The sequence below is a fragment of the Aquirufa sp. A-Brett2-15D genome (assembly GCF_054558735.1).
In genome coordinates this window covers 922,743-1,038,085 of sequence record NZ_JBSKFT010000001.1, presented here as the reverse complement: position 1 = coordinate 1,038,085, position 115,343 = coordinate 922,743, and the positions used below count along the sequence as shown (strand labels likewise).

The following is a 115,343-nucleotide window of genomic DNA, read 5'->3' as shown; positions in this document are numbered from 1 at the left end:
TAAAGACCCCGAAAACGTAGAAGGAACTTTAGTTTCTCATACAGACGATGCGGTGGAAATCCTGACGGAAAAAACCGTAAAACATAGAAAAATCGTAGCGAAAGAGGCCACTTGGTTCCCTTTGGCCGATATAGATAAAATAAAAGTACAAGTGTCATTTCAATAAACAAAGAAGAGATAGCAATGAACAGTGTTGAATTAATTTCGTCATTTTCAGACTTTGCTCGGGAGAAAAACATTGACAAACCGACGATGATCGCGGTTTTAGAAGAGGTTTTTCGCACCATGATTCGTAAGAAATTCGGTGCCGACGAGAATTTTAATGTAATTATCAATGCCGAAAGCGGCGACTTAGAGATGTGGCGTAGCCGCGAGATCGTAGACGATAATTCCGAAGATATTTGGGATTTTGACAAGATACCTTTGAGTGAAGCAAAGTTAATCGAGCCCGATTTTGAAATCGGTGAAGAGGTGGCTGAGTTAATCAAATTAGAGGATTTTGGTCGTCGTGTTGTTCAAACCGCTCGTCAAACATTGATTCAAAAGATCAAGGATATTGAAAAAGAGGGTTTGTACGAAAAATACAAAGACTTAGTAGGAGAATTAGTTACGTCTGAGGTGTATCAAATCTTAGGTCGCGAATTAATCCTATTAGATAATGATGATAACGAATTAGTGTTGCCTAAGACGGAGATGATTTCGAAAGATCGCTTCAAGAAAGGCGAGACTATCAAAGCAATTATCCACAAAGTGGAAATGGCAAATGGTACCCCTCGTATCATTTTATCTCGTATTTCTCCGGTATTCTTAGAGCGTTTGTTCGAACAAGAAATTCCAGAGATTTATGACGGAACCATTACGATTCGCAAGATTGTTCGTGAACCAGGTGAGCGTGCTAAAGTAGCGGTAGAGTCATTTGATGACCGTATCGATCCGGTAGGTGCTTGTGTGGGAATGAAAGGTTCTCGTATACACGGTATTGTACGTGAATTGCAAAACGAAAATATTGACGTGATTAACTTCACGGATAATTTAGAGTTATTGGTAGCGCGTACGTTAAGCCCTGCGAAATTGAATTCGATGGCGATTGATAAAGAGCGTCGCCGTATCTCGGTATATTTAAATTCAGATCAGGTTTCTATGGCGATTGGTCGTGGAGGTCAAAACATTAAATTAGCTGGTAAGTTAGTAGGTTACGAGATCGATGTATTCCGTGATGTACCTAAAGATGAGCTAGATGATGAGGATGTAGAATTGACAGAATTCTCTAACGAGATTGAAGCTTGGATTTTAGCGGAGCTTCATAAAATCGGTTTAGATACGGCTAAGCAAGTTTTGGCCTTATCTAAAGAAGAGTTAGAGCGCAGAACAGAATTAGAAGAGGGTACAATTGATGAGATTTTAGCAGTTTTACGTTCTGAGTTTGAGTAATTTATATTAAGAAATAGAATTTAGTTTTTGGTAAATTTTTATGGCAGAAGAAAAAACAATGCGGTTGAGCCTTGTAGCAAAGCAGATTAACGTGGGAACGTCAACGATCCTACAGTTTCTCTCTGCGCAAGGTCACAAAATTGACAATAACCCCAACGCCAAACTAAACTTTGAGCAGTTGACTTTATTGGCGAAAGAATATGGTGCGAACCATATTTTACAAGCCTCTGTGGAAGCTCCTAAGCCAGCACCTGCTCCTGAGCCGATTGCTGCAGCTCCTGCACCAGCTCCTGAGCCTAAGCCAGAGCCAGTGGTTGAAAAACCAGCTCCAGTAGCTGAAAAGCCTGCACCTGTGAAGGTGGAAGAGGCTCCAGTGGAAGAAGCTCCGGTGGAAGAGAAGTCGACGGGATTGAAAGTTTTGGGAAAAATCGAATTGGATAAAAAAGGAAATCCAGTAGCTCCTAAGGCAGAGAAGGCTCCAGAGCCAGCGCCAGTTGCTGCTGCACCTGAACCTAAGCCAGAGCCAGTGGCTGAAAAGCCTGCTCCTGTAAACGAAGAGCCTAAGCCAGTCGTGGTAGTGGAAACTCCTGCGGTAGTAGAGGAAATAGATATTCAGTTAATCGAAGCGCGAGGAGAAACATTAAAAGGTTTAACCGTTTTAGGTAAGATTGATTTGCCAGCTGCGGGTGATCGCGGTGGTAATAATGCCAAACACAAGCGTAAGCGTATCATCAAGGAAGAGAAAAAGCCTGCCCCTACCGTTCAAACGGGAGGACAAGCTAGACCGGGTGATAAAAAAGATTTCAATAAAAAACCAGTTCCTGGTGCTAAACCAGCGCCTAAAGGGGAATTGTCAGAAAAAGATATTCAAGAGCAAATCAAGGCGACCATGGCTCGCTTGCAAGGTGCGACTAATAAGCAAAGTTTCGGAGCTGATAAGCGTCGGGAAAAGCGAAAAGGTCGTGCGGAAGCTGAGGAGGCTCGATTAATAGCTGAAGACGGTGAGGCAAAGGTATTGAAGGTGACGGAATTTATTCCTGCATCGGACTTAGCTTCATTGATGGATGTTTCGGTTAACGAGGTAATCTCAGCTTGTATGAGTTTAGGTATGTTCGTTTCCATTAACCAACGTTTAGATGCGGAAGCCATTACGGTAATCGCGGATGAATTTGGTTTCGAGGTGAACTTTGTGTCTGCTGAGGAAGAGATCGATGTAGTCGAAGTAGAAGTAGCCGATACTCCAGAAAATTTATTGCCTCGTGCTCCTATCGTTACGATCATGGGTCACGTCGATCATGGTAAAACCTCTTTACTAGATTATATTCGTAGAGCTAAAGTAGCTGCAGGTGAAGCGGGTGGTATCACCCAACACATCGGTGCTTATTCGGTAGATACGAAATCAGGCAAAAAAGTAACCTTCCTAGATACACCGGGTCACGAAGCCTTTACGGCGATGCGTGCGCGTGGTGCGAAAGTGACGGATATAGTTATCATCGTAATTGCAGCAGACGATTCTGTCATGCCTCAAACGAAGGAAGCGATTAATCACTCGATGGTGGCTGGTGTTCCTATTGTCTTTGCCTTCTCTAAGGTAGATAAAGATGGTGCGAATGCGGACAAAGTTCGAGAGGAATTAGCTGCCATGAACATGTTAGTAGAGGATTGGGGTGGTAAATACCAATGCCAAGAAATCTCGTCTAAATCAGGTTTAGGTATCGATGATTTATTAGAAAAAGTATTATTAGAGGCAGAAATGCTTGAATTAATGGCTAATCCGAATAAGAAAGCCGTAGGTTCAGTCATTGAAGCCGAATTAGATAAAGGACGTGGTTATGTGACTACCTTGTTAGTACAAGCAGGAACATTAAACGTGGGTGATATGATGTTAGCGGGTGATAATTATGGTCGTGTGAAAGCGATGTTTGACCACCATGGTAACAAAATCAAAAAAGCGGGTCCATCTACACCAGTTCAGGTGTTAGGTTTAAATGGAGCCCCTCAAGCTGGAGATAAATTACTTTGCTTAGAAAATGAGCGTGAGGCGCGTGAGATTGCGAACAAAAGAGAGCAAATCCTTCGTGAGCAAACCTTACGTACGCGTAAGCACATTACTTTAGAAGAGATTGGTCGTCGTAAGGCTATCGGAACATTCCGTGAATTGAATGTAATCGTAAAGGGTGACGTGGATGGCTCGGTAGAGGCACTTTCGGATTCCTTGATGAAGTTATCTACGGAGGAGGTTCAAGTACGTATTATTCACAGAGGAGTAGGACAGGTTTCTGAGTCCGATGTCGCTTTAGCGTCTACATCTGATGCCGTTATCATCGCTTTCCAGGTTCGTCCTTCACAAAACGCACGTCGTTTAGCGGAGACAGAGCAAATCGAAATTCGTAATTATTCGATCATCTACCAAGCGATCGATGAAATTAAGGCGGCGATGGAAGGTCTATTAGCTCCTTCATTCGAAGAGGTGATTACATCGAACATTGAAATACGGGATGTGTTTAAGATTACCAAAATCGGTACTGTAGCTGGTTGCTACGTATTAGATGGTACGGTTAAACGTGCGAATAAAATTCGGGTTATCCGCGATTTCGTGGTTGTACATGAAGGTGAAATTTCAGCTCTAAAACGTTTCAAAGACGATGTGGCGGAAGTGAAATTTGGCTACGAATGTGGTCTTTCAGTGAAGAACTTCAACGACTTAGAAGTGGGCGATATGCTGGAGTGTTACGAAATGAAAGAAGTAAAAAGAACGCTGAAATAAGCTTTCAAATCAGAAAATACAAAAAAGGGAGCATTTGCTCCCTTTTTTGTATTTATAAGAATAGTAAAAAACATTTCTGAATGTATCCCCGTAGGGGATTCCAACTTTATGCTTTATGCTTTATGCTTTGTGCTCTATACTCTCCTCTCTCTAATCTAAACTCGTTTTCCCTTCGGACTAGCGACTGACGACTGTCCACTGACTACTAGTTTTAGTTACAAAAATGGGGAGCATTTGCTCCCATTTTTGTAACTAAAACTTCGGACAGGCGAAGTTTTGGCGGTAGCGTTGGAATGATTTTCTTTGGCCAAAATCCCAATTTAAGATATAGGAAAAGCTTAATTCATGTGCGCCACCAGATCCTATACCTAGCCCAGAAACCGTAAAATCATAGGAATATCCGAAAGAAAAGCGGTCGTTTTGAATTCCGACTAAACCGATGAGGGATTCGCGACTCGATGCTGACTCTGCTGAAATTTTATTCAATGATAATCCACGGTACCCCAAACCCAGCACCAGGGGATCTAATTGTAAGGAGGCTCCTAGGTCTAATTGACTAAACGTCCCTTGATTTTTTACATAAAAGGTGGGTTTTAGACTTTTATTTTCTCCTAAAGGCAAACTTAATCCGCCTTGCAAAGCATAGCGGGGAGCCACAAGGTCATCGCTGGTTTTGATCAGTGATTGGTTAGGCCGATTCAAGTGATGAACAGAGGCTCCTATCCAGTAATTGGAATGGTTTAAAAGCAATCCGGCAGAAATATCCACATAGCTGGTGCGGCTCAAAAATTGAGTTGCGAGTGGATCAAACGTATTTCCCAGCGAACCATTCACTAAATAAGAGCTCAATTGATCCCCATAGGTTAAACGGCTGTAATCTAGGCTGCGAAAAACGCCTGAACCTTGAATACCCATGGAAAGTACAGTTTTTTCGTTCAAATTTGCATGGTAGGCATACTGAAGACTTAAAGCCGTCGTTTGTAGGCTGGAAAATTGATTATCCGACGAAATAATGATACCCATTCCGCTATTGATCTTCCCTAAACTGATTTCAAGGCCGGTGGCTGAATATTGGTAATTAGCGGATTGGTTCGGCCATTGATTTCGATGGCTTAGGTAGACTTTGTTTATGTCTTGTAGTCCTGCAAAGGCGGGGGAATTGAGGAGGGGATTAGCGAAGTTTTGGGATAATTGAGGATCCTGTGCTGAGAGCGAGTGAGCGCTCAGGATTATCAATAAATAAGATAAAAGGCGAAATTGTACCCTCATAGCTAGGCAATTTACATTCATACGCCTCAATAACCAATTTATTGTCTTATTTTGTGGTTTCAATTCAAGGTTATGTTGCGTACGCTGATTTTACTTTTTTGGTCCATTACTGCCTTAGCTCAAGTTCCTGGAACGATTGAGGTGCGAAATAATTGCATCAATCAATGCAATAACTGCGGCGATGCTCCAGCGGGTACCGTATTCGAGATTCGGGATAATTATCCGGCTTCTGCGACTTATTTATGGGATTTTGGTGAGGCAGGGGCCACTTCTACGGCGAGAACTGGGGTGTATCAATATTGTAATCCGGGTGTTAAGAAAGTAACTTTGAAAGTGACTGAAGGCGGAGTAAGCACTGTTTATGGCCCTCAAGATGTGAAAATAGGGGCATTACCAGATTTTATATTAGGCACAAATAAAAATGATACGACCTTGATGATCTGTAAAGGTGATCCGGTGGTGTTGAATGCTTTTGGATCAGTTTCGAAGCCTGGCTTCCCGGTAGGGGTTTCTTGGTTTCCCCGAGGTCAGACTTCGGATACGATTCGCGTTTCGGAGTCTGGATGTTATTCCGTGATGGTAACTGATTTAGGATCAGGTTGTACAGCAGAGGCAAAAATGGAGGTGAAGATTTGCGGGGAACAACCGAAGGCGGGGGGAGTGGATGGCTGGAATTTTGGGACAAATGTTTCTCTCAAATTCTCTGGAGGTTCATCTACGCCTACAGCGGGTTCAGGACCCATGCGAACTCCCGAGGGTGTCGCTAAAATGACAGACGAGAATAATGATTTGATCTTTTATACGAATGGCTCCAGGGTGTACGCAAAAGATAATTCACTTGTAGCGCAGGGTTTAAATGGGGATACAACCCAAATCCAAGGGGTGGCTATCTTACCCAAAACAACCTGTAAAGGTTGTCAAGCAGAATATTATATTTTTACTTTTCACCGAAATGCGGCAGGGGAGAATCAAATCTATTACAGTATTTATGATCGAAAATTAAACGGAGGAAAGGGAGGCATCTCGGTCAAGAATGCGTTCTTAAGTCCGGCGTCTTCAGCGGAACGATTTGGAATAGCGGTGGGTACTGGGGATTATTATTGGTTACAAACACAGAATGCGAATTCGGATATAGTGAAAACATTTAAAGTGTCGAAAGCGGGTATTTCGGCACCTATCGAGTCGAATGCTAAATCTCCGGCAAGCGGGATTACTGCATCATCACGTTTTTCCCGAGATGGAAAAGTATTAGCGATTGGCTATGGGGGGCCACCAGCTAAAGTGGATGTGTATGATTTTGATGTAGCAACTGGTAAGTCAACCTTCCGCTATCAAATTCCTCTAGCGGACAGACTTTACGGTATCGAATTTTCGGCGGATGGTAAAATCATCTATGCGTCAGTGCAGGGTGCGGGTACTTCACAGATTTGGCAATTTTCGATCTCCTCAAAAGATTCCGTTCAAATGCTGAATTCAAAAAGTCTGTTGTGGGCAGGCCCGGGTAAAATAGGCGCATTACAAGGTGATCCGTCGAGCGGTTCGATTATTTATGCGACTTTTGAAGGAAGTAACAGTTTGGGAAAAATTGTGAATCCGGACATATCTTTAAAAGATTCGACTCGTACCATCAGGGCCACATTTGTTAGAAGCGGATTGAATTTAGCGGCGGGAACTACCAGTGGTTTGGGTCTTCCCTTGTCCATTGTATTAACGCCCAAACCTTCTTCCACCCCGAGCATTCAGCAAAGTTGCGATGGTACAACCTATCGTTTTAAGGTGAGTCAAGATTTATGCGATCCGATAAAGAATTCCCGTTTGGACTGGAAAATTTACCAAAGCACCTTGGACCCGAACCGCAATGCCGATGGATTATTAGTGCCTTTGAATCCTTCAGGAACCTTACTTTATTCCTACACAGGAACAGAAATGACTTATGACTTCACGAAAGCAGGGGATTATGTGGTTTCGGTGGCCATTAGCAATTCTTGTTTGACAAATTATTTATTAGACGCCTCGGCCTACCGAGTGGAATTATTAGATCCTTTTGTTTTGCCTCCTATGTATACCTTTATCTGTAAAGAGGATGGACGAATAGGGCCTACTTCGGTTCCTCCAGTAGCTTCTTTTACCTATAATTGGAGTTCAGGGGAGTCGTCTCGATTTATTACCGTTCCTAAACCGAGCGGGAAATATTCGTTGGAAATTAAAGAAGAGGCCTCTGGTTGTTCTATTAAGAGGGAAACGCAGGTGAATTTTATAACGAATCCGTTAGCGGTGAAAAAAAATGATGGAATCATTTGCAACGATAAACCACTGCAAACACAAGTGATTCCGCTGCAACTTTCACCTACTAATTTGAAAGTGAACTGGCAAGCAAATCCAGGCATTGTAGGCGGTTTGAATTCGAAAGATTTGCAAATCAATCGCAGCGGTATTTTCTATTTTACCTTGTCGGATGCCGATGGTTGTGAATTAAAAGATAGTGTGAAGATCGAAGATAAATGTGAAGCCATTCTGATTGCTCCTACGGTATTTACGCCGAATGGGGATGGGAATAATGATGTTTTTGAGCCATCCTATAATTGGAATGAACCGAGTGCGGCTTACCCTAAGTCACGAACGCAGGTCATCTCTTTAGAAATTTATAACCGATGGGGGGAGCAGATTTACAGCACTAGTGGTCCTAGATTTGTGTGGGATGGGAATTTTAATGGGGCCAAAGTGCCTCAGGAGACCTACGCCTACATCATTCGATACCAAGCAATTGATTATCCCGAAAAAGGAATTCAGGAAAAACGAGGGGCAGTCGTAGTGGTATATTAGTAAGCTCTTACGGTAACCCCTTTCATGAAGTTAACGAAGGCCTTGTTCACCACTTGATTTCCGCCAGGCGTAGGGAAATTTCCCGTGAAATACCAATCCCCTAGATGATCTGGGCAAGCGACATTTAAATTCGCTACGGTTTGGTAAACGATGGAAAGTTCTGCCTTTAAATCTTTCGGACGAACGATTTCTGCAATTTTATTAGAAATTTCTTCGTCAGTGAAGGGGGCATAAATCGCTTTAACGAAATTTTCTTCCATTGCCGTGCCATTTTCTAAGGCAGCTAAACAACGTAAATTAACTTCGTCTAAGATATTTTCTAATCCACGCTCATTCAAAAGTGCTAAAGCTGCACGGAAAGCAACGAATTCCTTCATCTTCGACATATCGATACCGTAGCAATCTGGGTAGCGTATTTGAGGAGCTGATGAAACGATGACAATTTTCTTAGGGGATAATTTATCTAATAATTTCAGGATACTTTTCTCCAGTGTCGTGCCACGAACGATCGAATCATCAATGATAACGACGGAATCGACTTCCTTATTAATCACCTCGTAAGTCGTGTCATATACGTGTGCGACCATGTCATCGCGTTGATCATCAGAGGCGATGAACGTACGAACTTTCACGTCTTTCGAGATGAGTTTCTCCACCCGAGGACGGAAGGTCAATAATTCTTCTAGTTCTTCTTCGAATAGAATACCATCCATGATGGCTTTCTTTCGTTCTTTGGCCAAATGATCTTCTAAACCATCAATCATCCCTAAGAAAGCTGTTTCTGCCGTGTTCGGAATATAGGAGAATACGGTATTTTTAAGGTCATGACTTACTTCTGCTAAAATCTGCGGAATCAATAATTGCCCTAGTTTTTTACGCTCATGGTAGATATCTGGATCGGATCCACGCGAGAAATAGATGCGCTCAAAAGAACAAGATTTCTGCTCTAAGCGATCGATAAATGGAACCTCCTTTACGTTACCTTGTATATCAATAATCAGGGCGTGGCCCGGAGTAACCTCTTTAATTTGGTCGTAGGCGCAGTTAAACGAAGTCTTGATCGCCTGTTTTTCAGAGGCCACTACAGCCACTTCTTCATCTACATAATAATAGGCTGGTCGTATTCCGGCTGGGTCGCGTGCCACGAAAGAAGTTCCGTAACCTGTCATTCCCACCATCGCGTAACCACCGTCAAAATCCTTGCAAGAACGCTCTAAAACGCGATTAAGGTCAATTTCTTGGGCTATAATATCCGATAATTCGGGATTCTCGTATTTGTCTTTATACTTGTCAAATTGGCGCTGATTCTCTTCATCTAAAAAGTGACCGATCTTTTCCATCACGGTAACCGTATCCACCTTTTCTTTCGGGTGTTGACCTAGGGAAACTAATTTGTCGAACAAATCGTCCACATTCGTCATATTGAAGTTACCCGCCATAACTAGGTTACGGCTTCTCCAATTGTTTTGACGCAACATCGGATGGCAGTTTTCTATCTCATTTTGACCGTGGGTTCCGTAGCGCAAGTGGCCTAATAATACTTCGCCTGTGAAAGCTACATTTTCTTGCCACCAATCTGCGTCTTGAGCCGCATCGATTCCTGTTTCGCGCTTAACTGATTTAGCGAGTTTTTGTGCTTTACTGAATTTCTTATTGATTTTTCCAAAAATATCTGCCACCGCTTGTGGCTCTACCGAACGGTATCTGGAAATGTAACGGTGCCCTGGTTTTACGTTGATTTTAATGTTTGCCACTCCGGCTCCATCTTGCCCTCTGTTGACTTGTTTCTCCATCATGAGATAAAGTTTGTTAAGTCCGTAGGAAGGCGTATTATACGTGTCTAAGTAGTACTGAAAAGGCTTGCGTAAACGGATAAGGGCAATTCCGCATTCGTGCTTAATAGAATCAGACATGGAAACGTGGGCTATTTTTTAAATCAAGCTCAAAATTAGCCAAAATAAAGACCAATTAACTGATTTTTTTTATTTTTTTAATCGCTTATTTCCAAAGGTTTGTTAACACCGTTGGGAACAAGATAGATAGTAGCAAAATGGCTGTCAAAAATCCATAAGAATAGATTTCTAGGGAGTTCATTTCTGACCAAAGACTCGATTTTACGAGCGATTTCTTGAAATATAATTGGAAGGGAATCTTTAAATAATAGAAGAGGGAGATTGCCGTAGTAAAAATGGCAACGATCAATAAAATCAATAGGCCCATAGCCTGATTTAATTCGTAGTTTGACCATAATAAACTGAAATAAGTCAGTTTCGCAAGAAAGGTGCCGGCTGGAGGTAAGCCTACTAAAGCCACTAGACCAGTTAGTAAGAAAAAGGCTGGCAAAGGTTTCGAAGATCCAAGACCCGCAAAAGCAGAAACATCCTCCGCGCCTGATTCATCTATTAGATAGAATACGAGTAAACTTGCAATGCTATACAAGAAGCCATAAAATAAAATAGCATCTACTGCCTGCGCTGGTTGAAAGAACCAGGCCATCGCTAAAAAACCACCATGCGCGATGCTAGAATAGGCGAGGAGGCGTTTGGTTTTGTTTTGGCCTAATGCGCCTAAATGTCCTACTAAAAGTGTCATTATGGCTAAAACGGCTAATTCATTTGCAAACGAAACTGGTAACAGAGGAATGATACGCAAACCCACGAAGGCAATGGCAATTTTAGGTGCTGTAGAAATCCAGGTCATCCAAGAGGCCGGTAAATTTTCTATCACATCCGGATTCCAAGGATGGAAAGGCGCCCATGACATTTTAAACAGTAATCCCACGGCAAATAGTCCTAAAGCAAAACCGCGTAAATAAGGATCTGCCACCGAGATTCCACGAGAGAAATCGACGCTGGTAAAATCGAGCGTCCCCGTTAAGCCATACAGTACTGAAATACCATATAAGAAGAGAGCAGATGACCCCAGTCCAAACAAAACATAGGGCAAACTAGCACGGGCAGCCTCTTTTCGAAGACTTACGAGTACGTAAGTTCCCATCGACATAAATTCGATGGATAAAAATAAGCTCAAAGCATGAGTGCTCATGCTGCTCAATAAGGCGCCTAATAAAATCGATAAAAAACCAATCAATTCTTCGAAGGTGAAGGATTTTCGGTGGATTTGATTCATCAAAATGAGCAAAAACCCAATGCTTAAAATCAAGGTATTGATGGCATTCGATCCTAAATTCGCATCGAATAAACCCGCCGCAAATACCCCGCTTAATCCTAATTCGGATCGTTGAAAACTGAGGGAAAGGGCCAGTAAAAGAGCGATTTGGCAAGTAAAATAGCGCCAAGAGGTGCTGAATTTTTCTGTCTTTGCATGTAAAAATAACTCGATGAAAAGACTTAGCAGAATCGATCCGGCTACAATTAATTCCGGAATCACATAGTTGAGTCCGGTCGTGATCGACTGGATTCTTTCGGTGAGTTGGGAAATGGAGGCGAATGAGGACATGTGCGAAATTAGAGTTTTTGGCTTAAATAAAAGGCTGTCGGATTGTTTTTTAACCCTTTCATCTCTTCCGGCGTACCGGTGAAACTAATATAACCACCATTTTCGCCTCCTTCTGGACCTAAATCGATGATATGATCAGCACATTTAATGACTTCCATATTGTGCTCGATAATCACTACCGAATCGCCTTGTTCGACTAAATCGTTCATGGCTTTCAATAGTTTTTTGATGTCATGAAAGTGTAAGCCCGTCGTAGGTTCGTCAAAAATAAACAAGGTCTTTCCTTTGTTCGGATTTCCCTTGCCTAAGAAACTGGCCAGCTTCACACGTTGCGCCTCTCCACCCGAAAGTGAACTAGACGATTGACCTAATTTGATGTAACCTAGACCCACCTGAAATAGGGGATCGATTTTATCAGCGATGCGTGGTTGTTTCTCTCGGAAAAACTCCACTGCTTCTTCTACTGTCAAATCTAAAATCTCGGAGATATTTTTCTCCTGTAATTTAACATCTAGTATTTCTTGCTTGAACCGGGTGCCACCGCATGATTCACAGGGCAATTTGATGTCCGCCATGAACTGCATTTCAATCGTGATTTCTCCTTCTCCCTGACACGCTTCGCAACGCCCACCTTCTACATTAAAGGAGAAGTGAGCTGGTTTATAGCCGCGAGCCTTTGCCACTGGTAATTCTGAGTAAAGAGCTCTGATCGCATCGTAGGCCTTAATATAGGTAACCGGATTGGAACGTGATGATTTTCCGATGGGTTGTTGGTCCACCATTTCGACACTTGCAATTTGATTTGTGCTCCCTTTGATTTCACGAAATTTTCCCGTTTCCTCTGTTCCTTGCTGTAGCAGTCGAAGCATCGCCGGGTATAGAATTTTGCGAATTAAAGTCGATTTTCCGGACCCGCTGACACCCGTCACCACGGTCATAATTCCCAGTGGAATCGCGACATCGACATTCTTTAAATTATTCTCTTGTGCCCCTGTAATTTCGATTTGGGCCAGAGCTTTTCGTCTGAAATAAGGAACCTCGATGCGATCTTGACCCGTTAGAAAACGTAGGGTATGACTGTCGGTACTTTTATCTACCAAAGCCTCCGTTAAATTTCCCTGGAAGATTAAATTGCCTCCATGTCGTCCCGCTTCGGGTCCGATGTCGATGATTTGATCCGCTGCGCGCATCACCTCTTCTTCATGTTCCACCACGATCACCGTGTTGCCCATGTCTTTCAACATTTCTAATACAGAGATCAAACGTTCCGTATCCCGCGGGTGCAAACCGATACTCGGTTCATCCAAAATATACATAGAACCTACCAAGGCGCTGCCTAGCGAGGTCGCTAATTTAATTCGCTGAAATTCGCCGTCAGATAGCGTGGAGCTCAAACGATTTAGGGTTAAATACCCTAGACCCACGCGATCCATATATTCTAAACGATTATTGATTTCGATCAAAATCCGTCTCGAAACCTGTTGGTCGTGCGCATTGAGCTTCAGATTTTCGAAAAAAGCTTTGGTTTTAGACAAGGGCCAAAGCACCAAATCCACCAAGGAGGTATCCGCAATTTTCACATAACTAGCGTCCATGCGCAAGCGAGATCCTAAGCACTCTGGGCAATTCGTTTTGCCCCGGTAACGCGATAAAAGAACACGGTATTGAATTTTATAAGTCTCTTTTTCAAGAAAGTCAAAGAAGTGCTGCAGACCTGAAAAGTATTTATTACCTGTCCACAGAACCTTTTTCTCTGCCGCAGTCAAATCTTTGTAGGGACGGTGAATAGGAAAATCAAATTGAATGCCATTGCGCAATAAAGGACTTAACCATTCACTCATTCGTTCGCTCCTCCAAGGCGCAATCGCCCCCTCGTAGATTGATAAATCATGATCAGGGAAAACTAAGTCAGGATCTAAGCCTAGGACTTTGCCGTAACCTTCGCAATTTCGGCAGGCTCCGTAGGGATTATTGAAGGAGAAAAGATTTAAACTAGGCTCTTCAAAAACCATCCCATCCAATTCGAATTTATTCGAAAATACATCGCGTTTTCTACCCTCGATTTCGATCCAACAAACGCCCTCACCTTCGAAATAAGCGGTTTGGACAGAATCCCCTACGCGAAATTGTGTTTCCTCGTCGTCTTTTTTAGAGACTAAACGGTCGATTAAAATCGCGATCTCGGAGGGTTTTTTAGCTAGCTTTTGAAGATGTGTAGGATCCTCCACCAGTTCCTCTAAGGCAATAATTTCGTCCTGAAATTTCAGTCGGGAATAGCCTTTTTGAATGAGTAATTGACACTCATTTTCGAGGCTTCGTTCTTCGTGGTGAACTAATGGCGCCAGAATTAGGACTTTTTTGCCCTCTTCTTTGGCAATAAAATCGACTATATGGGAAACCGAATCTTTGCGAACTTCCTGACCAGATACGGGCGAAATGGTGCGGCCGATACGGGCAAATAATAATTTTAAATAATCATAAATCTCTGTCGTCGTTCCCACAGTCGAACGCGGATTCTTCGTGTTGACCTTTTGCTCGATAGCAATGGCCGGAGAGACTCCCTTGATATAATCTACGGCAGGTTTTTCCATGCGACCTAGAAATTGTCGGGCGTAGCTATTTAGGCTTTCCACGTACATTCTTTGGCCCTCTGCAAATAAGGTATCAAAGGCTAAAGAAGATTTTCCTGAACCTGATAAACCCGTAATAACCACCAGCTGATTGCGCGGAATCGCCACATCTACATTTTTCAGATTGTGTACGCGCGCACCTTTGATGATGATGTGCGTTTTCGGATCACAATTTTCGATGTTATGCTTTGACTGAGGGGTATTCATTTTACAAAAATATCCTTTAATTTTGGTAATCAATTTAAGCCAAATGAAAAAACTACTTTTATTCTTTTCACTCCTCACTTTTGCAGGAGCTTCTGAGGTTTTTGCACAAGAACCGGTCGTCATTAAAGAGGAGGGCGCTGTAGAGGAATCGGACGTGGAAACAGACGTGCGAGATCTGCCCTTTCGCCAACGATTGAATTTTGGGGGTGGAATCAGTGGTCTTAGTTTTGGAAATCCGACCAGTATTGGATTTTCTCCCATGGTGGGTTATTCGCTGACGAATACCTCCATTCTGGGTGTGGGTTTAACCTATCAATATTATTCGGCGACTTACGGATCTTTAGGAACGTATTCGAGTAATCTTTTAGGCCAAAGAATCTTTATCCGCCAACAAGTCCCCGCATTAAATCAGATTATCGGTCAGGCCTACTTAACGGGTCAAATAGAAAACTATGCAAATCTTTCAGATAATACAGGGATTAATTATTCTATTCCTGTTTTAGTAGGGGTGGGTTTAGGCTCTAAACTGGGTATCAATTTTTCGGTGATGTATGACTTAAACTATAGCTCAGGGCGCTCCCCTTATGGCTCAGCGCTTGTTGTCCAAATCGGTGGATTTTTCTTTTAAAATTTAAAACAATTTAGCCCCTTTATTAGTCTTGTATATCAATTAGAATTTCTTAATTTCGAATTCAATTAAAATTCATATGTCTGCAAAAGTTTTAGAACCCCTATTGGTTGAAGATCCCAACCGTTTTGTGCTTTTTCCCATCAAGCACGATGATATTTGGCAATATTATAAAAAGGCTGAAGCGTCCTTTTGGACGGCGGAAGAGATCGATTTATCGCAAGATTTAGCTGACTGGAAAAAGATGAATGATGGGGAACGTCATTTCGTTTCTCACGTCCTTGCTTTTTTTGCGGCTTCGGATGGCATTGTGAATGAAAATTTAGCAAACAACTTCTTGAAAGAGGTACAATATGCGGAGGCAAAATGTTTTTATGGTTTCCAAATCATGATGGAAAACATTCACTCTGAAACCTATTCTCTTTTGATTGATACGTACATCAACGATCCTAAAGAAAAAGACCATTTATTACGCGCTATTGAGACAATTGATTGCGTGAAGAAAAAGGCGGATTGGGCTTTGAAATGGATTGAGTCAGATAATTTCGTAGAGCGTTTAATTTCTTTCGCTGCGGTGGAAGGTATTTTCTTCTCGGGTTCTTTCTGTTCTATTTTCTGGTTAAAGAAGCGTGGTTTAATGCCTGGTCTTTCGTTCTCGAACGAGTTGATCTCACGTGATGAAGGATTGCACTGTGATTTTGCTTGTCAATTATATACAGACCATATTAAGAATCAATTGCCAGAGGAGCGTATTTACGAGATTATCCTAGATGCAGTCGAGATTGAAAAAGAATTCGTAACAGTGGCTTTACCTGTATCCTTGATTGGCATGAATGCCGATATGATGTGTCAATATATTGATTTCGTAGCGGATCGTTTATTAGTTTCCTTGGGATGTAAGAAGCACTATAATGCAACGAATCCATTTGACTTTATGGAAATGATCTCACTTCAAGGTAAGACTAATTTCTTCGAGAAGCGGGTGGCTGAATACCAGAAATCAGGTGTGATGTCGGATAAAGAATCCATGTCATTCTCCTTAAGTGAAGACTTCTAGAAATTATAATTTTAGAAAAGGCCTCGATGAAAATCGGGGCTTTTTTTATGGCCAGCGCTCAATAATCATCGGCAAAACAAGACCGATGGTGATGCCCGATACTACCTTAATATAGGGTTTTTGTTTCCAATGGAATACGTGTAATGAAACAACGGAGGAGACTAGAATTAGTGAAACGACCGCGATTTGGCCTACTTCTAAACCGATGTTGAACGCTAAAAGTGGGGTAAAAAGGGAGCTTTCGGCACCTAATAAACTTTGTAAGTAATTCGAAAAACCTAGCCCATGAATCAATCCAAATACTGCCACCACGACATATTTGTACTTTTTCTTCATTTTAGTCAAATTCGAAATAGCGGATAAAAGAATCGTGCATGGAATTAAAAATTCAACCCAAGCTACATTCACTTGAATCACCTTTAAGGTCGCCAGTGCCAGCGTAATCGAATGACCCAGCGTAAAAGCGGTGATCAGCCAAAGGATTTTTTTATAATCCGAATAAACATAAACGCAGGTCAGCGAAAGAATGAATAACAAGTGATCCAAGGCAGCCCAGTTTAGAATATGCTCTAAGCCTAAAATAAAGTAGACAGAAAAATTGCTCACGTTTTGTTATTTATTCACTAAAATTAGGGATATTCAAATAGATAATTGTTACCAGACTATGAAATTTGATTACATCATCGTGGGTGCCGGCACGGCGGGCTGTGTTTTAGCACATCGTTTATCAGAAAATCCGCTGAATCAAGTGCTTTTGATCGAAGCTGGTGGAGATTTTAGGGATCCGCGCATCAGCATGCCGTCGGCTTATGCTTTATTGAATCATACCTACCTAAACTGGAATTTTTTCACCGAGCCGCAACCGCATTTAGGCGGTCGTCGGCTTTACCAGCCACGCGGTAAAACGGTGGGCGGTAGTTCGGCGATAAATTGCATGGCGTACATTAGGGGGAATAAAGCGGATTATGATCAATGGGCAGCCTGGGGTTGTAAAGGCTGGTCCTATCAGGATGTATTACCCTATTTTAAGAAGTCGGAGGATAATGAAGATTTTCAAAACGAATACCACGGCACTGGTGGTTTACATCGAGTGGCTAAAAATAGGCATTTGACAATTTTTGGGGATGCGTTTATTAAAGGATGCGGAGCGGTGGGAATTCGGGCGAATCCAGATTTTAATGGAGCGAAGCAAGTGGGAGCCGGGTTATTTCAATTCAATATTCAGGATGGCGAACGCGCTTCGGGTGCGAAAGCATTTATTCAGCCCGCTCTTTCGCGTAAAAATTTACATATACAAACCTCTTTTCAAGTAGCTTCATTAGTGATTCAGGGAGAAAAGGTGACGGGTTTGAAAGGTTATAAACTAGGATCGAAAAAAGCGATTGAATTCGAAGCTTCGGAGGTGATTTTATCAGCCGGAGCTTTCCAAAGCCCTCAAATTCTTCAGCTATCCGGTATCGGTGATTCCTCTGAATTGCGCGCGCATGGAATCGATTCGCGACTCGACTTAACTGGAGTGGGGAAGAATTTATCAGATCATGTATTTGTGAATATGAATGCCCAGGCGATTACGAAAGGTCAATCGTATAATGTGGCTTTGGGGGTGAAAAATTACCTTGATTATACGTTTAAGAAGCAGGGGCCATTAACTTCGAGTCCTTTAGAAGCGGCTGCTTTCTATGATTCGGTGAATCAATCAGAAGTGCCAGATCTGCAGTTTCACTTCTCCTCAGCTTGGTCACACGACATGTATGACTATGGTAAGATGCCTTTAAGTGATGGTTTCACCATTTTACCTACCTTATTGAAGCCTAAAAGTAGGGGGACGGTTAGCCTGCGATCAGCTGACTTTAACGAAGCTCCGGTGATCGATCCACGGTACCTGTCAGAAAAGGAAGACCTAGAGACCTTAAAACGTGGAGTTCGTATTGCTCGAGATATCGTCTTGTCGTCTGCATTTGATGGTCTTAGAAAAGGAACGGAATTGAATTATCCGGCAGGACTTTGGAATGAAGAATTAATACAAAAACATATCGAGCAAGCCACAGAATGTGTATATCATCCAGTGGGAACCTGTAAGATGGGAACGGATAAAGAGGCCGTTTGTGATCCTGCGACGCTACGTGTGAAAGGTCTACAAGGTTTAAGAGTGGCAGACGCGTCTATTATGCCGGATGTGATTTCTGGTAACACGAATTCGGCGGTGGTGATGATTGCGGAGAAGGCGGCAGATTTAATTTTGAGTAAATAAACCGCGCGAAAGCGTTTTAAAGAAAAAGAAACTATGAAAAAGATATTGATTTTACTTTGTGTTTTAGCACCGATGTTGGGATTTGCTCAAAATGAAGAATCCCTTAAAGAAGCCGAATTAAACCGATTTAAGTTGATGGTAGCGAAAGATACTCCCGGATTGCAGGCCGTACTTCATAAAGATTTAGTGTATTTCCACTCTACTGGCGTGCAGGATTCGAAGGATTCCTATATTGCCTCGATTGCGTCTGGAAAGTCGAATTATTTATCTATAACGCCCGAGGAATTTCAACAAAGGGTATACGGGAAAACGGGAATTAATACGGGAATTGTGAGCATTCTTCAGCAGGCTGCTGATGGAACACAAACTACAGTACGCCTACGTTTTACAGATGTGTTTGTTTACGCTGACAAGCGTTGGCAAATGGTTTCTTGGCAGTCGACTAAATTAGTCCCTGCGCAAAAGCCTTAATTTTTTCGTAGATATACGCTAGATCCTCGTCTTCAATACAATAGGGGGCGAGGATGTAGATGGTATTTCCCAAAGGTCGCATCAAAATACCTTCCTTAAGGAAATAGGTATATATATCGTCTCTGATCGAGTGCATATATCCGTCGGTTTCACCGGTGCTTATTTCCATGGCTAAAATAGTCCCGTAGATACGCACATTCTTTAGTATGGGATTTCCGGCGAGCGTCTCCGCAAAAGCTCGGTGCTTTTGTTCAATTCGCGCGATCGAAGTCCAGGTTTCGGCCTTTTCCATCAAATCCATACTCGCATTTGCCGCCGCACAGGCTAAGGGATTTGCCGTAAAGGAATGGGAGTGGAACATCATTTTTTTACGATCAGTAGAAAGGAAAGACTTAAATAGTTCCTCACTGCACAAGGTTAAACCCATCGCCATCATTCCACCTGTTAAGCCTTTAGAGAAACAGGCGATATCTGGTTTTTCTTCCAAATAATCCATGGCGAACCATTTTCCCGTTCGCCCAAATCCCGTCATAATCTCATCCGCGATACAGAGAATCCCTTTTTTATGTGCTTCACGAATCAAAGCATCTAAGGTAGAAGCCTCGTACATCTTCATTCCGCCAGCACCTTGAATCAAGGGTTCGAAGATGAAGGCAGCGTATTCGTCCTCGTTTACCGCAGACATAGCGGCGAGGCAAGCTTGTTCATCCTGTGGATTCGGTAAGAATTCCACCTCGAAAAGCATATCCTGAAATGGGGCATTAAACGAGCTCGGTGCCCCTAAACTCATCGCTCCAAAAGTATCGCCGTGGTAAGCATCTGCAAAGGCTAAAATTTTTCGGCGCTTGGTATTTCCTTGATTGTGGAAGAATTGCAAGGCCATTTTAATAGCCACTTCCACGGCGGTAGATCCATTATCGGAGAAGAATACCCGCTCGAAATTAGCCGGTAAATGAGCTAATAATCGCTCGGAAAGTCGAACTGCGGGTTCATGGGTAAAGCCTGCGAAGATGACTTGTTCGAGCTGGAGGGCTTGTTCGTAGATTTTTTGGGCTAAATAAGGATGCCCATGTCCATGCGTATTCACCCACCAAGATGAAATCGCATCAATGTATTTTTTACCATCCGTGTCAAAAAGATGCGCGCCTTTCCCACTGGCAATCGGGATCGAAATGGGTTCGATCTGATGTTGCGTGAAGGGGTGCCAAATGACCGCCGCATCCCGGGAAGACAAGTTTAGATTAGACATGGATTTTATCAGCATAGGAAGCAATCACCGCTTCATTTAATTCTTCTTCTGTATGGACTCGCAAAATAAGGGGCAAACCCGTATGATTCAAAATAAACTTTTCGCCTGACGGATTTTCTGGTCCATTGAATACGATTCCAGCCATCGGAATGCCGTGTTGCTGTAACAGCTCAAAACTTAATAGGGTATGATTTAAACTGCCTAAATAGTTTTTGCTCACTAAAATGACGGGTAAATTTAGGTGTTTAATCAGGTCCAAATTCGTCTGTGAATCATTTAGTGGAACCATAATTCCGCCCGCTAATTCGATGATCAATGTCTGATCGGTCGGTATTTTAAATGCCTCGAGGTTAATGGTGATTCCATCCATCTCCGCGGCACTATGAGGCGACATCGGCTGCGTTAAGGCATAAGTCGATGGATGAACGGTAGCCGATGGCACCCAACGGCGAATCCAATAAGCATCCCCTTGATCTAAATCCCCTGCTTGGACCGGCTTCCAATAATCTGCCTTCAAGCCAGATGTCAAAATCGCTGAGACAACGGTTTTTCCAATTTCAGTACCTATGCCGGCGACGATAAATTGTTTCATTCGAGTGCTTTAATGAGTGCTAGTAGTTGTTCTTTCGTGTGCAATGCACTTAAAGTAATGCGAATTCTTTCTTTTCCTTTCGCCACCGTCGGGTAGACGATAGGCTTGACGGCGAATTCGCTCGCTGCTGCGGCCTTCGCGCGCACCGCTTCGTTTCCAGTGACGAAGAAAGTTTGTATGGCCGAATCACTGTCTCCCCAAGCATCTGAATGGATGTTTTCACGAAAGAAAGTGATATTTTCTTGCAGTTTTTGCCGGGCTTCGTTTTTAGAAGGCAAATAATGTAAAGTGCTTAAAAGGGCAGAAACATGTGCTGGCGAAGGCGCTGTGGAGTAAATAAAAGGTCGGGCAAAATTCACCAGGTATTCTTTTAAGGCCAAAGACCCTATAACCACCGCTCCCGCATTTCCCCACCCTTTTCCGAAGGTGATAACCCGAGCAAAAACCTCCTCACACAATCCTAATTCATGCACCAAACCTTGACCTTCTGTCCCGTAAATTCCTCCAGCATGGGCCTCATCGACGATAAGCTCTGCTTGATACTTATTTTTCAAGTCCACTAATTCTTGCAGCGGAGCCACATCTCCATCCATGGAATAAATCGACTCTACGACGATCCATTTCCGCGTTTCCGCCGGATATTGATCCAATAAATGAATCAAATCCGCTAGATTATTATGTTTAAATATGCGTCGTTCTGCTTTAGAAAGGCGCAATCCATCTATCAAACTCGCATGTAAAAGTTTATCGCAAAAAATTACATCGCCTTCCTGTGGAAGTGAGGAAATTAATCCCACATTAGCCTCATAGCCTGAGCTAAATAGCAAAGCTGCTTCAGACCCGTGAAAAGTCGCACATTCTTTTTCGAATTGTTCGATGAGTGCTGAATGTCCAGAAATTAAGCGGGAACCAGTGGATCCATTTTTTCGAAAAGCAAGCGGTAATGCCTGGTAATCTGCCTCGATTTTTTCAGCTAGAATAGAATCTGAAGCTAAACCTAAATAATCATTCGAACAGAAATCCACGCGTCCTTCGAGCAAAGCCAATTGCCTGAATAGACCCTCTTTACGCCGGGTTTCTAGTAAGTCAATAAGCTGTTGCTGAATGTTTTTCATGGATATTTCTCTTGCAAAACTACGAAATAATCGCTGTGGACGGTTATTTTATCATTTAATTGATATTTAATGCCAAAATTTGGCAAAAACACTTGACAATTCCCTACTATTTTGTAGTATTGCAAGTCGATTCTGACAATTCAACGAGTCAACATCCCCGGAACCATTCCATTTTGAAATCCAATCCGACAACCCATGTCTGTTGTCATACTTAATTAATCATTTCCCTTTTATGGAAGATAAGCCTATCAAGAGAGTAAAAAAAGTACAAGAAGAATCATCATCAAACGAACGCCCTAAGCGTCAGCGAATTCAAAAAAGTAACGAGGACGCTCCTTTGTTACCGATGGAATCTGCTGCTCCGGCAGAAGCTCAAACTGAGGCTCCGGCTGAAGCACCGATTGAATATAATGAGGTGGCAGCACCAGAAGAGTTCATCGTAGATACTTCTTTCATTACCAGCACAGAAAATACAAGAGACGAGGTGTCACCTACAGATGCACCAGTCGATTTAGATAAATTACCTAAAGAGGATGCGCCAGCACCGGTGCATCACCACAAACCTCGTTCGAATTATAACCAAGTCATCAAAGAACTAGATGGCTTGATTGAGAATGAAGGGGTTTTGGAGATTATGCAAGAAGGCGGTTATGGCTTCATGCGTTCATCCGATTATAATTATTTAGCCTCTCCAGATGATATTTATGTATCGCCTTCGCAAATCAAAATGTTTGGTTTGAAGACAGGGGATACCATTTTAGGTAAGATTCGTCCACCTAAAGAAGGAGAAAAGTATTTCGCTTTATTGAAAATCGAATCGGTGAACGGAAAGACGACCGATGAGATTCGTGACCGGATTAATTTCGAATATTTAACGCCTTTGTTTCCAGAGGAGAAGCTGAACCTATCGTCCACGGCGGATAATTATTCGACGCGTATCTTAGATTTGTTTGCGCCTATCGGTAAGGGCCAAAGGGGTATGATCGTCGCTCAACCTAAAACGGGTAAGACGGTTTTATTAAAAGACATCGCAAATGCCATTTCTCGCAACCACCCAGAGGTTTATTTGATCATTTTATTGATCGATGAGCGTCCAGAGGAGGTAACGGATATGCAGCGTTCTGTACGCGCAGAGGTAATTTCATCTACTTTTGATGAGCAAGCGGAGCGTCACGTAAAAGTGGCTAACCTTGTTTTAGAGAAGGCCAAAAGAATGGTGGAATGCGGCCACGATGTGGTTATCCTATTAGATTCAATTACACGTCTTGCACGTGCTTATAATACAGTGGTTCCATCATCCGGTAAGATTTTATCAGGTGGTGTGGATGCGAATGCTCTTCACAAGCCGAAGCGTTTCTTCGGAGCGGCTCGTAACGTCGAAAATGGCGGATCTTTAACCATCATCGCGACAGCCTTGATCGAAACGGGATCTAAAATGGACGAAGTAATCTTTGAGGAATTCAAAGGAACGGGTAACATGGAATTACAATTAGATCGCAAGCTGGCGAATCGCCGAATCTATCCATCTATTGATGTGACAGCTTCTGGTACTCGTCGTGAGGATCTATTGATGGATCCAGCCGTATTACAACGTGTTTGGATCTTGCGCAAGCACATGTCCGACATGAACTCTGTGGAGGCAATGGAATTCTTGCAACAGCAGATGAAAGGGACTAGGAACAACGAAGAGTTCTTAGTGTCGATGAACCGCTAGTGCGAATCGCTTAATAGCCCAGAAAAACTTTGTCTATAATGCTACAAGCCTGATCCATTTCCGCACCGGTAATGGTGAGGGGAGGAGCTAGGCGGATTTTGTTTCCATGTGTAGGCTTTGCGAGCAATCCCTTTTTCATCAGGTCTAAACAAATTTCCCAAGCCACTGGGCTATCTTCCGGCGTATCGATTTCGATCGCGCACAAAAGCCCTTTTCCTCTAACGGACTTAATTAAGGCCGTTTTATCTCGCAAGCTTTCTAAGAAATTCAGTAATTGCTGACCTCGAACTATGGCATTCTCCACTAAATCTTCATCCTCGATGATGTCGATCGCCACATTTGTCACCGCACAGGCCAAAGGATTTCCACCATAGGTGGAACCATGTTCGCCCGGTTTGATGGTTAGCATGATTTCATCATTGCATAGAACGGCAGAAACAGGCATAAAACCACCTGAAAGTGCTTTGCCTAGTAATAATATATCAGGTTGAACTAATTCGTGGTGGCAAGCTAACCAGGCACCGGTGCGTCCAAGACCTGTTTGGATCTCGTCGGCGATGAAAAGTACGCGGTGTTTTTTACACAGTTTGGCTGCCTTTTTTAAATAGCCAGGTGATGGAATAACTACACCAGCTTCTCCTTGAATGGGCTCGACCATAAAGGCTGCCACGTTCGGATTCTGTAATTTTTCTTCTAATGCTTTTAGATTATTATACGGAATGCGACTGAAGCCAGGTACAAAAGGCCCAAAATTATGATAGGATGACGGGTCACTCGAGGACGAGACCGCCGCAATCGTTCTACCCCAAAAATTACCTTCCGCAAAAATGATTTCGGCCTGATCAGCTGGCACCCCTTTCACCTCATAGGCCCATTTTCGGGCTAATTTGATGGCAGATTCTCCCGCTTCCACGCCCGTATTCATTAAAAGAACCTTCTCATAGCCAAATTTCTCCGCTAGTTTCTTCTCCGTCGAACCTAATAGATTCGTGTGAAAAGCACGTGAACTTAACGTTAAAAGGGATGCTTGATCGGAAATGGCTTTAACTAAACGCGGATGGCAATGTCCTTGATTCACCGCACTATAGGCAGATAAAAAATCGAGGTACTTTTTCCCAGACACATCATAGACATGTACACCCTCCCCGCGTTCTAAAACGACGGGTAATGGATGGTAATTATGGGCACCAAAATCTGATTCTAAGGCAATGTACTCGGCTGGGGTCATAGTAATTCGTAAATTCCTGCTACTCCTTGACCACCACCTACACAAGCCGTTACCATGCCGTATTTTTGATTGCGAAGACGCATTTCATTAAATAATTGAATGGATAATTTAGCGCCTGAACAGCCCAGTGGGTGTCCTAATGCAATCGCTCCGCCATTTACGTTCACGATGTTGGGATCGATATCGAGGGTTTTCATGACTGCCAAAGACTGCGCCGCAAAAGCCTCGTTCAACTCAATTTGTTGTATATCCTTCAGCGTCAATCCTGCTTTTTTCAAGGCAATTGGAATCGCTTCCACAGGTCCTATTCCCATCAAACTCGGTTCTACCCCCGCCGTAGCGTAGGAAACCATGCGAGCGATAGGCTCTAAGTGTAATTCTTTCACTAATTTCTCTGAAACCACTAAAACGAAAGCGGCTCCATCGGAAGTTTGGGACGCATTACCCGCGGTAACGGTTCCGCCCATCGCGAATACGGGTCTTAATTTACCCAAAGCTTCAATCGTCGTATCTGCGCGCGGACCTTCGTCCTGAGAGACGGTCCAGCTGCGGGATTGTTTCTTACCTGATTTGGCATCAAAATAATTTTCCGTTACTTCGACTGGAACAATTTGCGAGGTAAATTTACCCTCTTTCTGTGCCGCCAAAGCCTTCTGGTGTGAGGCGAAAGAAAACGCATCTTGCTCCTCGCGCGTCACGTTATATTTCTTACTCACTTCCTCTGCCGTCAGACCCATGCCGATGTAATAATCGGGGTGCTCGCTCGCGATGCCGTAATTCAAGACCGTTTTATGGCCCATCATTGGTAACATCGACATCGATTCGGTACCACCTGCGATAACGCATTCCGCCATGCCGGAGGCAATTTTAGCAGAAGCTAAAGCAATGGCCTCTAAACCAGAACCGCAATAGCGGTTAATGATGAAACCTGGAACACTTTTTGGTAAGGATAATAGCGAAATATAACGCGCCATTTGCATGCCTTGTTCTGCTTCCGGAATCGCATTGCCTACGATTAAATCTTCCACGCGTGCCGGGTCTAAACTAGGCACCTGCTTCATCAAATGTTTAATGACTTCCGCCGCTAAATCATCTGGACGCATCGTTCTGAATCCTCCTTTATTGGCTTTCGCAACTGCTGTGCGGTAACCTGCTATGATATATGCATTCATCTTTGTAAAATTTAATTTCTGAGTGGTTTACCGCCACCTAATAAACTTTGGATTCGGTCCATGGTCTTTTTCTCGCCGCACAAAGAAAGGAAAGCCTCTCTTTCTAGGTCGAGTAAATAGGTTTCGCTCACGACTTGTGGAGCGTCTAAATCGCCGCCGCAGATCGCGTAGGCTAATTTATTTGCAATTAAGGCGTCATGCTCGGAGATATAGCGTCCCATTAGCATGCCTTGAATGCCTGCTTTGAATAAGGCCAAACCTTGTTTTCCCTCCACCCAGACATCGTTGCGTCTCGCTTTTTGGATATATCCTGCGTCTGCTAAGGCCAAAGCCTCTCTTTTCGCCTCCGTGATCACCTGGTTGCGATTCAACACGATGCGATCTTGTGGACGTAAATAATTCATCTCTCTCGCCTCCTGCGCTGACGTACTCACGCGCGCCGTGGCAATATTCATAAAGGCCTCCTGTAAACGGTTCAACTCCACATCGCCTGAGCGACGCGCATCCCCCATTCTCAAAGCCATCTCTTTAGTTCCACCACCGGCAGGTATTAAACCCACACCCACTTCCACTAAACCCATATATAATTCCGCATGTGCGACAATCTTGTCCGCGTGCAAGTTAATCTCGCAACCGCCACCTAAGGCTAAGGTATGCGGCGCTACCACTACCGGAATGCCGGAATAGCGCACGCGCATCATCGTTTCTTGGAACGTCGCGATCATCGTGTTGATGTCGTCGAATTTCTGCTCCATCGCAAACATAAACAGCATACCTAAATTCGCTCCAGCGGAGAAGGCTTCGTTCGACTCGTTTCCGATCACTAAACCTTGGAAATCTTTTTCCGCCGTTGCTATAGCCTCTTGAATGCCTTCTAGCACTCCCTGGCCCATCGTATTCATTTTCGAGTGGAACTCTAAGCCTAAAATGCCATCGCCTAAATCCAAAATATGCATGTCGTCATTAGACGAAACGGTTTTCGTAGGCTTTAAGATTTGCAAATTGATTTGCTTCTCTGCACCAGGAATGGCTTGGTATTTTTTGGTCGCAATGTCATAGAACATCCGCTTACCACCTTCTACTTTGTAGAATGACGTATTTCCTGCGGCAAGCATCTCCGTTACCCAAGCAGCCGGCGCTAAACCTTCGGCTTTCATTAGTTCGATACCCTGTACGACACCGATAGCGTCCCAGGTTTCAAAAACTCCCATCTCCCAGCCAAAACCAGCACAAATAGCTTGGTCGATTTTAACAAGATCATCCGCGATTTCTGGAATGCGATTCGACGCATAACGGAAACCATCTAAGATGGTTTTGCGGTAGAATTCACCGGCTAAATCTTTTCCCGCTAATAAAAGCGCGAAGCGATCTGCCAGGTTGTCTATTGCCTTCGAGCGATCTAATGTTTCAAAGTTTACTCGTTCCGCTGCGCGGTATTCGAAGGTATTCAGATCTAGGCTTAGGATGACCGTTTTGCCTTTTTCGTCTTTGGTCTTCTTATAAAACCCCTGACCCGTTTTATCGCCCAGCCATTTGTTTTCCATCAAACGCTGTAACATCACCGGCAGGTTAAAAATATCTTTGCTTTCGTCGTTAACAAGCGTGGCTTTCAAATTATTCGCCACGTGAACCGTGGTGTCTAAACCTACGACATCCGAAAGGCGGAAGGTACCTGATTTAGGGCGACCCACGACTTTGGAAGTCAATTTATCTACTTGCTCCACCGTTAAGCCTAATTCCTCGACCACTTTCATCGTCTGCATCATCGAATAAACGCCGATGCGGTTTGCGATGAAGGCTGGCGTGTCTTTGCAAAGTACGGCCGTTTTACCTAATTGAGTTTCTCCGTAGCTTAATAGGAATTCGATGATGGCTGAATCCGTTTTAGGTCCAGGAATCACTTCGAATAAACGTAGGTAGCGGGGAGGGTTGAAGAAGTGCGTTCCACAGAAATGTTGTTGGAAATCTGCGCTTCTGCCTTCTGACATCAAATGAATCGGGATACCCGAGGTATTCGAGGTAACTAAGGTACCCGGTGTGCGGAATTTCTCTACTTTTTCGTAGAGCGATTGTTTGATGGCTAGGTTTTCTACGACTACCTCCATGATCCAGTCCGCTGAACTGATTTCCGACAGGTTGTCATCGAAGTTGCCTAGCTTGATGTTATTCGCAAAGCCCGACGCATAGAGCGATGCGGGCTTTGCTTTTATAGTTTGTTGAAATGCGGCGTTAACGATTCGGTTACGAACCGAAGGGTGTTCTAATCGAAGACCTTTGGCCTCTTCCTCTGGGCTCAAAGTCTGTGGTGCAATGTCCAATAAGAGGACCTGAACCCCAATGTTTGCGAAATGACAGGCTATTCTAGAGCCCATAATTCCTGAGCCTAAAATGGCTACTTTTTTAATGGCACGATTCATATCTACGTTTTTAAATCTCGATGTGTAAATATAAATAAAAGGAATTATGTTATGCAAGCATACTAAATTTTATTTACGTAAAAAAAGGCGGTCCCACTAGGAATTCCCAATACCTCTTTAATTATTTTCCCAGGAAAATGCGAGGGATTCATGCCTGCCTGAACCAAAATAAGTATTGGATTAGACAAGTGTTTCTTTTTTAATGTTTGAGGGTAATTTTCTTTTTTCCTAACATAAAATACCCAAATGATTACTATAAAATTTAGCGACCATTATGATAAGAATAGGGGGATAAAAGTCATTTAATTGATTATATAACAAATGGGTTAATATTTTCTCAAAATAAGAAAATGATTTGTTAATTTAGGTTGGTAAGAACTAAACCACATGCCTAAATTAGCCAAAAAAATGCTGGAAATATTATTCCTCCAGCATCTCTGTAAGGCTAAACTTTAACCTCTACCCTTTTTAAAATCTCGTTAGCCAAGTTAATGTAACTTTTAGATCCGATACTTAAAGGGTCATGCAACATGACTGGAATTCCAAAACTAGGAGATTCGCTTATTCGAATATTGCGTGGAATGATGGTGTCAAAAACCAAATTTTTAAAATGTTTAGAGATCTCAGAAACAACTTGGTTAGATAAGTTTAACCGAGTGTCAAACATGGTAAGCAAAATCCCTTCAATATTTAAATTTGTGTTCAACCTAGTTTGAATAATTTTAATGGTATTCATTAATTTCCCCACTCCCTCAAGGGCAAAATATTCACATTGAACAGGAATGATTACGGTGTCTGAAGCCGTTAGGCTGTTGATCGTCAACAAGCCTAGGGAAGGAGAGCAATCCAAAAAAATATAATCATATTGACCACGAGTACTTTGTAGTTGCTCTTTCAGAATGGTTTCCCGACTAATGGAATTAATGAGTTCTATTTCAGCGCCTACTAAATTAATATCTGCCGGAATTAGATCAAGATTTTCAAACAATGAAGAGACAATGGCACTTTTGATTTGAATTCTATTTAGTAAAACATCATAAATTGTGTTCTCGCAAGTGCTTGGATCAAAACCCAAACCAGAAGTGCTGTTGGCCTGGGGATCGATGTCGATAATTAATACTTTTTGGCCTAAAGCGGCTAAGCTATATGCCAAATTTATTGCGGTGGTGGTTTTGCCCACGCCGCCTTTTTGGTTTGCAATCGATATTATTTTTGTCATCATAAGATTCGGTTATTTTCTACTAAAATCGGCTAAATCAAAAAAATAATCCTCGTTCAATAAAAACCGGTTCCAATTTTTCATAAACGATTTATATTCATGGTTAATCAATTTATTTTCAAGCGTAACCTCTTTGGCATCCTGCAAATTAAATTTGATCATGAGCAAGTCATTTTCTTTGAGATATTCAAATGAAACATTTTCGCACATCGCATATTTTATAAACTCAAACCCATCTTGATAATTTCTAAATCCTTCTTTTCTAATTCTGACAAATTTCATAGGGAATGGAATCTCGCATCATGATTGAGCTTCAAGATAAATCCCTTTAGTTAAATGATTTATGTTATTATATGTTAATACATTGTATATTAATCGTAATTTAATTTGGTGGATAAATACTAGCCATTTAGTGCCAAATGCATAATAAATTATTCACTTTAATTTTACAATTCTGTATTAAAAGCTTTTGAAAGGACCCTAATAAGAAAATAAAAGACTATTGGGAATACGATGAAAAAAAATAACACTTCAGTATCCGAGATTTACATATTAATGAAACCCCTCTCTCGCTACCCGCTCTGCTAATCCAGCCATAAAATAAAAAAACCACCTCGTTTGAGGTGGTTTCTGTGGTACCACGAGGTGCCACTTTAGTAAGAATCAAATAACTACATATAACTCTCCATCGGCTCACAAGCGCAAACTAAGTTGCGGTCTCCATAAGCGGAGTCGATGCGAGATACCATAGGCCAAAACTTATTCGCCTTCACGTATGCTAGCGGGAATACCGCTTTCTCGCGTGAATAAGGACGATCCCATTCGCCTAATAAAACGACAGATTGGGTATGTGGCGCGTGCTTTAATACGTTATTAGCTTTGTCTGCTTTGCCTTCTTCGATTTCGCGAATTTCGGCGCGAATGCTCAAAAGCGCATCACAGAAACGATCTAATTCGTCTTTGTTCTCGGATTCCGTAGGCTCGATCATTAAGGTTCCAGCTACCGGGAAAGAAAGGGTAGGTGCGTGGAAACCATAATCCATTAGACGTTTGGCGATATCTTCTGATTCTACGCCTGCTGATAATTTGAACGGACGGCAATCTAGAATCATCTCGTGTGCAGAACGTCCTTGAGAACCCGTATATAGGATAGGGAATTCTTTCTCTAGACGCGCCTTGATATAGTTAGCGTTTAAGATGGCAATTTCAGTAGCTTTCGTTAATCCTTTTCCTCCCATCATCGCGATGTAGGCATAAGAGATAGCTAAAATACTCGCAGATCCCACAGGTGCCGCAGAAACCGCACCCGACGTTCCGTCATGTACGTGTCCAGGCAAGAAAGGAACTAACTGAGGAGCTACGCCGATAGGTCCCATGCCTGGGCCACCACCACCGTGAGGAATGCAGAAAGTCTTGTGTAAATTTAAGTGACAAACGTCCGCTCCGATGATAGCTGGGGAAGTTAATCCCACTTGCGCGTTCATGTTTGCTCCGTCCATATATACTTGACCTCCATATTCGTGGATGATCGCGCAAATTTCTTGAATCGTTTCTTCGAATACCCCGTGTGTACTTGGGTAAGTGACCATCAAGCAAGAGAGGTTGTCTTTGTGTTCGATAGCTTTGGCTTTTAAGTCAGCTACATCAATATTTCCATTTGCGTCGCAAGGGGAAACAATCACTTTCATTCCGGCCATCACCGCTGAAGCAGGATTTGTTCCGTGTGCGGAAGAAGGAATGATCGCGATATCTCGGTGGTGATCTCCGCGAGATGCATGGTAGGCACGAATGGTCATTAGACCAGCGTATTCACCTTGAGCTCCAGAGTTCGGTTGCATCGACATTTTAGCGAAGCCCGTAATCTCACATAACCACTCGTTCAAATCAGACAGTAATTGTTGGTAACCTTTCGTCTGTGAAGCAGGAGCGAAGGGGTGCATTTTGCCTAATTCTGGCCACGTCACCGGAATCATTTCCGTCGTCGCATTCAATTTCATCGTGCATGAGCCCAAAGAAATCATCGAATGAACCATTGATAAATCTTTTGATTCCAATGATTTCAAATAACGTAACATCCCGTGCTCAGAATGGTACTTATTAAACACGCTGTGTGTTAAGAAAGTAGAGCTGCGAGTTAAGGCCGCTGGGATGGTCCAAGTAACTGTTTTCTCAGCCGATTTCGAGCCGCTTAATGTTTCGAAGAACGAGATGATCTCGATAACGTCTGCTTCTTGCGTTGTCTCATCTAACGATATGCTCGTCGTAGTCGACGTATAACGTAGGTTACGTGTTGCTTTTTCTGCTAACACTCGTAAGTCCGCTGTTTGCGCTCCCGTTTGAATCGTTAACGTATCGAAGTGGTGTGTGTTTTCTAACGTATAACCTAGTTTGCGAAGATTTACGGCTAATAATTCAGTTAAACCATAGACTTTTTCGGCGATTTGCTTTAAGCCTTTTGGCCCATGGTAAATCGCGTAAGCAGCGGCCATGATCGATAATAAAACTTGCGCTGTACAAATATTAGAGGTGGCTTTCTCGCGGCGAATGTGTTGCTCGCGGGTTTGAAGCGCCATACGTAAAGCGCGGTTTCCTTCAGCATCCACGGAAACCCCGATGATACGACCTGGAATATTACGCTTGTATTTTTCTTTTGTTGCGAAGAATCCAGCGTGTGGACCTCCGAAACCCATCGGTACTCCGAAGCGCTGTGAAACACCCACGACTGCATCCGCTCCCATTTCTCCTGGAGGAGTTAATAAAGTCAAGGATAATAAATCAGCAGCGACTACGACTTGTAAACCGTTTTCTTTAGCCGCGGCAATCAAAGCGGAATAATCAAATACCTCACCATTCGAAGCGGGGTATTGCAACATCATTCCGTAGTAACGTGCGTCCGTTACATCGAAAGAGCGGTGGTCACCCACAACGATTTCAATGCCGATAGGTTCAGCGCGCGTTTTTAATAGGTCGATTGTTTGTGGAAGGCATAATTCAGACACAAAATAGGCTTCAGCGCTGTTGCGTTCTGCCGGTTTTTGGCCATATAACATCGTCATGGCTTCAGCCGCTGCGGTTCCTTCGTCTAGAAGGGACGCGTTCGCTAATTCCATGCCGGTTAAATCGATGATCATCGTTTGGTAGTTTAATAACATTTCCAAACGTCCCTGTGCAATTTCTGCTTGATATGGCGTGTAGGCCGTATACCAAGATGGATTTTCTAAAATATTTCTCAAAATGACCGTAGGCACAATCGTATCCGAATAGCCTAAACCGATATGTGATTTGAAAATCTGGTTTTGACCCATCATCGTTTTAAAATCACGCAAGAAGGCGAATTCAGATTTCGGTTCCGGCAAGCGAAGCCCTTGAGCTAAGCGAATTTTGTCCGGTACCGTTTGTTGAATAAGTGTGTCTAAACTAGCTGCGCCTATTACTTTTAACATGGAAGCTATATCAGCTGCCTCTGAATTGTTATGACGTAAAGAGAAGTCTTCTTGATAAGTGTAATTTAGGGTCATGAATGTTGAGAATTTGTAGTAGAAAATCGCCACAAATTTAATCTTTTTTTAGCGATTTATATTTAGATTCTTAACTTCGCTTTCCTAAATTTTGTTTCAACAAATGAAAAAAACTAACAACTATCTTTTAGCGCTATTATTAGCCGCTAATTTTATCCCGATGAGCGCGATCGCTCAGGGAGATCCAGTTCCTTACGCGCTGTCCATCAGAGCGGATGATCTGAAAAAACACTTGACTTTTATTGCTTCTGATAGCTTGAAAGGTCGTAATACAGGTTCGGCTGAACAAAAAGTGGCCGCGAACTATATTGCAGACTCCTTTAAGAAGTCAGGTATTGCGCCGGTAAATGGGTCTTATTTTCAAAAAGTGGACCTAGTAAATCGTGCCTGGTCGAATGTTTTTATTTCTGCCAAAGGAAAAAAATACGAATACCTGCGCGAAATGATGGCGAGTGCTTTAGCGCCAGTCGCAGCTAATTCTAAGTTCCCAGTCGTATTTGCCGGATTCGGAGTGCAACAAGGAGCTTATACGGATTTTGACAAATTAAATGCAAAAGGCAAATACGTTTTAGCTTTCGAAGGCGAAGCGAAAGATGCAGCGGGTCTTTATGTACTTTCTGGATCAAAAAACCCATCTGTTTTTGGTAAAGGCGATGGCTGGAAAGAAAAATTAAAGCGTTCACAAGCTGCTGGAGCAAAAGGTTTAATCTTGATCGCGGATCGGGATACGAAATCTTTTGGCAATCAAGTTCGTCAACGTCAAGTGATGATGCAACGTTTCGGGAACGAGCGTATGGCCTTCGCTGACGCAGAATCAGCCGCAAATGAAGCACCCGTTTTACTGATTTCATCTGAAGCTGCTGCTGAACTGTTGGGGACAACGGAAGCGGAATTGCTGGCTTACAAAGCATCTTTAGCAATAGAAAAAAAATCTATTGCCTCTAAATTCAAAGTAGCGGCTATCGAAGTAACGATCGAAAGAACAGAGAAGCCAGTCGATACGTATAACGTCGTAGGTTACCTAGAAGGAACGGACAAGAAAGAGGAATTGCTTGTTTTAACAGCGCACTACGATCACATCGGGGTTTCTGCTGACGGCCAAATCAATAATGGCGCAAACGACGATGGTTCTGGAACCGTGACGGTGATGGAATTAGCGGAGGCTTTTGGTAAAGCAGCAGCAGAAGGAAAACGTCCACGTCGTAGTATCTTATTTATGACGGTAACGGGTGAAGAGAAAGGACTTTTAGGTTCTGAGTGGTACGCAAATCACCCTTTATTCCCTTTGAAAAATACTGTTGTGGATTTAAACACGGATATGACGGGTCGTTATGATGACGAGCACAAAGGCAAGCCGGATTATATTTATGAGATCGGTTCAGATAAATTATCGTCTCAATTACGCGAGATATTAATCGATCAAAACAAGAAGCACGTAGGTCTAGAACTAGATTTCCGTTTTAATGATCCGAACGATCCGAACCGTTTCTACTACCGTTCAGATCATTATAACTTCGCGAAATTCGGCATTCCAGTAGCTTTCTTCTTTAACGGAGTGCACGACGATTACCACATGCCAGGTGATGAGGTAGATAAGATTGAGTTTGACCAAATCCAAAAAGTAGGCCGTCTCGTGTTTTATATGGCGTGGGAGATTGCTAATAGAGAGCAAAGATTGGTGGTGGATTCGAACAAGCCATAAATTTGCGAAGCGATTTTTAAAGCACAAAGCATAAAGCACAAAGCATAAAGTTTGAATAAAAAATGGGACCGAGGTCCCATTTTTTATGTATTCAGAAATGTTTCATAAATGTATCCCCGAAGGGGATTCCAACTTTATTCTTTATGCTTTATGCTCTATTCTTTAATCCTATCGTTTATTCTTTGTGCTTTATGCTCTATTCTTTAACCCCTCCAGTTTTTCTCTAAACGCAACCGCGCGCATTTTCGCTTCCTGAATAAACTCATTATCCTTCACGTCGCCGATCACCGCATCCATTTCCTCTGCATTGCCAAACATGGCTAATCGATAAGGATCTTGGTAGTCTTTTGAGCGAGATTTTTCGATGCCAGCCGTTAAGAATTCCGAAGTGCTTATAGCGTGATCGATCCAGGCTGGGATATTTTCGAAAGCGTTTGGATTAATTTGTAAAAGGCCATTCAAAGCATTTTCGAATTTTTGGTCTGGGTAAAGTGCAGCCTGTTTTTCGTAGAAATTATGTACTTGTTTCCAGCGCGTGATTTTGCCTGTTTTGACATCATTCTTCATTTCTTGAATGACGCCAGATGGGATCAATTGTCCGCCTAAATTTTCCCATAGCTGAATCGCCGTGGCATTCTTCAAGGTGGCTTGTAAAAGTGCTGAAGGGGTTTGCGATGGATGGCGCTCGGAGGTGGCTAACCATTCTTTGGCCGCATGATAATACAATAGATCATGGAAAATTTGATAGGCCTTATGTGCTTTTGCGATGCGCGATCTGCGTTTCGTATTCTCGATGCCGGTTGCGTAAATCGCTAATGGATTAGAAGCGTTCGCTGGGTCAGATAACCAGGCTTTGCCGTCTGCGCCGCCTAAGGATTCAGAAACCCATTTTTCTAAGAGTTTAATGGCTTGCAAGATTTCGGAAACGGTATCAGGCGCTAAGAAATCAAATTCGAGCAACATGTCTTTGTCGGTTCTTTGGTCCCTTGCGGCGAATTTCCAGGCGTTGCGTGCCAGGGCATACATGTTATACTGGAACCAGTAGCCTGCGATGATTAATAATCCGCCTTCGGTGTCGTCGTTTCCGATGAGGGAGAAGGGGAGGGGATTTTGGATTTCGCCGGGGTAATTTCCTTTCGAAATCAGGTTGAAGGAGGCGAATTTCGAATTGTGTTTTAGGGCGACGGATAAGCCGGGCCAAAATCCACGTCCCGCCTGCAATTCCCCATCCGCTCCACGCGAATTGTGATTAGATCCGAGGGTGGCTCCGGCGGCCATATTGCTTTGGCCTTTCACGATCGCCGCGCACAAGAAGGAGTTATTGTGGTGTTGTTCGTGAGCCGGGAAAATCAACGCATTTAATACCTCACAGCAGGAAATAGTCGAATTACTACCTAAGAAGGAGTTGATCAAGCGCGCGCCATATTTCAACTGAGAATGGGCTGCCAAAATAAAACGAACGGCCTTCACGCCGTAGAAAATGCGGCAACCTTCGTGTATGATTCCGTTCACAATTTCGCAGCCTTCGCCTATTTGGGTGGAGGCTTCGGCGTTCGAGATGATCGTTAAGTTCTTTAATTTGTTTGCGCCCTTGATATAGGTGTCGGTGCCCATATTGACGTCTTTGATGATGCCTGTGTTTTTGATGACGGTGCGATCGCCGATTTGGCCGTAGAATCCTCTTTTAGAGGAGAATTCCTGAATGGTCATCTCTTTGTATTTTGCTTGCAATAAAAGATCATCGCGGTCCTGGGTCCACAAGAAAGCATCGGCTGGCTTCATTCCCACGAAAGGAATTACCTTCCGGCCGCCGTTTTCGTTGCCTAATTCCAGCCAAATTCGGATACGCTCTTCCTCGCCTTTCTTCACGATTCCATTTCCAAATTTCGCCGTCGAAGTCGTCGCTAATTCGTTCACTTGGAGGATCATTACTTCGTTCCCGATTTGGTAATGAGATAATAAATTCACGCGATCGATCGCCACATTATCGCCAAAATCGCAGGAAATCAAAGTGCTATTATACAGACCCACCGGCATACGCAGGTTTTTGAATTCTAAATAACAACTCTCTAAAACACCGATTCGATTAATGCCAAAAAAGCGGCAATTCTTCACTAAGTAGGGATTGAAGCCCTCTTTTACCCACACATCTTTCCAATTCTCCGCCTCGTTCAGGTTTGCCTCGAGGATACTTATTTCTCGTGGAGCCAGTGCGCGGAATGCAGCTAGGTCGATGGTGGAGTTGCGGTGGTCGAATTCGCTTTGGCCTTCTTCTAAGAATGCAGGCGTTACGAAGTCGAAACCGAGTTTCGAAAGGGGTTTTTTATCAATTCTATTCATAATTCAAAAAATCAGATCATATTTCATAAAATTCTAGCGGCAAATCATCCGGGTCCGCAATAAACGTAAATCGCTTCCCTGTGAACTCATCGATGCGAATGTGCTCCGACTCGATGCCCTTTTTTTTCAATTCCTGCACTGTAAAATCCAGGTTATTTACTTGAAATGCCAAATGCCGTAATCCACTACTTTCAGGTCGAGATAGACGCGCAGGCGGCTTAGGGAAGGAGAATAATTCAATTACGTAGTGGTCGTTTAAAGCTAAATCCAATTTGTACGAATCGCGCTCCGCTCGGTACACTTCGCGGATGATTTCAAGCCCTAAATCCTGTGTATAAAAGGCTTTAGAACGCGCATAATCCGAGCAGATAATGGCGATATGGTGGACGGAATGTAGGCCTAAAATGTTCATTTATTTAATGGATACGGCGATTTTAGAGTCCGCGGTTCCGTAATATAGGAACCACTTTCCTTTAAAAGGGACTAGGCCCTCCACGAAACAAACCTCGTTTACTTCGCCGATTTTTTCATAAGGTTTATCTGGCCAAATAAAGGGCGTCGACGTTCGCGCTAACACTTTGTAGGGTAGACGTGCATCAAATAAAACCTGACCCGCGGCGTAGGTGAATTTGGGGAAGCGTGCCTCGTTAAAATTCGCTGCGTTCGAGCTATTATAAATTAATAAAATTCCTTCTTTTCTAAGTAGGGCATAGGGACCAGGTTCTACTAAACGGCTATCGAAATAACCGGCTCGCGGCTTTAAAACGGATAAACGAACACTTGTTTCTGCATTCTCCAATATATCCCAGTGGCGCAAATCTTTCGACGTAGCTAGGAACAAATCGGTATCGCCGAAATACATATAATAAAGGCCATCAATTTTCGTAGCCACCATTTTAGAGCCGTTTTGAACAGAAACGAGTGCGCCAGATTTTGACCAGGTATTTAGGTATTTTTCAGAGGTAAATAAGGGTCCTATTTTCTCCCAAGTCTGTAAGTCTTTCGAGAAGGCACCACAAAGACGAGCGACTTTGCCATCATAGGAAGTGTACGTTAGGAAATAGCCATCATCTGATGTTTCGACGATGCGAGGATCTTCGATTCCGCCGGGCCATTCGAATCCGCGGAACGGATCATTTGCAGGGAATAAGATGGGTGCTGCTTGTTTTTTGAAATGAATACCATCCGCGCTAGTGGCTAATCCGATGCGGGAAGTGCCTACAGAATCTTGTGCGCGGTACAATAGATGAACGAGGCCGTTAAGAACGAGTGCCGTCGGATTTAAGACATTTTTATTTTCCCAGCCCACAATTTTACCCGTAACAGGATCTAAAAATCGCGCCTCTAGGGAGGGTTTTAGGATGGGATTGAAAGAGTCGGCCTTTTTGAATCCGGACATCTGCCAGTTTTGGGCAGAAGTTGAAAAAGCAAGACATAGTAGTAAGCAGACGAAAAGGCGATTCATTTCTCAAAAATTTAGAAATCTAAATTACGAAAAAAGAACGAAAGCCATCGGTAATATAGTACAAGAAAAAGAATCTATTCCTTGAAAATGCGATCCTCTATTCCTTGGTTAATGACGTAGTTCGTCAGAAATAGATGAATTTGGCCTGTTTTGCGTGTATTCACCGGAGCGATAGCGGTGCGATTAATGTCGATGACGACGCCTTTAGGGATCTTGAATTTTTTCACATCCACGGTGATATTCATTTCTGACGGTAGGCCAAAGGCTTTTTCAGAGCCATACACATACGTGGAAACGACGGTGCCATTACTGCGGGACGTAATTTGTGACTTGAGGATTAAATCGAGCGTGGGGTCTACCCAGATTTTGGCCAAAACAATCTCCCCCGAATCATCCGTGGGAAGGAGAGTAATGGATTCCGTTTTTTTGCCATCTATTATCTCGTTACCTGTAAGCAAGGCATTATAAGCAGATTTATTGCGCAGAAGGGCGGTTAAGTCGGTGAAACCTTTTTTAGGTAAAATAGCAATCCCCTTCGTAATCATGCGGAATTTCTCCGGTTGCTTAAAATAGATCGTCGCCTTCGCCGGCATAATTTTAATCAGCGGAATATCGGATTTTATCTGCGCCTCGACCCGGTAATCGCGCACCTTATTCATGCGCGCTAAAACCTGCGCCACCGTCTTATTCGCATCTTGTGCAAACACCGAAAAAGAAAGGAATAGTAAAATTACGCGAATCATGATTGGATATCTTTGTGGTGGAATGTATACAGCGAAACGGAAATTAAGACTACATTATGTGCCACTAAAACCGCAATCGATCGCCAAATCATAGCAAGAGGCAAGGGATCTTCGAAGAAAGAACGCCAGGCAGCCATGTGTGTTGTAAATAAATAGGGTTTAATCGGGTCGAAAACACGCACATCCAAGGTTCCTATGATGGTGAACAATAAGATGATTGACATCGTCGCCACGATAGGGCCGATGGAATTATCGGTGAAACAAGACAAGCAAATCGACAAAGAACTCACGGTGAAAAGCGCTAAAAAAGCCACCGCAAATCCACCCAAATACCGCCAATTCACATCTGCTTCCTGCAAAATCACTAATCCATCTGAATTTAGGACCATCATGTCCCCTGTCCCGAAAAGCAATTTGCCCACGACCACAGACATCACGCCCATCCACAAAATAACGACCAGGGTATAAATGCCCCCTGCAATGAATTTCGATAATAATAATTGAATCCGAGAAATGGGCTTAGTGGCTAGCATGCGAATCGTTCCCATGGCAGCTTCACCTGAAACCAAATCGCCGGTAACGAGGGCGACGAGCAAAGGAATTTGGATTAATAACATCTGCAAAATGATGAAAGCGACCAGATTGCCATTTAGAACATTGCCCTCAAAGCTCAAAGTCTGTTCGAACGAGGAGGTCACAAAGGAGATAATGGACATGCCATCTGCCTTTAATGCGAATTGAATCACGCCCACTAAAACGGTGATCGCGGCGAGACCTAAATAGGACCGCGGTTTCAGCGCAATCTTGATAATTTCGTTATATAAGCTGTTTAATAGGATCATTGGTTGATGATTTTAATGAAATAATCCTCTAGCGTACGTTTCGCTTCTAGGGAAAAAATCTCGATATTATTTTCCACTAATACTTTAGTCAGCAAAGGAATTTCGGATTTTTCGATGGGAAATTGCAAGGCAGAATCCCCCACATTTTCCCATGAAAGATCGGGTTTCCAGGCTAGCAACACATTTTTTACAGCCGGAATGGGACTCGCTTCCAGGCGCAGAATCAGGTTTTCCCCATTCATCAATTCACTCACCTTTCCTTCCACCATCGACCGCCCCTTATTGATGATCACCATTCGATTACAGATCAGTTCGATTTCTGCTAAATTATGAGATGACAACAGTACCGTTTTGTTTTGTTCGTTCTTCAATCGCAAGATCAAGTTCCGAATATCAATTATTCCTTGTGGATCTAAACCCGTTGTGGGTTCATCCAAGATAATCAGGTCGGGGTTGTGTAAAAGTGTTTGGGCGATGCCTAAACGCTGCTTCATCCCGTGAGAAAAACCTGCAAATTTATCTTTCTCGCGTCCGCCTAAGCCGACGAAGTCTAACATTTTATAGATTTCTTGCTTAGAAGAGGGCTTCCCGGAGATGCGGGAGAAGATTTCTAAATTTCGGTAGGCCGATAAATATTTATAGAAGTCAGGTTTTTCGATGATGCTCCCTATGCGGCCTAAAATAGATTCGCGGTGTGTAGTTATGGATTCGCCAAAAATCTCAATCGTACCACTATCCGGTTTTATTAAGGAATTTAAGCAGCGAATGCTGGTACTTTTCCCTGCACCATTAGGCCCTAAAAAGCCAAAAACATCCCCTTTGTAAACAGAAAAACTGACATCATGAATGGCTTGGAAAGATCCAAATTTCTTGGATAAGTGACGAACAGATATAATTTTCTCAGGCATACTTTTTAAACACACAAAGCGTAAAAATAGTTTATTTTTTAATTAAACTGTGTGAGGCTTATAGCGAATTCGCGTAATTCTAAAATGTCCATTAGGTTATCATTAAATAATTTTATAATTAAATAAAGAAAAAATTATAAAAACTTATAATTGTGAATTAATTTCTTTCTTATATTGGCATCGTTAATTTTTGTTAAATACGTATTCATTTACAAAGAATCAACAATCACTTAAAACCTTTTATTTTTATGAAAAACAATTTCTACGTAAGCAGAGTGGTCTTTCTACTCGCCATGATGCTCACCCTATCGTGGGTGGCATTAGGCCAAGACCAAAAAGTTACTGGAACAGTCTCAGACGCCAAAGGCGGTGGAATTCCAGGAGTTTCTGTAGTGATTAAAGGTACCACTTCTGGTACTACTACAGATGGAAATGGAGCTTTCTCCATTAGTGTAAAAAGTGGCAATGCCGAATTAGTCGTTACTTCGGTAGGGTATGTTTCTAAAACCGTCGCGGTCGGAAATCGCTCATCTATCGCCATTTCACTTGATGAAGATGTAAGTCAATTGAACGAAGTAATTGTAACTGGTTACGCGTCTCAACGTAAAAAAGACATTACGGGAGCGGTAGCGGTAGTAAGTGCGAAAGAACTTACTGCAGTGCCAGCTGCATCCTTAACACAAATGTTACAAGGACGTGCATCAGGTGTAACGGTAGGTAATGATAACTCACCAGGTGGTGGAACGATGGTTCGTGTCCGTGGTTTTGGATCTACGAATAATAACTCACCCTTATACGTTATTGATGGAGTGCCTACACAAGGTACACTAAACCAAATCAACCCAAATGATATAGAGTCTATGCAGGTATTGAAAGATGCGTCTGCGGCTTCTATCTATGGTGCGCGTGCTGCGAATGGTGTTGTGATCATTACTACGAAGCGTGGTGGTGAAGGCGAACCTAAGATCAGTTTTGACATGTATACAGGAACTCAACAATTAGGTAAAACGTTGGATTTATTGAATACGAAAGAATTAGGTCAATATTACTATGAGTCTCAAATAGGTGCTGGAAGACCTGCGGGAACTTCTCCTTCAGCTCAATACCGTTTTTCACCAGATGGAACTCAGACCATTGCAGATTATATTTATCCTAACGTATACGGTGCTTTACCAGCTAACTTTACCTATACAAATGATATAGCAGATCCTAAATTAGGTGTTACAGCTTTTAACATTACTAAGGCTAACAAAGCAGGTACAGATTGGCAGCGGGAGATTTTTGGTCCAGCTAAAATATCCAACTATCAAATAGGGGCTACAGGTGGATCGAAAAATGGTAAATATGCCATTTCTGGTAGTTACTTTGACCAAGAAGGTATTTTAAGATATACAGGTTATAAGCGTTATTCTGTACGTGCAAATACAGAATTTAAAAAGGGTGCTATCACATTTGGTGAGAACTTTACGGTATCATATGATGAGCGTCAAGGTGTTCCATCAGGTAATAACAGTGAATCAAATCCTATCATGTTTGCGATTCGTATTCAACCTATCATCCCTGTATTTGATATAACTGGGGGTCCAGCAGAATTAGGTGGAACGAATACTTCATTCTTAAATGGTTTTGCAGGTTCACGTGGTTCGAACTTAGGTAATGCACCTAACCCGTTAGCACGTCAGTACAGAGAGCGCGATAACCCAGTGAAAGCAACGCACATCTTCGGTAACGTATTCGGAGAGGTTGAAATCATCAAAGATTTAAAGGCGCGTACTAGCCTTGGTTTTGAATACAATAACTTCAACCAATCTTCTTTTTTCAATCGTGATATCGAAGCTGCAGAAGCACGAAACACGAACAGTTTAACGGTTAGCAATAGTTATGATCGTGCCATCACTTGGTACAATACATTAAATTATACGAAAACGTTAGGAGATCATAATTTCAATTTGTTAGTAGGTACGGAATCTGTATCGACTTATGGGTTTAGTTTTGGAGCGCAGCGAAGTAGTTTCGCTTTTGATGATTTGTCGTATCGTTATTTAAATAATGGTTCTGCGGCAGGTCTTACGAACGCAGGTTCAGGAGCAACTATTACTGCTTTATTTTCTCAATTTGGGAAATTTAATTATTCCTACAAAGAATTCTTATTAGCAGACTTTACCTTGCGTAGAGATGGATCGTCTCGTTTCTCTCCAGCCTATCGCTATGGAGTTTTCCCTGCATTCTCAGTAGGTGCTCGTCTTTCGGAATTGGCTTTCATGAAGGATTTGACTTTCGTGAACGATTTAAAAGTCCGTGGAGGCTGGGGTAAAACAGGTAATCAATTAATACCAAACGTTTACAATGCCTATACCTTGTTCACTCCAGATCCGAATAACAACGCCTATGACATAGGTGGAGCGGGTAATGCGATTTCATCTGGTTTTGATATTGCGCAATTTGGTAATTCTAATGGTCGTTGGGAAACTAATACGTCTACTAACATCGGTTTAGATGCCACTTTGATGAATAGCAAATTAGATATTGCTTTCGATTGGTATACACGTACGACTTCCGACATGTTAACACAAGTGCCTATTCCAAGATCATCTGGAACAGCAGGTATTCCTTATGTGAACATTGGTGAAGTAAATAATACGGGTATTGACTTAAATGTAACCTACAGAGATCAAATAGGTGATTTTAGATACACAATTTCAGGACAAATTTCCCAGTATAAAAACAATGTGGTGAAGTTGAATGATGATCCATTGGCGCAGATCTTTGGATTCTCAACGCGTCTACCTGCTATTTCGCTTACTAAAGCGGGATTACCGATTGCTAGTTTCTTCGGTTATGTAGTGGAAGGAGTTCTTAAAGATGATGCAGCAGCTGCAGCAGCGGTACAAATTCCAGGTTATACCCGTGCAGGTGTGTTCAAATTCAAGGATGTGAATGGAGACGGTAAAATTAATGCTTCCGACAGAACCATTATTGGTAATCCTCACCCAGACTTTACTTACGGTTTGAATGTTAATTTAGGATACAAGAATTGGGATTTAACGGTTTTTGCTCAAGGTGTTCAAGGAAACGAATTGTTTAACTACTTGAAATACTGGACTGACTTCAATACGTTCCAAGGTAACCGTTCTAAAGACATGTTGTATAACTCTTGGAAAGCACAAGGGGATGTGGCAATGTTGCCTCGCTTGAATGCAAATGATACGTTTAGCCAGCAAATTTCAACCTATTTTGTGGAAGACGGTTCATACATGCGTTTGAAGAATATTCAATTAACCTATACGGTACCTACAACGGTGTTAAAGAAAATCAGATTAAGTTCGATGCAGATTTATGTTCAAGGGCAAAACTTATTGACTTTAACTGGGTACAAAGGTTTAGATCCTGATATCAATATCAGAAACTCAGGAGCTGATAATCAAGATATCCACATGGGTATTGATGAAGGTGCATTCCCTGTTTCTAAATCGTATAACGTAGGTTTAAGAGTAGGATTTTAATTTAATTTAATTTGAAATAAATCAGAAAAAAAATGAAAAAGTTAATCATATTCGCATTATTTGCGACAGTAGGAATAAACTTTTCCTGTTCAGAGTCTTTTCTTCAGGTAGAACCTCAAGGAGCAGCCTCCCTATCATCTCTAGCTAACAAAAACGGAGTAAATGCCTTATTAATAGGTGCATATTCTTTAATGGATGGAGTAGGTGCAGGAAATACAGGACGTCAATCAACCATTTCAAACTATGTGTTTGGTGGTATTACATCCGGTGATGCAGTGAAAGGTACAGATGCTGGTGATCAACCAGAGCAAAGTTTTATTGAGCAATTCACGTGGTTTGCAGAGAACACGTATTTCAATGGAAAATGGCAACATACGTATGATGGCGTAGCTCGTGCGAACGAGGCTATCTTACTTGCTAAAAGCCCTGATGTGAAGGACATGACAGACGCGGAGAAAACGCAAGTAGTGGCAGAAGCGCGCTTCTTACGTGGTCACTACCATTTCGAAGGGAAGAAAATGTGGAATATGATTCCATATGTTGATGAAAATACCTACAAGCGTGATGATCCGAATTCAACGAAAATAGCCAATGATAAAGACATTTGGCCTAACATTGAAGAAGATTTCAAGTTTGCAGCTGCAAACCTGCCAGCTACTCAATCTCAAAAAGGAAGAGCTACTAAATGGGCTGCTATGGCCTATCTTGCTAAAGCATATATGTTTCAAAAGAAGTATAGCTTAGCTAAGCCATTATTGTTAGATATCTTGCAAAATTCTGGAAAGAAATTAGTGGCAGAATATCATGATAACTACAGAAATACGACTAACAACAATAGTGAGTCTATTTTTGAAGTTCAATTTTCTGTGAACGATGGTTCTACAGGAGGTAATGGTAATGCAGGGGATAACTTAAACTGGCCATATAGTGCAACAGCACCAGGTCGTGGATGTTGTGGATTTTACCAACCATCACAAAATTTAGTGAATGCATTTAAAACTACAGTCGATGGTCTACCACTGATTGGTAAAAATAAAGCGGGTCTTGAGGATACCTATAATGAGGTAGATTTACCGAATGATCAGGGTTTTGCAGCTAATGCAGCTTTTACCTTAAACGTTTCTGCGCCAGTGGATCCAAGATTAGACTGGACGGTAGGACGTCGTGGTGTAAACTTTTTAGATTGGGGAAAAATGCCAGGTTTTTCTTGGATTCGTGACCAAAATTATGCGGGTCCGTATACAGGAAAAAAATGGATGTATTATTTAGCTGACGAAGGAAGTTCGACACACTCCACTAGCCGTCGTTCGGTAAATAACAATTACCGTCTATTAAAGTTATCAATGGTCATTTTATGGTTAGCAGAGATCGAAGCAGAAGCTAATGACTTAGCGAAAGCAGAGATGTATGTAAATATGATTCGCGATCGTGCTAAAGCTAGTAAAGTGCAAGATGCATCTATAAACAATGTCGTTAATCCTTACCCTGCTGGAACCTTTGCAGCAATGGGAAAAGACTATGCATTAAATGCCGTTTACATGGAGAATCGCTTAGAATTTGCGATGGAAGGTCACCGTTTCTTCGACTTAGTACGTTGGGGAATTGCATCTGACTTCTTAAACAAAATGTACATTCCTAAAGAAGGAGCTCCAGGTAAGGATTTAGCAGGAAATACCTATAACAAAAGAAGTTACATGGTAGGTAAATCATTTACCGATAAAAACAGGTACTTCCCTCTTCCGATCGATGAGATTTTAAATTCTCAAAAAGGTGGAGTGGCTACTTTGAAACAAAATGATGGATATTAATATCTAGCATAATTCTTAAAAAGTCAGGGCTGAAAGGTCCTGACTTTTTTGTTAGACCTTTAAATAAGTAATAATTTTAGCTTTAAGGGATATTTATTAACTTGTTGAGCATTAAAATCTTATATCTATTATGAAAACATCAAAATTTTGCTTTTTAGCATTGTCTATTGTCATTTCAGGTTTTATTTTTTCTTCTTGTTCAAGCTCTGTTCCTTTAGCTAAGGTTCAAGATTCTAGAGAAATTAAGTTTCCTTTTTCTGAAAAGGAATTCAAATCAAATAATGAATTTATGCGTATAGTGGCGCATGGGGAGAGTGCTAGTTCGACTATGGCTGAGAAAATTGCGATGCAAAATGCTCAAACAAGTATGGCAAATCGAATTAAAACTGTTGTTCAAGTTGTAACTCGAGAATTCAGTAAGCAATATTCTAAATCAGATGTGAATGAAAGTTACGAATCAATGGACATATCTGTTTCTAATGAGACATTGAGTATGATAAATGTATTAGATAAAAAAATTCTCCTTCAGCCAGGTAATATCTATGATATCTGGGTAGTAGTTGAAATTTCTAAAAAGAGTATTCTTGAGAGTGCAAATAAAGCAATTTCAAGTGGGAAAAAAGCTCAAATAGATGCTGATAGAGATAAATTCCGTGAAATTTTTGAAAGTGAAATGAATAAAATAGATCGATAGAATGAAGCTACTTTTTACAGGTATTTTATTGCTTTCCATGTGTTTTACTGGCTATAGTCAAGATGTTGACTTGCGTGATGAAACGGCAGTAGAAAGAACTATGGCAGACGACAATTATTACGTTCGCTTAATGCTTCCCTTCAGGGAGGCAAAGTCAACTATTGAGGAACTAAAGAGTAAATTAGAAATTGAATTGAAATCCTCTTTGGCAAAAAAAATCATTTCAAAAGTTAAAGTTGAAAATAGGTCAAAGTCTGTTCAACTAAATATTAATGACATGAATGATGCCAAGAATAATAGTTCAAAAGAGGAAATTAATTTTGAATTCAACAGCAACATAGAATCTGATTTGACATTTACAGAAGCGAAAATAATCTATCAACTCGATAATAGAAATAATGTCTTGTTTGGATTGATTTACGTGGATAAAGGAAAGTTTTTAGAACAAAACTTTGGTAAAATCAAGTATGATATCAATAAATTAGTCAGCGAAGTCAGTTCGATAGCCCTAAAAGAGGGTCGATTTTTGCAATTGAAATACAATGAGTTTTATAATACGAGGAATAACATTTATTCTTTAATTGAGGTTCAAAATACCTTAGAGCCAGGTAGAGTTAGTGATGATGTAGAGTTAATCAATAAAGTATTGACATTGGATAATAAATTGACTGATATGCTAGCTATTTTAGAGTCAGGTCAATTTCAAAAAGATTTAATTGAAGCAAAAGATAAGCTGAATAGTAAGAATTTTAAGGGGGCTTTAGCTGATTTTGAAATATTAACCATAAAATATCCAGGAAATGCCACGTTAGTTGTCGAAAGAGAGGCAGCATTAAATGCTATTGCGGATGATTATAAAGATAAGGTAGCTTCGAACGATTACTTATATGCGTTGGAGTCCATTAAGGCCTTGGAGGCTTTGGACAAAAGTTTTGTAGCTAAGTATTTTGAAATAAAGAACGTATTAATAAAAAATGCATTTGAATCTTATTTGACTAAATCAGAGGCTAGTGCATATAGTAAGGATTATAAAGAGGCAAAATATTTAATTAGCAAAATTCGTGATTTCAGGTATTTCGATAGCAATCGATTTGATTTAATCGAAAGACGAATTGATGATAATATCTTTAAAGATAAAGTCCTTGAAATCGATTACAAAATTGCTAATGAGAGTTTTGTTGATGCGTATCAATTGATCTTAACAGTTAAAAAAGAATACCCACTTCGCAATATGAGTGAGGTAAATAGAAAAGAGGAGTTTGTTGTGGATGCGTTGACTGACCTTAAGGTGAGTGAGATTAAATCTCAGCGTCCCATGACCTGGCAATTGCAAATTGGTGGTGGATTAATTTCAAATTTTTACAGTTTGCCCGCCACTGATATTAATAACTATAAAATTGCAACCGCTTCTAGTGTGGGAGAAATAGGTTTATACAGAAAAACGGGAATTAAAAAGGAGGAGGGCCTTGAAGGTAAGCCTACTTACACGGCTAATGCAGTAGGAATTAGATTAGCAGTTTGGTATCCTAATCAAGTTTTTGTTTCAGCTGTCCCTGGTGCTACGCAATATGATGCCGGTTTATACTTTAAGTCGAATGTATATGAGCCTCAAATTTCCTTTTATACACTAAGAATGTTCAATTTGAATTTTGGAAAGATCATAGGTAATATCGTTGATGTTAAATCAAATCAACCTGTAAATGCCCTGAATGACTATTATTCATTCACCTTAGGTATTCGTCCTCGCATAGGTAATGTTATGTTAAATGTGAATGCTAAATTAATTTCTGATATGGCGACTAAAAATTATGTTACGGTACAAGCCACGTTAAATTTAGCGCTTAACTTTAGTAGGAAGTTTAAAGAATCAGAAAGAGCTGAAATAAGGAACACCGTTCAGCAAGTGAAAAATTTATATTAAGTGAATAAGTCAGGGCTAAAAGGTCCTGACTTTTTATATATTTGGCTTATTATTCTCTCCCATATGTTGCGTCCCTTACGCTATATTGCTCCTTATTTCTTGTATGTATTGGCATATCTAGCCTTTACGAAAACCGGGTTCTATTGTTGGATGCCCTTAGGGTATTTATTTTTCTTGATTCCCCTTGTCGAATTATTGATTAAACCCGACGACAAAAACCTTTCGGAAGCGGAGGAAGCTGAGGCTAAGTCGAATCCGATTTTTGATTATGTTTTGTGGTTAACGGTGCCACTTCAATTAGGCGCGCTGTATTTATTTTTAATCAGTACAGATTTTTCTGCGCCTTTTATGGATACAGTCGGGCGCGTGGTGGCGATGGGTTTGATATGTGGGACTTTTGGGATTAATGCGGCGCATGAATTAGGACATCGCGTTAATAAGTTTGAGCAGTTTCTTGCCAAAGTTTTATTACTTACCAGCCTCTACCTGCATTTCTTCATCGAGCATAATAAAGGGCATCACAAGCATGTGGCGACGCCAGAAGATCCGAGTTCAGCCTTCTATAAGCAGAACCTGTATGCTTTCTGGATTCAGACCTTTGTAGGGACCCAAAAGAAGGCTTGGCAGATTGCAATCGCAGAATCGAAACACAGGATATTTAACGAAATGGCCTTATTTCAGCTGATTCAATTCTCACTCATAGGAGCGGTGTATTATTTCTTCGGGGGCTTTGTTCTAGGGTGCTTTTTAGTCGCTGCTTTTATAGGCGCGGCCTTATTAGAAACCGTGAATTATATCGAGCATTATGGGCTGCAGCGAGATTTCGCGAAAACGGCCTCTAAGGCGATGTACGAACGAGTGAAGCCAGCACACAGCTGGAATAGTAATCACGCCATAGGGCGATTAATGCTTTTTGAATTAAGCAGGCACAGTGATCACCATTATTTAGCCTCGCGTAAATACCAAATCCTCCGTCACATGGAGGAGGCACCTCAGATGCCTACGGGTTATCCTGGGATGATTTTGTTAGCCTTGTTTCCACCTGTTTGGTTTAAGGTGATGCATAGGCAGATGGAGAGGTTTGGGATTATTCCACGGTAAGAATTATTATCAATTTACTGGTTTCTAAATTTGGAAACTTTGCATAGCTTTGCTAAGTTTGTAAATGAAAAATAGATGAGGTATTTTGAGACGAGATTTTTAGAGGAGGCGAATCAGTTTTTAGCTAAATTGGATGCCAAATCTGCGAATAAGATAATTTACAATATCGATTTGGCTGAGTTAACGAATGATCCTAAGCTTTTCAAGAAACTTACAGTGGAAATATGGGAACTTCGTACGGTGTTTGCTGGATTGCAATTCAGATTATTTGCGTTTTGGGATAAATCAAACAATAAAGAAACCTTAGTCATTGCAACCCACGGATTTATTAAGAAAACAGATAAAGTCCCTAGGAGCGAAATCAAGCGTGCTGAGAAATTGAGAGAAAAATACTTTCTAGATAAATCCTTCAAATAAAATGGAAACCCAAAAAACAAAAACCTATTCGCTTAGCGAAATGAAGGACAAACATATTGGACCCGTGGGTACATCGGAGCGGGATGAATATGAATATGAGTTGCGTATGGAGGTTTTGGGAAAAATGATCAAAACAACCAGGCGCGAACGAAATTTAACCCAAGAAGAACTAGGTAAATTAGTAGGCGTTCAAAAAGCGCAAATTTCTAAATTAGAAAGTAGCACTAATAGTGCAACGATAGATACCATCTTGAAAGTTTTCACGGCTATGAAAGCAGAGATTAATTTCAATGTGAGGCTGGAAGATAATTTTGTGAAGCTGTAAAAAGCCGTTTTCTACTCAACTGTCACACTTTTAGCGAGGTTACGGGGCTTATCCACATCTAAACCTCTCATCACTCCGATGTAGTAAGAAAGAATCTGCGTAGGGATCACGGAAATAAGTGGAGCTAACAATTCATCCACTTCCGGAACTACCATAACGTGATCAGCCATCTCGCGGATCTGCGTATCGCCTTCGGAGATGACCGCGATCACCATGCCTTTACGGGCTTTGATCTCTTGGATGTTAGAGACTATTTTCTCGTAATAAGCATCCTTAGTGGCGATGAATAAAACGGGTAGGTTTTCATCCACTAACGCGATAGGACCGTGCTTCATTTCTGCCGCTGGGTAACCTTCCGCATGTATGTAGGAAATCTCTTTTAATTTCAAGGCGCCTTCCAGGGCCACTGGGAAGTTGTATCCACGTCCTAAGAACAAGAAGTCACGTGCGTCTGCATAATGCTTTGCTACCTCTTTGATGGATTCGTGTGTTTCTAAAACGGCTTTGACCTTTTCTGGGATTAAAGCTAGTTCGGCTAAATAGCGGTTGTATTCTGATTCGGTCACGGTCTTTTTCTCGCGGCCGATTTTGATGGCCATCATGGCTAAAACCGTTAATTGTGCGGTGAAGGCTTTCGTACTTGCAACACCGATTTCGGGTCCAGCATGCGTATAAGCACCGGAGTGAGATAAACGAGCGATGGACGAACCTACTGCGTTCACTACCCCAAAAATAAAGGCACCCGCTTCTTTCGCCTTTTCGATCGCGACGAGGGTGTCGGCTGTTTCGCCACTTTGGGAAATAGCAATCAACACATCGCCTTCGCCCACGACTGGATTTCTATAACGGAATTCAGACGCGTATTCCACCTCCACCGGAATGCGGCAAAGCGTTTCGATCATGTATTCCGCGACTAAACCCGCGTGCCAGCTCGTTCCGCAAGCCACGATAATAATACGTTTTGCTTGAGAGAAAACGGACATGTGTTCTTCCACGCCCGCTAGCGTTAAAGTCAGATTTTCCATGTCCAAACGGCCACGCAAACAATCCGTTAAACTGCCGGGTTGGTCAAAAATTTCTTTCAACATGAAATGGTCGAAGCCGCCCTTTTCGATTTGGGCTAATTCCATGTCTAATTGTTGTATATAGGGTGTAATGTTTTCGTTACCTAAATTCTTCAAGATGATCTCATCCGGAGAAATGATGGCTAACTCGTAGTCGTTCACGTAGATCACTTTCTTCGTGTATTCGATAATGGGGGACGCATCTGACGCTAAGAAATGCTCGCCATCGCCTACTCCGATCACTAAAGGAGAACCTTTACGCGCAGCAATCAAACGGTCCGGGAAACCTTCTTCCATCACGATGATGACGTAAGCACCCACGACGCGTTTTAACGCGATGCGCATCGCCTCTTCCAGGGAAGAATTATTGTTGATTTGGATGTCCTCGATGAAATTAACAAGTACTTCGGTGTCGGTTTGGCTTTGGAACGTATAGCCTTTCTGAATTAATTCCTGCTTTAAGGAACCATAGTTTTCGATGATTCCATTATGGACCAAAGTCAAACGGCCACTATTCGAGCTATGTGGATGCGCATTCGCATCTGATGGCTCACCGTGGGTTGCCCAACGGGTATGACCGATGCCGACCGTCGCGGTAGAAATGATTTCCTCATCCCAAGCCTCCAGCTCGACCACGCGGCCTTTTTTCTTAAATGTGTTCACCATATCACCGAATAAGGCAATACCCGAACTATCATATCCGCGGTATTCCAATCGCTTTAGGCCCTTTAAAATAATGGGATAAGCTGCCTGATTTCCGATGTACGCTACGATTCCACACATAAAAGAGGTAATTTATATTTGTATTATTTGAATAATTAGTCGCTTGGGCCATTGAGGCTCATTTTCCTAGCAAATATCTCCAATTTGATGAATAATACCAAATTTATCGGAAATATTTTACTTATAGGTACATCAATAATATAGGATTCTTCCGTGAATGCTCCGTCATTTCGCTATTTTTACCTATTTTCGTATAAGCTATTATACAGCCCTTCAATCATTCACTATTAATTTATTTTATGAAAAAAGTCCTTTTTCTAGGCCTCTTATTTGGTGCCTCATTCTCCCTTATCTCTCAAGATCTACGCGTGGAACCACTGAACTGGTGGGTGGGAATGAAGAACCCGAATTTACAATTATTGATCAAAGGCAAAGACCTTCAAGGTGGGCTGGTAACATCCACGAAGAAAGGTTTGACAGTGAAAAAAGTGACGAATGGCGATAGCCCTAATTATTTATTTCTAGACTTAATCGTGGAGGCTGGCGCGCAAGCAGGAACGTATCCTTTGGTGATTAAAAAGAATGACACCGTGATTCATACGGTGAATTATTCTTTAGAGGCGCGCGCTAAAAACTCAGCCAATCGCTCATCTTATACAACGAAAGATGTGATTTATTTAATCACGCCCGATCGTTTTGCCAATGGAAATCCAGCTAACGATAAATTCGCCGGCATGCGTGATATGTCCTTGAATCGCGGAGCGCTGTATGATCGCCATGGCGGAGATTTACGTGGAATCATTGATCATTTGGACTATATAAAAAATATGGGTTTCACTGCTATCTGGAATATGCCGGTGGTGGAGAATGACCAAACGCTAGAAAGCTACCATGGATACGGAATTACGGATCATTATAAGATTGACCGACGTTTTGGGACCAATGAAGATTACCGCGAATTAGGGATTAAGATGGAGTCTAATGGCATGTATTTGATCAAAGACATTATCCTAAATCATGGCGGAAATGGCCACTGGTGGATGGAAGATATGCCGTTCAAGGATTGGATTAATTTTGGTGGAAAATTTGTTTCTACGACGCATCGCCGCGAGACGGTTCAAGATCCACATGTATCGAAATACGATGCGAAATTGCAAACGGAAGGCTGGTTCGTTCCAGCGATGCCGGATTTGAATCAGAAGAATCCGTTTATGCAGCAATACATTATCCAAAACACCATCTGGTGGATCGAATATGCTCATCTAGGAGGTTTACGCATCGATACTTATCCGTATTCGACGAAGGAATTCGCGACTATGTGGTCGGATGCAGTTCTACAGGAATACCCAAATCTAAACTTAGTAGGGGAGGAATGGTCGTCTAATCCGATCATCACCTCGTATTGGCAGCGCGGCAAGGTAAATCGCGATGGCTATAAATCCTCTTTACCCGCCTTGATGGATTTCCCTTTACAAAACGCCATCTCGGAGGCGATGAACGAAAACGATAAGGATTGGGGCAAAGGTTTGAACAAAATCTACAGCGTTATTTCGAACGATTTAGTGTACGCGAATCCGGATAATTTAGTGGTATTTATGGATAACCATGATATGTCGCGCGTCTACACTCAGATGAAGCATGATCAAGCCTTATTGAAAATGGCGATGACCTACATTTTAACGACGCGCGGAATTCCACAGATATTCTATGGCACGGAAGTTTTAATGGCTAATCCGAAGTCTTCCGAGCATGGCGAGATTCGCGGTGACTTCCCAGGTGGCTGGGCAGGCGATGCAAAGAACGCGTTTACAGGTGCGAATATGACGGCGGATGAGAAGGCGACACAAGATTTCTTTAAGAAGATGTTGAACTGGAGAAAGGGTTCTGAAGCGATTCATCAGGGCAAATTGCTACATTTTGGTCCAGAGAATGCTGGCGAAGGTAATGGCATTTACGTCTATTTCCGTTATACGGATAAGGCCAAAGTCATGGTCGTTCTCAACAAAAATGCAGACGCTCGTAACATCGACTTAAGCCATTATGAGGAGATTTTACCAGCTGGCGCGAAGGCGCACAACGTGATGGAATCAACGGATGTGGTTTTCGGTAAAACGCTCAGCGTTCCAGCTAAATCGGCACAAATTTTCGAAATCCGATGAGGTATATATTCTTCTTATTACTTTCCTTCTCTGCTTTTTCTCAAGTTACAACGGAGGAGATTTTTCCCACGGGAGATAAAGAGATTACCTTGATTTTTGATTTGAAACTCGCGAAGGATTCGCGGGCATCCGGTCTTTTAGGCAAAACATCAGATGTGTTTTTATGGTCAGGTGCCGGCGATGCAGATCCAGGAGATGCCTTTAAATACCAGCCCGCTGGCCAAACCAATTTCAGCGTTCCTTTCGAAAAAGGAAAGATGACTTCTTTAGGCAACGACAAGAGGTCAATCAAATTAACCCCCCGAACGTACTTTAATGTTCCGGCTGCAAATCCCATCGTAAAGCTGGGATTGCTTTTAAAAAGTGGGGACGGGAAAGCGCAGACGGAGGATTTTATTATAAAACTCTATGCCAGTTCCTATGCGCTGAGATGGCTATCTCCTGCAGAGCCCTTTACCTTAGCAGAGGCGGGAACATCTATTAATGTGCGCGCTAAATTTTCCGCGACTTCGTCGATCAGCTTAAAATCAGCCGGAACGGTGCTTGCTTCTGCGGCGTCTTCCGATTCGATCAATTATACCTATGCATTAGGTGCTGAAAAAGGCAAACTACACACGCTGGTTTTAGAGGGAACAGCTGGATCGTCTAGTTTAAAAGATTCGGTGCGTATTTTAACTAAGCCTACCGTGGTGACGGAAGCACTTCCTTCTGGAATTAAGGATGGGGTGAATTACGTAGCCGATCGCGTGGTCCTTTGTTTCTATGCTCCGTCTACTTCATTCGTTTATGCGATCGGGGAGTTTTCTGCTTGGGCGGCATTGCCAGCTTATTTAATGAAAAGAACAGCGGATGGCTTGCGCTATTGGGTGGATTTAGGCGTGCAGGCTCCAGGTAAAGAAGTGGCTTACCAGTTTTGGGTAGACGGAAAATTAGCGGTGGCGGATCCATTAGCGGAGAAGATTTTAGACCCTTCGAATGATAAGTATATTACAAGCACCACTTATCCAGGATTGAAATCGTTTCCAACTGACGCAAAAGGAATCGTGTCCGTTTTTGAATCGGGGGCGACGCCGTATGTATGGAAAACACCCACTTTTACGCGTCCGGCTTCATCGAATTTACACGTCTATGAATTATTAATTCGTGATTTTGTCGCTGATCGCCGCTATAAAACGGTAGCGGATTCGCTTGGTTATTTGAAGAAATTAGGGATTAATGCCTTGGAATTAATGCCGGTGGCGGAGTTTTCTGGGAATGATTCTTGGGGCTATAATCCTATCTTTTATACCGCGCCGGACAAGGCGTATGGGACGAAGAATGACTTGAAATATTTGATCGACAAATGCCACGAGAACGGGATTGCGGTCATAATGGATATCGTGTTGAACCAGGCGGATTACGAGAATCCCTACGTGAAGATGTATTGGGATGGCGCTAAACCTACAGCGACGAGTCCGTTTTTTAATCCAACTGCGACGCACCCGTACAGTGTCTTTTTTGATTTTAATCACGAGAGTGTGCACACGCAATGGCTGGTGGATGCGGTGACGAAGTTTTGGTTAGAGGAATATAAAATTGATGGGTATCGTTTTGATTTGTCCAAAGGTTTTACCCAAACCCCCTCCGGTTCCAATGTCAGTCAGTGGGGGCAATACGACGCGTCTCGCGTGAAGATTTGGAAAAGAATCTATGATAAAATTCGCTCGTATGATGCGTCCGCCTATGTCATTTTAGAACATTTTGCGGCGAATAATGAGGAGAATGAATTAGGGAATTATGGGATGCTTTTGTGGGGAAATAGCAAATTTGATATGACCAAAATCGCGCAGGGTTATACCCAAGATTTCAGTCAGGCTTCCTATAAGATGCGTGGGTTTACAAATCCAAGTGTCGTGAATTACATCGAATCTCACGATGAAGAACGCCTGATGGTGGAGGTCGCAAATGGAGGCAAAAAGACGTTTACCGCACAGGAAAAGCTAGAAAGAATGAAGCTGGCTGCGGCCACTTTTTTCACGATTCCAGGGCCTAAGATGATCTGGCAATTTGGGGAATTAGGCTACGACGTGACGATAAATGAAAATGGTCGTACGGGTGCTAAACCACTAAAATGGACTTATGCGCAAGATTCAGAGCGCGCGAAACTCTTGAAAGTGTATCAGCAACTAGGGGCTTTAAAGTCTTCTAAACCCATCTTTACTTCGACGGATTTTTCGGTGGGAGCGATTGGAGCGGTGAAACGAAATTTACTCACGAAGGGATCTGATCATTTATTGGTGCTCGCAAATCCAGAAATTAGCTCTCAAGTGGTATCGGCTAGCTTCCCTAAAACCGGTCTTTGGTATGATTATTTCAGCGGTAAATCGTTCGAGGTGAATAATGCGGAGGCGAAGGTGAATTTACTCCCAGGGGAATTTCACTTACTCACAAACGTGGCTTGGAATACAACTAATTTAGCGTTAGTTCCTTGGTCGGTTCCTGATTTTAACATCTTGGGAGTGGAGTCGGAATCTGTTTCGTTGCAAGTGTACCCAAATCCTGCCCAAGAATATGTGAAGGTGGAATGGGAAGCGTCCTCATTAGGAGAAGCTACCTTGAAAATCGTCGATGCCATGGGGCGTGAAGCGCTGCAGAAAACGCTAGCTCAAACTAAGGGTGCAAATTCTACGACTATATCTACTCAAAACTTAACTAAAGGACTCTATTTTATTCAGATAAACAACCAACGCTCTAAACTTTTGCTTCAATAAAGATGAAAAAAATCGCCTTTCTTTTCTTACTCACTTTTCCGGTTTTAGCTCAAACGAAGACAGACCTTTCCGGTGCCGCTTCGCTTTTTGATTTGACGTTCACCACGCAGGAATTAGATACCCTGTACTCAGATGTGGTGGATAATCTAGCGAATTACAAGGCGATGCATGCTTTATCATTAAACAACAATGTGCCTTTGAGTCTTTGGCAAAATCCTAAACTCCCGGGCATGAAATTTGATCAAATCCAGCGCGCGGTGGTTTGGCCTGCCGTTCGCGCTACGCTACCGAAAAACCGGAATGAATTAGCCTTTTACTCCATCGATCAGCTCGCTCATCTAATCAAGACGAAGCAAATCACATCGGTTGAATTAACGCAGTTTTTCATCGAACGAATTAAAAAGCACGGCGAAACTTTGCAATGCGTTATCAGTATTCAAGAGGACTTGGCATTAGCTCAAGCGCGGCAGGCAGACAAGGAAATGGCGGCCGGTAAATACCGCGGTTTATTGCACGGAATTCCCTACGGTTTGAAGGATTTATTTGCAGTAAAAGGCACGAAAACAACCTGGGGCGCGGCTCCATACAAGGATCAGGTGATCGATGAAGATGCCTACGTCTATTCAAAATTAAAAGAATCAGGCGCTGTTTTAATCGCCAAATTCACCTTAGGCGCCTTAGCCATGGGCGATTATTGGTACGGAGGACGAACTAAAAATCCTTGGAATTTAACCTTCGGATCTTCGGGTTCTTCAGCGGGTTCAGCCTCTGCAACTGTAGCTGGATTAGTTCCCTTCGCGATTGGAACGGAGACTTGGGGTAGTATCGTTTCACCAGCTACCACCTGTGGTGCGACGGGTTTGCGACCTACTTTCGGGAGTATTTCTCGCTCAGGAGCGATGGCTTTGAGTTATTCATTGGATAAAGTAGGACCCATCTGTCGCTCGGCGAATGATGCAGCGATTGTTTTTCATTACCTACACGGGACAGACGGAAAGGATTTGGCAGCCGTAAACATGCCCTTTAATTATGTTTCAAACCGCCCGATGAAAGGAATGAAGATCGGGTATGCGAAGAATTATTTTGACAAAATTAAAGATACCTCCCGCAGCGAATGGAAGGTCTTAGCTGAATTAAAAAAGCAAGGAGTGGAACTAATTCCAATCGATTTTCCAGATGAAAACGTCTACAAAGTCAACATCATGGACGTGGTGATCGGTGCAGAATGCGCGGCGCAATTCGATGAGATGACGCGTAAAAACAGCGACGATCAGCTCACCCGTCAAACCAAATACGACTGGCCTAATCAATTCAGAACCGCTCGTTTCGTTCCGGCGGTGGAATATATTAATGCCCAGCGTCACCGCTACCTTTTGATGCAAAAAGTAAACGAAGTCGTGTCTCAATTTGATGCCATTATCTGCCCATCCCGCGGCGGAGGAAATCAATCTGCAATCACGAATTTAACGGGGCATCCGGTCGTTTGCGTTCCTACGGGGTTCGATGCAAAAAACAGTTTACCTACCGGAATTTCCTTTGTAGGGAAATTATATGATGAAGGCACTTTATTGCGTATCGCGCAATTTTACCAAGATCATACGAAGCACGAGGAAGTCCATCCAGAGAAATTTCTGAATTGATTGATTTATAGTAGTTTATAATTTTATTTATTTCTAATTTAGAAACATAAACCTATAAAACGATTGAATCATGAGCATCTCCAGACGCGGCTTTTTAGAAAAAAGCGCCTTAGCATCTAGTTTTTTTATTGTTCCTCGCCACGTATTGGGCGGAAAAGGATTTTTAGCCCCTAGCGACAAATTAGTAGTGGCGGGTATAGGAGTAGGAGGAAAGGGTAAGTCAGATTTGAAAAAATTCTATGAAAGTGGGAAGGCAGAAATTGCTTTTCTATGCGACGTAGATGATCGTCAGGCAAAGGATTCCGTAGCCGCTTATCCAAAAGCGAAATACTACAAAGATTGGCGTAAGATGATGGATGTCGAATCGAAAAATTTCGATGCGGTGTCTGTTTCTACACCCGATCATAACCACGCTGTTCAGGCGATGGCAGCCATGCAATTAGGCAAGCACGTATATGTTCAAAAACCGATGACTCACGATATTTATGAGGCGCGCATGTTAACGGCGGCGGCTGATAAATACAAAGTGGTGACTCAGATGGGAAACCAGGGTTCTTCCGGTGATGGAGTGAGACAGCTGGTAGAATGGTACGATGCGGGAATTATAGGGGATGTTCATACGGTCCAAATTTGGACGAACAGACCCATCTGGCCACAAGGGATTCCTTGGTCTTCAGCGAAACCTCCGGTTCCAGCTGGTTTAGACTGGGATTTATGGTTAGGAACCGCTCCTGCTAAGGATTATGTAGACAATTTGATTCCAGGCTCGTGGAGAGGCTGGTGGGATTATGGCACGGGCGCTTTAGGTGATTTAGGTTGCCATTTAATGGAAGCTCCCTTCCGCGTTTTGGGATTAAAATATGCCTCAGATGTACAAGCGAGTGTGGGAAGTGTATTTACCGCATTTGGCCAAAGAGGCGTATTCCCAGACAGTTGCCCTCCATCAAGTCACGCGACTTTAACATTCCCTAAAACAGCTAAAACAAAAGGTGCTGTCACCATGCATTGGATGGACGGCGGTATCAAACCAGAACGCCCAGAAGAATTAGGACCAGACGAAATGTTTGGCGATGGAAACTCAGGTATCTTGTTCATCGGAACGAAAGGTAAAATGATGGCCAGCGAATACGCAGCTAATCCGCGTTTATTACCTCTTTCTAGAAATCAAGAAGTGAAGGTGAAGCAAAAATTAGAGCGCGTACCAGGCAGTGCAGACGGACACTATGCGCAGTGGGTGGAAGGTGCGATTGCTGGTTACGGAAACAAACAAATGAGCTCTTCATTTGAAATGGCTGGGCCATTAACGGAAGCCATTTTAATGGCAAATTTAGCCATTCGCGTTGCCGATATGCCTTTCCCTCGCACTACTGGAAAAGGAAATCACTATCCAGGTTCGAACACAAAATTATTGTGGGATAATGAAAATATGCGCGTAACAAACTTCGATGCGGCTAACCAATTCGTAAAGCGTTCATACCGCGAAGGCTGGAGTTTAGGCGTTTAGAAAGAATATAAGTGAGGTCTCATAGAATTTGATTAATTTCATCTTCTATGAGACTTCTTTTTTTATTGCTGATCAGTGGCAGTCTATTTGCCCAAAGAAAGGTGTCCGATTTAATCGGCTCCTCTGAATCCATCCAAGGGCGCGCTGCCTATTTATCCACACCATACGTTACTGCCGGGGATAAACTGTATATGGTAGGTGATCAAGACGGCACATTTCCTCCTTTAGGCTGGCATGTGAAGGATGAGATGGGTGGGATTTGGGCGCATCCCATTAAATTACTCGATGGTTTTGAGGCCTCTTACACGGATGGTGGCAAGGTTGTTCAGCTGGATAAAGCATCTTCCTTTATCAATTATCCCTTTGCAAATCAACACGTATATGCAGGATCTGAAATCCAAGTGCAGCGATTTCAATTCGTTCCCGATGGCAAGAAGGCAGTCTATGTGGAATATGTTTTTACGAATAAAACCTCAGTCAAAAAATCCATAACGTTTTCTTTAGTGACGCGTTCGAATTTGCGGCCGGTTTGGATAGGAGAAAGGACCGGTATGGTGGATTCAAAGGATTTACAGCAATTTAAGGAGGGTAAAACGGTGCTAAAAGATTCAGCAAACACCTGGTTTGCGGTGGTAGGGAGTATTTTTTCTGCCAAAACCTTCACCTTACCTCGCCTCCCCGAAAAGCCAAATGTAGCCGTTTCTCAATCCACTTATTCGCTAGAAATTCCAGCTAACGGAAGTATTTCGTTTCCTTTTGTCATAGCAGGTTCAATTGTTTCTGAGGCAGAAGCCTTAGCCACTTTTACTACCGTGTTAGAAAATGGTTCCACTTTAGCCCTTACTAAAAAGCGTCGTTTTCAAAAATTAGCCGCCCAATCTGACATTCAAATTTCGGATGCCAATTTAACGCAAGCCATGCGCTGGTTAAAATATAATGCAGATTGGCTTATTAACGATGTGGATGGAATCGGTCGCGGAATCACGGCAGGGATGCCGGATTATCCCTGGTTTTTTGGCGGAGATATGACCTATTCCTTACAAGGTTTGATCTCATCAGGACGCAAAGATGTGGCTTATAGTACGATTGATTTAATCGCTCAAATTTCGGAAAAGACAAATGGAAATGGCCGAATCGTTCACGAAGTCAGTACGAACGGAGCGGTATATAATCCAGGGAATATTGGGGAAACGCCTCAGTTTGCCTCTTTGATTTATAAAGTATATTGTTGGACTGGGGACCGCGCTTTTTTAGCCCAGTATTTTCCTCTGGTAGAAAAAGGATTAGATTGGTTAATGCTGCAGGACAAGGATCATAATCTGATTCCGGACGGGAACGGTATGATGGAAATTCATGGTTTGGATTCCGAGATGATCGACGTCGCCGCCTATACCGGTAAAGCTTTTTTAGATGCGTCTAAGATGGCGGAGCAAATAGGACGTGCAGATTTAGCGCGCCAGTACGCGGCGAATTACGAGGCCATTCGGTTAAAAATTAACAGCGATTTTTGGGTTCCATCCTCGAATTCGTATGCGGATTTTTTAGGGACAAAATCCCAAGCCCTTGTGTTAACTAAAGATGCCATTGAACGCGCACAAGGTTTGAAAAATGACTGGGCGGTAGTCGAATTGCAGGCATTGCAAAAACAAATTAGTGCGAATCCGGATACCACAAAACGCGGTTTTGTGCTACACCATAATTGGGTGGTGAATACACCAATGGAGACCGGTTTAGCGGAGGCTGATAAGGCCGAAAAGGCCCTGAAAACTGCGGAAAAATTTCGAAATAAATTTGGGATGTATGTGACAGGAATCGATCGTTCCGCTAATTCAGATAAAGCAGAATCCTATGCGGCCAAAGTTGGAAAATCCGAATTCACCTACACCGGAACTGTGATGACATTACCCACCGGCGTTCAAGCAATTTCCTCTAGCAATTACGGCCTACCTAATGAAGCTTATGATTTAGTCCAACGTATGTTGCGCACTTTCTCCTTTGCTTTACCCGGATCCATTTATGAAGTTTCACCCGATTATGGGATGATGACGCAGGCCTGGAATAGCTATGCATTCGAAGTGCCGGTGATTCAACAATTCTTTGGGATTCAACCTTTGGCCTATAAAAATGAAATTCATCTACAGCCATCCTGGCCAGATGCCTTAAACTCTGGATCCATTGAAAACGTCGAAATTGGGGATAACTCCTTGTCGATTTCTTATGAGCGTGCTTCGAAAAAAAGCACCTATATTTTGCAGCAGAAAAAGCCCTGGACGATGTATTTTAGTCCCCAAACCGCAACCATCAAACGCTGGGTTTTAGATGGTGAAATCGTAAAACCATTGATTCGAAACGGACGCCCAACCTTAAAACTAAAAGGCTGGCGCCATCATCTGGTTTTAATTGACTAGATGGACAATTTTTGACCGTTAAATCATTCATGTCAAAAGTTTTTGCTTTTTGCTCTTATTGCAAGTAAATTCACTCACTTAATCGATTGATTAAGGCTATTTTACCTATTTAAATGAGTGGATTTAAAACGGTTGTTCTGTTGTTTATATCATTTTGTGCTTTTCCACAAAAAATTTACACTCCTGCATTTCGATATAAAAGCTTTGCCCCTTTAGTTGATTCTACAGCATCTATGAGCAGTGAGGTTATAGAGATTAAGCGAAAGCTGGCAGAGGAAAAAGATCCCTGGAAGAAAAGGCAATTGACGATTGCTGCGAATAATTACCAGTGGTTAGAGGGCTTAAAAAAGAAGTACAAGATTATCTTAGTTAATATTCCATCTGCTACCTTACAAGTTTTCGATCATGGCAAAAAGCAAATAGGAATGAAAGTAGTGGTTGGGAAAAAAAGAACTCCTACATCTACCCTTCTTAGTACATTGAACCAAATGACAATTAATCCTTTTTGGTATGTGACTAGAAATATTGCCACTAAAGAAATGTTGCCTAAAATTCAAAAAAATGCCACTTATTTAAGTCGTAATCACATTAGAGTTTTAGATTCTACGCATCGTGTTGTAGATCCGTCTTTGGTCAATTGGACTTCTTTAGGTAAGGGTAATTTTCCTTATACCTTACGCCAAAATAGTGGTAACGTAAATTCCTTAGGATCGATAAAGTTTCAGTTTAATAATCCGTATTTTTTGTATCTACATGATACAGATTCGAAGCACCTATTCGCTAAAGAATTTCGTTTTTTTAGCCATGGTTGTATTCGTGTAGAAAAACCACTAGATCTTGCTTCTCTTGTGCTGAACATGAATCAAGAATTAATTAAATCAGATATTGCTAAAAAGCGGACAAAAAACATACCGCTGATTTCTAAAGATCCCTACCTAATTGTAATCTGGTATACGGTTGTTGATTTTGACTCCACAGGAGAATTAAAATATTTTCCAGATGTGTATCAAAAGTATTAACTTTCGAGTAGTATAATTTCCTGTTTAAAGGGGTACAACTATGTTGGTCTATTATTGTAAAATAGTAATTGTCCGCCGCGAATGAATACTAAACCTATGAAAAAACTACTTCTACTTATTTGCTTGTTAGCCTTTGTCAGCGCGCAAATTTTTGCTCAAAAAAAACCAAACATCATCATCATCTTAATGGATGATTTAGGTTACGGAGATTTAAGTAGCTATGGAGCAAGTCAATACCAAACACCTAATTTGGACCAAATGGCAAATAATGGAATTAGACTTACTAATTTCCTTTCCGCACAGGCCGTTTGTAGTGCGTCACGGGCTGGCCTTCTGACAGGATGCTATCCTAATCGAATAGGTATTTCAGGAGCCCTTTTCCCCAATTCCCCCATTGGAATTAGTAAAGAGGAAGAGACTATTGCGGAGATTTTAAAAGCCAATGGGTATGCGACTGGTATTTTTGGCAAATGGCATTTAGGGGATTCTGAAAGATTTTTGCCTACTCAACATGGATTTGATGAGTATGTAGGCATACCTTATTCGAATGATATGTGGCCTGTTCATTTTGATGGAACTAGGAATGTCACTAATCAAAGAAAAGATTTTCCCGAACTCCCACTTATTCGTGGTTCTAAACCCGAAAGATTTATCAAAACCTTAGATGATCAAGCACAATTGATCAATATTCTGACCCAAGAATCCATAAAATTCATTGAAAAAAACAAGGAAAAACCCTTCTTCGTTTACATGCCTCATCCCATGCCGCATGTGCCCATTAATGCCTCAGCTGCATTTAAAGGAAAGAGTAAGCAAGGGCTTTATGGTGATGTAATGATGGAAATGGATTGGTCTGTGGGCGAAATTTTGAATACACTCAAACGATTGAAAATTGACAATAATACACTGGTAATTTTCACCTCAGATAATGGACCATGGCAAAATTTTGGCAACCATGCAGGTTCTACAGGAGGTTTAAGAGAAGCAAAAGGTAGTTCATTCGAAGGAGGCCAAAGAGTTCCCTTTATCGCCCAATGGAAAGGTCACATTCAAGGCGGGAAAGTCAACAATGGCCTAGCCTCTAACATCGATCTTTTGCCCACCATTTGTGCTATCACTAATTCCAAATTACCCATTAAAAAAATTGATGGTGTCAATGTAATCCCTCTTTTACATGGCGATGATAAAGCTGAACCTCGAAAAGAATTTTTATACTATTACCGAAAAAACAATTTGGAAGCTGTCAGAAAGGGCCAGTGGAAATTAGTTCTAGCGCATCCAGGAAGAACTCATGAAGGGTTTATGCCAGGCCAAGATGGATTTCCAGGAAAACTCATGGAGGACTTTCCATTCCCCGAGGCATTATATGATTTGCGAAGAGATCCAGGCGAGCGATATGATGTTCAATCCTTATACCCCAAAGTCGTAGCTGAATTAAAGCTATTAGCAGAAAAAGCACGGGAAGAATTAGGCGATGATTTGACCCAAAGAAAAGGAAAAGAAAATAGGGCAGTCGGTCAATAGATCAAGTTTAGCATCAAAAAAGGCTTTCTGAAAGAAAGCCTTTTTTGATTAACGGTGTGGCCCCGGATGGAATCGAGTCGGACGCGACCCCGGCTTCATCTTAGGTACCGGAAACCTATATTATACAAAATGTGTTTTAAACTGATTTAAAGGCCAATTACGGGTCTTTTTATGAAGCAAAATGGTAGTTTTTGGGTGGTTTGCTTCACAAATACTGCACAAATTTCTAAGGCTTAAACTTCTTAATAAATTTATTTAATTGGTTGGAGTTTTTGCATTGGTTTAATAACCGCTAAATAAATTTTTCTTGACTAAATTGTATATAAAATTTAAGTTTAAATCTTTGGCAGTTAAATCTTTAAAAACACTTTAATAGTTTACAATGAAAAACCTATTTTCTATTTTCTCGGCTCTATGTATAATAGTCATTAGTTCACTTGATGCAAAAGCTCAAACAAGCGATTTTCTCAACACTTATTTCGAGAATCAAACACCTTTGAATAACAACACTTTTAGCTTTTCATTATCTAAGGTTGTTTTGGGCCAAAAAGTATTTAGTAAGGAATCTTCTCCCGTTTCTAGAGGAGAGGTTTTCAATTTGACAGAGTTTTTAGATGTCTCAAGTTTATCCTATTATGGAATTTCTCCCAACATTAAATTTAATGCCTCAATTAAATTTGAACAAATTCTAAAAAAGAAAAATTTAGATTGGTTTATAGCCAAAATGCCTAAGTTAGAAATACTGAAAAATAAATTAGTGACTTTAACTTATTCCGATGGCGAAAGTGAATCCTTTCTGTATAATGTTACAAAGTTGGGCTCTTCAGAAGCCAAGAATAATTTTAGAAGTGCGCTTAAAATTGAATTAGCAACAGAGGAAGTTGATAATAATCGAGAAAGCACAAAAAAAGGGGACATTATTTGGCGAGTTGTTGTTATAGAAAATGAGGCTTATTTAGCGTTAAGTGGTATTCAATTAAATAGACTTCATCTGGATTTATTTGATGCCGGTGGTATTGCTGAGAATTCATATTACACGCCAGGTTCAATGAAAGGCATTCAAGCTGAACAAATATATGAGAAAAAAATCTCAACAATTTCTTTAAATGACATGAAGTATGCTACGAACTATATATCAACTGGCGTTGGTACATACTTAGCAAGAAATCAAGATAAATTTATGGATGGAAATTATTTTTTAAATCCATCTGAAATGGTATTCTTATTTAAGCTAAACCAATAAAATATTTCAGTAGTCTAATAAAAAAGGACATCTCGTTATGAAATGTCCTTTTTTATTGTCCGATACATTTTGTGGCCCCGGAAGGAATCGAACCTTCATCTTAGGTACCGGAAACCTACATTCTATCCATTGAACTACGGAGCCAGGGCTGTAAAATTACGAATACTTCTCCAAAGTCTTCACCAGCACATTGAAATCTTTTGGATACGGCGCCTCTACCGTGATCGGGTCGCCATTCATTAGTTTGAATGATAAACTATGGGCATGCAAGGCAACGCGCCGCATAACGGGAAGTTCTTCGGTCTGTTTTTTGAGATGAAAATTGCGTTTTAAATCGGACAAAAAGACCTCTTTGCCACCATACATCGCATCACAAACGATGGGTGCTTTTAAGCAGGTGAGGTGAATACGGATTTGGTGCATACGTCCGGTGATGGGCATGCATTCGACCAAAGTATAGCCACGGAATACTTTCAACGTGCGAAACCAAGTTTCGGCATGCTTTCCTTTGGCCCGATCAATCACCACTTTTCCATCTTTCAAGGGAAGAATCGGCAAGTTCACTAGAAATCCATCCCAGTCTTGCATCCCCTCCACCACCGCATGGTAGCGTTTCGCCGTCTCCCGGTGTTCGAATTGCATCGAAATGTGGCGATAGGCCTCCGGATTTTTAGCGATGACTAAAGCACCTGATGTTTCTTTGTCCAAACGGTGTCCCACCTGCGCATCCGACGAATATTCCTTCGCTAAACGCAAGATGGCCGGCGCTAAATCATCCTTCCGCTCATCGAGCGTCGAAATGCCAGAAGGCTTATTAATCACAATAAAATCCGCATCTTCGAAAAGGATGGAATCGGTAAATTTGTATTTCATGTTTTGCGCTGCTTTGCAGCTTAAAAGTCGTTGCTTCGCAACTTAGTCAATGAGTCGCCGCTGAGCGGCGTAGTCAATAGTCGCTAGTCACTAGTCGATAGTCCGGAGGAATTAACACTATACTCATCGCCACAGGCGATTCCAACTTTATTCTTTGTGCTCTATGCTTTACTCTTTTCTTTGAACTTTGAACTTAGCTCTTTGCCGGTAAGATTTCACTGTAAAAATCGGAGATTTTTACAGTGAAATCTTACCTAAACTTTCCCAAGGCGAATCCCCCAACCTCTCCGAACTAGGCGAATCAGCCAAGGTCTCATTCGCTAACAAAGCAAATAAAACCGCTTCTTTAGCTGCCGATGGCATTCCTAACTCATCACTTTCGCAAACGCGGAAGGGAAGAAGCTCGGCTAGGCGCGCCATGATGACAGGATTTTTGCTGCCACCACCACTGACGTAAACCGTGCCTTCGATGTCGGAAGGAATATAGGTTTTCATGGCGAGGGCGATGCTCTGGGCAGTAAATTCGGTTAAAGTGGAGACTAAATCATCCGGGCTAATGGAGGCGTTTATAAGGTCTAAATTAAAATATTCGGGGCCAGTGCTTTTAGGGAATGTATCCTTAAAAAAGCTCAGGCTCATCAGTTCTGCTAAAATGCCCGTGTCGATTTTTCCTGAAAGGGCGATGGTGCCGTCCTGATCGTAAGCTTGGTTAAAATAGCGGCGGACCGCTGCGTCGATCAAAGTATTTCCGGGACCGGTGTCTGTCACTAAAATACCTGCTGGGTCACCCGAAGCCGGTAAATAAGTAAAATTTCCGATGCCACCGATGTTCAATAAGATGCGGTGCTCGCCTTTTTTAGAGAAGAGAAAATAATCCCCAAACATCGCCAAAGGCGCACCTTCACCACCCGCTGCCACGTGTTTTTGGCGGAAGTCCGAAATCGTAATGATGCCCGTTAATTGAGCGATGTGGTCGCCGTCGCCTATTTGCAAAGTAGAATGCGGTAATAGCCCAGTTCTGTCGGGGCGGTGCATGACGGTTTGGCCGTGTGATGCGATCGCGTCTACTTCTGAGGGAGCAATACCCCAGGAGGCTAATACCTCTAAAATTAAGGAGGCGTGTAAACGTCCAATTTGGGCGTTTAGTGTAGACAGGGTGGGAAAATGAATGTTTTCTTTGGCAAAAACCGAACGAATCGACTCCTTAAATTCCGATGGATAGGGGCGGGTATCGTAATGCAAAATCTCATACGAGGTGTCCAGTCCGAAACCCGTGAATCGAACCAAAGCCAAGTCCAAACCATCCAAAGATGTACCCGACATCAAACCAAGAATGGTGCGTGTAGGGGCTTTGGCAATCTGATAAAGACGTTCGATCTTGGGATTCATCCTTCAAAGCTACGAATAATTCTTTTTACCATCGTTTCGCCGTATATTTGTTATTCAATTTTCAATTTATGGCATTAGACGTAATCATCGTAGGCGGAGGCATTGTAGGCCTCGCAACGGCGCATCGCTTATTAGAGGCGAGACCCGACCTTCACATCGCTTTGTTTGAGAAAGAAAACATGGTTTCCATGCACCAAACAGGGAATAACTCCGGCGTAATCCACTCGGGATTATACTACAAACCGGGTTCTTTAAAGGCGAAAAACTGCATCGAAGGCTACCATCAATTGATTGATTATTGCACGAAAGAAAATATTCCTTTTGAACTGACAGGGAAAATTGTAGTGGCTTCGTCGAATGATCAGCGGGTTCAACTAAATGATTTATACCTAAGAGGTCAACAAAATGGCCTCGAAGGATTGAAAAAGCTGAGCTTATCAGAAATGCGGGAATATGAACCGCACGTGACCGGAGTAGAGGGGATGTTTGTTCCTCAAACAGGAATCGTTGATTACCGCGCCATGGCGGAAAAATTAGCCGTAGGAACCCAAATCAAGGGTTGCGAAATGCACCTAGGCGAACAAGTCATTGACATTAAGAAAGGTTTGACATTCTCGATCGTGGAAACGACTAAGTCAATATATGAAGCAAAATTAGTGATTAACTGTGCGGGACTTTATTCCGATAAGGTAGCGCAGATGACCCAAAAAGAACCCTTAGACGTACGCATCGTGCCGTTCCGCGGGGAATACTTTAAATTAAGAAAAGAGAAAGAATACTTGGTAAAGAACCTGATTTATCCGGTGCCAGATCCGAATTTTCCCTTCCTAGGCGTTCACTTTACACGGATGATGAAAGGTGGCGTGGAGGCAGGACCGAATGCGGTTTTGGCCTTTAAAAAAGAGGGTTACAAGAAATTAGGGATTGATGTGAAGGAGCTTTGGGAAACCTTAACCTGGCCTGGATTCCAAAAAGTAGCCCTGAAATACTGGGAAACCGGTTTAGGCGAAATGTACCGCAGCTTCTCGAAAGAAGCCTTTACGAAAGCCTTGCAAGTATTGATTCCTGAGATCCAAATCACCGATTTAGTCGAAGGAGGCGCAGGCGTTAGAGCCCAAGCCTGCGACAGAAATGGCGGATTATTAGACGATTTCTCGATCGTGGAAGACGCGAAAGTAATCAACGTATTGAATGCGCCCAGCCCGGCGGCGACCTCCTCTTTAGCGATTGGAAAAACCATCGCAGAAATGGCCCTGACTCGCTTTTAAAAAATTACATGAAATTATTACTGAATTATTTACAGGTTTACCGCTGGCGGGTGCTGGGGGCTTTGGCTCTAGCAGCAACGAATCAGATCTTCTCCTTGATGGATCCCTATATTTTTCGGAAGATCATCGATGATGTCGCGGCGGTCTACCGTTCGGATACCCACACCATGGACCAGTTCGTGGCGGCGATTTGGCCTTTAGCCTTAGCGTCCGTGGGCGTGGCGTTCGTGAGCCGGGTGGCGAAAAACTTTCAGGATTATTTTATTAATACGGTGACCCAAAAAGTAGGAGCAAACCTCTATTCAGACGGAATCCGCCACTCGTTGGAATTGCCTTACGAGACTTTTGAGGACCAAAGATCCGGCGAAACCCTGGGCAAACTCCAAAAAGTCCGCACTGACGTTGAAAAACTGATCACTTTAGGGATCAACATTTTATTCCAATCGGTCATCGCCTTAATCTTCATTTCGGTCTATGCCTTTTCGGTGCATTGGATGGTGATGCCCCTTTTCTTAATCACGGGTCCATTAATCGGATACGTTTCGTCCGTTTTAAGCAAGAAGATCAAAGTCATTCAGATCGAAATCGTGAAAGAATCGACTGGCCTTGCAGGTTCGACTACGGAATCTTTGCGCAATATCGAGTTAGTGAAATCACTCGGTTTGGCGGAGCAAGAAATCGCTCACTTAAATGCGACGACGGACAAGATTCTAAAATTAGAATTGAAGAAAGTACGTTATGTACGTTCGATGGCCTTCGTCCAAGGAACCTGCGTGAACTTATTGCGTATGCTGATGGTGGTCGTTTTGATTTACTTGATTTACGAAGGCAAGATTACGATCGGTCAATTCTATTCGTTGAACATTTATTCGTTCTTCCTTTTCAATCCCTTACAAGAGATTGGTAATGTGGTGAATACCTACCGCGAAGCGGAGGTTTCCTTGCAAAACTTTGAACAGGTGATGAGTATTCCGGTGGAGAAGAAGCCAAAAAATCCTAAGTCGATCTCAGCTATTCATGAATTGAAGTTCGATCACGTTTCCTTTAAACATCAGTCGGCTACCACAGAGGCTTTGGACGGAATTACGTTCTCCGTAAAAGGTGGCGAGACGATTGCTTTCGTAGGACCATCGGGTGCCGGCAAGTCAACCTTAGTAAAATTGCTGGTAGGTCTTTATAGACCTAAAAAAGGCCAAGTCTATTATAATGGCGAACCAAGTGATGCCATCGATTTCGATGAATTGCGCAAGAAAATAGGTTTCGTGACGCAAGACACGCAATTGTTCTCCGGCTCGATTCGCGAGAATTTATTGTTCGTGAACCCAAATGCGACAGACGCACAATGTTTAGCGGTGTTAGAAAAGGCCGCTTGCCAAAGTCTTTTAGCCAGAGCCGATAAAGGTCTAGATTCCTTAATCGGAGAAGGAGGCGTAAAAGTGTCCGGTGGTGAGAAGCAGCGTTTGAGTATCGCTCGCGCCTTGTTGCGGGATCCGAACTTATTGGTTTTCGACGAGGCGACCTCGGCTTTGGACTCCTTAACTGAAGAGGAAATATCGGAGACTATCCGTTCTCTATCGGTTGATACGGAGCACCTTACCATCTTGATTGCGCACCGTTTATCGACGGTGATGCACGCGACTCGAATCTATGTTTTAGAGAAAGGAAAGATTGTGGAACAGGGCTCGCATGACGATTTAGTGGCGAGCAAAGGATTGTATTTTGCGATGTGGAGACAGCAGGTAGGAGAAAACAAATAATTAATTTTGTTTTTTCTATAAATGCCAAATATTCTTTGGCTTAAACTACCCTCCTGCAAATCGAATTGCGTATATTTATGGTTTGAAAAAATTTCTTACACCTTATGTCATTAAATAAATATTCACGGACATTAACTCAGGAAGTCTCTAATCCCGCTGCGAAAGCGATGCTCTATGGCATCGGCTTAACCACCGAGGATATGAGTAAAGCCCAAATCGGTATCGCCAGCACTGGCTACGAAGGGAACACCTGTAATATGCACTTAAATGGACTTTCAGTCCACGTGAAAAAAGGTATCCAAGAGAATGGAATGGTCGGTTTGATCTTTCACACGATCGGGGTTTCAGATGGAATGACGAATGGAAATGACGGGATGAGCTATTCGTTGCCCTCCCGTGATATCATCGCAGATTCGATTGAAAATGTAGTAGGGGCACAATGGTATGATGGCGTTATCGCTGTGGTAGGTTGTGATAAGAATATGCCAGGTGCTATGATGGCGATGGCTCGTTTGAATCGTCCGGGGATGTTAGTCTACGGTGGAACGATTCGCAGTGGATTATACAAAGGAGAAAAATTAGACATCGTTTCGGCTTTCGAAGCTTTGGGAAAAAAATATGCAGGAACCATCTCTGATGAGGATTACGAAGGCGTGATACGCAATTCAATCCCGGGTGCTGGTGCTTGTGGCGGTATGTACACAGCAAATACAATGGCATCCTCTATGGAAGCGATGGGCTTAGTATTACCGAATTCATCGACCTATCCAGCGACGCACGAAGGGAAGAAAGAGGAGTGTTTAGCGATCGGTGCAGCGATGAAAATCTTATTAGAAAAAAACATCTGTGTCCGTGACATTATGACCCGCAAAGCTTTCGAAAATGCAATGACGGTAGTGATGGCGCTGGGTGGAAGTACGAATGCAGTCCTACACTATTTAGCGATTGGACATGCGGCAGGTATTTCATTTACTTTGAAAGATGTACAAGATATCTCTGATCGCACCCCTTTAATCGCAGACCTAAAACCAAGTGGTAAATACTACATGGAAGATGTGTTAGCGATAGGTGGCATGCCAGCGATATTGAAATATTTACATAGTGTAGGCTTATTGCACGGGGATTGCATGACGGTCACTGGAAAGACGATGGCGGAGAATCTAGCGGAGGCTCCGGACTTAAATTTTGAGACACAAAAAATCATTTTCCCTATCACGCAACCCTTAAAACCATCCGGTCACTTGCAGATTTTGTACGGTAATTTAGCTCCAGGCGGTGCCGTGGCGAAGATTACAGGTAAGGAAGGCGAGCGTTTTGAGGGTATTGCCAAAGTCTGTGAGCGAGAAGAAGAAGTCATCGAATATATCTCTAAAGGCGAAATCAAAGCGGGACACGTCATCGTGATTCGCAACGAAGGACCTAAGGGTGGACCAGGAATGCCAGAAATGTTAAAGCCTACTTCGGCCGTTATCGGCGCAGGATTAGGTAATTCAGTAGCGATGATTACAGATGGTCGTTTCTCTGGAGGAACGCACGGTTTCGTGGTAGGACACGTGACGCCAGAAGCGCAAGAAGGTGGTCCAATCGGCTTAGTGAAAGATGGCGATAAGATTACGATCGACGCCGTGAATAATACCTTAATCTTACATGTATCTGATGAGGAATTAGCTGAACGCAAGAAAAATTGGAAGCCTATTGAGTCTCCATTCAAGCAAGGCGTTCTTCGTAAATATATTAAAAACGTATCCTCAGCGAGCGAGGGATGCGTGACGGATTTATAAGAAAAATATTTTTTTATCTATCCAGAAGGCTTAATTTAGACCTTCTAAAACAATTGAAACAAAATTTTGACTAGTTTTTAACACCATGGGACAAACCCAAACTCAGACCGAAGCAGCGAATCAACCCGACCAAAAGAAATTTTTGTCAGGGGCACAAGCTATTATGCAATCACTGGTAGAGCAGGGGGTGGATACTATTTTTGGCTATCCAGGTGGCGCAATTATGCCTACCTATGATGCCTTATACGATTACCAAGATCGCTTAAAACATATTTTAGTACGCCACGAACAAGGTGCAGGCCATGCAGCGCAAGGATATGCACGTATGCTAAATAAGGCGGGTGTTTGCCTAGTGACCTCCGGTCCTGGCGCCACGAACTTGATTACACCTATCGCTGATGCGATGTTGGATTCAACTCCTATGGTATGTATCGTAGGTCAGGTTAAAGCGAATTTATTAGGAACAGATGCCTTTCAAGAATGCGATCTAATCGGTATTTCCATGCCGGTAACGAAGTGGAATTACCAAGTGGTGGACGCTGATGAGATCCCAGAGATCATGGCGAAAGCCTTCTATATCGCGGAAACAGGTCGTCCTGGCCCTGTTTTAATAGATGTTACACGTACGGCTCAAACGGATTTAATGACCAAGCCATTCGAATACATTCCTTGCCAATCGATTATTTCCTACAAACCCCGTGTAGAGCCTAAGGCAGAACACGTGGAGGCTGCAGCAAAGTTAATTAATGGCGCAAAGCGTCCTTATATCTTAGCAGGTCACGGAATTTTAATCGCTGGGGCGGAAAAAGAATTAAACGATTTCGTAGACAAAACGGGCATTCCAGTAGCGACGACCTTGTTAGGGATGTCAGCCATGGATGCGGATCACCCTTTATTTGTGGGTTGGCCAGGTATGCACGGTAATTATGGAGCAAACGTTCTAACGAATTCGTGCGATGTGTTAATCGCCATCGGAATGCGTTTCGATGACCGGATTACCGGTGATTTAAATACCTATGCGAAGCAGGCCAAAGTGATTCACATCGAAATCGACCCAAGTGAAGTAGATAAAAATGTGAAAGCAGATGCGCCGGTTGTAGGTGATGCGAAAGCAGCGCTTCGGGCTCTTTTGCCTTTAGTTAACAAGGCGGATCACAGCGAATGGAGAGCAGAATTTAAGAAATACGACGACGAAGAGTACGAGAAAATCACGAAGAAAGACTTGTTCCACGAAGGGGATAAGATCAAAATGGGTGAGGCCGTTAATCTTTTGTCTGTTAAAACCAAAGGCGAAGCGGTAGTCGTAACTGACGTCGGTCAGCACCAAATGATTACTAATCGCTATTACCGTTTCAAACAACGCAACTCTATTGTCACTTCCGGTGGCGCTGGAACGATGGGCTTCGCTTTACCTGCCGCTTTTGGGGCTAAGGTAGCTAAGCCAGAACGCGAAGTAGTGGCGGTCATCGGTGACGGTGGTTTCCAAATGACCTTACAAGAACTAGGCACCATCGCACAAAGCGGTTTGCCAGTGAAAATAATCATCTTGAATAATAACTTCCTGGGAATGGTTCGCCAATGGCAACAGCTCTTCTTCGCGAATCGTTATTCCTTTGTTGAACTTCAGAATCCAGATTTTATTACGATTGCAAAAGGTTTTGGAATTGCTGGCCATACGGTATCCGATCGGGCAGAATTAAGTGATTCACTCGATACTTTATTGAACTCAGATAAGCCTTATCTGTTAGAAATCATTTGCGAAAAAGAGGAAAATGTATTTCCCATGGTACCTGCGGGTGGCTGTGTAACAAGTATTAGGCTGGAATAAATTTATGTTAACGAATTACACTATATCCGTTTTTACGACGAATACGATCGGTTTATTGAATCGTATCACGATTATTTTCACGCGACGCCGGGTAAATATCGAGAGCTTGACGGTTTCGGAGACGGAGCGTAAGGGCGTATCTCGTTTTACGATTGTGATTAAACACGAAAACCGGGAATTTGTAGAAAAATTAGTTCGCCAAATCCGTAAAGTAACCGACGTCCTCGCGGTCTTTGGTTACCTAGATGACGAAATCGTGTTTAACGAAATCGCCCTATTTAAAATAGCGACTCCTTTAGGAGGAGTGCCGGTAGATGTGAAGACGATTAATTTAGACTGGAATGCGAAGATTGTGCATTTTGGCCTAGATTATGTAGTGGTTGAAAAAAATGGATCGGAAGAGGAAATTCAAGAGTTTTACACCTTTTTGAAGAAGTGGGAGATTTTAGAGTATGTTAAATCTGGCCGTGTTGCCGTGGGTAAAACGGAGAAAGGTCTAGTGGAGTTCTTGCCGGAAGAAGGCAATTGGGAAATCGTATAATCGAAAAAAGAATATAAATTAAAATAAAACAAAATGGCAAAGATTAATTTCGGTGGAGTTGTTGAAGACATCGTAACAAGAGAAGAGTTTCCATTAGAGAAAGCTAGACAAGTATTAGCAGATCAAACGATCGCAGTGATCGGATATGGCGTACAAGGTCCAGGACAAGCGTTAAACATGAAAGACAATGGTCTGAATGTCATCGTAGGACAACGTAAAGGTAAAACTTATGACAAAGCTGTCGCTGACGGTTGGGTTCCAGGTGTGACTTTATTTGAAATCGAGGAAGCTTTGGAAAAAGGAACGATCATCTGTTACTTACTTTCGGATGCCGCTCAAATCGAGTTATGGCCTACAGTGAAGAAATATTTAACAGCTGGAAAGTCACTTTATTTCTCTCATGGATTCGGTATTACCTACAAAGAGAAGACAGGAATTGTTCCTCCAGCAGATGTAGACGTATTCTTAGCTGCACCTAAAGGTTCAGGCACTTCATTGCGTCGTTTATTCGTAGCAGGTAAAGGTTTGAACTCTTCATTCGCTATTTACCAAGATGCAACAGGAAAAGCACGTGAGAAATGTATCGCTATGGCAATCGGTGTAGGATCAGGCTATTTATTTGAAACAGATTTCTATAAAGAAGTAACATCTGACTTAACAGGTGAGCGTGGAACATTAATGGGAGCTATCCAAGGTATTTTCGCTGCACAATACGATGTTTTGCGTGCGAACGGTCACTCTCCATCAGAAGCATTCAACGAAACAGTAGAGGAATTAACGCAATCGTTAATGCCATTAGTTGCTGAAAACGGAATGGACTGGATGTATGCAAACTGCTCTACTACAGCGCAACGTGGTGCATTGGATTGGTGGAAGCCATTCCGCGATGCGACGAAGCCCGTATTCGAGAAATTATATAATTCAGTAAAAACGCAAGCGGAAGCAGAGCGTTCGATTACATTGAATTCTCAACCGGATTACCGCGTGAAATTAGATGCCGAATTGAAAGAAATGGCAGATATGGAAATGTGGAGAGCAGGTGCTGCGGTACGTAGCTTACGTCCAGAGAATAACTAAATTTCCTTTTAGGATTGAAAAAGGGTAGATACGTGATGTGTCTACCCTTTTTTTGTTAATTTTGGGATGCATGGAATTCAACAAACTAAAACACGTTCCTAGCGTCACAGAAATAAAACAAGTAGCGGAGCAGCTAAAAGGAGTGATTTCAGTTACCCCTTTAGAGTACTCCGCCTCACTTTCTGCGCGCTATGGGGCTAAAATCTATCTTAAGCGTGAAGATTTGCAGGTCGTTCGCTCCTATAAAATTAGGGGTGCCTACCACAAAATTTCGAACATCCCCTCGGAACTTAGATCGAAAGGGGTGGTGGCCGCATCTGCTGGAAACCATGCCCAAGGAGTAGCTTTAGCCTGTGCTTTGCTCGGAATTCAAGCCCATATTTTCATGCCTAAGTCGACGCCTTTACAAAAGGTGGAGGCAGTTCGGTTTTTTGGTAAAGAAAAGGTGCGCATCTATCTTTTGGGCGAGAATTATGATGAGGCCTTCACGGCTTCGCGTAAATTCTGCGAGACGAATGGGGCAATCTATATTCCGCCATTTGACGATTATGATATTATTGCTGGCCAAGCCACGGTGACTTTAGAGATTTTGCAGGCATTACCTACCGCTCCTGATTATCTGTTTTTAGCGATAGGTGGAGGCGGTTTAGCGGCTGGTGCTGCTTTAGTTTTACCTTCCACTACCGCTTTGATAGGGGTGGAGCCGGCAGGAGCGCCATCGATGCAGCAAAGTTTAGCGGCTTCGGAGGTTGTGATTTTGCCTGAGATTGATCGCTTTGTGGACGGCGCTTCTGTGAAACAGGTGGGCTTAAAGACATTTGCTATTTGTCAGAATGGATTGTCTCGTATGTTAACGGTTTCGAAGAAGGATTTATGCCAAATGATGTTAGATCTCTATGATCTCAAGAGTATGATCGTCGAACCCGCCGGCGCTTTAAGTGTAGCCGGACTCGCTGAAATGGCGGATGAAATCAAAGGCAAAACAGTGGTTTGTGTCATTTCTGGGGGAAATTTCGACCCTAAACGCTTCCCCGAGATTAAATTACTCGCGTCTTCGTAAAAAAAATCAAAATTTTATTTTCTGGTGTGCTTTTCTGTTTTAGATTTTTAATCTTTATATATCCAATTATTTAGATTATTTATAGTAATTTAATCTAATATTCAATAAAAATCAGATTAATAGTCTGAACTTTGAACTTTGGTCTTTGAACTTTGCTTGTTCGCAAGGCTAATTCGCCGTAATTTCACATCGAAATAAAACACCAAAAAACAGATGAGTAACCGAATTCAAATTTTTGATACCACCTTACGCGACGGCGAGCAAGTACCTGGCTGTCAATTAAACCGAGAAGAAAAAGTAGAAGTTGCTTTACAACTCGAGTTGCTGGGGGTGGACATTATTGAAGCAGGTTTTCCCATTTCATCGCCAGGGGATTTTGCCTCGGTTCAAGCCATTTGTGATGCAGTTAAAGAGCCCACTATTTGTGCTTTGACTCGTGCAAAAAAGGAAGATATTGATGCGGCAGTTGCCGCCTTAAAAACGGCTCGTAAACCACGTATTCATACAGGAATCGGTTCTTCGGACGTACACATCAAGCATAAATTTAATTCGACTCGGGAAGAAATCATAGAGCGAGGAGTTTGGGCAGTGAAGTATGCCAAATCCTTTGTCGAAGACGTCGAGTTCTTCGCCGAAGATGCAGGTCGGGCTGACTTAGCCTTCTTAGCACAATTAACACGTGAAGTTATCAAGGCAGGAGCCACGGTGGTGAACCTTCCAGACACAACAGGTTATTTATTGCCTCATGTCATGCATGAGCGCATCAAGTATTTATATGAAAATGTCGATAATATCCATCAGGCTACTATTTCGATGCACAATCACAATGATTTGGGTTTAGCTACGGCTAACACGATTGCTGGTATTCAAGCTGGTGCGCGTCAAGTCGAAGTGACCATTAATGGTATAGGGGAGCGGGCTGGAAATACGTCTTTGGAAGAAATAGCTATGATCTTAAATGTCCATAAGGATTTAGGATTTACGACAGGAATTAAGCCAAAATACTTGTATCCTACCAGCACACTTGTTTCGAATTTAATGGGAATGAATGTTCAACCGAACAAAGCCGTAGTAGGGGCAAACGCATTCGCTCACTCCTCAGGAATTCACCAAGATGGTTTCTTAAAGCATGCCCAAAACTATGAAATCATGAATCCCGAAGATGTAGGAGTTTCCTCTTCAGCGATTTTATTAACCTCTCGTTCTGGCCGTGCCGCTTTGCGCCACCGCTTAACTATCTTAGGATTTGACTTCGAAAAACCCGAATTAGATAAGATCTACACGCGCTTCTTGTTGATGGCAGATGAGAGGAAGATGATTCATGATGCGGATCTTAAGGAACTTGTGGGTTAATTCTATTGTAAAGCATAAAGCATAAAGCACAGAGAATAAAGTTGGAATCCCCTGCGGGGATGAACTTTAGAAATGTTTTCTTCAGACTCAATCACATTTCATGCGATAATAAAAAAAGGGAACCGTGGTTCCCTTTTTTTATGCCAACTTTATGCTTTATGCTCTATTCTTTGTGCTTTAATCTTTAATCTATACTCTCCTGACTACTGTCCACTGTCCACTGACTACTGTCCTAGCTTCGCTAGGACCTCGCCATCACCACCTTCTCCTTCTCCAGCACCTTCAGTATCCCCAGATTAATGGATTGCTTGGTAGCCTGGAACTTGGCAAAGTCCTTTGTTTGGACGAAATAGGTAACGGATATATCGATTGAATACGCCCCAAAGCCCTCAAAAATAACCTTCGGTGCCTTTTTCTTGCATAAAGGATCCTCTTGAATGAATGTTTCAATCGCAGCGATGGCAGCTTCGATTTGAGCTGGTTTTGTGTTTAGTTCGCATTGAATTATGTACTTAGCTCGTCTGTAGTCACGCTCGCTCATATTTTCGAGCGATTGAGATGTTAGGAGGCGATTTGGCACTACTATTAAATTCCCATCTGCACCTCTGATTCGAGTGCTTCTGAATCCGATTTTTTCAATATCTCCACTGATAGCACCTATTTGAATAGTATCGCCCACCACAAATGGAAGGTCTAAGAAGATGGTAAAGGAGGCAAAAAGATTTTCTAAGGTTTCACGCGCGGCTAAAGCTAAGGCTAAACCTCCGATTCCTAATCCTGTGATTAGTGCAACGACATCCACTTCAAATACGCGACCTAGAAAAACAAATCCTGCCGCCGTGATAATAAAGACCATGGAGAGGTCGTTCAGGAAGGGAATAAATTGTTGTTTGGATTTTTGATTAGCCCCATTCCATTTTTCTTGAGCGACTAATATGACTACTTTCATTAATCGAACAATAACCCAAGTGATGGTAAAAATGAGAGCGGATTCAAATGCTTTTTTGATAAAATAGAGTAAACCGGATTTTTCAATCGGCTCGATATTCCAGGCTGATGGTACCTGTAGGTTTTTAATTGCAAAAAATAAGAAAATCCAGAAAATTAATAATTCAAATGGCTTTCGGATGAGCTGAACACAATCTTGAATGGAGATGGATTCATTTGGGATAAAGCGATAAACAATTTTAGAAAATGAATTAGAGAAAAACCGTCTCAAGATAAATCCGATTAAAATAATTCCGCCGAAAAGGATCAAATCCCAGGCTGAATTATCTAAGTAGATCACATTTTTTAAATCTTCAATCATTTTGTCATTCATTTTGAACCCAAATATAGCTAATAACTTAGTCGAATGTGAAATAAAATTACGACCTTTGCACTCTTATACTCCCAAATGGGAAGATTTAAAATTTATGAATTTCATTTCTTTGAATAAGCCTACATCCCTTTCGAAAACGCTTCGATATCTATTAATCGTATTATTGTTATCGATGACCCCAGCCGTGTGGGCTCAAACTATCATGAATTCACCTTACTCTTATCTAGGGATGGGAGAGATTCAAGGTAGCGAAAATGCAACCCAAATGATGATGGGAGGAATAGGCGTTTCTAATTCCAATGGTATTTATACTAATATGGTGAATCCAGCTTTATTGGCCCGTAATCGTTGGACTAATCTGGAAGTAGGGGTGAATACAGAATACAAAACCTTGCAGGATTACCGTCAACAACAGAAAGTATTCGGGGGTAATTACCAGTCTTTAAACCTAACCTTGCCCGTAACCAGTCGTTGGACAATGGCAATAGGAATTCGCCCTCATTCTGCGGTGGAATATGAAACCAGATCTTATCGTCGATTGAATTTATTAGGTGTTGATAGCTTAATTTATAGTTATAAAGGAAATGGAGGCGTTAGTAAGGTTTCAATTTCGAATGGAGTTCGAATTTACAAAGAGTTATATGTGGGCTTGCAAATGGATTACCTGTTCGGTCAAGTGAATCGGAATGTAGCTACTCAAAATATGTCTGATGGGCAGTATTACAAAGTACAATTAGAAGATTTAACGTCGTATTCTGATTTTCAATTTAAGGCTGGATTTGCTTACAGAGCAAATTTGAAACCTGATTTGTTTTTGAATTTAGGAGCTACTCTTGATTTAAGCTCTAGTTTACATGCAAATCAAGTGAAGCGTTTTGCGACTATGGATTTATCGGGTCTTACCGTCATTAATGCAGATACCTTGGAAAAATCGGCGGCCTTTGTTCAGCAAATTCCAGTAGCTAATCGTTTTGGAATTAGTCTTGAAAAAGCGGCTAAATGGATGGTAGGGGTTGATTATACTTATACTGATTGGAGTAAAGTAACTAATAATTTAGGACGATCTACGAAACTACCTGCTTCACATAAGGTTTCAATTGGAGGAGAATTCACTCCTGATGTAGAGTCAATTTCGAAATACTTTAAAAGAACTACGTATCGCTTAGGAGCGTCTTACGAAAAGACTCCCTATGATTTCTTAGGAAATGGAAATTATGCGGTAGACAAGAATTTGAGTTTGGGGGTTGCATTTCCTCTTCGCAACCTTTCCCTCTTGAATGTTGCCTATCAGGTAGGACGCCGTGGTTCAATCACCGAAAATGGTTTGGAGGAGCAATACCACCGTTTGACTTTGGGTTTGACCTTTAGTGATCTTTGGTTCCAAAAACAGAAAATCAACTAATTTTCTCGCATGCGCAATTCGAGCTTACTCTTTTTGCTCTTGATTATCAGCACATTCTTTTCTTGTCGTGAAAAAGAAGTAGATTCTAAGGCAACCTTCGTAGGGCCTAAATCAGAACTTTTTGGAATAGATATGATATATTCTGATTCGGCCAAAAAAGTTGTTAGAATGGTCACGGAGCAGCAGTTGACTTTGGCCTCTGAAGATCGGGTTTATCCGAAAGAAATGAAACTTTGGTTTTATAATAAATCTGGTAAGATCACCTCTGAGATTCGGGGTGATTCAGCTCATTTTTATCGCCAAAAAAATACCTATAAACTCATGGGCCATGTGGTCATTCACAACATCGAAAAGGAGGAAACTTTGAAAACCGATGAATTCAATTGGCTCCCAGTAGAGAAACGCATTTTCACGGACAAGGCCGTTCAACTTCGGACTCGAACTGAATTAGTGAATGGCGTGGGCCTCGATGCTGCCCAAGATTTCTCCAGTTATTCCTTGCGTCAAGTTCGCAATTCGGTAGTAGTTGTGGATGGTTTACCTACGAATTAATTACAATTCTTTAGGGCTATTTGAACACTATCTATCGGATAGATTTGTTTATTGCCTCCCCATTCATTCCGCATATAGGTAACTAATTCTGCCAAGTCTAATGCTTGTAGTTTAGCATTAGCAGGCATATATCCCTTTCCTTTTTTGCCATTTCGCATCAAGCAGGTCATCGCCTCCGGACTTAACTTACTTTTTTGAATCGAGGGGTACAAATCCCGTAATCCCGAACCATCCGCTTGATGGCAATTTTCACAATTTGTTTTATACAAAGCCATCCCTTCTACGGCATATTGTTGTTGAAGGATTTCTTCCTTGCTCTGGCAAGAGAAAAAGAAAAATGCGATGATTGCGATAGGGATGTAATTTTTCATATTCTGTTTTATATGGTAAATGATAAATGGTGAATAGATGCTGAAAAAAACATTCACCATTTACCACTTATCATTCACCATTTTACTGTTCTTTTAAAAGTAACTCCATATCCTCTAGCAAATGATTCACCTCGGCTTCTACCGTGCCATCATATATGCCGCGAACATGGCGATTTTTATCTACTAATATAAAGGCGCCGCTGTGAACAAATCCGCCGGCTTCGGCAGGATCTTCTTGGGCGGAGACTAGATAACTTTTTTGGCCTAATTGATAAATCTTCGCTTTATCCCCAGTTAATAAATTCCATTTAGGGGAAGATACGTGAAGCCGAGAAGCATAATCCTTTAAAACTGACGGCGTATCGAAATCGGGATCGATGCTATGCGAAAGGAGGCGCACATCGTCACGTTCCTTGTATCTCTCGTAGATACGGAGCATTTGCGTTTTCATTTTAGGGCAAATGGTAGGGCAGGTGGTAAAAAAGAAATCAGCTACATATACTTTTCCAGCCACGTCCTTTTCGCTTACAGAAACAGAATCCTGGTTTAAAAATTGAAAGGCTGGGATCTGATGATAGACAGTGTCCCCAGATGCACTAACAGTCTTAGGGCCTAGAAAGGGTAGTTTTTTGTCTTGCGAACAAGACATGGCAAAAACAGCAAGAAAAAGACTAAGGCTTATAAGTTTGTGCCGCATGTAAGGTAGAATCTGTCAGTTTCTGAAGACCAGTTAATTGTTCGTATTGTTTTTGCAGATAAATCATCTTTGCGCCTACTTCCATTTTATCCAGGCTGTCGATTGAAAATTGATGCATCCAATCCATCATTGAATTATCTGCTTTGTTTAGTGCACCGAGGAGTTGCTTAACTTGAACAGAATCAACTCCGGAAGACAAGCTATCTAATTTCGTTTTAAGGGATACAATTTGTTCCGTTTTCCCCATTAAATCATCGTGCAATCCTAAGACATTGTCTTTTAATTCCTGACTCAATTTTTCCTGTGCCTGTGTGCAACCTATCAATAACAGCGTTAAAGCGATATACTTTTTCATTCGTTGGATTGGATTAAATTTCGAACATTCGTTAAGAGATCTTTATAGCCTTGCGTGCCACCGATCATTTTCGCGATTTCTTCCACCCGTTCCTCTTCTTGTAACTCCCGAAGATTAGAAACTGTTTTCGTTCCTGCGTGATCTTTATAAACATACCAATGTTTCGATCCGGCCGCCGCGATTTGTGGAAGGTGGGTGATGGCAATAATTTGATGCCCTTGGCTCATTTGACTCAACATTTGCCCCATTTTGATGGCAATCTCACCTGAAACTCCGGTGTCTATTTCATCTAAAATCAGGGTAGGTAGTACCCGTTTTTTTGCCAAAAGATGTTTTATCGAAAGCATCAATCTACTCATTTCGCCACCAGATGCGATCTGTTTAAAAGGTTTAGGTGCTAAACCTTTGTTGGCAGAAAACAATAATTGGATTTTATCTGCACCATTAGAAGCTAGCTCTTTCGGCTGTTGCTCCCAGGACAGATTTGCATTCGGAATCCCTAAGGACTGCAAGGAAATCACTAGGGCAGAAGATATCGATTCTACTACGGATGAACGAGACGAAGACAAAGCTAAAGCAGCCTCTGAGGCTAGTTTTAAATCTTCGTTTACACGAATCTTTGCTTCGGCTAAAATGGTGTCCATGGATGAATATTGAGAAAGGCGCATATCGAGCGATGCAACTAGTTCGATCAATTCCGTGACCGTGGATGCTTGGTATTTTTGTAATAAGCGATTAAGACTGTCTAATCGCTTCTGTTTTTGTTCTAATTCAAGAGGGTCATAAATGAAATCGTCGGCTTCGCCTTCGACTTCTGCCCCTAGGTCTTTTAATTCAATCCAAATGGATTCGATCCGAGTTTTCCAATCCGCAAAATTCTCTCCCCATTTACTTAAAGAAGTTGCTTGCTGTAAGGCGATGCGACTTTGCTGTAAGGCAGAAACTTCAGAAACACTTAATGCTTGAGCTAAAATCGCTAATTTCTCCTGAATCTGTTCGGCATTTTGGAGCTTTTGCACGGCTGTATCTAGTGACTCAAATTCTCCCTCTTTTAATTGAGCTTTGCTCAATTCGTCGAATTGAAATTGGATGAAATCCATTTCTTGGGATCCTTTCGAAGAAGTGGACTCTAAGTCACGTAAAGACGAAACTGAAACTTGCCAATTGCTGAAAGCGGAGAAATACCTTTTTTTCAATCCATCATTCTGTGCATAGGCATCAATCATATCCAGCGTGAAATCAGGGTGTGACATCCACCAGGTGTCCTGTTGGGAATGTATGTCCACTAGTTCGTTTCCGATTCGTTTCAGCGATTCAAGAGTAACGGGGGTGTCATTGACGAAACTGCGCGATTTACCTTGAGGATTTATTTCTCTTCGGATGAGGCAGGGCTCATCGAAATCGATTTCCTCCTCTGCGAAAACGGCTTGCAAATGCGGGTAAGGCGCGAGGGAAAACTGGCCTTCAATGATGCATTTTTTGGAGGCATCGAAGAGACTTTTGCTGTCCGCTCTTTGGCCTAATAATAAAGAAATAGCGCCTAATAAAATGGATTTACCTGCACCCGTTTCCCCCGTAATAACCGTCAGTCCACCTGTTAAATGCAGGTCGAGCTGTTCGATTAAAGAGTAGTTCTGGATTTGTAGGTGCTTCAACATAAGAAAGGCATCAAAGTTCGAATTTACGCAAAAAAAATTGTTCACATTTTTATTTCGTGTAACAATCAGCTTTTTGATAAATTTTATCAATATTTTGTACCTTTGGAAAAATTTTTCGCCTACGTTTTTATAACCCCTACAAAATGAGTGTTTTAGTAAATAAGAATTCAAAAATTATCGTTCAAGGTTTCACAGGTACTGAGGGATCATTTCACGCTGAACAAATGATTGCTTACGGAACCCAAGTGGTAGGGGGAGTTACACCAGGAAAAGGCGGCGCTACGCATTTAGATCGTCCTATTTTTAATACAGTTGCAGAAGCAGTGGCTTCTACAGGAGCTGACACTTCGATCATTTTCGTTCCACCAGCATTTGCTGCTGATGCGATTATGGAGGCAGCTGATGCAGGAATTAAAGTCATTATTTGTATCACGGAGGGAATTCCGACGAAAGATATGATCGTGGCGAAAGAATATATTTCGAACTTCGAAACACGTTTAATCGGGCCAAACTGTCCAGGAGTAATGACTGCTGAGGAGTGTAAAGTAGGTATTATGCCAGGCTTTATCTTTCAAAAAGGTCGTGTAGGTATCGTTTCTAAATCAGGGACCTTAACATACGAAGCGGTAGATCAATTAACGAAAGCAGGTTTAGGCCAAACAACAGCCATCGGTATCGGTGGTGATCCGATTATCGGAACGACCACGAAAGAGGCGGTTGAATTATTAATGAATGACCCTGAAACAGAAGGTATCGTGATGATCGGTGAGATCGGTGGCGGTATGGAAGCAGAAGCGGCTCGTTGGATTAAAGCGGATGGAAATCGCAAGCCAGTTGTTGGTTTCATTGCAGGCCAAACAGCTCCGAAAGGACGCCGCATGGGTCACGCAGGTGCGATCATCGGTGGTGCAGACGATACGGCAGAAGCAAAAATGAAAATTATGCAAGAGTGTGGTATCCACGTAGTATACTCTCCAGCTGACATAGGCGAGACGATGGTAAAAGCTTTGGCATCTAACTAATTCGAATTAAAATCAAGGAATGATTCCTTTCCCTATAAAATCTGCTAATCTTGACCCTTTCCGGAAAACGATTAGCAGATTTTTTTTATGGGCGCTACTACTGCTTTCTTTTAATAGCCAGGCTGCCTGGAAAAAGGTCTATTCCTTTGATCGAGATTGGTTAGTATACCAGGAAGATTGGAAAAGTTTCTTGCCTTATGTCTCATCTAATCACTATTCCTATCAGTCGAAGTCGCTAGAAATTCATCCAGATGATTTTCCCAAAGCCTCTCTAGCCATTTACCCAAAAGAGAATTACCACTTATTCCTTCAAGGAACCTTGTTTAAAGCATTGAAGAAAGGGGAGGTATATAGAATCGCCTTAGATAGTCTTAATCGGGACGAAAAATTCATTTTAACGGTTTATTTAGAAGGCTTACAAGGATTACCCGGCGATTTTTACCTGGAACGAAAGCAGGAGCTAGTTGTGAAAGAAAAGGCTGACTTCTTCTTACTAGACATTCGATCAAGTGCTCCCTTTTCTAATTTCTTTCTATTGAGTATACTCTCTATAATGGCCTGCCTGGGCCTACTTTTTGCAGCCTATCCACGCGTATTTACGTCATTTTATCGCTACTCCGATTGGATGCGCTGGGAGGTAAAAGATGAGGTTTGGATGAGGCGGCCTTTTGCGCTGCCTAATGTACTTGTCTTGTTTACGCTTAGTTTGATCACCTCCTGCTTAGCTTATTTAATTGGTTTTAAAACATCTCAGAAAGACGAGTTCTTTAGTAATGCAGATAATTTTGTCACCATTTGGCCCAGCATTTTGTTTATTTTCTCCAAACTTGGGCTTTCCTTTTTGCTCTTTATTTCCCGCTTTTTTGTCTATTACTTATTTACGGATTTGTTTAAGCTGAAGGGTTTAGCGAATGTGCATTATTTCAAATCTTTGCAGACGAATTTGCAGTTTTTTACGGTTCTATTCTCTGTTCTTTGTTTTTATGCCGTTTTTGTAGGACTCTCTACGCCGATTGATTTCAGCTCCGTTGTTTATGTGGTAGACTTTTATTTTATTTTCCGTTTTTTCTATTTTTTTCAATCCTTTCAAAGGAGTTTTTCTTTTCCACGCCTATTTCTTTTTATCTATTTACTCATCATCGAAGGGCAGATTATCTTGTTTGGTATTAAGGAATTAATTTTTACCGCTTACATCTAGGGTAGAATAATTTCTGTAAAAAATTGTCGTATATTTGCACTCTGAATAAAAAAGCAGGCATTATTTTGGCCCTAATTAACTGATTATGAGTAAAACAGCTTCTGAAGAAAACAATCGATTAAAGAAGGTTAAGAGTATTTTAGTGACTCAATCTGCTCCCGCAGACGCTAAATCACCTTACTTTGATATTGAAAAAAAGTACAATGTGAAGGTCGATTTTAGACCTTTTATCGAGGTACAAGGAATTGCTTTTAAGGAATTTAGAAAGCAAAAAATAGAGATTCTTCAACATACTGCCATCATCTTTACTAGCCGTCATGCGATCGACCATTTCTTCCGTATTTGTAAAGAAGCGAAGATCGAGGTGCCTACCGACATGAAATATTTCTGTATCACGGAGCAAACGGCTAATTATTTGCAAAAATATATTGTCATCCGTAAGCGTAAGGTATTTACGGGAACAAAAACAGCTTTAGACCTTTTGGAGATTATTAAGAAACACAAGACGGAGAAATTTTTATTCCCTTGTTCTAATAAGCGTCAAAAAGACCTTCCCGATTTCATGGGAACGAACGACTTTCAATTAACAGAAGCTGTCATGTATGAAACGGTTTCAGCAGATTTGTCTGATTTAGAAGAGGTTTTCTATGATGTGATTGCTTTCTTTAGCCCATCTGGAATCACCTCCTTGTTTCAGAATTTCCCTGACTTTCAGCAAAATAACACGCGTTTAGCTGCATTTGGACCTACGACAGCACAAGCAGTAGTCGATGCAGGATTAATTGTAGACATTCAGGCACCTATGCCTAATGCTCCTTCTATGACGGGAGCGCTCGAATATTACATCAAGCAAGTAAATAAATAATAAAAAAGCCTCATCGATTGAGGCTTTTTTATTATTTTAGCCTACCTATTTTTCATCCAACGAATGACGTTTAAAATGAGTCGCCTAATCAAGCTGTACTTTTCCCTTAGTTTAGGGATTTTTCTGCTGTTATACATTACGCGAACGTCAGCTCAGCAAAGTCCTCAGTTTAGCATTTTTTCGGCTAATTCGAATATTGTAAATCCGGCCTTTTCTGGTTGGAAATCAAATAATTATGTAGCACTTCAGGTGAGGGATCAATGGTCTGGTTATACTACTTCGAATGATGGCTCAGGAAGATTAGGGACTACTTGGATAGCTGGCTCATTTAGCATAACCCCTCAAGCAGGTATAGGCATTCAGTTTTATTCAGATAAAACGCCGTCTGGAGTTTCGCAGCAATCGTTTCAGCTTCAAGGAGCTTATCATCTAAGTAAAGGAAATGGTTTGTGGTCTTTTGGTTTATCCGCAGGATTGCAAACAAAATCGTTCGACGGTCGCGTTTTTCGTGTAAGAGATCCGAATGATCCGCTAGCTAATTTACTCTCGGGATCTCCCGTTAGTCAAACCTTACCAGATTTTGGTTTAGGGGCGGTGTATTCAACAGATAATTGGCAAGTAGGAATCACGGCAGATCACCTTAGCTCCCCTAACTTTGAATTTAATGGAGGAACAGCCTCCATGCCATTAGAGCGAGTTTTTGCTTTACATGGAAGCGGAGAAATACCTTTGAGTGATTACTTTGATGTCTTGCCTTATGCGCTTGTTCGGTATTATTCAGGGCAATTGGTTCCAGAAGGAGGAGTAAGAGTATATTATAATAAACTAATTTATGCAGGTGGAGCTTACCGAAATGGGGATGCAGCTATAGGTTTATTGGGGGTTTCCATTCTTCAAAATAAGTTAGATATCGGTTATTCAATGGATATCACGACTTCTAATGCATTGAATAAGAAGCCATTGTCTCATGAGATATTCTTAAGGTTCCGAATTCCGGAAAGAAGTATAAAGCAAAAGGCGGCTCCCATTCGAACACCTAGGTTTAGAATTTTATAATTGGTAGGTACAAAATTATGTTAAAACATTATTCGATTGTTAGAATATTCCTTTAAATTTGAGGAATTTGTTGATTCTGTGAGGAGTTTATTTTTGATTAGAGGCAATATTATTTACTGCCTAAACGTTTGAAAAACAGAAATTTAAAAAGGTATATGAATTTTCATAATCTGAATAAGAAGTTAGTTTGGTTGTTTTCATTTGTTGTTTTAACGATAGCCGTCACAAGTTGTGGCTCTAAAAGCAATACAGGAGGTAAAACACTTAGCTCAGCTAAATCAACCAAGTCGACTAAATCTAAAGGACTGAAGGGTTTATTCTTTAAACCAGCGTCAGCGGATCCAGGTGTATTTAATGGTGAGATCGTGGCAGTGAACCGGAAAGGTTGGTCGCAGCCTACACCATTCGGTATGGTTTTAGTCCCATCTGGTAGCTACCTCATGGGGCAAGGAGATGAAGATCCATCTCGTTCTGCTATTAACTTTCCCCGTAGAGTAACTGTTTCTGCCTTCTTTATGGATGATACAGAAATAACAAATTACGAATACCGTCAGTTTGTGGAAACCATTTTACGTGATTCGTTATCTGTTTTAGGGGAGACAAAAATCATGTCTGATTATTATCCAGATACAACACGTTGGTCAGAAGATCTTAAAATGCCTGGCTATCAAACGCGCGACTTTACCTATGGAGATCCGATGACGGAAAATTATTATTCTAGTCCAGCATTTGATATGTATCCGGTAGTCGGCATAAATTGGTCAGCGGCAAAGTATTTCTGCGATTGGCGTTCTAAATTAATGAACAGCTACCGCAAGTCTCAAGGCTTAGCGTCATTGCCACGTTTTACTTTACCTACGGAATCTGAATGGGAATGGGCTGCTCGAGGTGGTCGTGCTTCAGCGAAATACCCTTGGGGAAATCCTTATTTATCTAATGCTAAAGGTTGTTTATTAGCGAACTTCAAGCCTCATCGGGGTAATTATGATGCTGACGGATACGAATATACGGCTCCAGCGAATGCCTACAGCGCGAATGATTATGGTCTGTATAATATGGCTGGAAATGTGGCCGAGTGGTGTGAAGATGCTTTTGAAGAAAATGCCTCAGCAGTTACTTGGGATCTGAACTCAATCAACAGAGATGCTACTAATCCACGTAAGGTGGTTCGTGGGGGATCTTGGAAAGATATTGGATACTATTTAGAGACGGGTACACGTACCTTTGAATATGAGAAAAATAAAAGATCCTATGTTGGATTTAGATGTGTGATGCGCTATTTAGGCCGTCCTGCATCGAGGTAAATAAATAAATCTATTATTAAGAATTAACAAAATGGAAAAGTCGATTAATGTAGTTGCTAGTTTTGGTGCAGCCGTCGTAATTGTAGGAGCACTTTTTAAAATTTTACACTGGACTGGTGCAAATGAAATGTTGATGGTGGGTATGTTTACAGAAGCCGCGATTTTTATTTTATTTGGTGTACTTTATTTAAAGTCAGTGCCGGATAAGCAATATGATTGGGAAAAGGTATACCCTGAATTAGCAGGTGAAGCTCCTCGTGCAGCAGCAGCTCGTCACACAGGTGATGTTCCAGGTTTAGATGCAGACGCAGTGGCTCATTTGACTAAGAGTTTAAAATCATTAACGGAAACCGCTAATAGTTTATCTGAGATTTCTAAAGCAACTGGAGCGACTCAGGATTTTGTAAAATCGTTGAATTCATCAGCAGAATCACTAGGTGGCCTAAATAAATCTGTTTCAGAGGCGTCTCAATCATTAGCTACTATTACTGCATCTTCATCTGAAGCAGCTAAGTATACTGAAAACTATGCTAAGGCAGGCGCTTCTTTAGAGAAATTGAATTCTGTTTATGAAGCTGAAATTCAAGAGGCCAGCAAGCACATGAAAGCAATCAATGGCTTCTACAGTAATGTTAATAAAAGTGTAGAACATATAGCAGGTACTCAAAAGGATGCGGAATTATTCAAAGCAGAATTAGCGAAGTTGAATGCTAATATTCAGTCCTTGAACCAAGTTTATGGTAGTATGTTGACAGCTATGAAAGGCTAATTATGGCAAATTTAAAAGAGACCCCCCGGCAGAAAATGATCGGGATGATGTATTTGGTGTTAACGGCCTTGCTCGCTTTGCAGGTTAGTGATGCCTTGTTACAAAAATTTGCCCTTTTAAATAGTAGTTTAGAGCAGGCAAATCAATCATCTCTGAATAAAAGTAAAGGGATGGTGCAAGGTATTGAGGAGCGGATTAAAGACCTTCCGAATCCTGCGGCCTATGCTGATGTATTGAAAAAGGCAGTGGAAGTTAGAAGAACTACGGACGCTTTAGTGGCTCATATCGAGAATATTAAGGGTAAATTATTAGAAGCGGGCGGTGGTATTGATCCAGAAACGGGAAATATCAAAAATCCGAAAGAAGAAGAAAAAATCTACGAAATAATGGTGGGTGGCGCTAAACAAGGGGAGGCCTATAAGTTGATACCACTTTTTGATAAGTATATAAAAGACATATTAGTAGCTGCAGATCCAGGCACTAAATTCTCCTCTTTAGCTCTTGCAGGTAAGGATGATCCATTAACAAGTAAAGACGCGAATCAATCGAAAAAGGATTTTGCTGAATTGAATTTTGAAACTACTCCCGTAGCTGCTGCTTTAGCGACCTTATCGCAAAAGCAATCAGAAGTTCGACGCTACGAAGCTGAAGTATTGAATCAATTAGCTGGAAAAGTAGGTGCGAAGGAGATTAAATTTGATAAAGTTTTTGCTCAAGTTTCTGCTAATGCTAATACGGTAGTAGCGGGTATGGATTATCAGGCTGAAGTATTTATCGCTGCGACTTCTAGTGGTTTTACGCCTAGAATGAGCTTAAATGGAGCTTCACTACAAGTGTTAGATGGTCGCGGACAAATTAAATTCAAAACCTCTGGTGGAGCATATGATGCGAATGGTTTATCTAAGAAAACTTACGTAGCGTCTGTTTCGTATATGAGCCCATTAGGGCCTAAGACAGAGTCAATTACGAAAGAATATTTTGTATTAAAACCTACTTATAACATTGAGACAGGAACTTTGCCAGCGCTTTATTTAGGCTGTGCGAACCGTCTTAGCGTGGCGAGTGCCGGATTAGGAGCGCTTTGGAACCCTAGCTTTACGGCAGAAGGGGGTGAAGCAATTGCGGGTTCGAATAAAGGTAAGGTGACAGTAGTGCCATCGTCTTCAACGCTTACATTAAATGTAAACAATGCGGGAACTCTTCTAGGTAAGGAGACCTTCCGGGTACGTCGTGTACCTAGACCTGAAATTAAAATTGTGGGAAGTAGCGGAGCAGAATTGAATGATAAGAGCGGGGAGAGTTCTACAGGATTGCGATTTGTGAATGCGAAGGCGATTGCAGATGAGTCATTTGCTGCTACTAATCCCGAAGATGCTAATTACCGTGTCTCTGAAATAGAAGTGGCGCTTGCTCGTGGTACGAAGCGAGTGGCATCGATAATTTTGCAAGGAGGAGGATCTATTTCCTCACTAGCTAGTCAAGCCCAACCGGGTGACCGTTACCGAATTGAAGTTAAAGGGGTACAACGTAAGAATTTCAAAGGAACTGTAGAGACGATTCCATTTTCATTTGTCAAAGTAATTCCATTGAATTAATCGTATTTATATGAATTTGAAGCATATTTTATTGGCAGGCTTTTGTTTGATTTCTGTGGGTGTTTTAGCTCAGGAATCATCGCTTAATCCTAATCCTAATTCGGCGCATCCGATTGATGAGGCAGATATTCAATACCGAGCTCAAATTTGGCGTAAAATGGATTTGAATGAGAAAATGAATCAACCATTTTTTGCAGAGAATAACCAAATTTCCAAATTCTTAATTGATGGCGTAAAGGCGGGATTATTGGTTCCTTACACTAATGATTCGTTGAATACGAAGTTAAGTTTAGAGCAGTTCTTAGATCGTTTGAAGATAAAAGGTAAATTGGAAAATGGTGGATTAACAGCTGAGGAAATTGCGGCCGGTTTTGGTGGAGATGCGAAGCCTACGACGGAAACAACTGGCGGCGGTGCTGATGATGGGTGGGGCGGTAGTAAGAAAACGGATGCTTCTAAAGCGGAGAAGCCAGTAGTAGATGATTTCGATAAAGGTCCGATTGTTGCTGGGGTTGAATATTATATTCCGAAGCAATTGTCTATTTTAGAAATAAAAGAAGATGCCATTATTGATCGCAAGCGTTCTCGTTTGTATTTTGATATTCAAGCAATTACCTTGAAGATCCCCGCATCTCAGTCAGATGCTGGTTTAGAAGATATCGTAGCGTCATTCCGCTTTAAAGACCTTTATAAATTTTTTAAGAGCAATCCGAATTGTATTTGGTTTAATTCAACTAATGAAATGCAACACCGAAATATGGCGGATGCTTTTGATTTACGCTTTTTTAGTGCACGCATTATTAAGAAGGGAAATGCAGGTAATAAAGACATTTTCGATCAATTTGGTGACGGAAAAGAAGCTTTGAAAAAATCGCAAAAACTCGAACAACAGCTCCAAGATAAAGAAGCAGAAATGTGGGAGAATTAATTTCATAATCTTATTTTAATACAATTTAAACCACCTTTGGGTGGTTTTTTTTATGTAATAGATGTAACTTGCAGTGTCATTAGAACCTTATCCAACATATGTCGTATCAACGCAAGACAAAAATTGTAGCCACAGTAGGTCCCACATCAGAATCAAGAGAAGCATTAATTCAATTAGCTAAGGCAGGTGTTAACGTTTTCCGCTTAAACTTTTCCCATGGTACACATGAGGATCATTTAGAGCGCTTACAAACGATTCGTTCAATCTCAGAAGAGATGGGTTTGAATTTAACTATTCTTCAAGATTTGCAAGGACCTAAAATTCGTACCCAATTAGTGGAGAATAATGGCGTGACAATCGAGGCTGGTAAGCAATTGATTTTTGCAATGGATGAAAATTTACTAGGTACGTCGGAAAAAGTAGGTACGACCTATACGTCCATGTATTTAGATGTGAATCCTGGTGAGCGCATTTTGATGGATGATGGTAATTTAGAGGTGAAAGTGATTTCAATAGACAAAGAGAAGAAAGAAGTATTGACTGAGGTCATTTACGGTGGTATTTTGAAGTCTAAGAAAGGAATTAATTTACCAGGAACGAAAGTTTCATTGCCTTGCCTTACTCCTAAAGACGAGGCGGATTTGTACTTTGGTTTAGACCATGGTGTGGACTGGATCGCGCTTTCTTTCGTTCGTAAAGCAAGTGATATTTGGGATATTAAAGAGAAAATTAAAGCTTACGGCAAGAATACGCGTGTCATCGCGAAAATTGAAAAGCCTGAGGCGATTGATAATTTAGATGAGATTATTGCGGCGACAGATGCCATCATGGTAGCTCGTGGTGATCTAGGGGTGGAAATGGATGGAGCGGTGGTGCCATACTTACAAAAAGTAATGGTAGAGAAGTGTACAGCTGCTGGTAAGCCAGTCATTGTGGCTACTCAAATGTTAGAATCAATGATTACGAATCCAGTTCCTACGCGTGCTGAAACTTCTGACGTAGCCAATGCCGTATTGCAAGGGGCATCAGCGACGATGTTAAGTGGAGAAACAGCCTCTGGTGCTTATCCTATAAAAGCAGTGGAGACTATGGCTCACATTCACGAAGTGGTAGAGCAACAACAAAATGAGATTGAAATTATACAAGGAAATGAGGCAGCGATTTACTTTAAGAATCACTCATTAGGTACCTCAATGTCTGAAAATGTACCTATGCAGAATCGCTTAATTGCAGGAGCTTGCCGTTTAGCACGTGATTCAAAAGCAAAGGCGATTTTATGTATTACAAACTCTGGTTATACTGCCTTCCGTTTATCAGCACACCGTCCTAAGGCTGATTTATTCGTCTTTACTTCGAATAAAGAATTGATGTCGACGATGGGTTTATTATGGGGAGCACGTGTATTCTTCTACGATCCGGGAATGGGTAATGCAGAGAAAACCGTAGCAGCGATGGTGGATAAATTAAAGCAAGATAATTTATTGGCTAAAGGCGATATCTTCGTAACGACTTTATCGATTCCTGCGAATCAAAACTTGAAATCCAATACAGTTCAATTAGGAATAGTAGACTAAATCGTAGATTTAGAGGCCTTGATTAAATTATGAAAAACAAAAATTCTTTGCTTTCATCTAGTTTAAAAGGGCTATACACTTTCTGGGCAGTATCCTGCTTTGTGATTGTATTCTTAGTTTTGTATCCTGTCATTTTTGTGTTTTTACAGAGACGATCTTGGAAAAGAGTTGCTCATCGGCTTGTTAGGCTGTGGGGTCAACTCTTTTTTCTTTTTTCGGGGATACGCGTGAAGATCACACATCATGTGAAGCTAGATCCTAATCAGACCTACGTTTTCTGTTCAAATCATTTTTCCTATATGGATATCGCGGTAGTTGTGGTAGTCATTCGGAACTATTTCTCCTTTGTAGGAAAGAATGCGATGAAGAAGATACCCTTGTTTGGCTACCTCTATGCGCGTTTGAATATCTTAGTGGATAGAAATGATAAGAATAGCCGTGCTAGTTCCTTAAGCCGATCGATACGAGCCTTACAATCAGGACGGAGTATAGTTATTTTTCCCGAGGGAGGAATTGTGTTTAAGCAATTGCCTTATATGGGTAATCCTTTGAAGGATGGGGCTTTCATCATGGCGATTCAACAACAAGTGCCTATCGTACCTATGAGTTTTCATAATAATCACTACATAATGGATGAAAAGTCGTTGCTGATGCGTCCAGGCGTATTACATGTGGAGATTCATCCTCCTTTTGAGACGAAGGGTTTAACGATGGAAGATTTGCCTGTTTTGCGGGAAAAAGTGTTTGAATCCATACAAAATCCTATCTTAGCGTATTACGGTTTAAAATAAGCGAATATGCGTCTTGTCCTCCTAGGTTTTTTGCTGACCTTACTTTCCTGTGGAACAGCCCCAGAGGAGGAAAATACCGCTATGCCAAGGCCTAAGGGCTTTCCAATGATGGAAATTCCGTCACATACCTATCAAGATTTAGAAAAAGGGCATCCCTTTACTTTTGAATTATCACGTTTTGCAGTGGTGAAAAAGGACACGTTTGCACGTGCAGAACCTCATTGGATGTATATCTATTATCCTCGCTGGGATGCCTTCATTCAGCTAACGTATAAGCCAGTTCAGGGAGATCGTAAAAGACTTGATAAGATGATTAGGGACTCCTATGTTTTGGCCTCTAAACACCAAATGAAAGCGAATCGCATAGAAGACGCCATACTAACTAGGCGAGATGGATCAAAAGCCACTATCATTGAATTAGAAGGCGATGTGGCCACCCCATTTCAGTTTTTTACAACCGATAGTACGACCCATTTCTTGCGGGGTGCCGTTTATTTAAACACAGCGATGAAGAATGATTCTTTAGCGCCTGTGATTCGCTATTTAAAGCAGGATGCCATTCACTTGATTCAAACCTTGCAATGGAAATAGGGGAGGAGAAAACGGTTTTTGTGGATGCCTTGCTTCCGCTTCCCATCCCTCGGTATTTTACGTATCGAGTGCCTCGGGAATGGGCTGAATTTGTGCAAGCGGGATTGCGGGTGGTGGTACCTTTTGGAACTAAAAAAGTGCTTACGGGTGTCATCGTTACGGTGCACCACCAGCCCCCTAAGCAATATCAAGCGAAATACCTTTTAGAGATTTTGGATGATTCGCCTTTAGTGACGGCGTCCCAAATCGCCCTTTTTCAATGGGCGGCAGATTATTATATGTGCTATCCGGGCGAGGTTTTTCAGGTGGCTTTGCCTGCAGGTTTGAAGATTTCCAGTCAGTCTAAAGTACAAGTTAATCCAGAATTTACGAGTCCTGAGACGCTGACGGAAAGGGAATTAGCGATTTACGTAGAGATTCGGGATAAAGGAGCGGTAAGCTATGATGAGTTAGCGAAATTTGCCGAAGTCAAAAGTCCGTATCATTTAATTAAGGCTTTAGTAGGCAAGGATGCGGTCATTATTTTTGATGAATTAAAGGATCGCTACACGCCTAAGGTGCAGCGCAAGGTTCGTTTAGCGGCCTCCTTTGAAGATAAATCAACTTTAACGGATCTCATTCAATCCTTGGAGGAGAAGCCGAAGCAGATGGCCATTTTATTGCATTATCTGCAATTTATTCCTGTTTTACGAAGTCCGGAAGCGAATCAGAAAGGCTTAGCTAAAAATAGTTTCAGCCAGGCGGGTCTGTCTGAAAGCTCTTTGCAAACTTTGGTGAAGAATCAGGTTTTTGAGATTTTCGATATCGTCGTTTCGCGTTTTGATGAAGCGGATGAAAATTTTGTACCCTCTAGTTTTACGCTAAATGCCCCGCAGGAAAAGGCTTATCAATCGATACTGAATCAATTTCAAGAGAAAGATGTTGTCTTATTGCATGGAATCACGGGTTCAGGAAAGACGGAGATTTATATCAAGCTGATACAAGAAGCTCTAGCAAATGGCGATCAAGTATTGTATTTATTGCCAGAGATTGCGTTGACGACGCAGATTGTGGTGCGTTTGAAGCGAATTTTTGGGGAGCAGGTGGGGATCTACCATTCTAAATTTTCGGATAACGAACGGGTAGAAGTGTGGAAGTCGATTGTGGAGGGGAAATATCCTTTTGTGGTGGGCGTGCGCTCGTCGGTATTTTTGCCTTTTAAGAATTTGGGACTGATTATTATCGATGAGGAACACGAAACCTCTTTTAAGCAAGTTGATCCTGCGCCTCGGTATCACGCACGTGATGTGGCGATTATGTTAGCGCACCAGCAAAAGGCGAAGGTTTTATTAGGTTCAGCGACGCCTTCGATGGAAACGTATTATCAGGCCAAACAAGACAAATATGGCCTTGTGGTCTTGAAAGAGCGTTTTGGTGCAGCGCAATTACCTGCGATGCATTTTATTGATACGAAATATGCGAATCGGATGAAGCTGATGAAGGGCGGATTTTCGGTTGATTTAATTGAGGTATTAGCGGAAAATTTGAAGCAAGGCAAGCAAAGTTTGTTGTTTCAAAATCGACGCGGCTATTCTCCCTACCTTCAATGCCAAGACTGTGACTGGATCGCGACTTGTCATCAATGTGATGTCTCGTTGACTTATCATGCCCGGGAACAGGAATTACGCTGCCATTATTGCGGACACCACGAGTCATTGATTCACCGTTGTGGAGCCTGCGGCTCCGCGCAAATAAAGACCATGGGTTATGGCACAGAAAAGCTAGAAGAAGAACTACAATTACATCTTCCTGATGCGCGCGTTGCGCGTATGGACTTAGATACGACCCGCTCTAAGACGGCATTTACCAGTTTAATTACGGAGATTCAAAAAGGCCAGGTGGATATTTTAGTCGGAACTCAAATGGTGGCAAAAGGCCTTGATTTTGAGGGTTTATCCCTTGTTGCGATTTTTGACGCAGACAAAATTATTAATTTCCCTGATTTTCGGGCGCATGAACGAGGATTTCAATTAATTACTCAGGTAGCTGGTCGCGCGGGCAGACGTGATGTCCAGGGGCAAGTATATATTCAAACCAACCAGCCGAATCACCGCTTATTCGGCTACATTCAAGACGGGAATTACGAGCAGTTATATGCGGATGAAATGATCGAGCGGGAGGGATATCATTATCCACCTTTTACCCGATTGATCAAGATCGTGATGCGCCATTTTGAGGCTCGCAATGTAGAGACGGCTGCGAAAGATTTGGGAATTTTATTGAAGGCCAAATTTGGTAATGGACGTGTCCTAGGACCAGAAAAACCCTTGATCGAACGTATTCGTAATCAATACGCCATGGAAATCCTCATCAAATTAGAGAAAGGTGTGGCTTTAGCCACCTTTAAAAAGCAGCTTAGGGAAGAATTAGATACCCTCAGCATAAAGCCAGCTTTCAAAGGCGTTCAAATTATTGTAGACGTTGACTGCAATTAGCGTACGTGAACTACGTCTTCGTAAGGCACTCTGAATCGAGGTCCCCAAACCCCTTCTTCTGTCCCTTTTCCCACGGAGACAATCATATTGATTTCAGCACCAGCTGGTAAATTCAAGTGTTTTTTCACCCGCACCGCATCAAAACCTTCCATTGGACATGATTGAAACCCTTCTGCTGAAATCGAAAGCATAAAAGTTTGAGCAGCTAAGGCGCATGATTTATGTACCATCACGCGTTGATCAGCTTTTCCACCAAAACGCATCATTGGTTTACGCAATCCCATCCAAAAACAAATATTCCATCGGATGAAAGTAGAAATTCCGAAGATGTCGTTTCGGTATAATAGCGGGATTAGCTTGCCGTAGTATTGAAGACCTCTTTTCTGCATTTTAGTCGGTTCCCCTTCGATGGAATCCTTTACCTGTTTTAAATTCCAGGCTGCTCTTTTCTTCCAAAGGTCTTGGCGCGTGACAAAAACGACGATGTGTCCGGTGTCTTTTGCTGCCGACTGACCTAGGCAAAGTGGTAGAAATGCTTTCTTCTCTGTTTCGCTTTTGATCCAATAAAACTCCCATAATTGCATATTGCTGCTGTTAGGGGATAAAATGGATCTTTGTAGGCTGCGTTCGATGATGGCATCATCGACTTTTACCGCTGGGTCATATCGTCTATTAGAACGTCTCTTTTGAATTATTTCTTCAAATTGTGTTGAAAGCATCTCGTTTTTTGTTTCAAATATAGTAGAAAATACCCGCTTTTGCCCTCGATTTGATTACCTTTGTGGTTCGAATGGATTTTTCAAAAAGCAACCCACAATTTTATGCTTAATCTAGTTTTATTTGGGCCTCCAGGGGCAGGCAAAGGTACTCAGTCCGCAAAGTTAATTGCGAAATATGGATTAATTCACTTGTCGACAGGCGATTTATTACGGGCAGAAATTTCTGCAGGTACTACTTTAGGCTTAGAGGCAAAGAAATTAATGGATCAAGGAATTTTAGTTCCTGATGCAGTTGTGATTGGTATGATTGAAAATAAATTGAACGAGAATAAGGAGGCAGCGGGCTTTATTTTTGATGGATTTCCCAGAACAGAAGCACAGGCGCAGGCTTTGGACGACTTATTATCAGGACATCAATTAGCGATCAATCACATGATTGCATTAGAGGTGAGCGAAGAAGAATTAACCCAGCGATTATTAGAGCGTGGTAAAACTTCAGGCCGTCCTGATGATCAAAACGAAGAATTAATACGCAAACGCGTACAAGAATACGGCGAAAAAACAGCGCCAGTGGCGGGTTATTATGCCGCACAACATAAATTCTCAGGAATTAATGGTATCGGTGAAATTGAGGAAATTTTCTCTCAAATTCTCTCGATTATCGAAGAATAAATGAAGCAATAATGACAACGAATTTCATTGACTACGTTAAAATCAATCTGCGTTCCGGCCGAGGAGGAAGCGGTTCATCCCACTTTCGGAGGGAAAAACACGTGCCTAAAGGTGGTCCAGATGGTGGCGATGGAGGTCGAGGTGGTCACGTCTATTTAGTGGGTTCTACACAGCTTTGGACCTTAATTCACTTGAAATACCGGAAGCACGTTATCGCTGATAGTGGAAATGGTGGTGAGGGTGGACGTCGTTCTGGTGCAGAAGGGGAAGATGTTTACATTCAAGTGCCTTTAGGTACGATTGTGAAAGATGCGGAGACGGAAGATTTTCTGGCAGAAGTAACAGAAGAAGGCCAAAAGATTTTATTGCTACCCGGCGGTCGTGGTGGTTTAGGAAATCATAATTTCAAGTCTTCGACGAATCAATCCCCTCGCCATGCGCAGCCGGGTGAAGAGGGTCAAGATGTCTGGGTAGTGATGGAATTGAAAATATTAGCTGATGTAGGTTTAGTGGGTTTCCCGAATGCAGGAAAGTCGACTCTTTTATCGGTACTTTCTGCGGCTACACCTGAAATTGCTGATTATCCATTTACTACCTTAGTGCCTCAATTAGGGGTGGTCGAATACCGGGATGATAAGTCCTTTGTAGTAGCCGACATTCCTGGTATTATCGAAGGAGCATCTGAAGGTAAAGGTTTGGGATTGAGATTTTTACGTCATATTGAACGGAATTCGATTCTTTGTTTTTTGATTCCTTCGGAAGCAGAAAATTGGGGGGAGGAATACCGTATTTTGACCGGAGAATTAGAAAAATATAACCCGGAATTATTAGGTAAGCGCCGCGTTATCGTCGTGTCTAAAATGGACTTGTCGATTCCAGAAATGGAAGCGGAAATGCGGGAAAGTTTACCACAGGACATCCCTGTTTTATTGATTTCATCCATTACTCAAGAAGGAATTCAGGAATTGAAAGATTTGCTTTGGAATACCTTATTAGATGACAATAAAGACTTCGATAAGCTAAAACAAACTCCTGTTTTGCTAGATCTTCCGGTGGTTAATCCGATGGAAGATACCATGATGGAAGATCCAGAAGCATTAGCTTAAATCTGCTACTTGCTGCGCCATGATGGCGATACCCTCTTGAAAAGTTCTAGGTGAATAACCTAGGACTTTTTTTGCTTTATCTAGAATGAAACCAGTTCTAGCGGGTCTCTTTGCTGTTTGTGTGAAGGTGGATGAATCCGCTTTTTGTAATAGCGATTTATCTAAACCGTAATAATCTGCGGTCATCACCGCCATTTCGTAAGGAGTTAAGAAATCGGATCCGGAGATGTTAAAAATGTCTTCTACTTCGTCTTTTGCTAATAACCAGCAGCCCATCGCTAAATCTTCGGCTAAAGTAGGCGTGCGGAATTGGTCCGTCACTACTTGTATCGTTTTGCCATCCTCTAAGGATTTTTTCACCCAAAGCACGATGTTAGATCGGCTCATATCGGGAACAATTCCATATACTAAAACAGTGCGCGCAATGCTCCAGCGGATGTTAGAGGCGAGCAGCAATTGTTCCGCCTTTAATTTACTTTCGCCATAATATGAAATCGGATTCGCTATTCCTTCCTCTGTATAAGGGCCATCCGCGCCATCGAAGATGAAGTCGGTCGATAAATGACATAAATAAGTTCCGTGTTTTTCGCAGGCTTCGATTAAATAAGCCACAGAGTTAACATTTAGTACATCACATCCTTCGCGATCCGTTTCACAGGTATCCACATTCGTCATAGCAGCTGTATGAATCACAACATGAGGCTTGAATTGATCGAATATGGCTAGGACTTCTTCCTGAACGGTGATATCTAAAGACGCATAGGTATATCCTTCCGTTTCAGGCAAACGATTATTCCCACGGGCGGTCGCGATTAGCTCGACACTCGATTGTTTGCTTAAAAGGTCGACTAATTTTTGACCTAATAAGCCGTTTGAACCCGTGATTAATATGCGTTTTTTCATGAACCTAATTGCTGTCTGATTTTTCGTAATAATTGATGCGCACCTAAGTGAATGAGTTCCATAGCTACCTCTTTTCCTAAGATAGCTGGATCTGATCCCTGCGCAGAATGGTAGATATTTTCTACACCATCCAGGCTGAGAACACCGGCATGCAAAGCTATTTTATCACCTTTAAGTACCGCATGGCCATATACTGGCACGCTACAACCTCCTTCTAAATGCGCTAATAAATGGCGTTCCGTAAGTAGTCTCGCCTCTGTCTCAGGGTGATTGCAAGCTTTGCGCACTAGAGATTTCACATCCTCATTTAAAGATACAGTGCATTGAATTGCCACCGAGCCTTGACCCACCGCTGGTACAAATTGATTAATATCCAGGTGCTGGGTGATATAAGATTCCATCTCCATTCGGTGAACTCCGGCATAGGCCAGTAACATGGCATCGCAATCGCCATTTTTTAATTTTTCCAAACGAGTCTGCAAGTTGCCTCGCATTTCCACAGCCGTATGCTGAGGATAAAAATGGCTTAGAAAAGCACGTCTTCGCGTAGAAGAGGTACCTATCCGCAAAGATTCGCTAGAAGCTAAGGTCTTCGAAGGATCTAAACTTAAAACGACGTCTTCCGCCGATTCTCGTTCTGTAAACGCGATTAATTCGAGTTCTTCAGGCAAATGGGAGGGAAGATCTTTCGCGGAATGTTGCGCGATGTCGATTTCTCCCGAGCGTAGCATCGTTTCTAATTCTTCGGTGAACACTCCTTTAGATCCAATTTTAGATAAGGAGCGATCGAGTATTTGATCCCCTTTCGTGGAGATCGCAACGATCTCATAAGCTAAGCCTTCTTTTGCGAGCATAGCTCCCACATAGTGAGCTTGCCACAAAGCCAAAGCCGAATTTCGAGTACCGATGCGAACCGTTTTCATATTAGGAATTTTTCGCGTGAAAAACGCGTAATAAGTAGAGTGATAGGTCTAAATGTACCATTTTAGCGCGTGCATTTCGCTCTAAATGGTAGTGCACTTCGGAGATTTTTTCGGTCATTGTCGCGATCTTTTCGGTACTTAACGTCTTCGAGAAATTATCCACGAAGGCTTTTTCTTTTTCTAAAGATTTGATCAAAGCCCCGGCATCCGAAATCTGGTATAGGCATTGCCTGAAAATATGTAGGCTATAGCTTAAGATATTTTTTTGATTCTCTTTTGCTAATCCGTCGAATTGATCAGCTAATTGGACTAATTTTGACAAATTACGGGCATAAATAGCACGCATCCATTCGGCAAACCAGGTCGTGGTGCTAAGGTTATCGGAGGAGGAATTTTCCAAAGCGTCGGAAATATTTCCCTCGCAATTCACGGCAATTTGGTGTGCTTTTTCGACATCAATATCAGTTTTTTTGACCAAGTATTCAGCCAAATCCTCCACATCAACAGCCCCCACACTAATGCGCTGGGTTCTCGAGATGATGGTTGTTAAAAGTTTATCCGGTTCCGCACAAACTAAGATAAATAAGGTCGAGCTAGGTGGTTCTTCCAAAGTCTTTAATAGGGCATTTCCAGCTGACGCATTTAAGGTTTCTGGATTCCATAAAAGGACGACCTTGAAGGGTGCTTCAAATGGTTTTAGACTTATTTTTTGGACTAATTTTCGCGTTTCCTCTACCGGAATATTTCCCTGACGATTTCCTTCTGCGCCCATGTATCCGAGCCACTCAGGCAAGGTTCTGAAATAGGATTCTTGGATAAATTTTCTCCAATCAGGTAAGAAAGCATCAGACTCAGCATCCTTAATTTTCTTAGTGATCACCGTAGGATAAACGTAGACTAAATCTGGATGAACGCCACGCTGCAATTTCTGGCAACCGGGACAAACGCCACAGGAATCAGTTTCTGTTCTATTCGTGCAAAATAAATAGGTAATAAAAGCATGCGCCATCGCGAGCTGAGCTCCCCCGGGAGGTCCTACGAATAATTGAGCATGTGCGATGTGTTGATTTTTCACCGCCATTGACAAGGTGTTCTTGATTTTATTCAGACCTGGAATGTCTTGAAATCGCATGCAAATGGCTTTTGATAGAGAAAGAGCTAATTTCGGAAAGATGTGCCCTCTTTCCAAATTTCTTCCATGCTTTGGCGCAGATTTTCGGGGATTTTTTGGTTTTTCAATTCAATCCAACTGCAGGCAGAGCTAAAGGCTTTCTCAAAGTCAAATGATCGCATGTCGGGGTATTCCCCAAAACTAAAAGAGGGGATGTAGCGAGGCGGAAAACCAATGCTCGAAACGTTGCAATGACTCCCAATTACCGTCCCCGTATTCAGATTCGTCCCCACACCGGTGGTGACAAAATCGCCAATGATTTGGCCTACAGACTTTAACCCCGTGTTCCGGGGTGCTTGCGAAACAAAATCATAGAGGGAAACCGGTTGAATATCGTTTCTCAAATTCGATCCGTTCGTCAAAGCGCCTAAATTTGAAAACGAACCCACAATTGAATTACCTATATAACCCTCATGTGCTTTATTGCTGAAAGGAAAGAATATAGAATGGTTAATTTCGCCACCCACCTTGCAACCTGGACCTATCGTCGTATAGGGGCGAATTTTAGCTCCTAAGTTCGTTGAAGAGCCTTGTAGGAACGCCGCTGGGCCTTGAATGAGGGTTCCTATAGCTAATATAACCCCTTCGCCTATATAGATGGGACCTTTGCTGGCATCCAAAATACAGCCTTGCACCTGAGCAGAGGAATGAATATAGATGTCTTCCGCGCAGATAAAGGTGTTATTTCCGGCCGTCGGCTTATTGCCCTTGATTTCTTCTCGTAAAAACTCAGCCTGGAAGGATAGTAAATCTTCGGGGTGTTGTAGGTAAGGAAGTTTGATTTCTTGAGTTTGGGAGCCTTGTCCTCTTTTGGCTAAAATCTGACCCTGATTTACGTAGGTAGTATCCTCCGGAATTTGATCTAACAGGGCGAAAGTCGAAGTTAGCGGAATGACGCCGCTGTTCACTTGAATATCCGCCTCATCAGCGCTAGAAACTCGTTGAGGCCATTTGCTTTCTAGTGTACTTATTCCTACCCACAATTCAGCCACTTTCCGGTGCTGGGTGAGTGGTTTTAGGGAGGCTTTTAGGGCCAAATCCTCGAATAAATATACCTTGAGCTGCATAGGACAAATCTAGGATAAAAAAAGCCTTCCCCCAAAAATGGAAGAAGGCTTTTTACTATAGGCGTCAGAAAAATTACTTCGCGTAACGCTTGTTGAATTTGTCCACACGTCCTGTTGTATCTAACAATACGTTCTTACCTGTATAGAATGGGTGAGATTGAGATGAAACCTCTAGTTTGTATACCGGGTAAGTGGCTCCTTCGAATTCAGTTGTTTCTGTAGTAGGAGCACATGAACGAGTTAAAAACTTGTAATCAGCTGATAGATCGTGAAATACAATTTCCTTGTATTCTGGGTGGATATCTTTTTTCATAATATGTTATAACAGACGATTCCCTGCCGTCCTGATTAAATTTATTTTCCAAACGGGATATTTGGACCCTTCAATAGGGGATGCAAAATTACAAAATGTATTCTAATATCCAACTATTTTTTACTAACAAAATTTTGGAGAATTCTATGCGGACTAGCGGCTTTAAAATTTATCAAAATATTTTTATAGTACTTTTCTAAGAAGCAATACGGCTAATTAATTGAGTGGCGGGGGTTTGCATGTGGTATTTCAAATACGCTCGTTTATTTCTTTTTTTTTGGCCAATAAATAGTTTGCACAGAGCGCACTTTTTTTCTAATTTTACCAATAGCACAATCAGCCAAAGATGATTCAGTTTTTGGTTTAGGAAAGCACAAAAACAAAACCGCCACACACTCAATTTGTTAACTCAAAAAGGGTCAAAAAGCTAAGATAAAAATTCTCTTAACGCAGGGAAATTATGTTCTTCTTTTTCGTTGGTCGGTTTTTGCATTTATATAGATTAAAGGTTTTTAAATTATAATAGATAGATACACATGTACGTAGTAAAAAGAGACGGTCGTCGCGAATCAGTTAAGTTTGACAAAATCACCGCCAGGATAGAAAAGCTGAGTTATAGCTTGGATCCATTTTTTGTACAACCCTTAGAGGTTGCCAGAAAAGTGATCACTGGTTTATTTGATGGCGTTAAAACGACTGAATTAGATAATTTAGCGGCTGAAACAGCTGCCTCTTTGACGACAAAACATCCTGATTATGCTGTCCTAGCAGCTCGCATCGCCGTTTCTAACTTGCACAAGAACACCTTGAAGTCGTTCTCTGCGACGATGAAACGTTTGTTTACGTACATTGATCCTAAGACAGGACAAAATGCAGCTCTTCTTTCGAAAGAAGTGTATGACATCATTAAAAATAACGCAGTTGAATTAGATGAAGCGATCATTTATGACCGCGACTTTGGTTATGATTATTTTGGATTTAAGACACTAGAAAAATCGTATCTACTAAAGTTAGATGGCCAAATCGCTGAACGTCCTCAACACATGCTGATGCGTGTGGCGGTAGGTATTCACCATACGGATATTGCAGCAGCCATTGAGACCTATAATTTATTGTCTGAGCGTTGGTTTACTCACGCGACTCCGACCCTATTTAATGCAGGTACTCCTAAGCCTCAATTATCGTCTTGTTTCTTGCTTACAGTGCAGGATGATTCGATTGAAGGAATCTATGATACTTTGAAGCAAACGGCGAAGATTTCACAGTCTGCTGGAGGTATCGGATTAAGCATCCATAACATCCGCGCTACAGGTTCATATATCAAGGGAACAAATGGTACTTCGAATGGTATTATCCCCATGTTACGCGTATTCAATGATACGGCACGTTACGTAGATCAAGGTGGTGGAAAACGTAAAGGAAGCTTTGCTATCTACTTAGAGCCTTGGCATGCCGATGTGTTCGAATTCTTAGAATTGAAGAAGAACCACGGAAAAGAAGAAATGCGTGCTCGTGACTTGTTTTACGCTCTTTGGATTCCAGATTTATTCATGAAGCGTGTAGAGAGCAACGAAGAGTGGTCATTATTCTGCCCTCATGAGTGCCCAGGTTTATCTGATACACACGGTGCAGAGTTCGAAGCTTTGTATGAAAAATACGAATTAGCAGGTAAAGCGCGTACGGTTGTTAAAGCACAAGACTTATGGTTTAAAGTGCTTGAATCGCAAACGGAGACTGGAACACCTTATATGTTGTTTAAAGACCATGCGAATAATAAGTCTAATCAAAAGAACCTAGGTACCATCAAGTCTTCGAACTTATGCACCGAGATCATTGAGTATACAGCAAAAGACGAAGTGGCCGTTTGTAATTTAGCGTCATTAGCCTTACCTAAATATGTGAACGCAGACGAGAACGGTGTTTTACGTTTCGATCATAAGAAATTATACGATGTGACTAAGATTGCTACGCGCAACTTGAATAAGATCATCGATGTAAACTATTACCCAGTTAAAGAAGCAGAGAATTCAAACATGCGCCACCGTCCGATTGGATTAGGGGTTCAAGGTTTAGCCGATGTGTTCATTTTATTGCGTATGCCATTTGAGTCAGAGGAAGCGCAGCAATTGAACAAAGACATCTTCGAAACGATCTATTTTGCATCGATGGAAACATCGATGGAATTAGCGAAAGTAGAAGGTCCCTACTCTACTTGGGAAGGTTCACCTATCTCGAAAGGAATATTCCAATTCGATATGTGGAATGTAACTCCATCTTCAGGAAACTGGGATTGGGAAGATTTACGTACGAAAGTGGTAGAAAATGGTGTGCGTAACTCTTTATTAGTTGCTCCTATGCCTACGGCTTCTACCAGCCAAATCTTAGGTAATAACGAGTGTTTCGAGCCATATACTTCTAATATCTACGCTCGTCGTGTATTATCTGGAGAGTTCGCGATCGTTAACAAGCACTTATTAAAAGACTTGATCAAATTAAACTTGTGGAATGATTCCATGAAGAATAAATTGATCATCGCAAATGGTTCAGTTCAAAGCATTCCGGAAATTCCTCAAAACTTGAAGGATTTATACAAAACGGTTTGGGAGATTAAGCAAAAGACCATCTTAGAAATGGCAGCTGATCGTGGAGCGTATATTTGCCAATCTCAAAGTTTAAATATCCACATCCAAGATGTGAACTTTGGTAAGTTAACATCGATGCACTTCCATGCTTGGAAGCTAGGCTTGAAAACAGGTATGTATTACCTACGTACGAAAGCGGCAACAGATGCGATTAAATTCACAGTGGAGAAACAAGCAGAGCCAGCTATCGAGCAAACGAATTTAGTGAACGAAACTGAATTGCAGTACTCTGATGCAGCAGCGAAAGCAGCATCGGCAAGTTTTGATGTGAGTGACGATCAAAATAAATCAGATATGACCTGTTCTTTGGATAATCCAGAGGATTGTGAAGCTTGCGGATCTTGATCCCAACCTAATCTTAGCTAAAGAAAGAATCACTTAACCTTTTGCGTTGAGTGATTTTTTTTTGCGTTCTAAAATTGATAAATATGAGGTATATATTCTTAAAACTCTTCTTGTTCGATGCCCTCGTCGAATTAGTGTTGCCGTTTTTGATGCCCACTTTTCCAGAAGCTAGATTAGTTACTAAGCCGCTTTTGATGATTTTATTGATGGGTCATGTTGCTGTCGAAAATCCTAAGCCGTCCTTATTTTTTACGGCCATTTTTGCTTTGCTAGGGGATGTTTTTTTGATGATCCCAGGCGATAATCCCCTGTATTTTCAGCTGGGTTTAGGTTCATTTTTGGTCATGCAGCTGAGTTATATTCGTCTTTTTGCGCGACAAACTGAAGATAAGGCTTGGATGCCGGCTCATGCGCGCCAACCACTAGTCGGAATCCTGATTTATGTTTTCAGTTTTCTAGCCTTTTTGAATCCGCATCTAGCAGATGCGATGAAGATTCCGGTTACATTATATGCTTTTGCGCTAGGGGCCATGTTGTATTTTGCGATACGATTGAAAAACCAAATGATTGTTTGGGGAGCATTTTTCTTTGTGGTTTCAGATAGTGTTTTGGCTTATGGAAAGTTTTATTATTCCTTTCCGGGGATTTCTTCTGTGGTGATGGCAACTTATATACTTGCTCAGTTGCTACTAATGAGTGCTTTGTGTAAATTAGAACTTAAGAAATAAACCATGTCGACGCAAACATCCGATTCGCTTCTTTCTACTTTAGGCCTGACTTTGCAGGGGTCACTTCACACGGATACCGTGATGAAGACCTTGTATGCAACAGATGCGTCTGCCTACCGAGAGATGCCTTTAGGAGTTGCGATTCCGGAGACGAAAGAGGATCTGGAGAAAATTATTTTGTTTGTAGATCAACATTCTATTCCGTTGATTCCGCGCACAGCAGGTACTTCGCTAGCCGGTCAAGTGGTCGGGAAGGCGCTTGTCGTGGATGTGTCTAAGTTTTTCAATCGAATTCTAGAAATTAATAAGGAGGAATCCTATGTTTGGGTGGAGCCTGGTGTGGTTCGTGATGTGTTGAATGTGGAGTTGAAGAAGCAGGGTTTGTTTTTTGGTCCAGAAACATCGACTGCTAACCGAGCGATGATTGGTGGCATGATGGGCAATAATGCTTGTGGATCTAATTCGATTATCTATGGTTCTACCAGAGATCATGTTTTAGAAGTAGATGGTTTTTTATCTGATGGTTCCCCGGTTCATTTTAAGGCAGAGGACCCATTTGAGACAATAAAATCGCTTAAAAAGGGGACTCGATTGCATGGTATCTATGAGAATACGCTAGCGGCCTTGTCGGACCCGACTAATCAGAAAAATATTACAGAGGAATTTCCGAAACCAAGTATTCGTCGCCGAAACACAGGTTATGCGGTAGATATGTTATTGCACACGAAGGCTTTTGAGTCAATAGATACCCCATTTAATTTTTGTTCTTTACTTTCTGGATCGGAAGGAACGCTTTGCTTCGCAACCCGGATTAAATTACATGTGGATCTATTGCCTCCTGCTCATTTAGGTCTAGTTTGCGGCCATTTTAATACGATCGATGAGGCGCTTAGAGCGAATTTAATTGCCTTGCAATTTAATCCATCCGCATCAGAGCTGATGGATCATTATATTTTAGAGTGCACGAAAGCGAATCCGGCACAAAGCTTGAATCGCTTCTTTGTAGAAGGTGATCCGGGTGCGATTTTAGTAGTGGAATTACGTTCGGATTCAGCGGAGGATTTAGCTTTGCAGGCGAAGGCATGTGAAGGGGCGATGCGAGCAGCAGGTTTAGGCTACCATTTTCCGTTTGTGACGGGAGGGGATGTAAAGAAGGTTTGGGACTTGCGTAAAGCGGGTTTGGGATTATTATCTAACCTTCCTGGCGATGAAAAAGCGGTAGCTGTAATCGAAGATACAGCGGTAGATGTCAATGATTTGCCCGCCTTTATCGCTGAATTCAATGAGATTTTACAAGCGAATAATTTGTATTGCGTTCACTATGCCCATGCGGGTTCAGGTGAATTGCACCTGCGTCCTATCATTAATTTAAAGACTAAAGAAGGCCATCAACAATTCCGCCACATCGCGGAAGAGATTGCTCGATTGGTGAAAAAATACAAGGGTTCTCTTTCGGGCGAGCACGGTGATGGACGATTGAGAGGGGAATTTATCCCTTGGATGGTGGGAGAGGAGAATTACCAATTAATGCGGGATTTAAAGTCTTGGTGGGATCCTAAAGGGATATTTAACCCAAACAAGATCGTGGATACACCACCCATGGATACGTTCTTGCGCTATGAGGCGGGACAGCAGACACCGGAATTCAAAACGGCATTTCGGTATCAGGGTCAAGATATATTACAGCATGCAGAGCAATGCAATGGTTCGGGTGATTGCCGCAAGACCCCTATTTCTGGTGGGACAATGTGTCCATCCTTTATGGCCACGCGCAACGAAAAAGAAACGACGAGAGCTCGTGCGAATATTTTACGCGAGTTTTTAACTCATTCGGAGCAGCCTAATCGTTTTGCTCATGAGGAGATAAAGGAAGTAATGGATCTTTGTCTGGCGTGCAAAGGCTGTAAGTCAGAGTGTCCATCGAATGTGGATGTGGCGAAATTAAAGATGGAGTTCTTGTATCAATACCAAAAAGAAAAGGGGCTTCCTTTGCGTTCTTGGTTAGTAGGAAACTTCGCAAAAATTTCGAATCTAGCTTCTTATGTGCCCTTCTTATATAATGTAGTAATGGGAACGCCGGCAATTCGCCGTATCTCGAATGTAGTAGTGGGATTCCACCCGGATCGTACGATGCCTTTGATGGCGAAGCAGACTTTGTGGTCCTGGTTAAAGTCGCACAGGAGCCCTGTGCAAGAGAAGTCAGTTTACTTGTTCGTGGATGAGTTTACGAACTTTAACGATGCCGAAATTGGCCGTACAACGGTTTTATTGCTAGAGGGTTTAGGTTATGAAGTGAAAACCATTCCTCATCCGATTTCCGGTAGAGCTTATTTGTCTAAAGGGATGCTAGATGAGGCACGTGTTCTTGCCATGCAAAATGTGCGTTTGTGGTCGTCTTTGATTTCAGAAAATACGCCATTGGTAGGTATAGAACCGTCTGCCATTTTAACCTTCCGCGACGAATATCCGGATTTAGTGTCGGATGAATGGGTGGAAAAGGCGCATGAATTAGCGAAGCATACGCTTTTATTAGAGGAGTTTATTGCGCGCGAGGCGGATGCGAAGCGTATCACTTCAGCAGCGTTTAGTTCAGAGAAAAAGTTAATGAAATTACATGGTCACTGCCAGCAAAAAGCGATTTCTTCGCTGGTGGCAGCGAAGAAGGCGCTATCCTTGCCAGAAAACTTTGAAGTACAGTTAATTCCATCCGGTTGTTGTGGTATGGCCGGATCATTTGGTTATGAGAAAGAGCACTACGATTTATCGATGCAAATCGGTGAATTAGTTTTGTTCCCTACCGTGCGCTCCCAGCCGGAGGAGGTCGAAATTGTTGCGTCGGGAACTAGTTGCCGTCATCAAATTCATGACGGCACGAAGCGGCATGCGAAGCATGCCGCGGAGATCTTGTACGCTGCTTTAAAAGATTAGAATTTCCAGCGGACAAATGCTTCCATAGCCTCGTATTCTGCCAAGCCTAGCGCGTTGTATATAGAAGCCGTTGCGCGGTTTCTTTCTTCTGCACGTTGCCAAAACTCCCTCGAATCGTCACCCTGAAACACCACGCCATCTTTTTGGGATTGGTGTTTGAAGATACCCATTCTCTTTTTGAAAACTTGATCTGGGGACATAGGGACAGCCATTTCGATTTGATCGATATCCCATTCTGCCCAGGCTCCTTTATAAAGCCAAACCCAGCAATTCTTCATGTATTCTCGGTGTTTTAGACGAGTCACAGCTTCTAAAATGGCATCTAGGCATACTTTATGTGTGCCATGCGGATCAGCAAGGTCTCCTGCAGCATAGATTTGGTGTGGCTGAATCTCTTCGATTAAATCCATCACGATTTGAATATCTTTTTCCCCAATTGGTTTCTTGCGGATGGTTCCGGTTTCATAGAAAGGCAATTCAAGAAAATGTGCATTTTCTTTTTTGATCCCCACAAAGCGACATGTATTTTTCGCTTCTCCTTTCCGGATGAGGCCTTTGATTTCTCTTACGGAAGAAATATCGATTTCTGAATCTGGCTTATTTTTTAAAAACTTAATGGCTTCCTTGTAGATTCTATTTGCTTTTGGGTTCGGACTTTCAAATTTTTCATTGAAATCGACGACAAATTCGGCAAATCGAAGGGCTTCATCGTCTGCCACGGCAATATTGCCTGTCGTTTGGTAGGCTACGTGTACATCATGTCCTTGATCATGTAAACGCTGGAATGTTCCCCCCATAGAGATGATGTCATCATCTGGGTGAGGGCTAAAGATTAATACCTTTTTCCTGGAAGGGAAGGCACGTTCAGGACGATGAGTGTCATCGGCATTGGGTTTTCCACCTGGCCAACCTGTGATGGTATGCTGTAAATAATTGAAAACTTCGATATTAATCTCATAAGCTTGGCCATATAAGGAAAGAAGATCGGATAAACCATTTTCATTATAATCTTTCGATGTCAGCTTCAAAACGGGTTTCTGCAAGCTTAACGAAAGGTGCGTAACTGCCTTTTTTATCATACTTCGGTCCCAAATAACTGAATCGACTACCCAAGGGGTTTTAATGCGTGTTAACATGGAAGCAGCGGTTTCATCTAGAATGAAAGAGGCATTGGGATGTAATTGCAAATAGGATGCGGGAATGTCGGAATTAACAGATCCCTCCACTGCCAGCGCAACACTGTCTGCTTTATGTTCACCCCAGGCGATTAAAACGATTTTTTTAGACTTCATAATACTATCGATGCCTAGCGTTATCGCTTTTTTAGGCACCTTTTGAAGTCCACCAAAATCAGCA

General features: G+C 42.0%; 86 protein-coding genes, 1 tRNA gene and 1 pseudogene (2 of these 88 cut by a window edge). 52 read left to right on the top strand and 36 right to left on the bottom strand.

Annotated elements, in window-relative coordinates; all coding sequences use genetic code 11:
• The 3 genes in view from ACST14_RS04580 to infB are tightly spaced (at most 40 nt apart) and all read left to right on the top strand, a layout consistent with a single transcriptional unit that may run on beyond the window.
• On the top strand, positions 1-166 hold the 3' portion of the coding sequence (locus ACST14_RS04580) for a ribosome maturation factor RimP (RefSeq protein WP_459461017.1). 314 nt of this gene lie to the left of the window's left edge; only the last 166 of its 480 coding nucleotides appear in the window; its start codon lies off the left edge, out of view; the stop codon is at positions 164-166.
• A gap of 17 nt (positions 167-183) precedes the next feature.
• Positions 184-1,431, top strand: coding sequence for a transcription termination factor NusA (gene nusA, locus ACST14_RS04575; protein ID WP_459461015.1), 1,248 nt, complete (start codon positions 184-186; stop codon positions 1,429-1,431).
• A 40-nt stretch (positions 1,432-1,471) separates the two neighbouring features.
• Complete coding sequence (gene infB / locus ACST14_RS04570; protein ID WP_459461013.1) at positions 1,472-4,198, top strand: translation initiation factor IF-2; 2,727 nt, start codon at positions 1,472-1,474, stop codon at positions 4,196-4,198.
• A 252-nt stretch (positions 4,199-4,450) separates the two neighbouring features.
• On the opposite strand, the gene ACST14_RS04565 is transcribed toward infB, so the two are convergent.
• Entirely contained in the window at positions 4,451-5,467 is a 1,017-nt protein-coding gene (locus ACST14_RS04565; RefSeq protein WP_459461011.1) for a PorP/SprF family type IX secretion system membrane protein, read from the bottom strand.
• A 72-nt stretch (positions 5,468-5,539) separates the two neighbouring features.
• Between ACST14_RS04565 and ACST14_RS04560 the strand changes: the two genes are divergently transcribed.
• Positions 5,540-8,290, top strand: a complete 2,751-nt coding sequence (locus ACST14_RS04560; protein ID WP_459461008.1) for a T9SS type B sorting domain-containing protein — start codon at positions 5,540-5,542, stop codon at positions 8,288-8,290.
• Here ACST14_RS04560 and ACST14_RS04555 read toward each other — a convergent pair.
• The 3 genes from ACST14_RS04555 to uvrA form a co-directional block, all read right to left on the bottom strand.
• Positions 8,287-10,203, bottom strand: coding sequence for an amidophosphoribosyltransferase (locus ACST14_RS04555; RefSeq protein ID WP_459461006.1), 1,917 nt, complete (start codon positions 10,201-10,203; stop codon positions 8,287-8,289). The two genes, ACST14_RS04560 and ACST14_RS04555, sit on opposite strands and share 4 nt — an antisense overlap.
• An 85-nt stretch (positions 10,204-10,288) precedes the next feature.
• A complete protein-coding gene (locus ACST14_RS04550) occupies positions 10,289-11,749 on the bottom strand; it encodes an NADH-quinone oxidoreductase subunit N (RefSeq protein ID WP_459461004.1) in 1,461 nt (486 codons plus the stop codon).
• A gap of 8 nt (positions 11,750-11,757) precedes the next feature.
• Positions 11,758-14,586: an excinuclease ABC subunit UvrA gene (uvrA, locus tag ACST14_RS04545; protein ID WP_459461002.1), complete on the bottom strand. Its 2,829-nt coding sequence runs from the start codon at positions 14,584-14,586 to the stop codon at positions 11,758-11,760.
• Positions 14,587-14,629: 43 nt separating this feature from the next.
• On the opposite strand from uvrA, the gene ACST14_RS04540 reads away from it, so the two are divergent.
• Positions 14,630-15,214, top strand: coding sequence for a hypothetical protein (locus tag ACST14_RS04540; protein ID WP_459461000.1), 585 nt, complete (start codon positions 14,630-14,632; stop codon positions 15,212-15,214).
• A gap of 79 nt (positions 15,215-15,293) precedes the next feature.
• Positions 15,294-16,271 carry a ribonucleoside-diphosphate reductase small subunit gene (locus ACST14_RS04535; RefSeq protein WP_459460998.1) on the top strand — a complete coding sequence of 326 codons (978 nt, stop codon included), beginning with the start codon at positions 15,294-15,296 and terminating at the stop codon, positions 16,269-16,271.
• Positions 16,272-16,316: 45 nt separating this feature from the next.
• On the opposite strand, the gene ACST14_RS04530 is transcribed toward ACST14_RS04535, so the two are convergent.
• Positions 16,317-16,877, bottom strand: coding sequence for a HupE/UreJ family protein (locus tag ACST14_RS04530; RefSeq protein WP_459460996.1), 561 nt, complete (start codon positions 16,875-16,877; stop codon positions 16,317-16,319).
• Positions 16,878-16,935: 58 nt separating this feature from the next.
• On the opposite strand from ACST14_RS04530, the gene ACST14_RS04525 reads away from it, so the two are divergent.
• Together ACST14_RS04525 and ACST14_RS04520 are read left to right on the top strand one after the other, a co-directional pair.
• Entirely contained in the window at positions 16,936-18,522 is a 1,587-nt protein-coding gene (locus tag ACST14_RS04525; protein ID WP_459460994.1) for a GMC family oxidoreductase, read from the top strand.
• A 33-nt stretch (positions 18,523-18,555) separates the two neighbouring features.
• A complete protein-coding gene (locus ACST14_RS04520; protein WP_459460992.1) occupies positions 18,556-18,993 on the top strand; it encodes a nuclear transport factor 2 family protein in 438 nt (145 codons plus the stop codon).
• On the opposite strand, the gene bioA is transcribed toward ACST14_RS04520, so the two are convergent.
• The 3 genes from bioA to ACST14_RS04505 are packed head-to-tail and all read right to left on the bottom strand — an operon-like array spanning position 18,965 to position 21,949.
• Positions 18,965-20,242, bottom strand: a complete 1,278-nt coding sequence (bioA, locus tag ACST14_RS04515; protein ID WP_459460989.1) for an adenosylmethionine--8-amino-7-oxononanoate transaminase — start codon at positions 20,240-20,242, stop codon at positions 18,965-18,967. The two genes, ACST14_RS04520 and bioA, sit on opposite strands and share 29 nt — an antisense overlap.
• The gene (gene bioD / locus ACST14_RS04510) at positions 20,235-20,834 is read right to left on the bottom strand and encodes a dethiobiotin synthase (RefSeq protein ID WP_459460987.1); all 600 of its coding nucleotides are present in this window, start codon (positions 20,832-20,834) and stop codon (positions 20,235-20,237) included. The genes bioA and bioD overlap by 8 nt, the downstream gene beginning before the upstream one ends.
• Positions 20,831-21,949, bottom strand: a complete 1,119-nt coding sequence (locus ACST14_RS04505) for an aminotransferase class I/II-fold pyridoxal phosphate-dependent enzyme (RefSeq protein ID WP_459460985.1) — start codon at positions 21,947-21,949, stop codon at positions 20,831-20,833. The genes bioD and ACST14_RS04505 overlap by 4 nt, the downstream gene beginning before the upstream one ends.
• Before the next feature lie 565 nt (positions 21,950-22,514).
• Here ACST14_RS04505 and rho point away from each other — a divergent pair.
• Positions 22,515-23,663, top strand: a pseudogene (rho, locus tag ACST14_RS04500) (transcription termination factor Rho); the annotation flags it as partial.
• Between the two features lie 10 nt (positions 23,664-23,673).
• On the opposite strand, the gene rocD reads toward rho, so the two are convergent.
• The 6 genes from rocD to gcvP form a co-directional block, all read right to left on the bottom strand.
• Positions 23,674-24,891, bottom strand: a complete 1,218-nt coding sequence (gene rocD / locus ACST14_RS04495; RefSeq protein ID WP_459460983.1) for an ornithine--oxo-acid transaminase — start codon at positions 24,889-24,891, stop codon at positions 23,674-23,676.
• Positions 24,888-26,063, bottom strand: coding sequence for an acetyl-CoA C-acyltransferase (locus ACST14_RS04490; RefSeq protein WP_459460981.1), 1,176 nt, complete (start codon positions 26,061-26,063; stop codon positions 24,888-24,890). The genes rocD and ACST14_RS04490 overlap by 4 nt, the downstream gene beginning before the upstream one ends.
• An 11-nt stretch (positions 26,064-26,074) precedes the next feature.
• Positions 26,075-28,480: a 3-hydroxyacyl-CoA dehydrogenase/enoyl-CoA hydratase family protein gene (locus ACST14_RS04485; protein ID WP_459460979.1), complete on the bottom strand. Its 2,406-nt coding sequence runs from the start codon at positions 28,478-28,480 to the stop codon at positions 26,075-26,077.
• 445 nt (positions 28,481-28,925) lie between these two features.
• Positions 28,926-29,699 carry a ParA family protein gene (locus tag ACST14_RS04480; protein ID WP_459461262.1) on the bottom strand — a complete coding sequence of 258 codons (774 nt, stop codon included), beginning with the start codon at positions 29,697-29,699 and terminating at the stop codon, positions 28,926-28,928.
• A gap of 12 nt (positions 29,700-29,711) precedes the next feature.
• Positions 29,712-29,981 carry a hypothetical protein gene (locus tag ACST14_RS04475; protein WP_459460977.1) on the bottom strand — a complete coding sequence of 90 codons (270 nt, stop codon included), beginning with the start codon at positions 29,979-29,981 and terminating at the stop codon, positions 29,712-29,714.
• A gap of 389 nt (positions 29,982-30,370) precedes the next feature.
• Positions 30,371-33,217, bottom strand: a complete 2,847-nt coding sequence (gcvP, locus tag ACST14_RS04470) for an aminomethyl-transferring glycine dehydrogenase (RefSeq protein WP_459460975.1) — start codon at positions 33,215-33,217, stop codon at positions 30,371-30,373.
• 103 nt (positions 33,218-33,320) lie between these two features.
• Between gcvP and ACST14_RS04465 the strand changes: the two genes are divergently transcribed.
• The gene (locus ACST14_RS04465; protein ID WP_459460973.1) at positions 33,321-34,919 is read left to right on the top strand and encodes a M28 family peptidase; all 1,599 of its coding nucleotides are present in this window, start codon (positions 33,321-33,323) and stop codon (positions 34,917-34,919) included.
• A 189-nt stretch (positions 34,920-35,108) separates the two neighbouring features.
• On the opposite strand, the gene ACST14_RS04460 is transcribed toward ACST14_RS04465, so the two are convergent.
• From ACST14_RS04460 to ACST14_RS04435, 6 genes are all read right to left on the bottom strand, one after another.
• Positions 35,109-37,259 (bottom strand): DUF4954 family protein, encoded by a 2,151-nt coding sequence (locus ACST14_RS04460; protein WP_459460971.1) that lies wholly within the window; start codon positions 37,257-37,259, stop codon positions 35,109-35,111.
• Between the two features lie 16 nt (positions 37,260-37,275).
• Positions 37,276-37,665 (bottom strand): SMU1112c/YaeR family gloxylase I-like metalloprotein, encoded by a 390-nt coding sequence (gene gloA2, locus ACST14_RS04455; protein ID WP_459461260.1) that lies wholly within the window; start codon positions 37,663-37,665, stop codon positions 37,276-37,278.
• Between the two features lie 6 nt (positions 37,666-37,671).
• Entirely contained in the window at positions 37,672-38,724 is a 1,053-nt protein-coding gene (locus ACST14_RS04450; protein WP_459460969.1) for a glycoside hydrolase family 130 protein, read from the bottom strand.
• A gap of 74 nt (positions 38,725-38,798) precedes the next feature.
• A complete protein-coding gene (locus ACST14_RS04445; RefSeq protein WP_459460967.1) occupies positions 38,799-39,467 on the bottom strand; it encodes a LolA family protein in 669 nt (222 codons plus the stop codon).
• Complete coding sequence (locus ACST14_RS04440; RefSeq protein ID WP_459460965.1) at positions 39,464-40,309, bottom strand: ABC transporter permease; 846 nt, start codon at positions 40,307-40,309, stop codon at positions 39,464-39,466. Before ACST14_RS04440 ends, ACST14_RS04445 begins: the two co-directional genes overlap by 4 nt.
• Positions 40,306-41,217, bottom strand: coding sequence for an ABC transporter ATP-binding protein (locus ACST14_RS04435; protein ID WP_459460963.1), 912 nt, complete (start codon positions 41,215-41,217; stop codon positions 40,306-40,308). Before ACST14_RS04435 ends, ACST14_RS04440 begins: the two co-directional genes overlap by 4 nt.
• Before the next feature lie 248 nt (positions 41,218-41,465).
• Here ACST14_RS04435 and ACST14_RS04430 point away from each other — a divergent pair, with 248 nt between their 5' ends.
• The 7 genes from ACST14_RS04430 to ACST14_RS04400 all read left to right on the top strand — a co-directional run bounded on the left by ACST14_RS04430 (position 41,466) and on the right by ACST14_RS04400 (position 50,986).
• Positions 41,466-44,720 carry a SusC/RagA family TonB-linked outer membrane protein gene (locus ACST14_RS04430; RefSeq protein ID WP_459460961.1) on the top strand — a complete coding sequence of 1,085 codons (3,255 nt, stop codon included), beginning with the start codon at positions 41,466-41,468 and terminating at the stop codon, positions 44,718-44,720.
• A gap of 32 nt (positions 44,721-44,752) precedes the next feature.
• Positions 44,753-46,528 carry a RagB/SusD family nutrient uptake outer membrane protein gene (locus ACST14_RS04425; RefSeq protein WP_459460959.1) on the top strand — a complete coding sequence of 592 codons (1,776 nt, stop codon included), beginning with the start codon at positions 44,753-44,755 and terminating at the stop codon, positions 46,526-46,528.
• A 130-nt stretch (positions 46,529-46,658) separates the two neighbouring features.
• Positions 46,659-47,222: a hypothetical protein gene (locus tag ACST14_RS04420; protein WP_459460957.1), complete on the top strand. Its 564-nt coding sequence runs from the start codon at positions 46,659-46,661 to the stop codon at positions 47,220-47,222.
• A 1-nt stretch (position 47,223) separates the two neighbouring features.
• Complete coding sequence (locus ACST14_RS04415) at positions 47,224-49,143, top strand: hypothetical protein (protein ID WP_459460955.1); 1,920 nt, start codon at positions 47,224-47,226, stop codon at positions 49,141-49,143.
• 63 nt (positions 49,144-49,206) lie between these two features.
• Positions 49,207-50,244: an alkane 1-monooxygenase gene (locus ACST14_RS04410; protein WP_459460954.1), complete on the top strand. Its 1,038-nt coding sequence runs from the start codon at positions 49,207-49,209 to the stop codon at positions 50,242-50,244.
• A gap of 75 nt (positions 50,245-50,319) precedes the next feature.
• Complete coding sequence (locus tag ACST14_RS04405) at positions 50,320-50,661, top strand: type II toxin-antitoxin system RelE/ParE family toxin (RefSeq protein WP_459460952.1); 342 nt, start codon at positions 50,320-50,322, stop codon at positions 50,659-50,661.
• Between the two features lies 1 nt (position 50,662).
• Entirely contained in the window at positions 50,663-50,986 is a 324-nt protein-coding gene (locus ACST14_RS04400; RefSeq protein WP_459460950.1) for a helix-turn-helix domain-containing protein, read from the top strand.
• 11 nt (positions 50,987-50,997) lie between these two features.
• Here ACST14_RS04400 and glmS read toward each other — a convergent pair whose 3' ends face one another.
• Entirely contained in the window at positions 50,998-52,833 is a 1,836-nt protein-coding gene (glmS, locus tag ACST14_RS04395) for a glutamine--fructose-6-phosphate transaminase (isomerizing) (RefSeq protein WP_459460948.1), read from the bottom strand.
• 239 nt (positions 52,834-53,072) lie between these two features.
• Between glmS and ACST14_RS04390 the strand changes: the two genes are divergently transcribed.
• The 8 genes from ACST14_RS04390 (at position 53,073) to ACST14_RS04355 (ending at position 67,020) form a co-directional block, all read left to right on the top strand.
• Positions 53,073-54,932, top strand: coding sequence for a glycoside hydrolase family 13 protein (locus tag ACST14_RS04390; protein ID WP_459460946.1), 1,860 nt, complete (start codon positions 53,073-53,075; stop codon positions 54,930-54,932).
• Positions 54,929-57,682, top strand: coding sequence for an alpha-amylase family glycosyl hydrolase (locus ACST14_RS04385; protein WP_459460944.1), 2,754 nt, complete (start codon positions 54,929-54,931; stop codon positions 57,680-57,682). The genes ACST14_RS04390 and ACST14_RS04385 overlap by 4 nt, the downstream gene beginning before the upstream one ends.
• Positions 57,683-57,684: 2 nt before the next feature.
• Complete coding sequence (locus ACST14_RS04380) at positions 57,685-59,322, top strand: amidase (protein ID WP_459460942.1); 1,638 nt, start codon at positions 57,685-57,687, stop codon at positions 59,320-59,322.
• Between the two features lie 70 nt (positions 59,323-59,392).
• Positions 59,393-60,826 (top strand): Gfo/Idh/MocA family protein, encoded by a 1,434-nt coding sequence (locus tag ACST14_RS04375; protein ID WP_459460940.1) that lies wholly within the window; start codon positions 59,393-59,395, stop codon positions 60,824-60,826.
• A gap of 47 nt (positions 60,827-60,873) precedes the next feature.
• Complete coding sequence (locus ACST14_RS04370) at positions 60,874-63,234, top strand: glucosidase family protein (RefSeq protein WP_459460938.1); 2,361 nt, start codon at positions 60,874-60,876, stop codon at positions 63,232-63,234.
• A gap of 233 nt (positions 63,235-63,467) precedes the next feature.
• Positions 63,468-64,253, top strand: coding sequence for a L,D-transpeptidase family protein (locus tag ACST14_RS04365; RefSeq protein WP_459460936.1), 786 nt, complete (start codon positions 63,468-63,470; stop codon positions 64,251-64,253).
• A gap of 96 nt (positions 64,254-64,349) precedes the next feature.
• The gene (locus ACST14_RS04360) at positions 64,350-65,777 is read left to right on the top strand and encodes a sulfatase family protein (RefSeq protein ID WP_459460934.1); all 1,428 of its coding nucleotides are present in this window, start codon (positions 64,350-64,352) and stop codon (positions 65,775-65,777) included.
• A gap of 382 nt (positions 65,778-66,159) precedes the next feature.
• Positions 66,160-67,020, top strand: a complete 861-nt coding sequence (locus tag ACST14_RS04355) for a hypothetical protein (protein ID WP_459460932.1) — start codon at positions 66,160-66,162, stop codon at positions 67,018-67,020.
• 72 nt (positions 67,021-67,092) lie between these two features.
• On the opposite strand, the gene ACST14_RS04350 is transcribed toward ACST14_RS04355, so the two are convergent.
• The 3 genes from ACST14_RS04350 to ACST14_RS04340 form a co-directional block, all read right to left on the bottom strand.
• A tRNA-Arg gene (locus ACST14_RS04350) sits at positions 67,093-67,164 on the bottom strand.
• A gap of 12 nt (positions 67,165-67,176) precedes the next feature.
• Positions 67,177-67,893: an RluA family pseudouridine synthase gene (locus ACST14_RS04345; RefSeq protein WP_459460930.1), complete on the bottom strand. Its 717-nt coding sequence runs from the start codon at positions 67,891-67,893 to the stop codon at positions 67,177-67,179.
• A gap of 237 nt (positions 67,894-68,130) precedes the next feature.
• Entirely contained in the window at positions 68,131-69,282 is a 1,152-nt protein-coding gene (locus ACST14_RS04340; protein WP_459460928.1) for an anhydro-N-acetylmuramic acid kinase, read from the bottom strand.
• A gap of 68 nt (positions 69,283-69,350) precedes the next feature.
• Here ACST14_RS04340 and lhgO point away from each other — a divergent pair, with 68 nt between their 5' ends.
• The 8 genes from lhgO to ACST14_RS04300 all read left to right on the top strand — a co-directional run bounded on the left by lhgO (position 69,351) and on the right by ACST14_RS04300 (position 79,947).
• Positions 69,351-70,550, top strand: coding sequence for an L-2-hydroxyglutarate oxidase (lhgO, locus tag ACST14_RS04335; RefSeq protein WP_459460926.1), 1,200 nt, complete (start codon positions 69,351-69,353; stop codon positions 70,548-70,550).
• Between the two features lie 8 nt (positions 70,551-70,558).
• Positions 70,559-72,307, top strand: coding sequence for an ABC transporter ATP-binding protein (locus ACST14_RS04330; RefSeq protein ID WP_459460924.1), 1,749 nt, complete (start codon positions 70,559-70,561; stop codon positions 72,305-72,307).
• 104 nt (positions 72,308-72,411) lie between these two features.
• Positions 72,412-74,088, top strand: a complete 1,677-nt coding sequence (ilvD, locus tag ACST14_RS04325; RefSeq protein WP_459460922.1) for a dihydroxy-acid dehydratase — start codon at positions 72,412-72,414, stop codon at positions 74,086-74,088.
• A gap of 85 nt (positions 74,089-74,173) precedes the next feature.
• Entirely contained in the window at positions 74,174-75,916 is a 1,743-nt protein-coding gene (gene ilvB / locus ACST14_RS04320; RefSeq protein WP_459460920.1) for a biosynthetic-type acetolactate synthase large subunit, read from the top strand.
• 4 nt (positions 75,917-75,920) lie between these two features.
• Entirely contained in the window at positions 75,921-76,457 is a 537-nt protein-coding gene (ilvN, locus tag ACST14_RS04315) for an acetolactate synthase small subunit (RefSeq protein ID WP_459460918.1), read from the top strand.
• 33 nt (positions 76,458-76,490) lie between these two features.
• The gene (ilvC, locus tag ACST14_RS04310; RefSeq protein WP_459460916.1) at positions 76,491-77,534 is read left to right on the top strand and encodes a ketol-acid reductoisomerase; all 1,044 of its coding nucleotides are present in this window, start codon (positions 76,491-76,493) and stop codon (positions 77,532-77,534) included.
• A 70-nt stretch (positions 77,535-77,604) separates the two neighbouring features.
• On the top strand, positions 77,605-78,594 hold the full coding sequence (locus ACST14_RS04305) for a pyridoxal-phosphate dependent enzyme (protein ID WP_459460914.1): 990 nt from the start codon (positions 77,605-77,607) through the stop codon (positions 78,592-78,594).
• Positions 78,595-78,807: 213 nt separating this feature from the next.
• Complete coding sequence (locus tag ACST14_RS04300; protein ID WP_459460912.1) at positions 78,808-79,947, top strand: 2-isopropylmalate synthase; 1,140 nt, start codon at positions 78,808-78,810, stop codon at positions 79,945-79,947.
• Positions 79,948-80,188: 241 nt separating this feature from the next.
• On the opposite strand, the gene ACST14_RS04295 is transcribed toward ACST14_RS04300, so the two are convergent.
• Positions 80,189-81,256, bottom strand: coding sequence for a mechanosensitive ion channel family protein (locus ACST14_RS04295; protein ID WP_459460910.1), 1,068 nt, complete (start codon positions 81,254-81,256; stop codon positions 80,189-80,191).
• A 106-nt stretch (positions 81,257-81,362) separates the two neighbouring features.
• Between ACST14_RS04295 and ACST14_RS04290 the strand changes: the two genes are divergently transcribed.
• Positions 81,363-82,670, top strand: a complete 1,308-nt coding sequence (locus ACST14_RS04290) for a hypothetical protein (RefSeq protein ID WP_459460908.1) — start codon at positions 81,363-81,365, stop codon at positions 82,668-82,670.
• A gap of 9 nt (positions 82,671-82,679) precedes the next feature.
• Positions 82,680-83,222 (top strand): LPS export ABC transporter periplasmic protein LptC, encoded by a 543-nt coding sequence (lptC, locus tag ACST14_RS04285; RefSeq protein ID WP_459460906.1) that lies wholly within the window; start codon positions 82,680-82,682, stop codon positions 83,220-83,222.
• Here lptC and ACST14_RS04280 read toward each other — a convergent pair.
• The 4 genes from ACST14_RS04280 to recN form a co-directional block, all read right to left on the bottom strand.
• A complete protein-coding gene (locus ACST14_RS04280; protein WP_459460904.1) occupies positions 83,219-83,593 on the bottom strand; it encodes a c-type cytochrome in 375 nt (124 codons plus the stop codon). The genes lptC and ACST14_RS04280 overlap by 4 nt on opposite strands.
• Before the next feature lie 82 nt (positions 83,594-83,675).
• Complete coding sequence (locus ACST14_RS04275) at positions 83,676-84,290, bottom strand: SCO family protein (RefSeq protein ID WP_459460902.1); 615 nt, start codon at positions 84,288-84,290, stop codon at positions 83,676-83,678.
• Positions 84,265-84,645, bottom strand: a complete 381-nt coding sequence (locus ACST14_RS04270) for a hypothetical protein (protein ID WP_459460900.1) — start codon at positions 84,643-84,645, stop codon at positions 84,265-84,267. Before ACST14_RS04270 ends, ACST14_RS04275 begins: the two co-directional genes overlap by 26 nt.
• Complete coding sequence (gene recN, locus ACST14_RS04265) at positions 84,642-86,303, bottom strand: DNA repair protein RecN (RefSeq protein ID WP_459460898.1); 1,662 nt, start codon at positions 86,301-86,303, stop codon at positions 84,642-84,644. The genes ACST14_RS04270 and recN overlap by 4 nt, the downstream gene beginning before the upstream one ends.
• Before the next feature lie 143 nt (positions 86,304-86,446).
• Between recN and sucD the strand changes: the two genes are divergently transcribed.
• The 12 genes from sucD to priA all read left to right on the top strand — a co-directional run bounded on the left by sucD (position 86,447) and on the right by priA (position 100,470).
• Positions 86,447-87,325: a succinate--CoA ligase subunit alpha gene (gene sucD, locus ACST14_RS04260; RefSeq protein ID WP_459460896.1), complete on the top strand. Its 879-nt coding sequence runs from the start codon at positions 86,447-86,449 to the stop codon at positions 87,323-87,325.
• Between the two features lie 19 nt (positions 87,326-87,344).
• Complete coding sequence (locus ACST14_RS04255; RefSeq protein ID WP_459460894.1) at positions 87,345-88,523, top strand: hypothetical protein; 1,179 nt, start codon at positions 87,345-87,347, stop codon at positions 88,521-88,523.
• Between the two features lie 85 nt (positions 88,524-88,608).
• Complete coding sequence (locus ACST14_RS04250; RefSeq protein WP_459460892.1) at positions 88,609-89,388, top strand: uroporphyrinogen-III synthase; 780 nt, start codon at positions 88,609-88,611, stop codon at positions 89,386-89,388.
• A 75-nt stretch (positions 89,389-89,463) separates the two neighbouring features.
• Positions 89,464-90,444 (top strand): PorP/SprF family type IX secretion system membrane protein, encoded by a 981-nt coding sequence (locus tag ACST14_RS04245; protein ID WP_459460890.1) that lies wholly within the window; start codon positions 89,464-89,466, stop codon positions 90,442-90,444.
• Positions 90,445-90,599: 155 nt separating this feature from the next.
• Entirely contained in the window at positions 90,600-91,748 is a 1,149-nt protein-coding gene (gene porK / locus ACST14_RS04240; RefSeq protein WP_459460888.1) for a T9SS ring complex lipoprotein PorK/GldK, read from the top strand.
• A gap of 31 nt (positions 91,749-91,779) precedes the next feature.
• The gene (gene porL / locus ACST14_RS04235) at positions 91,780-92,517 is read left to right on the top strand and encodes a type IX secretion system motor protein PorL/GldL (protein WP_459460886.1); all 738 of its coding nucleotides are present in this window, start codon (positions 91,780-91,782) and stop codon (positions 92,515-92,517) included.
• Between the two features lie 2 nt (positions 92,518-92,519).
• Positions 92,520-94,112: a type IX secretion system motor protein PorM/GldM gene (porM, locus tag ACST14_RS04230; RefSeq protein ID WP_459460884.1), complete on the top strand. Its 1,593-nt coding sequence runs from the start codon at positions 92,520-92,522 to the stop codon at positions 94,110-94,112.
• Between the two features lie 10 nt (positions 94,113-94,122).
• Positions 94,123-95,040 carry a gliding motility protein GldN gene (locus ACST14_RS04225; RefSeq protein ID WP_459460882.1) on the top strand — a complete coding sequence of 306 codons (918 nt, stop codon included), beginning with the start codon at positions 94,123-94,125 and terminating at the stop codon, positions 95,038-95,040.
• A gap of 98 nt (positions 95,041-95,138) precedes the next feature.
• Complete coding sequence (gene pyk, locus ACST14_RS04220; protein ID WP_459460880.1) at positions 95,139-96,614, top strand: pyruvate kinase; 1,476 nt, start codon at positions 95,139-95,141, stop codon at positions 96,612-96,614.
• 29 nt (positions 96,615-96,643) lie between these two features.
• The gene (locus ACST14_RS04215; RefSeq protein ID WP_459460878.1) at positions 96,644-97,405 is read left to right on the top strand and encodes a lysophospholipid acyltransferase family protein; all 762 of its coding nucleotides are present in this window, start codon (positions 96,644-96,646) and stop codon (positions 97,403-97,405) included.
• 6 nt (positions 97,406-97,411) lie between these two features.
• Complete coding sequence (gene gldD / locus ACST14_RS04210; protein WP_459460876.1) at positions 97,412-97,996, top strand: gliding motility lipoprotein GldD; 585 nt, start codon at positions 97,412-97,414, stop codon at positions 97,994-97,996.
• A complete protein-coding gene (priA, locus tag ACST14_RS04205; protein ID WP_459460873.1) occupies positions 97,987-100,470 on the top strand; it encodes a replication restart helicase PriA in 2,484 nt (827 codons plus the stop codon). The genes gldD and priA overlap by 10 nt, the downstream gene beginning before the upstream one ends.
• Here the strand turns inward: priA and ACST14_RS04200 are convergent.
• On the bottom strand, positions 100,467-101,189 hold the full coding sequence (locus ACST14_RS04200; protein ID WP_459460871.1) for a nitroreductase family protein: 723 nt from the start codon (positions 101,187-101,189) through the stop codon (positions 100,467-100,469). The genes priA and ACST14_RS04200 overlap by 4 nt on opposite strands.
• A 102-nt stretch (positions 101,190-101,291) precedes the next feature.
• Here ACST14_RS04200 and ACST14_RS04195 point away from each other — a divergent pair, with 102 nt between their 5' ends.
• Together ACST14_RS04195 and obgE are read left to right on the top strand one after the other, a co-directional pair.
• Positions 101,292-101,861, top strand: coding sequence for an adenylate kinase (locus ACST14_RS04195; RefSeq protein WP_459460869.1), 570 nt, complete (start codon positions 101,292-101,294; stop codon positions 101,859-101,861).
• 8 nt (positions 101,862-101,869) lie between these two features.
• The gene (obgE, locus tag ACST14_RS04190; protein ID WP_459461258.1) at positions 101,870-102,967 is read left to right on the top strand and encodes a GTPase ObgE; all 1,098 of its coding nucleotides are present in this window, start codon (positions 101,870-101,872) and stop codon (positions 102,965-102,967) included.
• Here obgE and ACST14_RS04185 read toward each other — a convergent pair.
• The 5 genes from ACST14_RS04185 to ACST14_RS04165 all read right to left on the bottom strand — a co-directional run bounded on the left by ACST14_RS04185 (position 102,959) and on the right by ACST14_RS04165 (position 107,344).
• The gene (locus ACST14_RS04185; RefSeq protein WP_459460867.1) at positions 102,959-103,870 is read right to left on the bottom strand and encodes an SDR family oxidoreductase; all 912 of its coding nucleotides are present in this window, start codon (positions 103,868-103,870) and stop codon (positions 102,959-102,961) included. The genes obgE and ACST14_RS04185 overlap by 9 nt on opposite strands.
• Positions 103,867-104,793, bottom strand: coding sequence for a hydroxymethylbilane synthase (gene hemC, locus ACST14_RS04180; RefSeq protein WP_459460865.1), 927 nt, complete (start codon positions 104,791-104,793; stop codon positions 103,867-103,869). Before hemC ends, ACST14_RS04185 begins: the two co-directional genes overlap by 4 nt.
• Before the next feature lies 1 nt (position 104,794).
• Positions 104,795-105,925, bottom strand: coding sequence for a DNA polymerase III subunit (locus tag ACST14_RS04175; protein WP_459460863.1), 1,131 nt, complete (start codon positions 105,923-105,925; stop codon positions 104,795-104,797).
• 26 nt (positions 105,926-105,951) lie between these two features.
• Entirely contained in the window at positions 105,952-107,031 is a 1,080-nt protein-coding gene (locus ACST14_RS04170) for a hypothetical protein (protein WP_459460861.1), read from the bottom strand.
• Positions 107,032-107,104: 73 nt separating this feature from the next.
• Positions 107,105-107,344, bottom strand: coding sequence for a type B 50S ribosomal protein L31 (locus ACST14_RS04165; protein ID WP_459460859.1), 240 nt, complete (start codon positions 107,342-107,344; stop codon positions 107,105-107,107).
• Between the two features lie 536 nt (positions 107,345-107,880).
• Between ACST14_RS04165 and ACST14_RS04160 the strand changes: the two genes are divergently transcribed.
• The 3 genes from ACST14_RS04160 (at position 107,881) to ACST14_RS04150 (ending at position 113,987) form a co-directional block, all read left to right on the top strand.
• Positions 107,881-110,331 carry a ribonucleoside-diphosphate reductase subunit alpha gene (locus ACST14_RS04160; RefSeq protein ID WP_459460857.1) on the top strand — a complete coding sequence of 817 codons (2,451 nt, stop codon included), beginning with the start codon at positions 107,881-107,883 and terminating at the stop codon, positions 110,329-110,331.
• An 83-nt stretch (positions 110,332-110,414) separates the two neighbouring features.
• A complete protein-coding gene (locus tag ACST14_RS04155; protein ID WP_459460855.1) occupies positions 110,415-111,059 on the top strand; it encodes a lysoplasmalogenase in 645 nt (214 codons plus the stop codon).
• Between the two features lie 3 nt (positions 111,060-111,062).
• Positions 111,063-113,987 (top strand): FAD-binding and (Fe-S)-binding domain-containing protein, encoded by a 2,925-nt coding sequence (locus ACST14_RS04150; protein WP_459460853.1) that lies wholly within the window; start codon positions 111,063-111,065, stop codon positions 113,985-113,987.
• Here ACST14_RS04150 and nagB read toward each other — a convergent pair.
• A protein-coding gene (nagB, locus tag ACST14_RS04145) for a glucosamine-6-phosphate deaminase (protein ID WP_459460851.1) crosses the window boundary here: on the bottom strand, positions 113,984-115,343 show its 3' portion. 542 nt of this gene lie beyond the right edge of the window; the window shows 1,360 of its 1,902 coding nt (coding positions 543-1,902); the start codon falls outside the window, past its right edge; the stop codon is at positions 113,984-113,986. The two genes, ACST14_RS04150 and nagB, sit on opposite strands and share 4 nt — an antisense overlap.

Bases quoted from the DNA above. Each gene is read 5' to 3' on its own strand.
- nusA (WP_459461015.1), top strand. From the start codon at position 184: ATGAACAGTGTTGAATTAATTTCGTCATTTTCAGACTTTGCTCGGGAG.
- infB (WP_459461013.1), top strand. From the start codon at position 1,472: ATGGCAGAAGAAAAAACAATGCGGTTGAGCCTTGTAGCAAAGCAGATT.
- ACST14_RS04565 (WP_459461011.1), bottom strand. From the start codon at position 5,467: ATGAGGGTACAATTTCGCCTTTTATCTTATTTATTGATAATCCTGAGC.
- ACST14_RS04560 (WP_459461008.1), top strand. From the start codon at position 5,540: ATGTTGCGTACGCTGATTTTACTTTTTTGGTCCATTACTGCCTTAGCT.
- ACST14_RS04555 (WP_459461006.1), bottom strand. From the start codon at position 10,203: ATGTCTGATTCTATTAAGCACGAATGCGGAATTGCCCTTATCCGTTTA.
- ACST14_RS04550 (WP_459461004.1), bottom strand. From the start codon at position 11,749: ATGTCCTCATTCGCCTCCATTTCCCAACTCACCGAAAGAATCCAGTCG.
- uvrA (WP_459461002.1), bottom strand. From the start codon at position 14,586: ATGAATACCCCTCAGTCAAAGCATAACATCGAAAATTGTGATCCGAAA.
- ACST14_RS04540 (WP_459461000.1), top strand. From the start codon at position 14,630: ATGAAAAAACTACTTTTATTCTTTTCACTCCTCACTTTTGCAGGAGCT.
- ACST14_RS04535 (WP_459460998.1), top strand. From the start codon at position 15,294: ATGTCTGCAAAAGTTTTAGAACCCCTATTGGTTGAAGATCCCAACCGT.
- ACST14_RS04525 (WP_459460994.1), top strand. From the start codon at position 16,936: ATGAAATTTGATTACATCATCGTGGGTGCCGGCACGGCGGGCTGTGTT.
- ACST14_RS04520 (WP_459460992.1), top strand. From the start codon at position 18,556: ATGAAAAAGATATTGATTTTACTTTGTGTTTTAGCACCGATGTTGGGA.
- bioA (WP_459460989.1), bottom strand. From the start codon at position 20,242: ATGTCTAATCTAAACTTGTCTTCCCGGGATGCGGCGGTCATTTGGCAC.
- bioD (WP_459460987.1), bottom strand. From the start codon at position 20,834: ATGAAACAATTTATCGTCGCCGGCATAGGTACTGAAATTGGAAAAACC.
- ACST14_RS04505 (WP_459460985.1), bottom strand. From the start codon at position 21,949: ATGAAAAACATTCAGCAACAGCTTATTGACTTACTAGAAACCCGGCGT.
- rocD (WP_459460983.1), bottom strand. From the start codon at position 24,891: ATGACCCCAGCCGAGTACATTGCCTTAGAATCAGATTTTGGTGCCCAT.
- ACST14_RS04490 (WP_459460981.1), bottom strand. From the start codon at position 26,063: ATGAATGCATATATCATAGCAGGTTACCGCACAGCAGTTGCGAAAGCC.
- ACST14_RS04485 (WP_459460979.1), bottom strand. From the start codon at position 28,480: ATGAATCGTGCCATTAAAAAAGTAGCCATTTTAGGCTCAGGAATTATG.
- ACST14_RS04480 (WP_459461262.1), bottom strand. From the start codon at position 29,699: ATGACAAAAATAATATCGATTGCAAACCAAAAAGGCGGCGTGGGCAAA.
- ACST14_RS04475 (WP_459460977.1), bottom strand. From the start codon at position 29,981: ATGAAATTTGTCAGAATTAGAAAAGAAGGATTTAGAAATTATCAAGAT.
- gcvP (WP_459460975.1), bottom strand. From the start codon at position 33,217: ATGACCCTAAATTACACTTATCAAGAAGACTTCTCTTTACGTCATAAC.
- ACST14_RS04465 (WP_459460973.1), top strand. From the start codon at position 33,321: ATGAAAAAAACTAACAACTATCTTTTAGCGCTATTATTAGCCGCTAAT.
- ACST14_RS04460 (WP_459460971.1), bottom strand. From the start codon at position 37,259: ATGAATAGAATTGATAAAAAACCCCTTTCGAAACTCGGTTTCGACTTC.
- ACST14_RS04450 (WP_459460969.1), bottom strand. From the start codon at position 38,724: ATGAATCGCCTTTTCGTCTGCTTACTACTATGTCTTGCTTTTTCAACT.
- ACST14_RS04445 (WP_459460967.1), bottom strand. From the start codon at position 39,467: ATGATTCGCGTAATTTTACTATTCCTTTCTTTTTCGGTGTTTGCACAA.
- ACST14_RS04440 (WP_459460965.1), bottom strand. From the start codon at position 40,309: ATGATCCTATTAAACAGCTTATATAACGAAATTATCAAGATTGCGCTG.
- ACST14_RS04435 (WP_459460963.1), bottom strand. From the start codon at position 41,217: ATGCCTGAGAAAATTATATCTGTTCGTCACTTATCCAAGAAATTTGGA.
- ACST14_RS04430 (WP_459460961.1), top strand. From the start codon at position 41,466: ATGAAAAACAATTTCTACGTAAGCAGAGTGGTCTTTCTACTCGCCATG.
- ACST14_RS04425 (WP_459460959.1), top strand. From the start codon at position 44,753: ATGAAAAAGTTAATCATATTCGCATTATTTGCGACAGTAGGAATAAAC.
- ACST14_RS04420 (WP_459460957.1), top strand. From the start codon at position 46,659: ATGAAAACATCAAAATTTTGCTTTTTAGCATTGTCTATTGTCATTTCA.
- ACST14_RS04415 (WP_459460955.1), top strand. From the start codon at position 47,224: ATGAAGCTACTTTTTACAGGTATTTTATTGCTTTCCATGTGTTTTACT.
- ACST14_RS04410 (WP_459460954.1), top strand. From the start codon at position 49,207: ATGTTGCGTCCCTTACGCTATATTGCTCCTTATTTCTTGTATGTATTG.
- ACST14_RS04405 (WP_459460952.1), top strand. From the start codon at position 50,320: ATGAGGTATTTTGAGACGAGATTTTTAGAGGAGGCGAATCAGTTTTTA.
- ACST14_RS04400 (WP_459460950.1), top strand. From the start codon at position 50,663: ATGGAAACCCAAAAAACAAAAACCTATTCGCTTAGCGAAATGAAGGAC.
- glmS (WP_459460948.1), bottom strand. From the start codon at position 52,833: ATGTGTGGAATCGTAGCGTACATCGGAAATCAGGCAGCTTATCCCATT.
- ACST14_RS04390 (WP_459460946.1), top strand. From the start codon at position 53,073: ATGAAAAAAGTCCTTTTTCTAGGCCTCTTATTTGGTGCCTCATTCTCC.
- ACST14_RS04385 (WP_459460944.1), top strand. From the start codon at position 54,929: ATGAGGTATATATTCTTCTTATTACTTTCCTTCTCTGCTTTTTCTCAA.
- ACST14_RS04380 (WP_459460942.1), top strand. From the start codon at position 57,685: ATGAAAAAAATCGCCTTTCTTTTCTTACTCACTTTTCCGGTTTTAGCT.
- ACST14_RS04375 (WP_459460940.1), top strand. From the start codon at position 59,393: ATGAGCATCTCCAGACGCGGCTTTTTAGAAAAAAGCGCCTTAGCATCT.
- ACST14_RS04370 (WP_459460938.1), top strand. From the start codon at position 60,874: ATGAGACTTCTTTTTTTATTGCTGATCAGTGGCAGTCTATTTGCCCAA.
- ACST14_RS04365 (WP_459460936.1), top strand. From the start codon at position 63,468: ATGAGCAGTGAGGTTATAGAGATTAAGCGAAAGCTGGCAGAGGAAAAA.
- ACST14_RS04360 (WP_459460934.1), top strand. From the start codon at position 64,350: ATGAAAAAACTACTTCTACTTATTTGCTTGTTAGCCTTTGTCAGCGCG.
- ACST14_RS04355 (WP_459460932.1), top strand. From the start codon at position 66,160: ATGAAAAACCTATTTTCTATTTTCTCGGCTCTATGTATAATAGTCATT.
- ACST14_RS04345 (WP_459460930.1), bottom strand. From the start codon at position 67,893: ATGAAATACAAATTTACCGATTCCATCCTTTTCGAAGATGCGGATTTT.
- ACST14_RS04340 (WP_459460928.1), bottom strand. From the start codon at position 69,282: ATGAATCCCAAGATCGAACGTCTTTATCAGATTGCCAAAGCCCCTACA.
- lhgO (WP_459460926.1), top strand. From the start codon at position 69,351: ATGGCATTAGACGTAATCATCGTAGGCGGAGGCATTGTAGGCCTCGCA.
- ACST14_RS04330 (WP_459460924.1), top strand. From the start codon at position 70,559: ATGAAATTATTACTGAATTATTTACAGGTTTACCGCTGGCGGGTGCTG.
- ilvD (WP_459460922.1), top strand. From the start codon at position 72,412: ATGTCATTAAATAAATATTCACGGACATTAACTCAGGAAGTCTCTAAT.
- ilvB (WP_459460920.1), top strand. From the start codon at position 74,174: ATGGGACAAACCCAAACTCAGACCGAAGCAGCGAATCAACCCGACCAA.
- ilvN (WP_459460918.1), top strand. From the start codon at position 75,921: ATGTTAACGAATTACACTATATCCGTTTTTACGACGAATACGATCGGT.
- ilvC (WP_459460916.1), top strand. From the start codon at position 76,491: ATGGCAAAGATTAATTTCGGTGGAGTTGTTGAAGACATCGTAACAAGA.
- ACST14_RS04305 (WP_459460914.1), top strand. From the start codon at position 77,605: ATGGAATTCAACAAACTAAAACACGTTCCTAGCGTCACAGAAATAAAA.
- ACST14_RS04300 (WP_459460912.1), top strand. From the start codon at position 78,808: ATGAGTAACCGAATTCAAATTTTTGATACCACCTTACGCGACGGCGAG.
- ACST14_RS04295 (WP_459460910.1), bottom strand. From the start codon at position 81,256: ATGATTGAAGATTTAAAAAATGTGATCTACTTAGATAATTCAGCCTGG.
- ACST14_RS04290 (WP_459460908.1), top strand. From the start codon at position 81,363: ATGAATTTCATTTCTTTGAATAAGCCTACATCCCTTTCGAAAACGCTT.
- lptC (WP_459460906.1), top strand. From the start codon at position 82,680: ATGCGCAATTCGAGCTTACTCTTTTTGCTCTTGATTATCAGCACATTC.
- ACST14_RS04280 (WP_459460904.1), bottom strand. From the start codon at position 83,593: ATGAAAAATTACATCCCTATCGCAATCATCGCATTTTTCTTTTTCTCT.
- ACST14_RS04275 (WP_459460902.1), bottom strand. From the start codon at position 84,290: ATGCGGCACAAACTTATAAGCCTTAGTCTTTTTCTTGCTGTTTTTGCC.
- ACST14_RS04270 (WP_459460900.1), bottom strand. From the start codon at position 84,645: ATGAAAAAGTATATCGCTTTAACGCTGTTATTGATAGGTTGCACACAG.
- recN (WP_459460898.1), bottom strand. From the start codon at position 86,303: ATGTTGAAGCACCTACAAATCCAGAACTACTCTTTAATCGAACAGCTC.
- sucD (WP_459460896.1), top strand. From the start codon at position 86,447: ATGAGTGTTTTAGTAAATAAGAATTCAAAAATTATCGTTCAAGGTTTC.
- ACST14_RS04255 (WP_459460894.1), top strand. From the start codon at position 87,345: ATGATTCCTTTCCCTATAAAATCTGCTAATCTTGACCCTTTCCGGAAA.
- ACST14_RS04250 (WP_459460892.1), top strand. From the start codon at position 88,609: ATGAGTAAAACAGCTTCTGAAGAAAACAATCGATTAAAGAAGGTTAAG.
- ACST14_RS04245 (WP_459460890.1), top strand. From the start codon at position 89,464: ATGAGTCGCCTAATCAAGCTGTACTTTTCCCTTAGTTTAGGGATTTTT.
- porK (WP_459460888.1), top strand. From the start codon at position 90,600: ATGAATTTTCATAATCTGAATAAGAAGTTAGTTTGGTTGTTTTCATTT.
- porL (WP_459460886.1), top strand. From the start codon at position 91,780: ATGGAAAAGTCGATTAATGTAGTTGCTAGTTTTGGTGCAGCCGTCGTA.
- porM (WP_459460884.1), top strand. From the start codon at position 92,520: ATGGCAAATTTAAAAGAGACCCCCCGGCAGAAAATGATCGGGATGATG.
- ACST14_RS04225 (WP_459460882.1), top strand. From the start codon at position 94,123: ATGAATTTGAAGCATATTTTATTGGCAGGCTTTTGTTTGATTTCTGTG.
- pyk (WP_459460880.1), top strand. From the start codon at position 95,139: ATGTCGTATCAACGCAAGACAAAAATTGTAGCCACAGTAGGTCCCACA.
- ACST14_RS04215 (WP_459460878.1), top strand. From the start codon at position 96,644: ATGAAAAACAAAAATTCTTTGCTTTCATCTAGTTTAAAAGGGCTATAC.
- gldD (WP_459460876.1), top strand. From the start codon at position 97,412: ATGCGTCTTGTCCTCCTAGGTTTTTTGCTGACCTTACTTTCCTGTGGA.
- priA (WP_459460873.1), top strand. From the start codon at position 97,987: ATGGAAATAGGGGAGGAGAAAACGGTTTTTGTGGATGCCTTGCTTCCG.
- ACST14_RS04200 (WP_459460871.1), bottom strand. From the start codon at position 101,189: ATGCTTTCAACACAATTTGAAGAAATAATTCAAAAGAGACGTTCTAAT.
- ACST14_RS04195 (WP_459460869.1), top strand. From the start codon at position 101,292: ATGCTTAATCTAGTTTTATTTGGGCCTCCAGGGGCAGGCAAAGGTACT.
- ACST14_RS04185 (WP_459460867.1), bottom strand. From the start codon at position 103,870: ATGAAAAAACGCATATTAATCACGGGTTCAAACGGCTTATTAGGTCAA.
- hemC (WP_459460865.1), bottom strand. From the start codon at position 104,793: ATGAAAACGGTTCGCATCGGTACTCGAAATTCGGCTTTGGCTTTGTGG.
- ACST14_RS04175 (WP_459460863.1), bottom strand. From the start codon at position 105,925: ATGCGATTTCAAGACATTCCAGGTCTGAATAAAATCAAGAACACCTTG.
- ACST14_RS04170 (WP_459460861.1), bottom strand. From the start codon at position 107,031: ATGCAGCTCAAGGTATATTTATTCGAGGATTTGGCCCTAAAAGCCTCC.
- ACST14_RS04165 (WP_459460859.1), bottom strand. From the start codon at position 107,344: ATGAAAAAAGATATCCACCCAGAATACAAGGAAATTGTATTTCACGAT.
- ACST14_RS04160 (WP_459460857.1), top strand. From the start codon at position 107,881: ATGTACGTAGTAAAAAGAGACGGTCGTCGCGAATCAGTTAAGTTTGAC.
- ACST14_RS04155 (WP_459460855.1), top strand. From the start codon at position 110,415: ATGAGGTATATATTCTTAAAACTCTTCTTGTTCGATGCCCTCGTCGAA.
- ACST14_RS04150 (WP_459460853.1), top strand. From the start codon at position 111,063: ATGTCGACGCAAACATCCGATTCGCTTCTTTCTACTTTAGGCCTGACT.